The organism is Mycobacterium kiyosense (genome assembly GCA_021654635.1).
GTDB classification, from domain to species: Bacteria; Actinomycetota; Actinomycetes; order Mycobacteriales; family Mycobacteriaceae; genus Mycobacterium; species Mycobacterium kiyosense.
In genome coordinates, this window is sequence record AP025179.1 from 1,151,488 (window position 1) to 1,265,162 (window position 113,675).

The window sequence follows — 113,675 nt, forward strand, 5'->3', positions numbered from 1 at the left end:
ACCAGCTGCTGGGCATCCGTGACGAGCCACTGGCCGCGCGGCGTACTGAGTCGAAACTGGTCGGCCGGCGCTCGGAGATGGCGCAGTTCGCGGCATTGTTGGACCGGGCCATCCACGGGACGGGCGCGGTCGTCGGCATAGTGGGGTCAGCGGGCATCGGCAAGAGCCGCCTGACGCGCGAGGTGAGCGCGGCGGCAGCGACCCGCGGGGTCGAGGTGTTCACCACCTGCTGCGACGCGCACGCGAGCGACATCCCGTTCTGGGTCGTGGCGCGGTTGCTGCGCACCGCCACCGGCATCAACGGCCTCGACGATGCGGCCGCCCGGACCCGAGTCCGGGCACTGGTACCCGACGCGGCCGCCGCGGATGTGCTGCTGTTGGAGGACTTGCTGGGCATCGCCGACCCGGAGGTGGGGCTGGCCAAGGTCGATCCGGATGCTCGGCGACGGCGGTTGACCGCGCTGGTCAATGCCGCGTCGCTGACCCGGCATACCCCCGCCGTCTTCGTCGTCGAAGACGTGCACTGGATCGACGGGGTCAGCGAGTCCCTGCTCGCCGACTTTTTTCGCGGTGATTCCCCAGACGCACTTGCTGGTGCTGGTCACCTACCGCCCCGAATATCGCGGCGTATTGAGCCGGCTCCCCGAGGCGCAGCACATCGCTCTGGCACCGCTGGGCGAGCCGGAGACCGCGGCACTGGTCAGGGATCAGCTGGGGCCGAGCCCGTCGGTCGACGAGATGGCCACCATGATTGCCGAGCGGGCCGCCGGCAACCCGTTTTTCGTCGAGGAGATGGTGCGCGATCTGGCCGAACGTGGTGTGCTGACCGGCACCCGCGGACGGTACGTCTGCCAGGTGGAGCACGCCGATGCGGGTGTGCCCGCGACCCTGCAGGCCACCATCGCCGCCCGCATCGACCGGCTGGGCCCAGCCGCCAAGCAGACGCTGAACGCCGCCGCGGTGATCGGCATGCGGTTCGATGCAGAGCAGTTGGCGTTGCTACCCGGCGAGACCGAGCTGGCGGAGTTGGTCGCAGCCGAGCTCGTCGACCAGGTGCGTTTCGCCCCGACCGTCGAATACGCCTTCCACCACCCGCTGATTCGGGCCGTGGCCTACCAGACGCAGCTGAAGTCCGACCGCGCCGAACTGCACCGCAGGCTGGCAACCGCGATCGCAGAACGCCACCCCGATTCGCTGGACGAGAACGCGGCGCTGATCGCCGGGCACTTCGAGGCCGCCGATGACCTGCCCGCCGCTTTCGGCTGGCTGATGCGCGCCGGAGCGTGGGCGCAATCCCGCGATATCCGGGCGGCTCGCACCAGCTGGTTGCGCGCGCGAGCGGTCGCCGACCGGTTGCCCGACGATGCCCCGGGCCGGGCGTCGATGCGCATCGCCCCGCGGACTCTGCTGTGCCTGAACACCGCTCGCGTCGCCGGCAGCGTCGCCGACACCGGCTTCGACGAACTGCGCGACCTCTGCCGCGCCGCCGGCGACACCACCTCGGAGGCGATCGGGATGGCCGGCTTGATGACGACCCTGATCTTCCACAACTGTTACCGGGAAGCGGCGCGGCTTGCGTCCGATTGCAGCCGGCTACTGGAGTCGATCGTCGATCCGCCGCTGGCGATCCTGACCTTCGCGAGCAATCCGATGTGGCAGGCCGGTCGGCCCGCCGAAGGTCTGCGCATGGCGCAGCGTGTCATCGACCTGGCCGGCGGCGACGCCACCAAGGGCGCTCTGGGCCCCATCGGGTCGCCGTTGGCGATGGCCATCCTGGTGCGTGGCTGCTGCCGATATTGCCTTGGCCTCGCGGGCTGGCGGGATGACCTCGACCAGGCGGTCGCGGTGGCCCGCGACGTCGAACCGGCGTTGCTGATCATCCCGGTGGTGTTCAAGTACCGCTTCGCCGTGCACGCGGGGGTGTTACTCCCCGACGCGGCGGCTGACCGGGACACCGCCGAAGCGATGAAGTGGGCCGAGCATTCCGGCGACGACTTCGTGGTGGATGGCGCCCGGGTGAGCCGGGGGCTTTTCCTGATCAATCAGGGGGGTTCGCAACGTGCGGCGGGGTTCGCGCTGCTTGCCCAGTTTCGGGAAGCCAACGTGCGGCATGGGTACGCGACGAAGGTGGTGCGAACCGTCGACACCGAGATTGCCAAGGAGAAAGCCCGAAACGGCGACGTCGAGGGCGCCATCGAGCTGGCACGCGCAGTCGTGGACTACACGTTCGACGCGGGCGACGCGCTGTCCCTCGGGGAGGCTGTCCGGGTCCTGGTGGAAGCGCTGCTGCAGCGCGGCACCAGCGCCGACGTCCAGGAGGCACAAGCCACGATCGAGCGGCTGGCGGCCGAGCCGACCGATCCGGGATTCGTTTTGTTCGAGGTCCCGCTGTTGCGCCTGCGGGCGCTGCTGGCGGCCGCGCACGGCGACGCCGAGGCGTACCGAGGCTTCCGGGATCGTTATCGTGACACGGCGAAAACGCTTGGCTTCGAAGGGCACATCGCGCTGGCCGAGATGATGCCATGACGATTCTGGCTCTGGACACCTCCACTCCCGCCGTCACTGCCGGGCTGGTGCGGATCGAGCACGCCGGCTTCCACGTCCTGGCCGAGCGGGTGACCGTCGACCCCCGCGCGCACGCCGAGCGGCTGACGCCGAATGTGGTTGCGGCACTTGCCGATACGGGACTGGCCATGAGCGACTTGGACGCCGTTGTAGTGGGTTGCGGTCCCGGCCCGTTCACCGGGCTGCGCGTTGGCATGGCCACCGCCGCCGCCTACGGGCACGCCCTGGGCGTCCCCGTGCACGGGGTGTGCAGCCTGGACGCCATCGGCGTGCTCACCACCGGCGAGACGCTGGTGGTCACCGACGCCCGCCGCCGCGAGGTTTACTGGGCGCGCTACCGCGACGGCGTCCGGACTAACGGGCCCGCGGTGGGTGCCGCGGCCGACGTCGACCCAGGGCCGTCGGTGGCAGTGGCCGGTTCCCCGGAGCACGCCGCACTGTTCGGACTGCCGGTCATCGAGCCGGTCTACCCGACACCGGCCGGGCTGGTGCGCGCGGTGGATGACTGGTCGGCGGAGCCGGCTCGGCTGGTACCGCTGTACCTGCGCCGTCCGGATGCCAAACCCCCGGCGGCGCGAGCATGACGGACGTCGTGCTGGGACCGTTGACCCGTGCGGACGCACGTCGCTGCGCCGAGCTGGAGGCGCTGCTGTTCGAGGGCGACGACCCCTGGCCGGCTGTGGCGTTCGAGCGGGAGCTGGCCAGCAAGACCAACCACTACGTCGCCGCGCGCAGCGGCGAGACGCTGGTCGGCTACGCCGGCATCACCCGGCTGGGCCGCGTGCCGCCCTTCGAGTACGAGGTGCACACCATCGGGGTGGACCCGGCGTTTCAGGGGCAGGGAATCGGCCGCAGGCTGCTTGACGAGCTGCTCGCCTTCGCCGAGGGCGGCGTGGTCTATCTGGAGGTCCGCACTGACAACGAGCCCGCGATCGGGTTGTATCGCAGTGTGGGGTTCGAACAGGTCGGGCTGCGCAAGCGGTACTACCGGGTCAGCGGCGCCGACGCCTACACCATGCGCAGGGAGGCTCTCTAGATGACGACGATCCTGGCCATCGAATCCTCCTGTGACGAAACAGGAGTCGGCATCGCGCGGCTGGGTCCCGACGGCACCGTGGAGTTGCTGGCCGACGAGGTCGCCTCCAGCGTCGACGAGCATGTGCGGTTCGGCGGGGTAGTGCCCGAGATCGCCTCCCGGGCGCATCTGGAGGCTCTCGGACCGGCGATGCGCCGCGCGCTCGAGACAGCCGGCTTGGCCAAGCCCGATATCGTCGCGGCGACGATAGGGCCCGGGCTGGCCGGCGCGCTGTTGGTGGGAGTTGCTGCGGCCAAGGCCTACTCGGCGGCCTGGGGGGTGCCGTTCTACGCCGTCAACCACCTGGGCGGGCACCTGGCCGCCGACGTCTACGAGCAGGGGCCGCTGCCCGAGTGCGTCGCGCTGCTGGTGTCCGGCGGGCACACCCACCTGCTGCACGTGCGGTCCCTGGGCGAGCCGATCGTCGAACTGGGCAGCACGGTCGACGACGCGGCCGGCGAGGCCTACGACAAGGTGGCGCGGCTGCTGGGCCTGGGCTATCCGGGGGGTCGGGTGCTCGACGAACTGGCCCGGACGGGTGACCGGGACGCCGTCGTATTTCCGCGCGGCATGACCGGACCGCGTGATGACCCCTATGCGTTCAGCTTCTCGGGCCTCAAGACGGCGGTCGCGCGATATGTCGAGTCCAATCCCGACTTTGTGGCCGCCGACGTAGCAGCCGGGTTCCAGGAGGCCGTCGCCGACGTGCTGACCCGCAAAGCGGTGCGTGCGGCGGGCGAGCTCGAAGTGTCGACGCTGCTGATCGCCGGGGGAGTGGCCGCCAACTCACGAGTTCGGGAACTGGCCACCGAGCGCTGCGCCGACGCCGGTTTGACGCTGCGGATCCCGCGGCCCCGGCTCTGTACCGACAACGGGGCGATGATCGCGGCGTTCGCGGCGCATCTGGTGGCTGCGGGGGCGCCGCCGTCGCCGCTGGATGCGCCCAGCGACCCGGGAATGCCCGTCTTGCTGGGCCAGATTCTGTGAGCGCTCAGATGCGGGGCGTCCGCGCGACCGTGCCGTAACCGGTTTGCTGGGTGACGATCAGCAGGTTGTCGCCGGTCGACCAGGCTCGGGTGAACGTGGTCATCGGGATCACCTCGTTGCGGCCGTTCGGAGTGCCGCTGTCGTTGAGGTGGACGACGTTTTTGGCGGTGTCCACCCCGGTGACGACGACGGCGTGGTCGGCTGCGGTGCGTTGCCCCTGACCGGCGGGATAGTTCCAAATGGTTTCGGCGTTGAGCGCCGCGATGACCTTGTGTCCGCCGGCCAGGTCGGCCTCGATGCCCTGCATCGTGTTGCCGGTCGTCAGCTGGGACTGGATGCCGTAGTGCTGCAGCAGCAGCACCATGTCCTGCGGTGACGTGCCGTCGAAGGAGTAGACACCGCCGCGGTGGGATTGGCTGGGAGTGAAGATGCCGCGCAATTCGATGCCGAGCTGACTTGGCTCGCGGCCGGTGAGCTGGCCGACCACGTCGGCCACAGCCATCAGGCCACAGTCTTGCTGGTGCTGGTAGCGCCAGTAGGCGGCGGCTGTTTGCGGGTCGCCGTACATCTGGCCGTTCGGATCGGCGTGGGCCGTCCCTGCGGCTCCGATGAATGCCACCAGGAGGGCCGCAGCGACAGCTGTGCCGAACTCGATACGCTTCGCGCGAAGGATTCCAGCGTGCACCTTCTTGATTATCCATCGTCGGCTGTGTGCACGATGTGAAGTTGAGTGCGCATCGAGTCGCCCTTCGCGCGCAGCTGGCGGGTGCTTTCGCCAACGGCGAACGACACCACCCGAAAGAAGCACCGGCCCGCCCTTGAGTGCTAGCACTCTCATGTATAGAGTGCTAGGTGGCAATCGGACAGCCCCTGTGCCGGCACCCGCGACGACGGCGCAAGGACAACGGACGAAGGCCGAATCACCTGGTAATTCGGACGGTTCGGGCACTCCCCGGACCGGCCGCCAACTCCGGTCGGGGCGCACGCCTCGGACCCGATTCAACTAGTGGAGGGCTCCAATCGTGGCGAAGGTGAACATCAAGCCACTCGAGGACAAGATTCTCGTACAGGCCAACGAGGCCGAGACCACGACCGCGTCCGGTCTGGTCATTCCTGACACCGCCAAGGAGAAGCCCCAGGAGGGCACCGTCGTCGCAGTCGGTCCCGGGCGTTGGGACGAGGACGGCGAGAAGCGGATTCCGCTCGACGTCTCCGAGGGTGACACCGTCATCTACAGCAAGTACGGCGGCACCGAAATCAAGTACGGCGGCGAGGAATACCTGATCCTGTCGGCACGCGACGTGCTGGCTGTCGTCAACAAGTAAGACACCGTGTCCGCCCCGGGGATCCCCGTGCTCAGGCACGGGCGGTTTCCGGGGCGGCATGCGTTGGGACGCAAGGCTGAAGACCAATGTGCCCGGAAGGACCCTGAATGAGCAAACTTATCGAGTTCGACGCGACCGCGCGTCGTGCCATGGAGGCGGGCGTGAACAAGCTCGCCGACGCGGTCAAGGTGACGCTGGGACCCGGCGGCCGGCACGTGGTGCTGGCCAAGGCGTTCGGCGGGCCGCAGGTGACCAACGACGGCGTCACCGTCGCCAGGGAGATCGACCTGGAAGACCCGTTCGAAAACCTGGGCGCCCAGCTGGTGAAGTCGGTGGCCACCAAGACCAACGACGTCGCCGGCGACGGCACCACCACCGCGACGGTGCTGGCCCAGGCGCTGGTCAAGGGCGGCCTGCGGCTGGTTGCCGCCGGCGCCAACCCGATCGCCCTGGGCTCGGGCATCAGCAAGGCCGCCGACGCGGTGTCCGAGGCGCTGCTGGCCGCGGCCACCCCGGTGTCGGGCAAGGACGCGATCGCTCAGGTGGCGACCGTGTCCTCGCGCGACGAGCAGATCGGCGAACTGGTCGGTGAGGCGATGACCAAGGTCGGCGCCGACGGTGTGGTCAGTGTCGAGGAATCGTCCACGCTGAACACCGAGCTGGAATTCACCGAGGGCGTCGGCTTCGACAAGGGCTTCCTGTCGGCGTACTTCGTCACCGACTTCGACGCCCAGGAGGCCGTGCTGGAAGACCCGCTGATCCTGTTGCACCAGGACAAGATCAGCTCGTTGCCCGACCTGCTGCCGCTGCTGGAGAAGGTGGCCGAGGCGGGTAAGCCGCTGTTGATCGTCGCCGAGGACGTCGAGGGTGAGGCGCTGGCCACGCTGGTGGTCAACTCCATCCGCAAGACGCTGAAGGCCGTGGCGGTCAAGGCGCCGTTCTTCGGCGACCGCCGCAAGGCGTTCCTGCAGGACCTGGCGATCGTGACCGGCGCCGAGGTGATCAACCCCGACACCGGGCTGGTGCTGCGTGAGGCGGGCCTCGACGTGCTGGGCACCGCCCGGCGGGTGGTGGTCAGCAAGGACGACACCATCATCGTCGACGGCGGCGGGTCCAAGGACGCGGTCGCCAACCGGGTCAAGCAACTGCGGGCCGAGATCGAGGCCAGCGACTCCGAGTGGGACCGGGAGAAGCTCAGCGAGCGGTTGGCCAAGCTGGCCGGCGGTGTGGCGGTCGTGAAGGTGGGGGCCGCCACCGAGACCGCGCTCAAGGAGCGCAAGGAAAGCGTCGAGGACGCGGTGGCGGCGGCCAAGGCCGCGGTCGAGGAAGGCATCGTCTCCGGCGGTGGCTCCGCGCTGATCCAGGCCCGGCACGTGCTGAAGTCGCTGCGCGAGGGGCTCAGCGGCGACGAGCAGTTGGGTGTCGACGTGTTCTCCGACGCGCTGGCCGCGCCGCTGTACTGGATTGCCACCAACGCCGGGCTCGACGGCGCGGTCGCGGTCAACAAGGTCAGCGAGCTGCCCACCGGGCACGGCCTCAACGCGGCCAGCCGCACCTACGGTGACCTGGCCGCCGACGGGATCGTCGACCCGGTCAAGGTGACCCGCTCGGCGGTGCTCAACGCCTCCTCGGTGGCGCGGATGGTGCTGACCACGGAAACGGCGGTCGTCGACAAGCCGGCCGAGGCCGCGGATGACCACGGCCATGGTCACCACCACCACTGAGTAAGCGCTCGCGAAAACACCCCCGGTCTCAGGGCCGGGGGTGTTTCGCGTATCGGGCACCTACAACATGACAAAAGCTTGTCGCTGAAGCTCTCAGCCAAGGCCGACGTCGGACGTGTGGCGGTCACGGTGACGCCGTAGCCACCGGCGCCGCCGGCACCGCGGCAGGGTCGAGGCCTGCAGCCACCTCCAATTCCCGGACGAGCGGCAACACCTTCTCGCCAAATGCCTCAAGTTCTTCCTGGAAGTGCAGGAATCCGGTCAGGATCAGGTCGACGCCCAGTTTGCGGTAGGCGACGATGCGTTCAGCGACTTGCTCGGCGGTGCCGATCAGCTGGGTACGGAAGCCATCGTTGTACTGCACCAGGTCCTCGAAACTCGAATCGGCCCACATGCCGCGGTGGTCGGCGGTGGCTGCGCCGGCTTGGCGCACCGCGTTCGCGAATCCCGCTACGGCGGTCACATCGGCTTTGGCGACGATCTCTCGTAGAACTTCGCGCGCTTCGGCCTCGGTGTCGCGCACGATGACGAACCCGTTGAGGCCGAATCGGGGAGCTTCGGAACGTCCTGCCAACGCCGCGATCTCGCGCAACTCCCCGATCTGCTCGGCCACGCCGTCAAAGTCCTTCCCATTGGAGAAATACCAATCGGCATAGCGCCCGCCGTTGCCACGGGCCGCGGTGGAGTTGCCGCCCTGAAAGATCTCCGGATGCAGTCGGCCGGGCAGCGAGACGGGCTTGGGCTGCATGCTGAAGTCGCGCAGCCGATAGAAATCGCCGGCCAGGTTGGCCCGATCCTGCGTCCACAGTGCCTTCAGAGCCTGTATGAATTCGGCGCTACGACGGTAGCGCTCGTCGTGTTCGAGCCACGGCTCACCCAGCCCGGTGAACTCGTGTTTGAACCAGCCGCTGACGATGTTGACGGCGACCCGACCACCCGAGAGGTGGTCGGCGGTGGCCGCCCACTTGGCCAGCACCCCGGGCTGCCACAGCCCCGGGTGTACCGCGGCGATCACCTTCAGTCGCCGGGTGGCCAGCAGCAGCGCCAAACTGAAACTGGTTGACTCGTGCTGGTATTCGGCACCATAGCTGGCGGTGTAGCGGACCTGGGTGAGGGCGTAGTCGAAGCCGGTGTTCTCAGCCAGCCGGGCCAGCTCGACGTTGTAGTCGTAACTCCAGTCGGTGCGTTGCTCGATGGTCGACGTCACCAGGCCGCCGCTGACGTTGGGCACCCAGTAGGCGAAGCGCAGCGGCGTGGTGGTCGGGTCGGTCGGCATGGGGGACCTCAGCGGTAGAGCGAGAACTCGGGCCGGCGGCGATTGACGACCCAGTCGCCCACCTCGCGCGCCTTATAGGCCACCGGGTCGTGCAGGGTGTGGGTGCGCAGGTTGCGCCAGTGCCGGTCGAACCCGTAACGACTGGACGTGGCGCGCGCACCCTGGATTTCGAACAACCTACTGACCGTTTCCAGCGACACCGTCGTGGTGAAATATTTGGCCTCGTAGACCGCCACCGCCGCCTCGGCCCGCTGGTCCTCGGTCAGCGCGGGGCCCACCGCCAACGCCGTCTGCAGCGCATCACCGGCCCGGTCGGTGAGCAGCGCCGCGGCGTGCACCTGGCTGGTCAGCTCGCCGACCGTACGCAGGATGTAGGGGTCGTCAGTGGCTTTGTCGACACCGGAAGATTCCCAGGGCGAGGCGTATCGGTGGGTCCAGTCCAGCGCCTCGGACAGCGCGCCCTCGGCGGTGCCGATATAGAAGTTGGCGAATGCCAACTGCCAATGCGGCGTGACCAGGGTCTGGTACGGGCTGGGCGTCGCGCCGACAAACGGTTCCTCGCCGAGGACTTCGTCGTGTTCAATGCGCGCATTATCGATGCGCACGCCGCCCGAGTCGGTCAGGCGCTGCCCGATGTTGTCCCAATCGTTGAGGAATGTGAAGCCCTGGCGGCCGCCTCGGACGTCCAGCGACAGGAATACCAGTTCGCCGTCCAATGCCGCGGTCACCGACAGCTGGTCTCCGGTGCTGGCGCCGCTGGCGAACGTCCGGTGCCCGTTGAGCCGGAACCCGTCACCGTCGCGAGTGAGCACGAGATCGGATCCGCCGCGCGGGTTTTGGATACCACCCCAGAACAGCTTCTCGGCCGCATTGCGGCGCGACAACGCGTCGGCCTGGACGGGCGTGCCGAACAGCCCGGCGATCCGAGTCTGCGCGTAGTGGTAGCCGATCAGGTGGGCGATCGAGGTGTCGCCGCGGGCGATGCGGCGGGTGACCTGGGCCGCTTGGGCGTAGGTGAAGCCGGATCCGCCGTACTCGATCGGTTCCTGCACCTGCAGCAGATCGTTGCTGCGCAGCAGTTCGATCTCGGCTCGCGGGGTGCCGTTGGCCCTGTCCCGCTCGGCGGCGGTCTCCCGTAGTTGGTCGGCCACACGATCAGCCACGGTAAGCACACCAGCGACGGTGGCCCCGTCAGCGGTATCGGTTGTTGCGGTGGCGGCGATAACGGACATCTGGCTCACTCCCGAGGTAGTCAAAACTTGTCTGTCATCGAGACGGGAAAACGGTAGCGCGGACCATCCCCGTCAGGCCTAACCGCGATAACCCACCCGTCAACTCCCGCACCCGATCTGACCACGCGATTTACCGCGTGCCGCAATTACTTACAATCTGATCGCAACTTGCCATGCCGGCATCTCGATCAGCTCGCCGGGTGACATAGCGGCGAGTTTCCCGTCGGCCATGGCGACTGAATGTCTCGCCAATCAACAAGGCGCCCAACAAATCTCCTTGCTCGTCGACATCGTCGGCGACCGCGGGCTCGGCGAATACCTCGCGGGCTGCCGCGAGGATCGCCGCATGCCCAACGGCCCGCGTCTTGATCCGGCGTGACCAAAGACCCTGCCCGTTGGTTACCTTGTCCCGCTGACGATCGGTCCACGCCACGCCGAGGATGGTGATCAGGTCACGAGTCGAGGAGCCGACATGATCGATTACCAATTGGACAAAGCCAATTCGATACTGCACGTTTCGCCCGAATCATCGCTCGACAAAAGCGATTTCGCCGAACTCGCTAAGGTCGTGGACCCCGAGATCGAGGCGGGCGGCGCATTGGCCGGCCTCATCATCGAGGCGAAGCACTTTCCGGGCTGGGACAGCTTCGGGGCACTGGTGAACCACATCCGATTCGTGCGCGACCATCACCGGCACGTCAAGAAGATCGCCATCGTCACCGACTCGCACATGGGCGATCTCGCTCAGCATCTGGGCTCGCACTTCGTCGCGGCGCAGATCCGCCACTTCGCCGGTGGTGAGTCCGAGCAGGCCACAAACTGGATCACCGGCGGCGAGTAATCCGCAACCGCGGGGCTAGTCTCGATTGCCGATGAGGAAGCCGGCGGAGGCGAGTTTCAGCCCGGTGCGCAGTTCGTCGAGGCTGATGGGATCGTCGGACTCGATATAGCGCAGGGTCGTCGCCACCGCCATGTTGAAGAACAACCACGCCAATGCGCTCGGACTCAGTTCGCTGCGGTACTGGCTGCGGTAGTGGTTCATGTGCAGGGTGGACATCGCCAGCAACGTGGCGTTGAGGCCCGAGATGTTGTCGAAGGTCCGGACGTGATCGGGCCGCTCGGCCAGGTAGCGAATCAACCGGCGGTTGGCGATCGTGACGTCGATGAGGATGTCGATCGATGCTTCCATCGCCGGTTCCGGCTGGTCGAGGGTGATCGCCCGGAGCCGGGCCTCGATGCCGGGCGCCTGATCGGCGGCGAGTTGCTCGATCGCGGCATCGATCATCTGTTCCTTGTTCGCGAAGTACTGATAGATCGACCCCTTGCTGATGTCTGCCTTCTCGGCGATCAGATTGGTGGTGAGCTGCTCGGGCGGGTACTCGTGCAGCAACGACACCGTGGCCAACACAATTTTTGCGACCATCTCGCGGGAACGGGCCTGCTGTGGTGCCTTGCGGCGGCCTGAACTGGGCTTTGTTGCGCTCACTGGGTACTCCTGACGCGACTTGAATGCGACCTGACGGTCATATTAGCGTCGGGTCATCAGTTCGACGGGAGGGAACCGATGACCGCCACCAACCTCGAAGTCCACCGGCAGGCCGAGGATTCCGGGGGAATCGAACTCGTGCCGCCGGATTCGCTGACCGCCGAACACACCGGACACTGGACATTCCTCATCCTCGAGGGCGCAGCATTCATGATGCAGGCGATGCACCCGGTGATCGCCGAGATCACCGGCCGCTACTCCGCGGCGTTCCACGGTGACCCGGGTGGACGTGCGATACGTTCCGTCGACTCGGTGCTGCGCTGGACCTACGGTGGAACCGAGGCCGCTGCCGAGGGTGACCGGGTCCGTGCGATGCACCAGCCGATCAAAATGAAAAGCGCCGAGACCGGAAAACAGATCAGCGCGCTGAACCCCGAGGCGTACCAATGGGTGATCGCCACCGGCTACATCGTCAACGCGCAGGCCGGCCGGTTGCTGATCGGCCGGGAATTCACCGAGGTCGAGAAGCAGGAGCTGCTGCGTGACAATCGCCGGCTGGCCCGGCTGCTGCACGTGCCGATGCGCGGATACCCCGAGTCGCAGCAGGAGATGGCCGACTACTTCGAAGCGATGCTGGACAAGCTGCAAGGCACGCCGCAGGCGCTGCAGTTGATGCACGACATGCAGACCCGCAAGGTCGAGCTGCCGCCGTCCTTCCCGAAACAGCTGGCCCCGCTGGCCCGGGCCGCGGTGCGGCCCTCGATCCGGCTCAACTACCTGTCCGTCGTCGGGCTCCTGGATCCGCGTCTTCGCGAAAAGCTCGGCGTCACCTGGAGCGCCAAGGAGGAACGCCAGCTGGTGCGGGCCTACACGGTGATCCGCACCGCCTACCGGGTGCTGCCAGACCGGCTGACCTACTTTCCGCTGGCATACCACGCACGCAAGCATCACCAGTGCCTGCAGAAGATGAAGCAGCGCCAGCAGAAATCGTTCGCCTACAACCTTCCGCCGCATTCCGGCTAGGCAGCGATCTGACCTGCGCCGTCCAGCGCGACGGCGTCTCGGCTACCGATTTCGATGAATTTTCCCGGCTGCCGGTGTCATAACGAGGACGTCGTCTTCGTAGATATCATGACGGGCAGCCATCCGGCGCGCCCGCGTAGCGCAGGGAGCAAGAGATGCCGCAGTACTTTCTGGCCGTCAACCACGACACCGCGGAGGCCGCCGCGATGGCCGAGATGACGCCCGAGCAGACGCAGCCGATTTTCGACGCCGTCGACGCGTTCAACGAGAAGCTGCAGACGGCCGGCGCCTGGGTGTTCGCCGGTGGTTTGATGCCTCGCGAGGTGACCACCGTGGTCGATAACACCGGCGACACACCCGTGATCACCGACGGCCCGTACACCGAATCCAAGGAATATCTCGGCGGGTTCTGGATCATTGAAGCCGCCGACCTCGATGCCGCGCTGGACTGGGCGAAACAAGGGTCCAAAGCCTGTCAGGGCCGCGTCGAGGTGCGGCCGTTCGGGGACGCCCCTTAGGGCAGGCAGGTTGGGCAAACACGTGGACGCGATCGAGCGGGTTTATCGCGACCAGTACGGACGGGTGATCGCCTCGTTGGTCCGTCGATTCGGCGACGTCGACGTCGCCGAGGAGGCGGCCAGCGAGGCGCTGCTGGTTGCTCTGCAACGGTGGCCGCGGGACGGGGTACCGCCGAACCCGGCCGGGTGGCTTATCACAGTCGCGGCCAACAAGGCGATCGACCTGATCCGCCGCGAATCACAGCGAACGTCAAAACATCTGGCAGCCAACATGATTCGCGATGAACCGGCGCACGAAGCCACGGGCGGCATAGCCGACGATCGGCTGCGGCTGATCTTCACCTGCTGTCACCCGGCGCTGGCGATCGAGGCACGGGTGGCGCTGACGCTGCGCCTGCTCGGCGGCCTTTCGGTCGCCGAGATTGCCGCGGCATTCCTGGTGTCGGAGACAACGATGGCGCAGCGGATCCACCGTGCCAAGAAAAAGATTGCCGCCGCGCGTATTCCGTACCGGGTACCCGCCGCCGAAGACCTGCCGGATCGGGTCGCCGGGGTGCTGGCGGTGATCTATCTGGTTTTCAACGAGGGATATCTGGCGACCTCCGGCGTGGCGGTGCGCGACGACCTCGCCACCGAGGCCATCCGGCTGGGCCGAATGCTGTGCGGGTTGCTGCCCGACTGTCCGGAGGCGACGGGCTTGCTCGCTCTGATGTTGCTCACGCAGGCTCGGCGGTCGAGCCGGATCGCCGACGGTGAGTTGGTGCCGCTGCCCGAACAGCATCGAGGTGCGTGGGATCGGGCACTTGTGTCCGAAGGGCACGCCCTGGTCCGCAACTGCCTGGCGATCAACCGTCCCGGTCGCTACCAATTGCTCGCCGCGGTCAACGCGGTACACACCGACGCGCCGAGCGCAGCTGACACCGACTGGTCCCAGATCGCCGCGCTGTACCGACAGCTGCTGGTGATCGACCCAGGACCGGTCGCTGAGCTCAACTACGCGGTCGCGATTGCCGAACTTGACGGGCCCGAGGTCGCCTTAGCGCGGGTCGAGAAGTTGCCGCGGGCAAACATGAAGCGCTATCACGCATTTCACGTCACCCGCGCCGAGCTGCTGCGGCGCCTCGGGCGGTCCAGCGAAGCGCGCGCCGCCTACGACGCAGCGTTGATGCTCGTCGACAACCCGGCCGAGAAGGCCTACCTCGTGCGCCGGCGCGCCCAGTTGGTGTGACTGCGGTAGAGCAACTTTGTAGTACATGATCGGCGTGGGCGAAGTGTCGGTGACTGGTGCAGTGGCTCGACGATCGCATTGAAATGCCTTGGATAACATCGGTTTTGGCGGAGATTGAGCTGCCCCGCGCGCTCCGCGTGGTGGCTCCCGACGGCCTTCCGGCGGTTCCCGCCGTGCTCGCCAGGGTGGACCGGTTCGACCTCGACCCCGTGATTCGTTCCACCGCTGCGTCCTACCCCGAGGCAAGCCTGTGCACGCTGGACGCGGTGCATCTGGCTACCGCTCAAGTCGCGTCGAGTGCCGCGCCGTTGGCCGCGCTCGTCACCTCCGACACTCGGCTCGGTCAGGCCGCCGCAGCTTTGGGAATCACGGTCGCCGCGCCCGGGGCGCGGCACCAGCCGCCCGTGCTTTAATCGGGCCGTGGTGCTCGTCGGCTCGTCGAAGCGATTCGCCGTCGTTGCCGCGGCAGGGGCGGCCACGCTGGCGGCCCGGCGATACGCGGCCGCGCGCCACAGCCTGGCCGAAGTGGCGCCCGAGCTCCGAAATCCGTTGCTGCCGTTCGTTCCTGGAATCGGGCATGCCTGGTCGCTGCCGTTGTTTCGCCGCGCTTCGCGAATACCCAGCCCCGCGGGACCGGGCGTGACGGTGACCGAACGCCGCGCCGGTGAGCCCTCCGTTCGGGTGCTGATCGTCACGCCCACCCATATCGCTGCGCCACGGCCCGCCGTGCTGTACATACACGGTGGCGGCTATGTCATGGGCTCGCCGGAGATGGAGGTCGGTTTCGCCGCGCGACTGGCCCGGGAACTCGGCGTGGTCACCGTCTCACCCGACTACCGGCTGGCGCCCGAACACCCATTTCCGGCCGGACTCGACGACTGCATGACCGTGTTGCGGTGGCTGCGTACCAACGCCGCCGAGTTGGGCATCGACCCGCAGCGATTGGCCGTGATGGGCGCCAGCGCGGGCGGTGGCCTGGCCGCCGCCGTCGCGCAGCGCAGCCACGACGAGGGAATCCCGCTGCGGGCGCAGGTGCTGGTGTACCCGATGCTCGACGACCGCAGCACGCTGCGCACCGATCACGCCGGGCGGGGCCGGTTCATGTGGACCCCGGAAGCGAATCGGTTCGGCTGGAGCTGCTATCTGGGCCGCCAACCGCGAATGTCGGACGCGCCGGAGTACGCGGCACCCGCGCGCCGGCAGGATCTGAGCGGGCTGCCGCCGGCTTGGGTCGGGGTGGGAGAACTCGACCTGTTCTACACCGAGGACGTCGACTACGCGCAGCGGCTGCAATCCAGCGGCGTCACCAGCACGCTTGTCACGATTCCCGGGATGTACCACGGGGCCGAACTATTTGCTCCGAAATCGGAGATGCTGAGGGCTTTTCACGCGAGCGCCCAGGCCCACCTGCGCACCCACCTGCTCTGATCGCATCCGACCAGCAAACAAACGCAGGCCCGGAGGCGAAACGCACCCCGGGCCTGCGTCGTCTAACGGCAATCAGGCCGAGCGGCGGATACCGCGGCCGCGACCGATGGCGCCCTTGAGCAGCAACTCGCGCTCGGACTCCGACAGGCCGCCCCACACTCCGTAGGGCTCACCGACATCGAGCGCATGCGTGCGGCACTCGTCGATTACCGGGCAGCGCCGGCACATCTCCTTGGCGCGTTGCTCCCGAAGCATGCGGGCTCGGCCGCGCTCTCCGTCGGGATGGAAGAACATCGATGAGTCGACGCCTCGGCACAACCCCTGCAACTGCCAGTTCCAGATGTCGGCGTTGGGCCCAGGTAGCTGTTCCGGCTGTGGCATTGCTGATTCCCTCTCTGCACGCCCCACCGAAGGGGCCGACCCGAAACAAACGCGAGTTGTGCAACTGAATTGGCAGTGGCGTCACCGATGACTACACCGAACAAGGTAGACGCTAGGGGCGCTAACGAATTTCCGTCAATAGGCGCTTGATGTGATTAAAAACAGACTGGTTCTGGGAGAATTAACTCTGCGTTCATCTATCTCGCTTTCGGTGAAGGGTAGGTGTGCTAATCGAGCTGGAAAGAGACCCTATCGTGGCAGCTCACAGGGATATTGTCGCAGGGTTGTGATTGGCACGTCGGCCATGGCGATTAATATTCTGGTAACACAGAAAGCACAAACTTTTTACGGGTGGGACCGCAGCTATCACGGTGAGTGAAACTCGTTCCAGTTCCGGGCCGGGGCAGGCCCGGGGACCGGGTCATGGTGCCGGACGAGCGGATGGGTTGGCGGCGCCGCCGCGGTGGCAGTTGCGTCAGTGGATCGGGCCGGGGTGAGCTATCGCGGTGACTGAACCCCTCGCGGCCATCGACGCGACGCTGACCCGGGCCGCCTTCGGCGCCGCGCCCGCCACCTGGCCGCTGCCCACCGCCGCGACCGCCGATCAGTTGTGGCTGCGCGCCGTCGCCGCCGGCGGGCAGGGCCGGTACGCCAGCGCCTATGCCGACCTGGCGCTGCTGCGCCGCCAAGCCACATCCGGTCGGCTGGCCTCGCTCGCACACAGCACACACGGATCGTTCCTGCGGCGGCTGGGCTGGCACACCTTGGCGCGCGGCTGGGACGGCCGCGCGCTGGCGCTGGCCGGGAGCGACCCCGAGGCCCGCGCCGACGCGTTGATCGGGCTGGCGGCCGACGCGTTGGGCGTCGGCCGCTTCGCCGCCGCCCAGGTGTTGCTGGGCCGCGCGGACGAGGCACTGCATCAGGCCGAGCTGTCGGCCCTGGCCGCAGACCGCCTGGCCGTGCGCCGCGGCTGGGTCGCAGCGGAGCTGGCGATGGCTTGCGGCGACGGGCGAACCGCCGTGCAGCGCGCCGAGGGCGCGGTCGGGCGGGCGGCAACCATGACCGGCGGATCGGCGCGACACCGGATCAAGAGCGCCGTCGTACTCGCGGCCGCGCTGTGCGCAGCCGGGGATGTCGAGCGGGCGCGTGACGTCGCGCAACAGGCCCTGCAGGCGGCCGAACCGCTGGGATTGACACCTCTGCGCTGGGCGCTGGCTTGCTTGCTGATGGATACCGGAAGCGTCACGGTTGGAGCACAGGGGCTGCCCGAACTGCTCGAAATTAGGGATATTTGCGCAGGTGAGGTGCAACGCGCCGGTGGCGCCTGGCGTACCGCGTGAAGTTCTGTCCTGCCGTTACTACCGACCAGCGAGTTAGCCCGGGATGAGTCCCGTTCGTGACTTTGGAGAAACCACCGTCGATGACAATGCAGGGAGAACGTCTCGACGCTGTGGTCGGCCAGGCCGCCGCAGGGGACCGGAATGCACTTCGGGAGGTGCTGGAGACCATCCGTCCGATCGTCGTCCGGTACTGCCGAGCGCGCGTCGGCACCGTCGAACGGAGTGGATTGTCAGCAGATGACGTGGCACAGGAGGTGTGTTTGGCCACCATAACGGCGCTGCCGCGCTACCGGGACCGAGGACGCCCGTTCCTGGCCTTCCTGTACGGCATCGCAGCCCACAAAGTCGCCGACGCGCACCGCGCCGCCGGCCGGGACCTGGCCTATCCCACCGAGGCCGTTCCCGAGCGCCGGTCCTACGACGCCGGCCCGGAACAGATGGCCATCGAGGCCGACTCGGTCACCCGGATGAACGAACTGCTCGAGACGCTCCCGGCCAAGCAACGCGAGATCCTGATCCTGCGCGTGGTAGTCGGTCTGAGTGCCGAGGAGACCGCCGCAGCCGTCGGAAGTACCACCGGAGCTGTCCGGGTGGCTCAACACCGCGCCCTTCAACGGTTGAAGGACGAAATCGTCGCGGCAGGTGACTATGCGTAACCACAGATCCGATTTCACCCGCGGCGACCAGCCCGCGCTCGACGAGGTCGCCCAGACCGACCTACTGCTGGACGCGCTGGCCGCCCGCACCGAAACCCGACTCGGCGCCGCCGAAGGATTGCCGGCCTTCGAAGACCAGGCGCTGGCCGAGCTGCTCGGCGACTGGCGCGACGACCTGAGATGGCCACCGGCCAGCGCGCTGGTGTCCCAGGACGAGGCCGAAGACGCGCTCCGCCACGGGATGGCGCACCGCCCGCGCGGTGGTCGCGGGCTGGCCGCGGTCGGCTCGGTGGCGGCAACCCTGCTGGCACTCAGCGGCTTCGGTGCCGTGGTGGCCGACGCGAAGCCCGGCGATCTGCTCTACGGCCTGCACGCGATGATGTTCAACGAGCCCAGAGTCAACGACGACCAGATCATGCTGTCCGCCAAGGCGGACCTGGCCAAGGTCGAGCAGATGATCGCCCAGGGTCAGTGGGATCAGGCGCAGAATCAGCTGGCCGAGGTCTCCACCACCTTGCAGGGTGTCAACGACCGCGGCCGCAAGCAGGGACTGCTGGCGGAGGTGAACCAGCTGAACACCAAGCTGGAAAAGCGCGACGCGAATGCCACCGCGCCGGCGAACTCGTGGACACCGCCGCTGGACCCGGGCACCACCGCGTCTTCGCCGCCGGCGACGACCACGCACAGCCCGGCACCGACCACAACGACCACCAAGCCCAAGCCGACGACCACTACGCCTGCTTCGCCTCCGCCCACGTCATCGAAGGGAAAGCCCAAGCCCAGCCCGTCGGCGACGCCCAACACGCCGGCAGCCGGGCCGAGCGCGCCGGCGTCGTCGACACCGCCGGGTGCGCTGTGGGATCGAACAACGGGGCCGGTGGCGCCGAGAACTCCGTTCCCGAACAGGCCCTGACTAACCGGACTTCAGATCAGAGGTGGCGGCGGAAGCCGTCGGCGTCCGAGGTCGCCTCGTTGAGCGACGCGTCGGCGTAGCCGCGGCAGTAATCCCAGGTGACGTAGGCGTCCGGCTCGGGATCGTAGGCCGGCTCGTGCGGACGGACCGTTCCGTCGATCAGTAGTTGAAGCAGGTTGGCGCGCAGCATGTCCCAGTCGTGGTAGTGGTCTTGCTGACATTCGTCGCAACACACCACGAGGCCGCGAATTCCCTTGTGCGCCAACAACGCTTCATACACGGCCAAGTCGGCCAGATCGGCCTCGACGGCCATCCGCTCCTGCTGGTCCAGCGGCTGACCAGGCTCTACGGCCTCCAGCGCCGCCGACGGGTCCAACGGGTCGTCCGCGAAAGGGTCGGGTGGCAAACCCGGTGGAAGGTGGTCACGCACCCCCACAGCCTACGCAGCCGGGTAGTGATAACGCCAGAAATTATCGAGGCACGCCGTGACTGCGCGGGTTCGGACCGCCGCCACGCCGAAGTCGTGACTGCGGCAGCCCCGGGAGCCGATAGGATGGGCTTTCCACCCAGCAGGCATATTGGAGGGCCTCGCCGATGTCCCGTGGCATGTCCGGCCTCGAAGACAGCTCCGACCTGGTCGGCAGCCCCTATGTGCGGGTAGGCGGCCTGGCCGAGAATCCGGTGCCGACCGGCGGTGACGACCCGCACAAGATCGCGATGCTCGGCCTGACCTTCGACGATGTGCTGCTGCTGCCCGCGGCGTCGGATGTGGTGCCCGCCACGGCCGACACCTCAAGTCAGCTAACCCGGAAGATCCGGCTCAAGGTGCCGTTGGTGAGCTCGGCGATGGACACCGTCACCGAGTCGCGGATGGCCATCGCGATGGCCCGCTCCGGCGGCATGGGTGTGCTGCACCGCAACCTGCCGGTCGCCGAGCAGGCCGGCCAGGTCGAGATGGTGAAGCGGTCCGAAGCCGGCATGGTCACCGACCCGGTCACCTGCCGTCCGGACAACACGTTGGCCCAGGTCGACGCGCTGTGCGCGCGGTTCCGGATCTCCGGCCTGCCCGTCGTCGACGACGACGGCGCACTGGTGGGCATCATTACCAACCGCGACATGCGCTTCGAGGTCGACCAGAACAAGCACGTCGCCGAAGTGATGACCAAGTCGCCGCTGATCACCGCTCAGGAGGGGGTCAGCGCCTCGGCGGCGCTGGGCCTGTTGCGCCGCAACAAGATCGAGAAGCTGCCCATCGTGGACGGCCGCGGCAAGCTGACCGGGCTGATCACCGTCAAGGACTTCGTCAAGACCGAACAACACCCGCTGGCCACCAAGGACAGCGACGGGCGGCTGCTGGTCGGGGCCGCCGTGGGCGTTGGCGGCGACGCCTGGGTACGCGCCATGATGCTGGTCGACGCCGGTGTCGACGTGCTGGTGGTCGACACCGCGCACGCGCACAACCGCCTGGTCCTGGACATGGTGAACAAGCTCAAGCTCGAGGTCGGCGACCGGGTCGAGGTGGTCGGCGGCAACGTGGCCACCCCGCGCGGCGGCCGCAGCTCTGGTCGACGCCGGCGCCGACGCGGTGAAGGTGGGTGTCGGTCCGGGCTCGATCTGCACCACCCGGGTGGTGGCCGGTGTCGGCGCCCCTCAGATCACCGCGATCCTGGAAGCCGTCGCGGTGTGTGCTCCGGCGGGTGTGCCGGTGATCGCCGACGGCGGGCTGCAGTATTCCGGCGACATCGCCAAGGCGTTGGCCGCGGGAGCCTCGACCGCCATGCTGGGCTCGCTGTTGGCGGGAACCGCCGAGGCGCCCGGCGAGCTGATCTTCGTCAACGGCAAGCAGTACAAAAAGCTACCGCGGCATGGGATCGCTGGGTGCCATGCAGGGTAGAGGCGGCGGCAAGTCCTATTCCAAGGACCGGTACTTCGCCGACGACGCGCTGTCCGAGGACAAGCTGGTTCCCGAGGGTATCGAGGGGCGGGTGCCGTTCCGTGGCCCGCTGGGCTCGGTGATTCACCAGCTCACCGGCGGCCTGCGCGCGGCGATGGGCTACACCGGCTCGGCCACCATCGAGGTGCTGCAGCAGGCGCAGTTCGTCCGGATCACGGCCGCGGGCCTGAAGGAAAGTCATCCGCACGACGTCGCCATGACCGTCGAAGCGCCCAACTACTACGCCCGGTGAACAGCGAACTGGCCATGGTCGAGATCGGCATGGGCCGCAACGCCCGTCGTACCTACGAACTCAGCGAAATCAACATCGTGCCGTCGCGGCGCACCCGCTCGTCGCAGGACGTGTCGACCGCCTGGCAGCTCGACGCCTACCGCTTCGAGATCCCGGTGCTGGCCCACCCGACCGATGCCCTGGTGTCCCCGGAGTTCGCCATCGAGCTGGGCCGGCTCGGCGGCCTGGCCGTGCTCAACGGCGAAGGCCTGATCGGGCGGCACTCCGACGTACCGGCCAAGATCACGCAACTGCTCGAAGCCGCCAGCAAGGAGCCCGAACCGTCGGCGGCGATCCGGCTGCTGCAGGAACTGCACGCCGCCCCGCTGAACCCCGACCTGCTCGGCGCCGCGGTGGCCCGCATTCGCGAGGCCGGTGTCACCACCGCGGTGCGGGTCAGCCCGCAGAACGCCCAGGCCCTGACGCCGGTGCTGGTGCAGGCCGGTATCGATCTGCTGATGATCCAGGGCACCATCGTCTCGGCCGAACGGGTGGCCCGGGACGGCGAACCGCTGAACCTGAAGAGCTTCATCTCCGAACTCGACGTCCCCGTCGTGGCCGGCGGTGTCCAGGATCACCGCACCGCGCTGCACCTGATGCGCACCGGCGCGGCCGGGGTCATCGTCGGCTACGGCGCCACCCGGGGCGTGACCACCACCGACGAGGTGCTGGGCATCAGCGTGCCGATGGCCACCGCGATCGCCGACGCCGCCGCGGCCCGCCGCGAATACCTCGACGAGACCGGGGGGCGCTACGTGCATGTGCTGGCCGACGGCGACATCCACACCTCCGGCGAGCTGGCCAAGGCGATCGCCTGCGGGGCTGATGCGGTGGTGCTGGGTACGCCGCTGGCCGAGGCCGCCGAAGCCCTGGGCGAGGGCTGGTTCTGGCCGTCGGCCGCCGCGCATCCGTCGCTGCCGCGCGGCGCGCTGCTGCAGATCGCCGTCGGCGAACGCTCCCCGCTGGAGCGGGTCCTCAACGGCCCATCCGACGACCCGTTCGGCACCCTGAACCTGGTCGGGGGCCTGCGCCGGGCGATGGCCAAGGCCGGCTACTGCGACCTCAAGGAGTTCCAGAAGGTCGGCCTGACGGTCGGTAGCTGAGGTTGTCACGCCGCGACGAGCGCGACGTCGTAGGCGGACAGTTGCTCATCGGCGGTCACGACGGTCAGGTTGAGTAGCTGCGCCTGGGCGACGATGAGGCGGTCGAACGGATCCCGGTGATGGTCTGGAAGCGCGGCGGTGCGCAGCGTGTGAGCGTGTTCGACCGGTAGCGCAGATGTTCCGGAACGACGCATTCGATCCGGTACGTACGTGGCTGGGGTTTCGGGCAACAGGAGTTTGCCGAGGCGGTATTTGATCGCGATCTCCCAGGCGCTGGCGGCGGAGAGGAAAACGTCGTTGCGGGCGTCCGCAACGAGGCCACGTGCTTCATCGCGTAGCCGCCCGGGATCAGACTGCATCCACAGCCAGACGTGAGTGTCTACCAGCAAACGCTTCACTGATGGAAGCTTTGCAGCACATCGTCTGGCAACGGAGCGTCGAAATCATCAGGCACGGTGTATATGCCGTGGTCAATGCCCAAGCGCCGGATCTCGCGCGGGCGAAATGGCACCAGCTTTGCCACGGGTTCGCCACTGCGCGCAATCTCGATCTCCTGCCCGCTATCGACCAGTCGCAACAGCTCCGACATGCGTGTCTTCGCCTCGTGGACGCCGACCCGTAGCACAGTGGACTTAGTCATGAACTTAGTCTATCTTCGCCGCGAAGCACCCGCCGGTTACAGGGCGCGTGTAAAGAGGGGCATACTGCGGGAATGCAGCCGGATTACGACGTTCTGATCATCGGTTCGGGTTTCGGGGGCAGCGTCAGCGCGCTGCGCCTCACCGAAAAGGGCTACCGGGTGGGCGTGCTGGAGGCCGGGCGCCGCTACGCCGACGAAGATTTCGCCAAGACCTCGTGGAACCTGTGCAAGTTCCTCTGGGCGCCCAAACTGGGCTGCTACGGAATCCAGCGCATCCACCCGCTGAAGAACGTGATGATCCTGGCCGGCGCCGGGGTGGGTGGCGGATCGCTGAACTACGCCAACACCCTCTACATCCCGCCGGAACCGTTCTTCAACGACCAGCAGTGGAAGCACATCACCGACTGGCGCGACGAGCTGATGCCGCACTACCAGCAGGCGCAACGGATGCTGGGCGTCGTGCAGAACCCCACCTTCACCGACGCCGACCGCATCTTCAAGGAGGTCGCCGACGAGATGGGTTGCGGCGACACCTGGGTGCCCACGCCGGTGGGGGTGTTCTTCGGCCCCGACGGAACCAAGGCCCCCGGGGTGACGGTGCCCGACCCGTACTTCGGTGGTGCCGGGCCGGACCGCACCGGCTGCCTGGAATGCGGTTGCTGCATGACCGGCTGCCGCCACGGCGCCAAGAACACCCTGCTGAAGAACTACCTGGGTTTGGCGGAATCGGCTGGCGCCGAAGTGATTCCGATGACGACGGTCAAAGGTTTCCAGCAGCGCTCCGACGGCTTGTGGGAGGTCAAGACGGTGCGGACCGGCAGCTGGCTGCGTCGCGACAAGCGCACCTACACCGCGGGGCACCTGATCCTGGCCGCCGGCACCTGGGGTACGCAGCATCTGTTGTTCCGGATGCGTGACGCCGGAAAGCTGCCCAAGCTGTCCGACCGGCTGGGCGTGCTGACCCGGACCAACTCCGAATCCATCGTCGGGGCGGCGACCCTGGAGGTCAATCCTGACCTGGACCTGACCCACGGGGTGGCCATCACCTCGTCGATCCACCCGACGCCCGACACCCACGTGGAGCCGGTCCGGTACGGCAAGGGCTCCAATGCGATGGGTCTGCTGCAGACGTTGATGACCGACGGCACGGGCCCCGAGGGGACTGATGTGCCGCGCTGGCGGCAGTTGCTGGACCAGGCCGGCGAGGACCCGCGCAAGATGCTGCGGCTGCTGTACCCCCGGCACTGGAGTGAGCGCACCGTGATCGCGCTGGTGATGCAGCATCTGGACAATTCGATCACCACGTTCACCAAACGCGGCAAGCTCGGCATCCGGTGGTACTCCAGCAAGCAGGGCCACGGTGAGCCGAACCCGACGTGGATCCCGGTCGGCAACGAGGTGACCCGCCGCATCGCGAAGAAGATCGACGGGGTGGCCGGCGGCACCTGGGGTGAGCTGTTCAACATTCCGCTCACCGCGCACTTCCTGGGCGGCGCGGCGATCGGCGACAGCCCCGCCACCGGGGTGATCGATCCCTACCACCGGGTCTATGGGTACCCGACGCTGTTCGTCGTGGACGGGTCGGCGATCTCGGCGAACCTGGGTGTCAACCCGTCGCTTTCCATTGCGGCACAAGCCGAGCGGGCCGCGTCGCTCTGGCCGAACAAGGGTCAGAACGACGAGCGGCCCTTCCAGGGTGACGACTACCGGCGGCTGGACCCGATCGCCCCAGAGCATCCGGTGGTGCCCGCGGATGCTCCGGCCGCGCTGCGGTGGCTGCCGATCGACCCGGTGAACTCGACCGCCGACGCCGGTTAGCTCCTCTAGACGGGCGGCGGACAGCTAAGCCGGAGTCCCTGTGTCACAGGGTGATTCGTGGGTGTCGTGTTGTGACTCTGGTAGGAGCGCCGGTATGTCAGGTACTGGCCCTCGGCGGACATATGGGCCATTAGCCGAGTAGCCAATTAAGATGAACAATTCGAAGATGTTGCCATTCAATGGGTTTAATGTTCTTGACGGTGTGCCGCTGCAAGTGGCTCGCAACTCTAAGTGTGCGGCGGGGCGTACTCGACTTCTAGGGAGTCGCGCCATTGGCGAAGTTCGGCGACGAAGTCGACGAGCTCGGGTTCCAGGGTCCAGCGGAATCCGAGTCCGAGACCGTAGGTGATGATCTTCCGGGTCTCCAGTTCGACGTCAAGATCGGCCCGGATGGACCCGTCTTTCTGGCCCCGCTGGAATGCGGTATTGGTGGCTGCACGGTAGCGGGCCAGCCAGGCGCGTAGCCAAGGGCTGAGCATTCGTACCGGCCCGATGGCCTCGAAGCACAGGGTGAAGAAGGCTGTCAGCAGTTCGGGCTTCTCGGCCGCTTGGGCGGCGAGATGGTCGAATTGGCCGAGTATCGTCGCGAGGCCGTGCGCAGCCGGGGCTGGTGCCACAAGGAACATGGGCTCGTATTCGGTCCGCACCAGCGACTCCAGCAGCGCCTCTTTGGTGCCGTATCGGGCCCGTACCATCGCGCGGCTGTAGCCGGCGCGCTCACCGATCTCGGCGGCGGTGGTTTTTTCGAACCCCTTCTCCGCGATCAGTGCAATGGCCGCTGCAAGCAGCCGCTGTGAGGACTCAACGGACCGTTCGGCCTGGGTGAGCCCGACAGAACCTTTGGCTGGCATGGCGAAATCATTCCAGGAAAAAACTTGTTTGCAAGCAACATACTTGTTAGCGTCCGTGTTGGACATCACATTGAAGGTCAGAGCGGAGCGTTCATGTCCCCCCTGAAAGTCATCCAATGGGCCACCGGATACACCGGGAAGTACTCGTTGGGCTTCATCCTCAACAACCCTCACCTGCAATTGGTGGGTGTGCGCTGCTACTCCGACGACAAGGTGGGCCAAGACGCCGGAGAGCTCATCGGGCGTGCACCAGCCGGGGTCACGTTGACCCACGACAGAGATGCACTGTTGGCGCTCGATGCCGACTGCGTGGTCTTCATGCCCCAAGACATGTTGTCCGATCCCAGCATTCCCGACAACCCCGCGGCGGGATGGGTCGCCGACCTCGAAGCGATCCTGGCCAGCGGCAAGAATGTCATAACGTCGGTGTGCACGGCTACCCACTGGCGCCACTTGGCCGACGGTGAAGCGTTTCGCGCACGGCTGGAAGCCGCCTGTGCTGCAGGCGGGGGAACAACGGTTCATTTCAGCGGGTTCGATCCGGGTTTCACCACCGATGCGCTGGCTTACACCCTGGCCAGCGTGGTCGGCGAGATCACCCAGATCAGGACCTGGGAGATCATCGACGTCTCGACCTACCCGGCGGTGGCCACGTTGCAGCAACTCGGCTTCGGGGCGCGGCCGCAGGACATCCCGCCGGAGGGCCTCGGTGCGATCACGGTCGGCTGGGGTGGGGCGCTGCATGTCTTGGCCGATGCGCTGGGCGTTGTCGTGGACGACACTCGCCTTGAAGCGGACTTCTATTTAGCCCCAAGCAGTTTCACCACGCCGGCCGGTCTGCCGATCGGGGAGGGCACCATCGGCGCGTTGAGCTGGAAGCTGACCGGACTGGTGGAGGGCGACCCCAAGTTCGTCATCAACCACATCACACGCGCGACCGCTGACATGGCGCCGGACTGGGAATCGATCGGCGCCGACGGTGGTTACCGCGTCGAGATCGACGGATTCCCGCCATTCCGCGGCGAGTTTCCGATGGGCCTGCCCGGTGGTACCGGTTCCAGTTTCTCGGACGCGATGGCCATGACTGCGGCGCGCTGCGTCAACTCCATCGAGCCAGTGGTCAACGCACCAGCCGGATACCTGACCTTCCTGGCGTTGCCCCCGCTGGGCGGTCGCTACGCCCTGACCAAATAGACGACCCACCGAATCGTTCTACACACGAAAGAGAAGACATGAGTGCTGGATTCGAACTCTTCGACCTGACCGGCCGCACCGCACTGGTTACCGGCGGCAGCACCGGCTTGGGCTATCACATGGCCCGTGGTCTGCTTAAGAGCGGCGCCACCGTGGTGATCGCAGCCCGCCGCGAGTCGTTGCTGAAGGAAGCTGCCGACAAGCTTGCCGAGGAAGCCCCGCAGGGCAACGTCGACATCGCGACGATCGACTTGCAGGACCGTTCCAGCATCAGCGATCTCGCTGCCGCGACCATCGACAAGTTCGGCGGCGTCGACATCTTCGTCGGCAACGCCGGCGCGGATCTGTTCGAGCCCGTCGACGCCATCACCGACGAGCGGATGGATCAGATCTTCCAGATCAACGTGATGGCCAACGTCGCACTCACCCGCGCGTTCCTCCCTCGTATGCGCCAACAGAAGTGGGGCCGCCTCATCTATAGCTCGTCGACGACCAGCGTGCGCGGCTCCGCGCAGGAAGGAATGAGCCTCTACACGGCCGCCAAGAGCGCGATGAACGCGTTCGCGCGCACCGCGGCCGCCGAGACCGGTCACGACAACATCACCGTCAACACCATCGTGCTCGGCATGTACTGGACCGACATGCTTCGCGAACACCTCAAACTCGTTGAAGGCGCTGCCGGGCGCGAGGCCGTTCAAGGCTTTGAACTGTCTTTTTGCTGGCATGACCGCCGCCGGGCGCCTGGGCGACTGCATCGAAATCGAAGGCGCCGTGCAACTTCTGGCCAGCGACGCCGGCAGCTACATCACCGGCACCAACTTCGCCGTCGACGGTGGCATGTCGAGCATGCTGCGCCCCAACGCACCCAAAGCCGAGCGCCTGCTCTACAGCTGACCACCACCGAAAGGCACGTCGATGTTGTACGACCCCCACCAACTACTGGGCCTCATCGATCAAAACAAATGGTGGATCCTGGGCGGCTTCACGATCGCAATGATTTTTCAGTGGATCTGGCTCATCGAATGCGTTCGCGTCGCCAAGCGCGACAAGGTCTATTCGATGCCACTGTTTTGTACCTTCTTCTGGTTCGCTCACGACACCGGCTGTGTCGCGCGCTTTTACGACTGGTTTGTCGTCTACCACCACTGGTACCTGAAATGCTTCTGGTTCGGGCTGCTCACCGCGGCGATCTTGGAGCTCATCTTTTTCGCCCAGGTCGTAAAATACGGTAAGGACGAACTGATCCCCGGCATCAGTACGCCGGCATTTGTGTTGGGGCTGTTGGCTTTTCAGATCGCGGCGAGCGTCACCTGGGAGTATTTCAAATACGTCATGGACGACCCGATCTACCAGTTCACCACCACACCCACGGTCATCTCGTATTCGCTTTTCGGCGCCGCATTGATGTTCCGCCGACGTTCGACGATCGGGCAAAACGTCACGATGTGGTGGACCTTCACTGCGATGACGGTGTTCTGGTATGCGACTGCCTGGACGTTCTACGGTGACGCCGCCCGATCGTGGCAGTGCATCGCGGCCGGGATCGTCGCAGTCACCGGGGGGTGTCATCATGACGGTGGTCATCGGCGGTAGAACACCGTGGTTCAAGCGCCTCCCGTTGAGAACAGAGGATCCGCTGCCCGCTGTTCCTACCCCCGTTTGAGCGAGTCTCGGTGGCCGGTCTCATTGGACACAGTCGCCGCAGTCCCCACGCCGGTCACCGGATATCGCAGAGGAGCCGTTGGCAACGCCCGCCACGGGACCATCCGGACGCGCTGTCGTCTTCGGATGCGGTATTACACACGGTCCGCGCACCCGGCCAGGTCGGATACGGGGCTCTATCAGGAGGATAAATTGACTGGCTACAAGGTCATACAATGGGCGACCGGCTTCACCGGGATGTTCGCACTGAAGTACATCTTGCTCAATCCGCAGCTGGATCTGGTCGGGTTGCGCTGTTACAGCCCGGCCAAGATCGGTAAGGACGCCGGGGAGATCTGCGGATTGCCGCCGGTAGGTGTCAGCGCCACCGATTCGGTGGACGACCTCCTGGCCCTTGACGCCGATTGTGTGATTTATACGCCGGGTTTTTACGACTTCCAGGATCCCCTGGTGCCGGGCACGAACACTCACGAGATGTTCCGCACGATCATTCAGCTGTTAGAGAACGGCAAGAACGTCGCGACGACCGTCTGCCCGTTCATCGGCACCGAACACTACTCCAGTGGTGATGAAGTCAAGGCTCAGATCGAAATAGCCTGCCACACAGGCGGTGTCACATTCTTTGCCACTGGATTCGAGCCAGGTTTCATGGGCGACGTCCTGCCGCTAACACTGGCTAGTACCTGCGGTGTGGTCACCAAACTCACCGCCACGGAGTGCTTGGACTACTCCGACTACTACGTGGCAGCCTACGAGACGTTGCAAGCGATGGGATTTGGCCGCCGACCCGAGGATCTCAGTGCCGAGGACGCCAACGCGATCCACCTGACATGGGGCAGCGTCCCCTACATGGCAGCGCGGGGCTTAGGAGTCACGCTCGACACCGTCACCGTCGAAACCGAGATCTTCTTGGCGCCCGAACGTTTCACAGTCGGCGATCGCGTCGTCGACGAAGGCACGATCGCGGCCATGATCTTCCGAGTCAACGGAGTAATCAATGGCGAACCCCGAATCGTACTTCAGCACGTGAACCGACTGCGCGAAGACATGGCTCCGGAATGGCCCAACGTGGAGCCCGCTGGCGGCTACCGCATCGAAATCGAGGGGACCAACCCCCTTCGTGGGGATTTCCAACTAGGGCTTCCCGGCAGCGAAGGCAGCAGCTTCGCCGATGCCATGGCCATGACAGCCGCACGCTGCGTCAACGCAGTCGAAGCTGTCGTCCAGGCTAGCCCAGGGTTCAAAACCTTCCTTGACCTCCCCACTCTCACAGGCAAATACACTTTGCACAGTTGACACCGGAGCGCGGACACCAAGGCTTCGATGGTGTGGAGACGTGAAGTTCTCCCGCGTTATGGCCGGGCAATTCGCCCACCGGTTACTCAGTGCGAATCAGCCGGCCAGTGCGAGCGGCGCGCCGTTGACCACCCGGCTGCGCTGCCCGTGGACGCCGACGGGCACGTCGCCCATCAAGGTGACCCGGTGCATCAGCCGGTACTGGTCGTCGTAGTCGGCGACCGCGCGGTGCTGGGTGGCGCGGTTGTCCCAGACAGCGACGTCGCCCGGTGCCCAGTTCCATCGAATAGTGTTCTCGGGCAGAGTAATTCGGCGCTGCAGTAGCTCGAACAGGGCGGCCGACTCGTGGCTGTCCAGGTCGACGAAGTTGCGGACGAAGTCGCCGGCCACCAGGGTGCGTTCGCCGGTCTCGGGGTGCACCCGCACCACGGGGTGCTCGGTCTGGAAGTCGGGCGCCTCGAACACCTGCCGGAACGCCTTCTCCGCATCGGTCTTCGGCGTGGTCTGCACGTAGTCGTACCGGTTGCTGTGCAGCGCCCACAGGTTGTCGGCCAGGCCGCGCAGTGGCTCGGGCAGATCGGTGTACGCGGTGGCGGTGTTGGCCCACAGCGTCGAGCCGCCGTAGCTGGGCAGGGTGACCGCGCGCAGGATCGAGGCCGCCGGGTAGTTGGCCGCGAAGGTGACGTCGGTGTGCCACCGGTTGGCCTTGCCGTACTCGGAGTTGATCGGGGTGATCACGGGCGCGTCCGCTGACAAGGCGGTGGCCGCCGGGTGTCCGATCGGGGTGCCCAGCAGCGCACTGAACGCCAGCTGTCGAGCGTCGTCGAGGTGGTGCTGATCCCGGAAGAAGATCACCTTGTGCGTGAGCAGCGCGGCGCGGATGGCTTCGACGGTTGCTCGGGGGAGCTCGCCGTCCAACCGCACGCCGCTGATCTCGGCGCCGATCCGGCTGCTGAGTTTCTGCACTGCGAGGGCGTTGGTCATGGGGGCGGTCTTTCTGCGTGAACGTCTGTAGTCGACTGACTACATCGCTCAGTGTAGTCAACCGACTACGCCACGGCAAGCAGGGCTCCGCTGAGCACCCGGCTGCGCTGCCCCGCAGGGTTGACCGGCACGTCGCCCGCCAGCGTCACGCGGTGCAACAGCCGCTGCTGGTTGTCGTAGTCGTCGATTGCGCGGTGCTGAGTCGCCCGGTTGTCCCAGATGGCCACGTCGCCGGGTGCCCAGTTCCAGCGGATGGTGTTCTCGGGCTGCGTGATTCGCCGCTGCAGCAATTCGAACAGCACGCTCGATTCGTACGGGTCCAGGCCGACGAAACTGCGGACGAAGCTGCCGGTCAGCAGGGCGCGCTCGCCGGTGTCCGGATGCACCCGCACGACGGGGTGTTCGGTACGAAAATCAGGCTGCTGGAAGCCCTGCACCATGGCCCGCTGGCCATCGGTCAGCGACTCCAAGTCGGCGTCGCTGATGGTGTAGTCGAACTTGTTGGTGTGCACCGCCCACAGGTTCTCGACCAGGTGTCGCAGCGGTGCCGGCAGGTCGGCGTAGGCCGCCGCGGTGTTGGCGAACAGCGTCGAGCCGCCGTAGCTGGGCAGCGAGATGGCGCGCAAGAGCGAGGCCGCCGGGTGATTGGCGGCGAAGGTCATGTCGGTGTGCCACTGGGTGGCCTTGCCCCACTCTGAGTTGATCGGGGTGATGATCGGCCCGTCCGCGCCGAAGGCTTTGGCGGCCGGATGGCCTACCGGCGTGCCCAGCAGGCCGGCGAACGCCAGCTGCGTGGCGTCGTCGAGGTGCTGCTGGTCGCGGAAGAAGATCACCTTATGGGTCACCAACGCCTGGTAGATCGCATCGACGGTGGCCGCGTCCAGCTCGCCGCCCAGTCGCACGCCATAGACCCGGGCACCGATCCGGCTGCCCAGTTTGGTGACCGTCACCGAGTGTGTCATCGCCGTAGTCCTCACGCAGAGCCTTTGTAGTCAATCGACTACTACCAGGCTACGGTAGGCGGGTGGCTACCGAATCGTCACGCGTCTCGCGCGACAGGATTCCGAAGGGGCGGGAGGAAGTGGCGGCCGCGGTGCTGACGGCGGCCGCCGACCTGTTCGCCGAGCGCGGCCCGGCCGCGACGTCCATCCGCGACATCGCCGCGCGGTCAAAGGTCAACCACGGCTTGGTTTTCCGGCACTTCGGCACCAAAGAGCAACTGGTCGGTGCCGTGCTCGACTACATAGCCGGCGACCTGGCCGCGTTGCTGCAGTCCGGAGCGGCGCCGGCAGTGGTCGATCGCGCCATAGACCGACAGATGCGGGTCTGGGCGCGGGCGCGGCTGGACGGCTATCCGACCGAAAAGCTGCAGACCTCGTTCCCCAATGTCGACCAGTGGCTCGAGCAGGTGCTGCCGCGCTACGGTGATGACACCGCAGCTCGACTGGCCATCGCGAATGCTCTTGCACTGCAACTGGGTTGGCGGTTGTTCGAACCGATGCTGCGCTCGGCGACCGGGCTGGAAGATCTCGGCGACGCCGAACTGCGATCGGCCGTCGTCGCCGCGGCCGCACGGCTGACGGAGCCGGACTGAAGCCGCTACGTCATCCGGGTCAGCGAGCGGCGGTGCAGCGGCTCGCGGCCGGGCGGTTGGGGTGGTGGCGGCAGCAGCGCCTCGCGTGGGCGGACCGGGAAGGTGGATTGTTCTTCGGTGCTGAGCGTGACTTTCTCGCCGGCGTGCTGGATGACCAACTCGCCGCCGGGCCCGTCGCGCAGGGTGTAGGTGACGTTTTCGTGGTCGGCATCGACCGTGATTCGAAAACCCTTCCAGCGCAACCGGAATCGCAGGCGGGAGATGCCGTCGGGCAGTTGCGGGTCCAGGGACAGGATGCCTTCGTCGTCGCGCAGGCCGCCGAATCCGTCGACCAGGGCCATCCAGGCCCCGGCCAGTGAGGCCATGTGCAGGCCGTCGCGGGTGTTTTGGTGCAGATCGCGCAGGTCGATCAGCGCCGCCTCGTAGGCGTAGTCGTGGGCCAGTTCGAGGTGTCCGACCTCGGCGCACATCACCGCCTGGGTGCAGGCCGACAGCGAGGAGTCGCGCACGGTGCGGCGTTCGTAATAGTCGACGTTGCGGGCTTTCTGCTCGGGGGTGAACTCGTGGCTCTGCCACTGCATGGCCAGCACCAGGTCGGCCTGCTTGATCACCTGCGCGGGGTACAGGCGCACGTAGGCCTCGTGCAGCAGCAGCGGATAGGTGGCGTTGTCCTCGAAGTCCCACTCGGCGAACTTGGTGAACCCTTCGCACTGCTGGTGGACGCCAATCTCCTCGTCGTAGGGGATGTTGACGGCGTCGGCGGCGTGTCGCCAGGTGGCCATCTCCTCGGTGCTCACCCCCAGCCCGGCCGCCTTGTCGGGATGGCGTTTGGCGGCGTCGGCGGCGATCCGCAGGTTCTGGGCGGCGACCAGGTTGGTGAAGACGTTGTCGCGCACGATCGCGGTGTATTCGTCGGGCCCGGTGACCCCGTCCAGATGCCAGACACCGTTGCGGTCGTGGTGTCCCAGCGAAATCCACAGCCGCGCGGTCTCGATCAGCACCGCCAGCCCGCACTCCTCTTCCAGCGAGTCGTCGCCGGTGACGGTGCGGTAGCGCTCGAAGGCCAACGCGATGTCGGCGTTGATGTGCCAGGCCGCGGTGCCGGCCGGCCAGTAGGCCGAACATTCCTGGCCGCGGATGGTCCGCCAGGGGAACGCCGCGCCGTCCAGGCCGAGTTCGGCGGCCCGCTCTTTGGCCAGGTCCAGCGTCGAGGCCCGCCAGCGCAGTGCGTCGGCGACCGCGTGCGGCACGGTGTAGGTGAGCACCGGCAGCACGAAAGCCTCGGTGTCCCAGAAGGCGTGGCCGTCGTAGCCGGTTCCGGTCAGGCCCTTGCTGGGGATGGCGCGGCGCTCGGCGCGGGCGCTGGCCTGCAACAGGTGGAAGAGCCCGAACCGGACGGCCTGTTGGCTTTCCGGGTCGCCCTCGACCTCCACGTCGGCGGCATCCCAGAACAGGTCGAGATAGGCGCGTTGCCCGTCGACGAGGCCCTGCCAGCCGCTGTAGCGGGCGCTGGTCAACGCCGCGGCGGCCTGATCGCGCAGCGCCGGCCGCGACCGCAGGCTCGACCAGCCGTAGGCGAGGTATTTGACGATGCGCAGTTCCTGGCCCGGCCGCAGCCCGCAGATCACGGTGGTGCGGGCCAGGTCGGCGCGCGCGTCGGTGCTGATCTCGAAGCGCCCCTCGACCTCGACCTCGTGATCCATCGCGGCGGCCATCATCAGCGCGCTGCTGCGGGTGCGGTGCATGAGAAGTGCTCTGCCCTCGGTGATTTCATGGTCGACGGCTTCCAGCGGGTTCTCCAGGATGGCCGAGACCCGCGGGTCGTCGGAGGTTTGCGGCTGGTCCTCGTTGGTGACCAGTTCGGATTGCACGGTGACCCGGGAGAAGTCGTCGATCGCCTCGACGATGTACTCGATGGCCGCCACACTGCGGTGCACCAGCGACACCAGCCGCGTCGAGGTCACCTTAACCTGCTTGCCGGTGGGCGAGCGCCACACCGCGCAGCGTCTGAGCGTACCGGCCCGCAGGTCCAGAATCCGTTCGTGGTCCAACAATTCCCCATAGCGCACGTCGAACGGCTCGTCGTCGACCATCAACCGGATGATCTTGCCGTTGGTGACGTCGACGACGGTCTGGCCGGCTTCGGGGTAGCCGTAACCGGCCTCGGCATAAGGCAGCGGCCGGATCTCGTAGAACGAGTTGAGATAGGTGCCCGGCAGACCGTAGGGCTCACCCTCGTCGAGGTTGCCGCGCAACCCGATGTGCCCGTTGGACAACGAGAAAATCGACTCCGACTGGGCCAACAGGTTCAAATTGAGCTGGGTCTCGCGGATCTGCCACGGCTCGACCGGAAACGATTCCTGGGAGATCATCAGTTCTCCTCACCGTCGAGCAATTCGGCCAGATCGCGGACCACCACGTCGGCGCCGTTGTCGCGCAGCTCCTGGGCCTGCCCCACCCGATCCACCCCCACCACGATCCCGAAATGCCCGGCCCGCCCGGCCTGCACGCCCGAGATCGCGTCCTCGAATACCGCCGCGGCAGCGGGTTCGACACCCAGCAGCTGCGCCCCCCGCAGATACGGGTCCGGCGCCGGCTTGCCGGCGATGTTCTCCTCGCGCAACGTCACCCCGTCCACCCGCTGCTGCACGAACCGGTCCAGACCGGTGATCTCCAGCACGTCGCGGGTGTTGGCGCTCGAGGACACCACCGCGATTGCCAGACCCGCCTGCGCGGCCGCCTCCAGATAGCGGCGCGACCCCTCGAAAACCTCGACGCCGTCCTCATGCAGCACCTTCTGGAACATGTCGTTCTTGCGGGTGCCCAGGCCATAGACCGTGTCGGCATCGGCCGGATCGTCGGGATCGCCGTCGGGCAACTCGATGCCCCGGCTGTCCAGAAAAGACCGCACGCCGTCCTCACGCTTCTTGCCGTCCACGTACTTGCGGTAGTCGCTGACCGGGTCGAACGGGACGAACTTGTCCCCGGTCCGCTCAGCCCGCTCGGACAGAAAGGCGTCGAACATCTGCTTCCAGGCCTTGGTATGCACCCCGGCGGTGTCGGTGAGCACCCCGTCCAGATCGAACAGACAGGCATGCACCTGCTCGGGCAGACCCAGCACGGGAACCTCACTTTCGCAGGAGTTTGCGCTACCAGTTCACATCCTGCGGTGGAATTCCGGTAGGTGTTGGCGGTCTCGGCTACCCCGGGTGCCTACCCAACGGCCCTCCAAATCATGCCTGCGGGTGCGGGCTCTGGCCAGACATTAAACTCGGTGCCCGTGGAATCAGCCTCGCCGCGGCCCGTGTTGGTGGTCGACTTCGGTGCACAATATGCCCAGTTGATCGCGCGCCGGATTCGTGAGGCGCGGGTGTTCTCCGAGGTGGTCCCGCATACCACCGCGATCGAGGAGATCCGGGCCCGCAACCCGCTGGCAGTGGTGCTTTCCGGCGGGCCGGCCAGTGTCTATGTCCAGGGCGCGCCGCAACTGGATCCGGCGCTGTTCGACCTGGGCCTGCCGGTGTTCGGCATCTGCTACGGGTTTCAGGCCATGGCGCAGGCGCTGGGCGGGACCGTCGCGCACACCGGCACCAGCGAGTTCGGTCGTACCGAGCTGAAAGTCCTTGGCGGCACACTACATTCAGACCTGCCACCGGTCCAGCCGGTGTGGATGAGCCACGGCGACGCGGTCACCGCCGCGCCGGCGGGATTCGAGGTGGTAGCCAGCAGTGCCGGCGCGGCGGTGGCCGCCTTCGAGTCCGTCGAGCGCCGGCTAGCCGGGGTGCAGTACCACCCGGAAGTGATGCACACCCCGCACGGCCAGCAGATACTCAGCCGGTTCCTGCACGAAATCGCCGGGATCGGCGCGGAATGGACGCCCGCCAACATCGCCAACGCGCTGGTGGAGCAGGTGCGGGCGCAGATCGGTGACGGCCATGCGATCTGCGGCCTGTCCGGCGGGGTGGACTCCGCGGTGGCCGCCGCGCTGGTGCAGCGCGCCATCGGAGACCGGCTGACGTGCGTATTCGTCGACCACGGCCTGCTGCGGGCAGGGGAGCGCGCGCAGGTGGAGCGCGATTTCGTCGCCGCCACCGGCGCCAACCTGGTCACCGTCGATGCCGCGCAGACGTTCCTGGACGCGCTGGCGGGTGTGGCACAACCCCGAGGGAAAACGCAAGATCATCGGCCGGCAGTTCATCCGGGCGTTCGAGAGTGCGGTGCGAGATGTGTTGGGCGACAAGCCGGTTGATTACCTGGTGCAGGGCACGCTGTATCCGGACGTGGTGGAGTCCGGCGGTGGCAGCGGCACCGCGAACATCAAGAGCCACCACAACGTCGGTGGTCTGCCCGGCGACCTGAAGTTCATCCTCGTCGAGCCGTTGCGGCTGCTGTTCAAAGACGAGGTGCGCGCCGTCGGCCGGGAGCTGGGTCTGCCGGAGGAAATCGTTGCGCGGCAACCGTTTCCGGGCCCGGGGCTGGGCATCCGGATCGTCGGCGAGGTCACCGCGCAGCGGTTGGACACGCTGCGCCGCGCCGACTCGATCGTGCGGGAGGAGCTGACCGCGGCGGGACTGGACCAGCAGATCTGGCAGTGCCCGGTGGTGCTGCTGGGCGACGTCCGCTCGGTGGGCGTACAGGGCGACGGCCGCACCTACGGGCACCCGATCGTGCTGCGCCCGGTGTCCAGCGAGGACGCGATGACCGCCGACTGGACCCGGGTGCCCTACGAGGTGCTCGAGCGCATCTCGACCCGCATCACCAACGAGGTCCGTGAGGTCAATCGGGTGGTGCTCGACGTCACCAGCAAGCCACCCGGAACCATCGAGTGGGAGTAGATTTCCGCTGCTGAAGCGCCCTCGGGGCGGATCACGCTGGGTTAGGATGTCGCGATGATCGGTTCGCTTTCGGCTGCTGAGGTGCAGCGGCCCGAGTTCTGGGGCGAGCTGTGCCCGGGCATGTCGATCGAGGGTGGTGCCAGCCCCCGGCCGGCAGCGGTTGGCGAGGGCGGCGGACTGTTCGTCGACCTCAAGCGGGAAGGCTACGTTCAGGTCCCCGGCGCGCTGCCGGAGACCACTATCGCACCGATCCGCTACGCGGTGTCGACGCTGTTCCAGCGCGGGATTCCGCTGGCGTTCGCGTTCGTCTACGACGAGTTGTGGCTGGCGTTCCAGAGCCTTTCGGGGTTCCTGACGACCGTGCTCGGTGCGGGCTATCGGGCACTGCCCGACTTCTGGGTCTGGCACGTCAACCCCAGCGAGAACTCGGTGGGCTGGGGTCCGCACCGCGACCGGGTGATCCCGACGCTGGATTCCGACAACTCACCCCAGACGCTGACGGTGTGGCTGCCGTTCACCGACGCCACCCCGCTCAACGGGTGCATGTACGTGTTGCCCGCCCATCTCGACGACAGGTTCGAGCAGCGCCGGTGGGACGGCGAGGACAACACCACCGTGTACAACCCGCAGGATGTCCGGGCGCTGCCCGCGACCGCCGGCTCGATGCTGGCCTGGAATCAGGCGGTGCTGCACTGGGGTGGGCGCGGGAGCCAGCTCGGTACGGCGGCGCGGATCAGTGCCGCCTTCGAATTCCAGCGCGCCGACTGCCCGGCGTTCAACAACCCGCTGCTGGATCCCGCTCGGATGCCGACGTTCGACGAGCGGCTGGGGCTGATCGGCAAGCAGGTGCTGCAGTATCGCCACATGTACCCGCTGTCCGATGAGGTTGCGGCCGTTGCTGATTCACTCGTCCAGCGATTCATGCCGACCGCCCCGATCGAGATCGGCGCCGCCGCGGTCTGAGGAGTCCGCGGGTCGAGTCGCGCTAATCAGGACACCACATCGGCGGGAGGTTTGCCCTCCAGATATCTCAGGACGTTCGATGCCGCGGCAATGGCGATGCGTATCAAGGTTTCTCGCGTGACCCCGCCGACGTGGGGTGAGAGAACGACATTCGGTGCACGCAGCAGGCGTAGCGCGCTGGTCGGCGGCTCGGGGTCGAACACGTCGACACCGGCGCCGGCGATTCGGCCGGCCACCAGCGCGTCGGCGAGTGCATCCTGGTCGATGATCGCGCCCCGTGCCGTGTTGACGATGAACGCGGTGGGCTTGACGAGCGCCAATCTCTCGGCGTCGATCAGATGTCGGGTGGCATCGGTGAGCGGGGCGAGCACCACGATGTAGTCGCTGCTGCGCAGCAGGTCGTCGAGCTCCGCGCGGCGCGCGCCCAGTCGGTCGGCAGCTTCGGTCACGGCCGGGGACGGATCGGTGTAGACGATTTCCATATCGAACGCGGCCCCGCGCCGGGCGACTTGCTGCCCGATGTGGCCGAGTCCGATGATGCCCAGGACCTTGCCGTGCAGTTCGGTAATGGAGTGCTGCAACCTGGGTAACGCCCAGTCTGCCTGCGTGAGGGCGATGTGCCCGGGGACGAGTTGCTTGGCGAGGGCAAGCATCAGGGCGAAGGTCTGCTCGGCGACGTCCTGCAGTTCGGCGTCGCTGGACCCGATGTTGCATACCGTGATGTCGCGGGCGCGGGCGGCGGCAAGGTCGATGTAGTCGAAGCCGTGGCTGGCGCACTGGATGAGCTCCAGGTTGGCGGCAGCGGCGATCTGTTCGGCTGTCACACGTCCGAGGCCGGTCAAAATGACACTGGCCCGGTTCAGGGCAGCCATGTCCTCGTCGGTGGTCTCCACCACGGTGACCGGAAACCCGGTACCGACCAGACTCGCCAGTTGGGAACCCACGGCACGTCCGCCGGCTTCGGCCGGAATGACGGCGAGAATCTGCTTGGCGTCGGCGGGGGCGGTCATTCGGTGAATCCTATGCGGGGCGTGGGAACACCCGCCCTCTGCCGTTAGCCGTTCGGGACTCGCCGGGGCGGTAGTTGTCCACCCTCAAACGCACCAGGAACCACATCAGCATCGGGTGTATGAGCAGCCCCTTGGGTTGCTTGACGCTTGTCAGAGGGCGGGTGTTTACTCAACTCAATCGAACAAACTTTCGATTCCTTGACGCTGGGGAGGCTGGTCATGACTGCGGCTTTCGCGTCCGATCAACGCCAGGAAAATCGCTCTGAACAGCTGAAACAGCTGCGTCAGAAGATTGCTGCGTTGTCCGGCAAGGAAGTCGCGTATGCCGCTGAGCCGGCGCCGGCGGAGCGGTCGTTGGTGCCGCGGGGGGCGGTGGCGGTGTTGTCGGGCGCGCGGTCGCTGCTGCTGCGCATGGTGGCCACGGTGACGGCGGAGGGGCAATGCCGTCATCGTCGGTCAGCCCGATATCGGGTTGCTGGCCGCGGTGGAGATGGGGGCGGACCTGAGCCGGCTCGCGGTGATCCCAGATCCTGGCAGCGATCCGGTGGAGGTGGCCGCGGTGCTCATCGACGGCATGGATCTGGTGGTCCTCGGCCTGGGTGGGCGCCGGGTGACGCGGACCCGGGCGCGGGCGGTGGTGGCCCGTGCCCGCAGCAAGGGATGCACCGTGCTGGTCACCGACGGGGAGTGGGAAGGGGCCTCGACGCGGCTGGAGGCGCGGGTCTGCGGCTTCGAGATCACTCCGGCTCGCGGGGGTGCGCCCGCCCCGGGGTTCGGACGCATCAGCGGGGTGCGACTGCAGGTGTGCGCCAATGGGCGGACGGTCGGTCGATCGCGGACCGGGTGAGTCCGGTGGTTGCTTCTCGGGTGCTGGCGATCTGGTGCATGGACTGGCCCGCGGTCGCGGCCGCCGCAGCCGCGGGCCAGTCCGCGACGGCCCCGGTCGCGGTCACCTTGGCCAACCGGGTGATCGCCTGCTCGGCGACGGCCCGGGCCGCCGGGGTGCGGCGGGGGTTACGGCGTCGGGAGGCGGCGGCCCGGTGTCCGCAACTGCACATCGCCGCCGCCGACACCGACCGCGATGCCCGGTTCTTCGAGGGGGTGATCGCCGCGGTGGACGATCTGGTGCCCCGGGCCGAGGTGTTGCGGCCGGGGTTATTGGTGCTGCCGGTGCGCGGGGCGGCCCGGTTCTTCGGGTCCGAGCAGCAGGTGGCCGAGAAGTTGATCGACGCCGTGGCAGCGGCCGGTGCCGAGTGTCAGGTGGGGATCGCCGACGGGTTGTCCACCGCGGTCTTCGCGGCGCGGGCGGGCCGCGTCGTGGACCCGGGCGGCGACGCGCGGTTCTTGTCGGCGCTGTCCATCCGGCAGTTGGCCACCGAGCCGAGCCTATCCGGTCCGGGACGCGACGAGTTGGCAGATCTGTTGTGGCGAATGGGAATTCGCACTATCGGGCAGTTCGCCGCCCTGTCGCGAACCGATGTCGCCTCCCGGTTCGGGGCCGACGCGGTGACTGCGCACCGGTTTGCTCGTGGCGAGCCGGAACGTGGTCCTTCCGGTCGTGAGCCGGCCGCGGAACTCGACGCCGTGTTGGACTGCGACCCACCGATCGACCGGGTCGACGCCGCGGCGTTCGCCAGCCGCTCGCTGGCCGCGACGCTGCATCAGGCGTTGCTGGGCGCCGGAGTGGGTTGCACCCGGCTGGCCATCCACGCCGTCACCGCCACCGGCGAAGAGATGGAACGGGTGTGGCGGTGTGCCGAGCCGTTGACCGAGGAAGCCACCGCCGACCGGGTGCGCTGGCAGTTGGACGGCTGGCTGAGCCATCGGATCGCGCGCGGGCGACCCCTCGATGCGCCGGTCACGTCGTTACGGCTGCAGGCCGTCGAGGTGGTCTCCGCCGAGGCGCTGCAATTGCCGCTGTGGGGCGGGTTGGGCGAGGAGGACCGGCTCCGGGCCCGCCGGGCGCTGGTGCGGGTGCAGGGCCTGCTCGGTCCGGAGGCGGTGCAGGTGCCGGTGCTGTCCGGCGGCCGGGGGCCGGCCGAGCGCATCACCTTGACCCCGCTGGGGGACGAGCCGGTTCCCCAAGCCGATCCCCGTCAACCCTGGCCCGGCCAGCTGCCCGAGCCCTCGCCGTCGGTGCTGCTCGACGATCCGGTGGAACTGCTTGACGCCCAGCGGAATCCGATCCGGGTGACCGGCCGGGGGAATGTTCTCCGGGGACCCGGTTCGGCTGGTCCTGCGCGGCCGGGACGAGCGGGTGCGCTGGTGGGCCGGACCGTGGCCGGTCGACGAGCGATGGTGGGACGACCGGCCCGGCCAAGGGGGCAGCCGCGTCGCCCGTGTCCAGGTGCTGCTGGAGAGCGAGCGCGCGCTGTTGCTGTGTTACCGGCAAAGGAGGTGGTACATGGAGGGAATCTACGAGTGACCTTCGGACGGCAGTGGTCAGGCCGGGTCCGCGAGGATCATCCTGATTCGTTGTGGTGCAGTGGAATTCACCGACGCACACCGACGCGGGGCAGATCGCTGTAACAGAAAAGTAATAATGAACGTCGGGTGAACGTTATCCAGCGGAACGTTTCCGGCGCTTGTCCAGGAAGGTCGACCAGGACACCACGTCGGGGTTCTCCTTGAGCAAGGCGCGACGCTGCCGCTCGGTCATGCCGCCCCAGATGCCGAACTCGACCTTGTTGTCGAGTGCATCGGCGCCGCACTGCCGCAGTACGGGGCAGTGCCGGCAGAAGTTGGCGGCCTTGCGTTGGGCGGCCCCGGTTACGAAGAGTTCGTCGGGATCTGTGTTCCTGCACAAGGCTTTCGAGACCCACGCGCGTTCCCCAGCGTCCTGGGCACTGCTAACTGCGACAAGGTTCAGCGGCCGGGCGGCCGGGCGTGATCCTGACACGAACGTTCCCCTCGATATCCTGGCCGCATTGCGACCGCCTCCCCGCGGTGCGAACCACCTGTGGCCGATGCTGCGCTGCCCTGTCGCGCCACACGTGACCGGAATCTCACCGTGGTTCAAAGGTAAAGGCCACATGCCAATTGCGCAACAGTTCAACACGACTTTCTGGGACGAATGTGCCATCTTTTCGGTATGAAATCGGGCCCGAGAGCTTGACTGTCGGTTTGTTGGAACTGGGGCCGGTCGCGGTGCGAAAACCGCAGGTTGACGCGTTTTTCCTGGCAGCTCAGTATTGGAAAGCATTGCGGCATAACGCCTTTACCGGAGGACCGGTCACCGCCACCAGGGTGGGATCGGGCAGAAATTGAGGCCCAGCGGCCACGGCGGCCACGGCGGCCACGGCGGCCAGGCGGCCATCGGTGCCACACTGCCCGCCACCAGCACCGCGCTTGCCAAACCCATGGTCAGACTTCGCGAGGATGCTTGCGACGAAGCCCGCGCTCAGCCCAGTCGATGCGCAAACGAGGCCACGCGGTCGACGAGCCGATCGAAGAACATCGCCGAATCGGCGGCGACGCCTATCTGCGCGTTGGGTTTTCGGCTACCCGACCAATCGGCCACCGCCACACCCCGAGTCGTTTCGACTTGCACCGTCGCAGCCCGCGTCGACACCAGCGTCGGATCCAGAGCAACGGCGGCGGCCAGCGGATCGTGCATGAATGCCAGGTAACCGTCGCCGCGGTCGCGATGCACCTCGAAATAGAACCGCAGCGCGTCGTCGATGAAGCCGATCAGCGGCCCGGACGTTCCCGAGCCGCGCAACCGGGCCAAGATCTGCGGGGTGATCGCCACCTGGCGGGTCAGGTTCAGGCCACACACCACCGCAGGCCGCTCGGCCCGCGCGAAAGCGCCGAACACCTCAGCCGCCGCCCGGGCATCCACCCGGATGTTCCATTCGGGCACCGGCGGGTCGCCGAACGCCCCGCCCATGATGACCAACCGGCGCAGCAGCGCCGGCAACTCCGGTTCGGCGCGCAGCGCCAGCGCCAGGTTGGTCAGGGGTGCGGTGGCCAGACCGATCAGCTCTCCCGGATAGGCGCGCGCCGCGCGCACCCACGCCGTCGCGGAATCGTAGTCGCTGAGCTGCCGGGTGCTCGGCGGCAGCGTGGCATACCCTAAGCCGTTGGGGCCGTGTGGGTTTCCGCGATCGGGCAGCTTCGCGGTCAACGGCCCGTCGGCGCCGCGCGCCACCGGAACCTCGGCGGCCCCGCACAATTCGAGCAACCCGAGGTTGTTCGCACACACCTGGTCGACCCCGACGTTGCCGGCGGTCGAGCCGATCCCCACCAGTTCGGCGCCCGGGCTGGCCAACAGGTAGATCAGGGCGACCGCGTCGTCGATGCCGGTGTCGACGTCGGCGAAGACGGGCTCCATTACGGCAACCCTACCGACCGTTACGCTGGCCTGATGCCCGATGATCTGAAGCCGCATTTCGAAGATGTCCAGGCGCACTACGACCTGTCCGACGACTTCTTCCGGCTCTTCCTCGACCCCACCCAGACCTACAGCTGCGCCTACTTCGAACGCGAGGACATGACGCTGGAACAGGCGCAGCTCGCCAAGATCGACCTCGCGTTGGGCAAGCTCGGACTCGAACCGGGTATGACGCTGCTCGACGTCGGCTGCGGCTGGGGCGCCACCATGATGCGGGCGGTGGAGCGCTACGACGTCAACGTCGTCGGACTGACGCTGAGCAAGAACCAGGCGCAGCACGTCGAGCAACTCTTCGCGCAATCCGGCAGCTCGCGCTCCAAACGCGTTCTGCTGCAAGGCTGGGAGCAGTTCGACCAACCGGTCGACCGCATCGTCAGCATCGGGGCATTCGAGCATTTCGGCCACGAGCGTTACGACGCGTTCTTCACCCTCGCGCACCGCCTGCTGCCGCGGGACGGAATCATGCTGCTGCACACCATCACCGGGTTGCACCCGATGGAGATGAAGGAACGCGGCATGCCGTTGTCCTTCGAGTTCGCCCGATTCGTCAAATTCATTGTCACCGAGATCTTTCCGGGCGGGCGACTGCCGTCGATACCGATGGTGCAGCAGCGTGCCGCCGCCAACGGTTTCACGGTGAGCCGGGTTCAGTCGCTGCAGCCGCACTACGCCAAGACTCTGGACATCTGGGCCGCCGCGCTACAAGAGCACCGGGATCAGGCCATCGCGCTGCAGTCCGAGGAAGTGTACGAGCGGTACATGAAGTACCTGACCGGCTGCGCGAAGATGTTCCGGATCGGCTACATCGACGTCAACCAATTCACCTGCGAGGCTTGACTCACCAGTGCACCCCGGGGCACCAGCCGCACCGCCCGCCGGAGCGGGCGCGGTGCGGTGACCGTCCGCAGCGCGCGCACCGGCCGCTTCGGGCGGCGTCGCGGTGCCGGCGGGGACGCCGGGGTTGCTGGAACAGGTTGTGCGACAGGGGTTTGCACCTCGGTCGCCCCGCGGGCAGCTGCCGAGTCGGGGTAGCCCAGATAGAGCTGATGCAGGATCCGCCGCGAAATCCGGGGCACGAAGTAGTTACCCGCTTCGGCCAGGGTGCCCATCGGGGTGTCGATCCGTCGGGGCTTGTCCACCAACCCGCGCACCACCATCGCGGCCGCACGTTCGGGGCTGATCGCCGGCACCGGGTTGAGCCGCTTGGACGGCGCGATCATCGGGGTGCGCACCAGCGGCATATGGATGTTGGTGAACGTGATGTGGTCGGACAGCGTCTCGGTGGACACCACGTCGGCGAACGCATCCAGGGCCGCCTTGGTGGGCAGATACGAGCTGTACTTCGGGTTGCGTGCCTGCACGCCGGCGCTGGAGACGTTGACGACGTGGCCGAACCGGCGATCCCGCCAATGCGGGAGCAGCGCCAGCACCATCCGCACCGCGCCGAAGTAGTTGACCGCCATCACCCGTTCGTAATCGTGCAGGCGCTCGGTGGAGTTGACCACCGAACGGCGGATCGACCGGCCGGCGTTGTTCACCAGATAGTCGACGTGGCCGAAGCGGCCCAGGATGTCTTTGACGGTGTGCTCGACCGATGCGGAGTCGGTGACGTCGCAGGTGAAGGCGTATGCCTGGCCTCCGTCGGCGCGGATCTCGGCGACCAGCTGGTCGAGGGCCTCGGCGTTGCGGGCCAGCGCGAACACGGTTGCACCGCGGGCGGCGACCGCGATGGCCGACGCCCGGCCGATCCCACTGGACGCACCGGTGATGATGACGTGCCGCCCCACCAGGGCACCGCGCGGATCGTCGCGGCGGGCCCGGTCGGGATCGAGGTGCTCGGCCCAGTACCGCCACAACTTCGGCGCGTACGAGGCGAACTCGGGCACCGCAATCCCGGTGTCCTGCAATGCTTTTTGTGTCTCGTCGCTGACGAAGGTGGGTGCCAGGTCGACGACGTCGAGCACCTCGGCGGGAATCCCCAGCTGGGTGGCCGCCATGTTGCGCACCACCTTGGCGCGCCCGCTGGCCTTGAGCACCGAGGTGGCCATCGAGCGCGGCAGCGCGCCACGCAGCGCCGGCAGCCCGGCTTCGCGCGCGATCCCGCGGTAGATGCCGCGCAGGCCGATGGTCTTGGGTGCGGTCAGATGGAAGGTGCGCTGATCCAGGCCGTCGGTATGGATGAGCGCGACCATCGCGTCGGCCACGTAGTCGACCGGGACGACGTTGGTTCGCCCGGTGTCGGGCAGCAGCATCGGCGTGAACCGCGGCAACACCGCCAGCTTCGCCAGCAGCCCGAAGAAGTAGTACGGCCCGTCGATCTTGTCCATTTCGCCGGTGCGCGAGTCCCCGACCACCACGGCCGGGCGGTAGATGCGGTACCGCAGCCCCTGGGCGGCCCTGACCAGGGCCTCGGCCTCGAACTTCGTCCGGTGATACGGCGTCGGCAGGTGCTGGTCGACGTCGAAGTCGTCCTCGGTGTACTCGCCGCGGTAGTCGCCGGCCACCGCGATTGACGACACATGGTGCAAGGTGGCGTCGAGTCGCTGTGCCAGCGCGATGACGGCGCGGGTGCCGTCGACGTTCGCGGCCCGCTGCGCCGCCTCGGCGGCGGTGATGTCGTAGATCGCCGCACAGTGCACAACGTGGTCGACGTGACCCAGCTCGGCTACCCTCTGCTCGCTCAGATCCAGCGCGGGCAGCTCGCCGACCAGCGGCTTCACCCGGTCGTCCCAGTCCAGCGAAAGGCGCTCGAAGCGGCCCAGCGACGCGCGCCGCACCAGCACCCACACCTGTGCCTGGGGATCGGACTCCAACAGACGGGCAACCACTCGGCGACCAATAAACCCGGTACCGCCGGTAACGACATACCGCATGCCGCCCATCGTGGCGGCATCACACCGCCCGCGTCAACCCCCGTGTAATCAAGTAATCAAGGTCAGCTGAAGCTGCGCACGCCGTCCCACTCCACCATCGTCCACCCGGTGGTCGGGCTTCCGGTGACCACCACGCGTCCGACGTTGGGCAACGGATGGGTGCTCAGCAGACCGGTTTTGGGATTCTTGACGTTCATCAGCGTCCACACCATGATCGCGTTCCCCTGCGAGAACACCACGGGCTTGTGGTGGCCGCTGTCGTAGATCTTGCGGATCGCGGCGGAGAACTGCGAGTTGAAGTCGGAGCCGTTGATCGAGCCGGGGATGGCATTCTGCACGTCGCCGTCCACCACCCAGTGGGTGGGCGCCAGCATGTAGGTGCTGTTCGACATCGACTCCGGCTTGCCGTTGAACCAGCCGGCGTTGATCGACCGCAGGCCCTGCACCACCTCGGCCTGCCTGCCGATGCTGCCGGCCAGCGGGGCCGCGGTCTGCTGATCGGCGGCCATCGGCGAGGTGTAGACGCTGTCGAAGTCGTTGTGCCCTTGGTGGGCGAGCTGCTGGGCCTGGCCCTGTCCGTCGGGGGTGAGCCCGGGGCCGGGCTCGGCGGTGTCGATGATCCCGTCGGCGTTGGCCTGGGACTGCGCGTTGCGGATGAAGGTCAACGTGATGCTGCGTGCCTGCGGGCTGCCGCCACCGCAGGCGCCGACCAGGACGGCGGCGACCAGCACGGTCAAGACTTTGGGAGCCGTCCGGATCATGCTGCGCATCACCATGGCGATAGCCTGCCCTGCCGATGCCGTCGGTGGGAAGGGTTTGCGAGGCTTAGGTCACACAAATGACGTGATTTAGTGATTTCGGGACCCGTCCAGCAACCAAGGAGACCTGCATGGCGATCGACCCCAAGGCCGTCGGCGCGACCACCGAACCGCAGCTGTTCGAGTGGACCGACCGGGACACCCTGCTGTACGCGATCGGAGTCGGCGCCGGGCTCGACGAATTGGCTTTCACCACCGAGAACAGTCACGACATCCCGCAGCAGGTGTTGCCGACCTACGCGGTGATCTGCTGCCCCGCGTTCGCGGCGGCCGGCAAGGTCGGATCGTTCAACTGGGCCATGCTGCTGCACGGTTCGCAGACCGTCCGGCTACACGCGCCGCTGCCGCCGGCGGGGAAGCTGTCGGTGGCGACCGAGGTCGTCGACATCCAGGACAAAGGCGAAGGCAAGAACGCCGTGCTGATGCTGCGCGGTGTCGGTACCGACCCGGACACCGGGACGGTGGTGGCCGAGACACTGACCAACCTGGTGATCCGGGGCGAGGGCGGGTTCGGCGGCGAGAAGGGCGAACGGGCCGCCGCACCGGAATTCCCCGACCGCGAACCCGACACGCGGGTCGACCTGCCCACCCGCGAGGACCAGGCCCTGATCTACCGGCTGTCCGGGGACCGCAACCCCCTGCACAGCGACCCCTGGTTCGCCACCAACCTGGCCGGCTTCCCCCGGCCGATCCTGCACGGCCTGTGCACCTACGGCGTGGCGGGCCGCGCCCTGGTCGCCGAGTTGGGCAACGGCGTCGCCGCCAACATCACCTCGATCGCCGCCCGGTTCACCAAGCCGGTGTTCCCCGGCGAGACATTGTCCACCTCGATCTGGAAGACCGAGCCGGGCAAGGCCCTGTTTCGCACCGAAGCCTCGGGTGCCGAAGGTCTGGGCGCGCGCGTGGTGCTCGACGACGGTGAGGTGGAGTACAGCGATTAGCTCGACTCGGTCCGGTCCGCGGATCGGTAGTAGTGCACGTAGGCCGCGGCGGGCACCGCCACGAAGGTGAGCGCGAGCAGCACGATCGAGAAATAGTTCGCACCGCCCTGCGGCGTGAGCACCAGCGTGCGGTAGTCGAACGACACCGCCAGCGCGCCCGAGATGAGTACCGCCGCCACCGGTAAAACCTTGTCGGTGAACAGGTTTCGCCGGACATCGGCGTGATCGGCGGACGGGCTGCGCGCCAGTTCCATCAACGCGATCGGCACGATGATGAATTGGATGAACCGGGCGATCACGGCCAGCCCGATCAGGTTGTCGTTGTCGAAACGCAGCGCCAGCGGAAACGCCAGCGCCAGCGCCGCGGTAACGCCGAACGCCGCCATCGGAACCCCGAACCGGTTCTTGCGGGAAAGTCGCACCGGCAGCGTCCCGGTGTCCGACAATGCCGACCACAGCCGTGGCGCGCCGAACGAGGCGGCCACGTTGATGCCGAACATCGACACCAGGGCGCCCAGCACGACGATGGTGCGCAACGCGTCGTTTTCGATCGCAGCGGCCAGTTTCACGGTGTCGCGCGACCCGACGATCTTGTCCGAGCCCAGCAGCATCGCCACCGTCACCGCGAGCACGTAGACGGTCCCGACGGCGGCGATCGCCAGCGGGATGGCCCGGGGCAGGGTGCGTTCGGGCTGGTGCATCTCTTCGGCGGCGTTGGCGATCGACTCGAAACCGGTGAAGGCGTACAGCGCCGCCACCGTGGCCAGGACCAGGCCGCTCACCGTGCTCTGGCCCAGTTCGACGAAACCCAGCAGCGCGTACGGGGCGGGGCGATAGACATCCGGGGCGCTCGCGTCGGCGTAGTTGTTCACGTGCTGGGCCGCCACGATCCACAGGCCGCCCAGGATGAACACCGACAGCGCGAAAACCTTTCCCAGTGTGGATATTCCGTTGGCCCACCGGATGACCCGGTTGCCGAACAGGTTGATGGTCAACAACACCGCGACGAAGCCCAGGAAGGTCAGCGTCTTGACACTGAACAACTCTGTATCTTCAGACCAATGTCGCTGTGGAAAAACGACTTTCAACAGCGTCGAGACGAACAGCGACGCCAGCACACCCCACGCGATCGAGGCGATCACCGCGTGCGTGACGCCGACGTAGATGGCCAGGCGCTGCCCGAACGCGGCATTGGTGTAGGCGTAGGAGGCGCCGTTGGTCCGGACGTATCGGGCGGCCGTGGCGAAGACCATGGCCATGATGCCGGCGAACAACCCGGCCAGGACGTAGGCCAGCGGCGCCAGGGGACCGGCGAGCTTGATCACCGCGCCGGGAGTCAGGAAGATGCCCGCTCCGATGATCGCGTTGATCCCGAGCATGACGACGCTGCGGAAGCCGAGCTTGCGGATCGCGTGCCCTCCTTGACCGTTGCCGGCCCGGGGTCAGGGCTGGTCGACTCCGTTCGTACCACGCGTGTGGAACTGTGCCGCGAGATGCCCGCCGACGGCTGGCCCGCGCAGGCCATTCTTGGCGCGTGCGGCCCAGGCCTTGCGGGGAGTACAGCGCCGATACTCGGGTTGAGCGGCGAATCTGGAGGAGCCATGCACGTTACCGTCGACTACAACCTGTGCGAAGGCCACGGTCAGTGCCTGCTCGCGGCGCCCGACGTCTTCGACCTGCCCGACGGCTCCGACCAGGTGGTGATCCTCGACCCCGATCCACCCGAGAGTGAGTACGACGCTGTGGTGCGTGCCGCGGCCATGTGTCCGGCCCAGGCGTTGCGTATCGATCGGCCTGGCACCGGATAGTTCAGTGGTGCCTATCCGGCCGCTGGGTCGTCGAGGATGCCGCACTGCCCGGCCAGGGCGGCAGCGGCGATCCGGGTTCCGACGCCGAGTTTGTGCAGCAGCGAGGCCACCATCCGCTTGGCGGTGCGCTCCGAGACCACCATCCGGGTGGCGATGTCTGCCATTTCCATCCCACTCGACACCAGCGTCCACAGTTTGACCTCCGCCGGTGTCAGCGAATCCAATAGCGCCGCAGCGGGTTTGCGGGTGTGTGACAGCAACGAGTCCAGCAGCATCGGATCGAGCACCCGCAACCCCGACGCGATCGTCTGCAGGGGGCCGACCAGTGCCTCGGGGCGGAGCGTCTTCGACAGGAATCCGTCGGCACCGGCACGCAGTGCGTCCTCGGCCAACTGCGGGTCACCGGTGCCGGACAGGGCCAGAATCCTGGTCCGGGGATGGCGGGCCTTGATGTGGCGGATGGCCGCCACGCCGCCCAGTGGCGGCATCGACAGGTCGACGATCGCGATATCGGCGTGGCAGGACCCGACGAGATCGGACGCTTCCTCGACGAAGGTGGTGCGCCCGCCGATGACGAATTGCTCGCCCCAGTCCCGGGTCAACAGCAGCTGCAAACCTTCGGCGAACAGTTCGTGGTCGTCGACGATCACCACCACCAGCGGCTTGTGGTTCACCCGCCGGATCGTAGCTCCACCGAGCGGCGAGGTGAGCTATATCGGTGCCTGGCGACGCTGGCTAGGGTCGTGCCGGTGACCACCTTGCGACGAATGGGCGCGCTGCTGGTCCCCGCCGGGGACACCGACGGGTACGGGTTGGCCCGCGTGGTGGTGGCGGTGCGGGTGGCGGTGGTGGTGTCCATCGGCATCCTGGTCGCGGTCGGGCCGGACTGGATGCGCCGGTACGTAGTCGTACTGGCCGTGGCGCTGACCGTGGCACTGTGCTACGCCGCCGTGCTGATGGCCCACCCCCGCGCCGAGGTCCGTCGCACCCGCTTTGGCTGGCTGGTGTCGGCGCTGGACGCGGTACTCACCTTGGCGCTGATCTGGTTGACCGGCGGCGGGGCCAGCCCGGTCGCCCTGGTCCTGGTGCTGGTGGTGATCGCCTCCGCGGCGCGGCTGAGATTTCTTGAATGCCTTTGTCTTTCGGTGGTTTTGGGGATGGCTTACCTGGTCGTGGTGCTGCTGCCGGCGCCGACGGGACCGACGGCACTGTCCGGGCTCGTCCAAGGGATGTGGTGGGCGCTGTACGTGGTGTTCGTCGCGGTGCTCAGCGGCGGGCTGTCGGTATTGGCCGAACGCGAACACCGGTCGCGGGTGCGTGCCCTGGTGGAAGCCGAGGCCGAGCACGCCGCGGCGGAGGAAGAACGGGACCTGCGCGCCCGGCTGCTGCGCTCCTATGCGGCCCAGCGCGAAGGTCTGCAGGTGGTGCTGCACGAGTTCCGCACGCCGGTCGCTTCGCTGGACGCGCTGGCGGGTGCGCTGACCGACTCGACGCCGATGTCGCCGGCGGACCGTGACGCCGCGATTCGACTCGCCGGCCGGCATGCCCGACATCTGTCCGACATGCTCGACGCGTTGTCGGATGTGAACCTCAGCAGGCAGCCGGCGTTCTCGTCGGGCCGGGTGCGGCGGGTGGATCTACGTGATCTGGTCGCCGAAGCCGGTGACGCGGCCGGAGTCCGGCCGCCGCGACTGCAGGTCAGCACGATCGGCGAGATACCGCCCATCCAGGTGGACGCCCAGGGCCTGCGCCGGGTGTTGACGAACCTGCTGGAGAACGCGGCCCGGCACGGCCGCGAACGCCCCATCGACGTGGAGTGCGAATGTCGCGGCGGTCAGTTGCGGGTGTCGGTGCTCGACCGCGGACCCGGCGTGCCGCAAGAGGATCTGAAGGCCATGACCGATAAGTTCGTCAGCCTCTCGGACCGCCGCGGCACCGCCGGTCTGGGGTTGTGGATCGTTACCCAGATCGTGGAAGCCCTCGGCGGCACAGTGCAATTCGCCACCCGCGCCGAAGGCGGCCTGACGGCGTCCATCGCCATTCCGGTGAGCTGAGCCGCATCCAGGCGCCGACAACGTGGCCCGTGCGGGCCGTGGGTTGGCCCGCAGGGCTCCACTTTCGCGCGGCCCGGTGACCAAGACTGGCCACAGCCTGAAAGGACCCGCAATGACGACCGCCACCCCGACCTACCGAAACATCGACCTGAGCGACAAGGACTTCTGGGCGCGCCCGCACGAGGAGCGTGACGAAGCCTTCGCGGTGTTGCGCCGGGAGAACCCCGTGCCGTGGAGCCGGCCCGCCGACTCCGACCTGCTGCCGGCCGAACAGAACACCAAGGGTTTCTGGTCGCTGACAAAGCAGGAGGACATCCGCTTCGCCAGCCGTCATCCGGAGATCTTTTCCTCCGCCCAGGGCATCACCATGGAGGATTTCCCGCCGGAGATGATCCACATCGCGCAGTCCTTCATCGCGATGGATGCACCGCGGCACACCCAGCTGCGTGGCATCACCATGGATGCATTCAAACCGCGCAACCTGCGTCGGCTGCAGGGCTGGATCCAGGGTCACGCCCGCGACTTGATCTCCGAGATGTCCCACCTGGGCGAAGGCGATTTCGTGGAACTGGTGTCGGTCAAGCTGCCCGCCCGCATCTTCGCCAGCTTCTTCGGGCTGCCGCCCGGCGAGGTCCACGAGAAGACGATCAGCGCCGCGCAACGGCTGCTCGGCTGGACCGACCCCGAGGTGCGCGGCGACCGCACCGCTCTGGAATTGTTCGCCGGCGCGGTGCTGGACCTGCACGAGACCGCATCGGTGCTGATTCCCGAACGGCGGGCACACCCGGCCGACGACCTGGTCAGCTGGATGGTGCAGGCCGAATTCGACGGCGAGAAAATGAGCGACGACGAGCTCAAGGCTTTCTTCACCCTGCTCGCCGTGGCCGCCAACGACACCACCCGGCACGCCTCCGCCCAGGCGATCCACGCCTTCTCCAAGTTCCCCGAACAGCGCGACCTGCTGGTCGCCGACGTCGAGGGCCGGGTGGACCTGGCCGTCGAGGAAGTCCTGCGGTGGGCTTCGCCCCTGCTGCACATGCGGCGCACCGCCACCCGGGACATCACCCTGCGCGGCTCGGACATCAAAGCCGGCGACAAGGTGGTGCTCTGGTACATCTCGGGTAACCGTGACGAGGACGTCTTCCACAACCCGTTCGAATTCGACATCTTCCGCAACCCCAACCCGCACATCGCGTTCGGTGGCGGCGGCCCGCACTTCTGCCTGGGCGCGGCACTGGCGCGCACCATGCTGCGCTCACTGCTGACCGAGGTCTACACCCGCATCCCCGACATTTCCGCGCCCGAGCCGCATTTCCAGGTGGCCAACTTCATCAACGGCATCAACAGCCTGCCCGCCACCTGGACACCCGAGCAGCGCTGAGCTGGAAGGAAGATCGCATGAGAACCAAAGCCGCTGTCCTGTGGGGACTGCACCAGAAGTGGGAAGTCGAAGAGCTCGAACTCGACGGGCCCAAGGAACGCGAAGTGCTGGTCAAACTCGTGGCCAGCGGACTGTGCCACTCCGACGATCACCTGGTCACCGGGGACATGCCGATGAACCTGCCGGTGGTCGGCGGGCACGAGGGCGCCGGCGTCGTCGTCGAGGTGGGGCCGGGAGTCAGCGAGGTCGAGGCGGGTGACCACGTGGTGCTCAGCTTCATCCCGGCCTGCGGGCGCTGCCGCGCCTGCGCCAAGGGCATGGCCAACTTGTGTGAGTACGGGGCCGCCATCATGGCCGGCCCGCAACTCGACGGCACCTTCCGATTCCACGGCCGCGGGCATGACATCGGCCAAATGTGCGTGCTGGGAACGTTTTCCGAGTACACCGTGGTGCCGATCGCCTCGGTGGTCAAGGTGGACAAGGACATTCCGCTGGACAAGGCGGCCCTGGTCGGTTGTGGTGTCACGACCGGCTACGGAGCCGCGGTGCGCACCGGCGAGGTGCGCGACGGTGAGACGGTGGTGGTGATGGGAGTCGGTGGCCTGGGCATCAACGCGGTGCAGGGCGCGTCGATCGCCGGCGCGCGTTACGTGGTCGCGCTGGACCCGGTGGCGTTCAAGCGGGAGCAGTCGCTGCGGTTCGGTGCGACACATGTCACGGCCGACGTCGCCGAGGCGCAGGCGCTCGTCGCCGAGATGACCCGCGGTGAGATGGCCGATGTTTGTGTGGTCACCACCGACAGCGCCGAGGGCGCCTACGTCGCGCAGGCACTGAGCCTGGTCGGCAAACGGGGGCGGGTGGTGATGACCGCCATCCCGCACCCGACGGATACCGTCGTTGACATGTCGCTGTTCGACCTCACCCTGTACGAAAAGCAGGTTCGCGGTTGCCTATTCGGCTCCTCGAGTCCCCGCGTCGACATCTACCGGATGCTGGAGCTGTATCGAGCCGGCCGGCTCAAACTCGACGAGCTGATCACCCGTGAGTACCAGCTCGACGAGCTCAACCAGGGTTACGAGGATCTGCACAGCGGCCGCAACCTGCGGGGGTTGATCAGGTTCTAGAAACGCTGCCCGGTGTCGAGCTGGTTTCGAGTTGACCTGCCAGTCTGAGGATGAACTCGGCGACAGCGGCCGGGTTTTCCAAGGCGTATTCGGCGGCGGTGGCACGGTCGCCGTCATCGTTGTGGCGCACCATGATCGGCACGCCGTCAGCGCGGACCGCATCGAAGGCGTCCTCGTCGGTGATGTCGTCACCGAGGTAGATCGGCACCAACGGACCCTTTCCCGATCCCAGGTGCTCCATTACCCAGCGCAGGGTTTTTCCCTTGTCCCAATCCAGATCTGGGCGTAGCTCGATGACTTCGCGCCCCGTCGTCACCCGCAGCGCGTCGCGCCGGCCGGCGGTACGCACCGCCGCGGACACCTCACCGACCCGATCCCGCGCGGCGTTGCGGTAGTGCACCGCCACACCGAACCGTTTGTGCTCCACCACAACCCCCGGTATGGGGCCGAGTTGTTCGCGGAGTTCGGCGGCGGCCTGCTCCAGTACCGGTACGGCGGCCGCAGCTTCGTCGTTCTGGTGGTGGGTGCCGTCCGGCGCAGTGAGCTCGAAGCCGTGACTGCCGGCGTACCAGATGCCCGGCAGGCCAACGCGTTTGGACACGTCGGCAAGGTCGCGACCGCTGAGGATCGCCACCGGGCAGCGCGCCGCCAGCCGTTGCAGCGCGTCGGAAACCCCGGGGGCGGGCCTGGCCGCGTCGGGGTCGTTCACGATCTCCGACAGGGTGCCGTCGAAGTCGAAGAACACCGCCGGTGAACCGCTGACCCGGCCCAGTGTGCGCAGCGCATCGGGCAGCTCGGAGATGCGCTTGTCCCCGGTGCGGACGCCGATGTCGCCGGGATCGGTGACCGCCGCGTCCGCGCCGCCGGAGTCGCCGCCGACCCGGATCACCAACGCGAATCCGGCTGCGCGGGCGGCGTCGGCACCGGAGGCGTCTGCCGCGACGACGGCGCAGCGCCCCGCGCGCACACCCAACTGTTCGGCTATCTCGAGGGCGGGGTCATCGGAGGTGAACTGGGCGGTTTGGACGCGGATCTCGCGCAGCCGCTCCTCGATCGTCTCGGTGGGCTTTAGCGCCGCGTCGAACAGGACTGCGTCGATTCGTCGCGGATCGATGGTGACCGACATGGACCCACCCTCTCACGGTGGGCCAGCTTCGGGCTCAGGGGCGGCGCGCTCGCACCGGCTGCGCCGACGGCCGCCACCGGGCCGCGCCGTTGGACAGGGGCCGGGCGGGCCGCCTGCGCCGTCGTTCGAACAGTACGACCGAGTCCTGGGTGAGTGCCGCCAGATGGGCGATACCCGCTTCGATGCCCGTGGCGAGTTGCTCCAGCACGGCTGCGCCGTCGTAGTCGGCGGTCAGGCCGAACACCAACTCGTCGCCGTAGCCGAGCACCGCGACCCCGGTGCTGAGCTCGGGGGCGGTCGGCGGGATCGGCAGCAACTCTGCGACCTGCCTGCCCATCAGCGTCAGCGGTTGCCGCGGCCCCCGCCCATGGGTGGCCAGTGTCACCACATCGTTGCGTGACGTGCCGGTGAATGCCTGAATCACTTTATTGCACAAGGCAAGTGGAGAGTATTCGGCTGGCGCCGGGAGGCCTTGCGTGGTGGCATGGTGAACCGCCCGCAGTTGCATGACGGGGTCGTGAAGATGCACCGGCAGCTGCGACAGTGCGGATCCCACAGTGCGCAGTGAATCGGCTCGCGGCTGCTCGCCGCGGTCTGCGAGTACGGTTCGGAAGCCCTCGGTGACCGCTGCCAGCGCGACGTCGTCGAGACCGACCCCGAGCTTGCGGGCCACGCTTTCGGCGGTGGTGCGGGAGACCCGGACCGTGCGGTAATGCCGCAGCGTGTTCTGCGAGCCGACCGGCGAGGTCAACGTCGCCAGGGTGCCGACCGCGGCGGCGAGTCCGCTCGTCGCGTCGCTGACGGCCCGGGCCGCGGCCTTGGCGACGTTCAACGGAGCGCGCAGCAGGGTACTGGGCCAGCTTTCCCGGGCCAACGGTGAAACCTGTTTCAGGGCAACGGCATTGGTAAAAGCATCGTCGCCACTACCGTCGCAGAGCTGGGCGAGTAGACGGGCGGCCGGCGTCATGCCGTGGTGGGCTTTGATCAAGATCGCCCAGCGATTGCCCCGCAGTCCCTCGATGATCCAGCACTCCCACAACGGGCGGGCCGGGTCGAGGGGGCGCTCAAGGCGTGGGCGATGGCGCGGAACAAGTCGGCGTCGTCGCCGGGTTGCGGCAGCGCCACCCGCTGCACATGCCGGGCCGGTTCGAATCCCGGCTCAAAGCGTTCGGCCAGCAAAGTCGCGATTCGGTCGTTGCCGGGAGCCGGCCCCGCGACGACGGCGGCGGCTCCCATCGCCATGCTCGCGTGCCGGTCTGGTCCGGGATTCCCCAGGGTCCCGCGTCCGTCGTCGTCAGTTGCGCCATGCCCTGCCCCGGCCCTCGCCCCCGGCCCCGCCTGCTTTTTCAAGTTGTACCAGTATCGGTCTGGGGCGGCCGCATCGGTAGGCCTGGCAGGTTAACAGTGTGTTTTCTGGATAAAGATGCGTTTAACTGCGCAGATGGCTTACCGAGAGCTGTTGTTCGCAAATTGTTTCGGCAACGTTCAAAAGATGTTCCGGCCGCGGGTCCCCGGCAGCAGGCGGGAGCGGGCGGCCATTCGACAGTCGAACAAATGTTCGATAACATCGGGTCATGGGTTGGTATCACGGTCCGCCGAGTTGGGCGGAAATGGAGCGGGTTCTCGACAGCAAGCCGCGCCATGCCGGCGGGCCGGCACCTACCGGACCGCCCGATCCGTCCCTGGATGGGCCGCTGTCACACACACGCGGCTCATATAAAGCAAAACCGGACGGGCAACGGGTCCGCTCCGCCGTCGCATACGCCGAATTGCATGCGCATTCGGCGTACAGCTTCCTCGACGGGGCCAGTACGCCGGAGGAACTGGTCGAGGAGGCCGCCCGGCTGGATCTGCGTGCGCTGGCGCTGACCGATCACGACGGCCTGTACGGGGCGGTGCGGTTCGCCGAAGCCGCCATTGAACTGGATGTACGCACGGTGTTCGGTGCCGAACTCTCGTTGAGCTGCCAGGCCCGCACCGAACAGCCGGACCCGCCGGGCCCGCATCTGTTGGTGCTGGCTCGCGGCCCGGAAGGGTACCGACGGTTGTCCCGGCAGCTGGCTGCGGCGCATCTTGCCGGGGGTCAGAAGGGCACGCTGCGCTACGACCTCGACGCGCTGACCGAAGCTGCCGGCGGCCACTGGCACATTCTCACCGGATGCCGGAAAGGTGCTGTGCGCCAAGCGCTTTACGATGGCGGGCCCGACGCGGCGCGCCGTGCCCTGGCCAACCTGGTGGACCGGTTCGGCGCGCAACGGGTGAGTGTCGAACTGACCCACCACGGCCAGCCGCTCGACGACGAGCGCAACGCGATGCTGGCCGGGTTGGCCCCGCAGTTCGGGGTCGGTGTCGTGGCCACCACCGGTGCGCACTTCGCCCATCCGTCGCGCCGCCGGCTGGCCATGGCGATGGGTGCGATCAGGGCCCGCCAATCCCTGGATGCCGCCGCCGGATGGCTGGCCCCGCTGGGCGGGTCGCATCTGCGCTCCGGGCAGGAGATGGCCCGGCTGTTCGCGCAGCACCCCGAAGCGGTGACCGCGGCCGCCGAACTCGGTGAGCAGTGCGCGTTCGGCCTGGCGCTCATCGCGCCGCAGCTGCCGCCGTTCGACGTACCCGACGGGTATACCGAGGACAGCTGGCTGCGGGCGCTGACCATGAGAGGTGCCGCCGACCGCTACGGGCCTGTTGAGCGGGCACGCAAGGCGTACATCCAGATCGAGCACGAGTTGAAAGTCATTGCCCAACTGCAATTTCCGGGCTACTTCTTGGTGGTGCACGACATCACCCGGTTCTGTCGCGACAACGACATCCTGTGCCAGGGCAGGGGATCGGCCGCCAACTCCGCGGTCTGCTACGCCCTGGGTGTCACCGCCGTCGACCCGATCGCCAACGACTTGCTGTTCGAGCGATTTCTGTCGCCCGCCCGCGACGGGCCACCCGACATCGACATCGACATCGAGTCCGATCAGCGCGAGAAGGTGATCCAATACGTCTACGACAAGTACGGTCGCGACTACGCCGCCCAGGTCGCCAACGTCATCACCTACCGCGCCCGCAGCGCGGTGCGCGACATGGCCCGAGCCCTGGGTTTTTCGCAAGGGCAGCAGGATGCGTGGAGTAAGCAGATCAACCATTGGTCGGGGCAGCCTTCCGATATCGAAGGCATCCCCGAGCAGGTGGTGGATTTGGCGAATCAGATCCGGAATCTGCCGCGGCACATGGGCATTCATTCCGGGGGCATGGTTATCTGCGACCGTCCGATCGCCGACGTGTGCCCGGTGGAATGGGCCCGCATGGAGAACCGCAGTGTCCTGCAATGGGACAAAGACGACTGCGCCGCAATCGGTTTGGTGAAGTTCGACCTGCTGGGCCTGGGCATGCTGTCGGCGCTGCACTATGCGCGGGACCTGGTCGCCGAGCACAAGGGTATCGAGGTGGACTTCGCCCGGCTCGACCTGTCCGAACCCGCGGTGTACGAGATGCTGCAGCGGGCCGATTCGGTCGGGGTGTTCCAGGTGGAGTCGCGCGCGCAGATGGCCACCCTGCCGCGGCTGCGGCCCCGGGTCTTCTACGACCTGGTGGTGGAGGTGGCGCTGATCCGGCCCGGGCCCATCCAGGGCGGGTCGGTGCACCCCTACATCCGGCGGCGCAACGGACTGGATCCCGTCGCATACGACCATCCGTCGATGGAGTCGGCGCTGCAGAAGACGTTGGGGGTGCCGCTTTTCCAGGAACAACTGATGCAACTCGCGGTCGACTGCGCCGGCTTCTCCGCGGCCGAGGCCGACCAGCTGCGCCGTGCCATGGGGTCCAAGCGCTCGACCGAACGTATGCAACGACTGCGCGGCCGATTCTACGAAGGCATGCGCACTCTGCACGGCGCCCCTGACGAGGTGATCGACCGGATCTACGAGAAGCTGCATGCGTTCGCCAACTTCGGTTTCCCCGAGAGCCACGCGCTGTCGTTCGCATCGCTGGTGTTCTACTCGTCGTGGTTCAAGCTGCACCACCCCGCGGCGTTCTGCGCTGCCTTGTTGCGTGCCCAGCCGATGGGCTTCTATTCGCCGCAATCGCTGGTCGCCGACGCGCGCCGGCACGGCGTGCTGGTGCACGGCCCATGCGTGAACGCCAGCCTGGCTTCCGCGACGCTGGAGAACGCCGGGACCGAGGTGCGCCTCGGCCTGGGCGCGGTGCGCCATATCGGCGACGACCTGGCCGAGGAACTGGTCGAGGAGCGAAAAGTCAACGGCCCGTTCGTTTCTCTGCTGGACCTGACGACCCGCCTGCAGCTCTCCGTGCCGCAGACCGAGGCGTTGGCGACGGCCGGGGCGCTGGGCTGTTTTCAGATGTCGCGGCGGCAGGCGCTGTGGGCGGCCGGGGCGGCGGCCACCCAACGGCCGGACCGGCTACCGGGGTGGGGTCGTCGTCGCACATCCCGGTGCTGCCGGGGATGAGCGAGCTGGAACTGGCCGCCGCCGACGTGTGGGCCACCGGGGTCTCCCCGGACAGCTATCCGACGCAGTTCCTGCGGGCAGACCTGGACGCGCTGGGGGTGATACCGGCGGCGGAGCTGGGGTCGGTGCCCGATGGGGACCGGGTGTTGGTCGCGGGGGCCGTGACGCACCGGCAACGGCCCGCCACCGCCCAGGGAGTGACGTTCGTCAACCTCGAAGACGAGACCGGCATGGTCAACGTGCTCTGCACGCCGGGAGTGTGGATGCGGCACCGCAAACTGGCGCAGACTTCGCCGGCGCTGCTGATTCGCGGTCAGGTCCAAAACGCCAGTGGTGCAATCACGGTCGTGGCCGAACGGTTGGGTCGCATCAGTCTTTCCGTCGGCTCGAAGTCCCGGGACTTCCGCTAGCGTGCGGTGTTGTACAGGGGGCGTTCGGCCCTACCCGGCATTCGGTGACGGTGCGAACGTGTAGTCAACGAGTTCCGCTCAAGCGTCAGCGTCGCCGGACGGGCGGTCAGGATTTGCCCAGGTAGGAGTCGCGGTGCCGGAACCCCCCGACAGATTCATCGACCTGCCGCTGGCGCAGGCGCTGGCCGAACTGAACAGCTCCCCATCAGGTCTGACAACCGCCGAAGCGCAGCAACGGCTGCAGCGGTTCGGTCCCAACGAGATCGCCGAGCGCCATCGCAACAAGGTGCTGGAGTTTCTCGGATATTTCTGGGCGCCGATCCCGTGGATGATCGAGGTGGCGTTGGTGTTGTCGCTGGCCGCCCAGCACTGGGTCGACGCGGCGATCATCGGCGTGTTGCTGGCGATGAACGGGCTGGTGGCCTACTTCGAGGAACACCAGGCGGCCAATGCCATCGCGGCGCTCAAGCAGCGGCTGGCTTCCTCGGCGCGGGTGTTGCGTGATGGTGCTTGGGTGACGGTGGCGGTACGCGAGTTGGTGCCCGGTGACGTGGTGCGGGTGCGGCTCGGTGACGTGGTGCCTGCCGACCTGCGAGTGCTCGACGACGTCAGGCTCGAGGTGGACCAGTCCGCGCTCACCGGCGAGTCACTGGCCGTGAGCCGCGGACAGGGCGACAGCCTGTATTCCGGATCGGTGCTGGCACGCGGCGAAGCCGACGCGCTGGTGTGTACCACGGGTGCCTCGTCGTTCATGGGCAAGACCACCGCGCTGGTGCAGAGCGCGGGGACCGTCAGCCACTTCCAGCGCGCGGTGTTGCGAATCGCCAACTATCTGATCGCGATCGCGGTGGTGTTGGTGACGCTGGTGGTGGTGGTCTCGCTGATTCGCGGGAACCCGGTGCTGGAGACCCTCGAGTTCGCGCTGGTGGTCACGATCGCTTCCATTCCGGTAGCGCTACCCGCGGTGTTGTCGGTGACGATGGCCATCGGCGCTCGGCAGCTGGCACGGCAGCAGGCCGTGGTGAGCCATCTGCCCGCAGTCGAGGAACTCGGCGGCATCGACATCCTGTGTTCGGACAAAACCGGCACGCTGACCCAGAACCGGTTGGCCGTCGCCGCCAGCTGGACCGCCCATGGTGTATCCGAGGTCGAGCTGCTCGAGGGCGCCGCACTGGCCTCGCGCGCCGAAGACAATGACCTGATCGACCTGGCCGTGATCGCGGCGGCGGGCCGGCGACGGCCGGTAACGGTGGATCAGTTCATTCCATTCGACCCGGTCAGCAAGCGGACCGAGGCGTCGGTGCAGCAGGACGGCGGTCCGGCATTTCGCGTCAGCAAGGGCGCACCGCAAGTCATCACAGCGCTGTGCGACGGCGATGGCGCCACCGACCGCGTCGGTGAAGTGGTCGAAGGCTTCGCGCGCCACGGGCACCGCTCCCTGGCCGTGGCGAAAACCGGCGAAGACGGTTCCTGGCGGCTGCTGGGGGTGCTGGCGCTGGCCGACCCGCCCCGCACGGACTCCGCGGACACCATCGCCGCTGCCAGAGAACTCGGCATCGACGTCAAGATGGTCACCGGCGACCAGGTCGCCATCGGACGCGAGATCGCCCGCCAGGTCGGTCTCGGCGACCAGATCATGGATGCCGAGGCCTTCGACACGACCGCCGACGACGAATTGGGCGCCCGAATGGAAGCGACCGACGGGTTCGCGCAGGTTTTCCCGGAGCACAAGTACCGCATCGTGAAGCTGCTGCAGTCTCGTGGGCACATCGTCGGGATGACCGGCGACGGGGTGAACGACGCGCCCGCGCTCAAGCAGGCCGACGCCGGTATCGCGGTGGACGGGGCCACCGACGCCGCCCGCGCGGCCGCCGACGTGGTCCTGCTGGCACCCGGGCTGTCGGTGATCGTGTCGGCGGTCGGGCTGGCCCGCGAGATCTTCGCGCGGCTGACCAGCTACGCCACCTACCGCATCACCGAGACCATCCGGGTGCTGCTGCTGATCACCCTGGCGGTGGTGTTGATGAATTTCTTCCCGGTCACCGCGGCAATGATCGTATTTCTGGCGGTGCTCAACGACGGTGCGATCCTGTCCATCGCCTACGACAACGTGCGCGGCTCATCCACGCCGGTCAAGTGGGACATGCGCGTGGTGCTGACCATCGCGACGGTGCTGGGCGCGATAGGCGTGGTGGCGACATTCGTGCTTTTCTTCCTGGCCACCACGGTCTTCGGGTGCAGCCACGACCTGATCCGGACCATGATCTATCTCAAGTTGTCGGTGGCCGGCCAACTCACCATCTTCCTCACCCGCACCCGCGGTCCGTTCTGGTCCCGACCCGCACCCTCGCGGTTGTTGCTGGGCGCCGTCGTCGCAGCGCAAACCATCGCCACCTTGATCGCCGTGTACGGGGTCGCGATGACTCCACTCGGGTGGCGCTGGGCCGGACTCGTGTGGGCCTATGCGGTGTCGTGGTTCTTCGTCAACGACCGGATCAAGCTCGCCGCCTACAGGTGGCTGGACCACCATCCCCGCCGCGCACAAGTGCGTTAGCGGTCAGGTCGTGGGGGTGGTCCAGAACTTGGTCGGGGTGATGCGCAGCCGGGTGCTGAAGTTGCCCATCATGTCGGTCAGGCCTTCGGCGTCGGAGTCCTCGCGGTACTTCGCCCAGTAGGGTCCGTCGTCACGGCAGTCGACGCCCTCGGCGTCGATGGCTGCCGTGCCGCCGATGACGACGACTCCGCCGCCGTTGCCGTCGGAGTCCAGGTTCAGGCTGACGTGCGGGCGCGCCTTGATGTGAGCCACCTTGGCGGCGCTGGGCATGCTGTACACGGTCAGGTCGGTGCCGTCGAAGTAGAACCAGACCAGTCGCGGCACCGGCTGACCGGATTTGGCGACGGTGGTCAGCCAGCCGCAGTGGTCGGAGCTGAGTCTGCTGGAAATCTCTTCGGGGAGTTCGACGCTCATGACCGCAACGGTAGCCTCCACAGCATGACTCTGAACCTGACCGTCGACGAAGTTCTCAGCACCACCCGCTCGGTGCGCAAGCGCTTGGATTTCGACAAGCCGGTGCCGCGCGAGGTGTTGATGGAATGTCTCGAACTTGCCCTGCAGGCGCCGACCGGATCCAATTCGCAAGGCTGGCAATGGGTTTTCGTCGAGGACGGGGAGAAGAAGAAAGCCATCGGCGACGTCTACCTGGCCAATGCGCGCGCCTATCTCAGCTCACCCGCGGCTAATTACCCCGAAGGTGACACCCGGGGTGAGCGAATGGGCAAGGTCCGCGACTCGGCCACCTACCTCGCCGAGCACATGCACGAGGCGCCGGTGCTGCTGATCCCGTGCATCGAAGGCCGGGAGGACAGGTCGCCGCTGGGCGGTGTCTCGTTCTGGGCGTCGCTGTTCCCGGCGGTGTGGAGCTTCTGTCTGGCGCTGCGCTCGCGGGGGCTGGGCTCGTGCTGGACGACGCTGCACCTGCTCGACGACGGCGAGCGCAAGGTGGCCGACATCGTGGGCATCCCCTACGACCAGTACAGCCAGGGCGGGCTGTTCCCGATCGCCTACACCAAAGGCACCGACTTCCGGCCGGCCAAGCGGTTACCGGCGGAGAGTCTGACGCATTGGAACAGTTGGTAACCGGACGCCGGTTTCAGAGCGCCCCCGAGTAGCCCTGTTGCCGCCAGGCTTCATACACGGCGACGGCCGCGGCGTTGGAGAGATTCAGGGAACGTCGCCCGGCCAGCATCGGGATCCGCACCTGTTGGGTGATGTGTGGGTCGGCCAGGGTCTGCGCATCCAGCCCGGTGGGCTCGGGCCCGAACATCAACACGTCGCCGGGCCGGTAGTCGACATCGGCGAAGGCTGATGTGGCCTGGGCGGTGAAGGCGAACACCCGCGCCGGCGACAGCGCCGCCCAGGCGCGCTCGAGCGACGCGTGCACCGTCACCGAAGCCAGGTCGTGGTAGTCCAGCCCGGCCCGGCGCAGTTTCGGCTCGGCGAGATCGAAGCCGAGTGGTTCGACGAGGTGCAGTTCGCAGCCGGTGGCGGCCGCAGTCCGGATGGCGTTGCCGGTGTTCGGCGCGATCCGGGGGGAGAAGAACAGCAGCCGGAACATCCGTCGATCATGGCAAAGTTCGGCGGCGCCGGTGGCACAGAAGTGGGTACACAACGCGATAGCTGGGCGTCAGGAACCAGGTTTCTAGTCGAAAGGCGGCATGGCATGGCTCCGCACGAAGGTGGCCGGTGGGACGTCGGAACCAAGGACGACGAGGTTTACCTCGGGCGTGTCTCGGAGGACGACGAGAAGTTGTTCGAGGATTTGCTGTCACCTGATGCGGCCCGTGATCTGGCCGGGTTGCTGACGAAGTACGCAGACAAGGCCGACGAGTACGAGCTGTCCGAGGCCGATCACGACGAAGAAGGCAAAGACGAAGACAAGAAAGACAAGAAAGACAAGAGCGAGAAGAAGGACAAGCACGACAAGCACGACAAGCACGACAAGCACGACAAGCACGACAAGAAAAACAAGAAGCACAAGAAAGACGACCAGGACGACGACGAGGACGACGAGGAAGACAAGGACGACGACAAGTCCGATTAGTCGACGGTGCCGGGCGACGGTAGCGCCGCCCGTCGCCTTTTAGAACTCTCCAAGGGCGTTGCCGGAATCTCTGTTCCAAGCAAGTGCGAATGCGAACAGGGGAGCAGAGATGAGCGTCGAGTCAGTCCAGGTGACCAACACCTACCCGCACGCCGACAGCCGCTACGAGAACGTCGAGGCCACCGTCCGCTTCGCCGTCGACCCCGAGTACCTGGCCAACGAATCCATCGCCGACCTGAAGCTCGCGCCGCGCGACGCCGACGGGCTGGTCCGCTTCGACGCCGACCTGCGCCTGACCCGCCCGGTCGGCGGCGGCAACGGCAAGCTGCTGTTCGTGGTGCCCAACCGCGGCGTTCCCACCAACGCCCCCTGGCTCAAAGGCGGCTTCCTGCTCGACCGCGGCTGGACAATCGCCTCGTGCGGCTGGCAGTGGGACGTGCAGCGCGGGCCGGCGATCCTGGGACTCACCGCCCCCCGAGCTGACGTCGAGCCCGGCTTCCTGCGCTTGGAGTGGCGGTCGGACGCCGCCCACGCCGAGCACCGGCTCAGCTTCTCCGCCCCCGAGATCGAGTCCATCCCCGGCGCCGACGTGCTGTTCAACTTCACCGACTACCCGACCGTCGACGTCGACGACCCGCAGGCAGTGCTGACCGTGCGCACCGCACCCGACGCCGAGCCCACCACCATCCCCCGCGACACCTGGCGCTTCACCGACCAGACCCACGTCGCCCTGGACGGTGGATTCCAGCCGTTCCACTGGTACGAGCTGGTCTACCGCACCGCCCTGGCACCGGTCGCCGGCTGCGGCCTGCTGGCTGTCCGCGACATTGTCAGCCACCTGCGGGCCGGGGGCATCGAGCACACCTTCGCCTACGGCGTCTCGCAGGCCGGCCGGTTGCTGCGCCAGTTCCTTTCCGACGGCCTCAATGTCGACGAGGCCGGGATGCAGGTTTTCGACGGCGTGTTCAGCGACTTCGCCGGCGCCGCCCGCGGCGAGTTCAACCACCGCTACGCGCAGCCGTCGGTCGCCGGCGTCAACGGCTTCGCGACCCGCGGCAAGTACGGCAACGCCGACCTGCTGGCCCGGCAGCGCGAGCTCGGCGGCGTGCCCAAGACGATCTTCACCAACAGCTCCACCGAGTACTGGCAGGGTGACGGCGCGCTGGTGCACGTCGACCCGCACACCGGCCAGGACCTGCCCGAGGACCCCGACGTGCGCACCTATCTGCTGGCCGGCACCGACCACTTCGGCAGCAGCAAGATCAAGGACGCGCTGCCCGCCGCCAACCCGGTGCACCACCTGGACGTCACCCCGGTCACCCGCGCCCTGCTGATCGCCCTGGAGAACTGGGTCGTCGACGGCGTCGAGCCCCCCGCCAGCCGGGTGCCGCGGACCGCCGACGGCACCGCCATCGCCCGCAAGGACGTGCTGTCCACCTTCGCCTACGCGAACACGCCGTCTCCCGCCTGGCTTCCGGTGTCGCGCCGGGTCGACCTCGGCCCCGAGGCGGACCGCGGCATCGGCACCTGGCCCGCCAAGCTGGGGGAGTCGCACGTCGACCTGGTCTCGGCGGTCGACGCGGACGGCAACGAGGTGGCGGGGATCCGCCTGCCTGCTGTCGCCGCACCGCTGGCCGCCTACACCGGCTGGAACGCCCGCCGCTACGTAGCCGAGTTGCCCGACGTGATGTACGAGCGCATCGGCAGCAAGCTGGACTTCGCGCCGGGCCGGCCCTCGGTCGCCGAGCGATACGCGACCCGTGAGCACTACACCGCCGCGGTCCGCGCCGCCGCCGAAGGGCTGGTCGCCGAGCGGTTCCTGCTGGCCGGTGAGGTCGAGTCGGTGGTCAAGAAGGCCGTCGCCGACTATCCGGCCGCCTAGACCCTGCGGCCATCGCACCGGGCCCGCAATTCCGGGCCCGGAAACCGCCGTGGATTCAGTTTCAGGGCCGGGGCACAAGCCCGCGCTGCGGGCGTGCCAGGCCCAGGTAAGGCCCAGGTACCGGCGACTTTATCTACTGCGTAACAATTGAGGAGAGCTCGGCTTTTCCCGCGAGGGGGCTGGCATACTCGTCGGATTGCCAGGCATTACGTTCGCGGCTATCTGCCGGCGAATAGAGCAGCAGGAAGTTCCATGAGCCTCTCGTTCCATGCGACGCCACCGGAAGAAGCGGCCCCGGCCGCGACGCCGTGACCATGTTCGCCCGCCCGGCCAACCCGGCCGCGGCGGTTCCGCCCGAGTTTGCACCCTCGCCCACTGCCGCCCCCGCGAAGGCGAAACGGCCGCCGTCCTGGTCGCTGGGCAACTGGCCGGTCCGATGGAAAGTCTTCGCCATCGCACTGGTTCCGCTGGTGTTGGCGACGGTGTTCGGGGCGCTTCGGATTCACGCAGAGCTGGCCAATTCCAGCGCGCTGCGCCTGGCCGCCGCGCGGGCCGGCGTGATCCCCGCGATCACCAAATACATGTCGGCACTGGATGTGGCGTTGCTGGCCAGCTCCACCGGCCACGACGTGGAGGGCGCGAAAGCGAACTTCGGCGCCCGTAAGTACGAGCTGCAGGCCCGGCTGGCGGACACCGACGTGATCGCCGACGTCCGGTCGGGGGGTAACACGCTGCTCAACGGCGGGCAGGCGCTGCTGGACAAGGCCCTGGACAACAGGCTCGGCTTGCGCGACCGGATCACCAGCTACGCCCCCCTGCTGCTGACCGCCGAAGACGCGATCGACGCCTCGGTGCGGGTGGACAGCGAACAGATCCGCTCCCAGGTGCAGGGCCTGAGCCGGGCCGTCGGCGCCCGCGGCCAGATGACGCTGCAGCAGATCCTGGTGAGCCGCGGCGCTGAGCTGCCCGAGCCGCAACTTCGCACGTCGATGATCACGCTGGCCGGCACCGAACCGTCGACGTTGTTCGGCATGAGCGAGGTGCTCGGGGTCGGCTCCCCCGACGCCAAGAACCTGCAGCAGCAGATGGTCACCCGGATGGCGATCATGTCCGATCCCGACAGTGTGCTCGTCGATAACGCCGACCTGCTGCGTTCCATCCGGACCACCAAGGACATCGCCGAGCAGATCATCGACAACACCACAACCCAGGTGACCAAGGCGGTGCAGGCCCAGGCCGACGACCGCCGTTCGGCCGCCGTCCGCGACACCGTGCTGGTGCTGGCGGCGATCGCGGTCGCGCTGCTGATCGTGTTGCTGATGGCGCGCGCGCTGGTCAAGCCGCTGCGGATGCTGCGCGACGGCGCGCTGAAAGTGGCCCACACCGACCTGGAAGGGGAGATCGACCGGGTGCGCGCCGGGGCCGAGCCGGTCCCCGAGCCGTTGGCCGTCTACACCACCGAGGAGATCGGGCAGGTCGCCCACGCCGTCGACGAACTGCACACGCAGGCGTTGCTGCTGGCCGGTGACGAAGCAAGGCTGCGCCTGCTGGTCAACGACATGTTCGAGACCATGTCGCGGCGCAGCCGTTCCCTGGTCGACCAGCAACTGGCCCTCATCGACCGGCTGGAACGCGACGAAGAGGACCCCGAGCGGCTGGACAACCTGTTCCGGCTCGACCACCTGGCCGCGCGGCTGCGCCGCACCAGCGCCAACCTGCTGGTGCTCGCCGACGCGCAGATCGGTCGCGACCAGCGCGATCCGGTGCCGCTGGCCACGGTGATCAACGCCGCGGTCTCCGAGGTCGAGGACTACCGCCGGGTGGAAACCGGTGCGATACCCGACTGCACGGTGCTCGGCAGCGCCGCCGGCGGCGTCATCCACCTGCTCGCCGAACTGATCGACAACGCGCTGCGCTACTCGCCGCCGAACACCAAGGTCAAGGTGTCGGCCGTGCGGGGCAGCGAGGGCGGAGTGCTGTTGCGCATCGCCGACTCGGGCCTGGGCATGACCGACTCCGACCGGCGGATGGCCAACATGCGGTTGCAGCCCGGCGGCACCCCCGACCCGACACCGGAGAATGCGCGGCACATGGGCCTGTTCGTGGTGGGCCGGCTGGCGTCCAGGTACGGCCTGCGGGTGGGGCTGCGCGGGCCGTCGACCGGCGAATCGGGCACCGGCACCACCGCCGAGGTGTACCTGCCGCTGGCGACCCTGGTCGAAGGGCAGCAGCAGCGCGCACCGGCACCGCCTCCGCAGCGGCAGTTCTTCAAGGTCACTCCGCCCGCCGCCCCGGAGGGCTCCGCCGGACTGGCGGCCGCGCCAGGACAGACCGGCGGGCTGTCCGTCACGTCGCTGCCGCGCCGCAGTCCCGGTTCCAGCGGCATCACCGCCGAGCCGGGCGGGCCTGCCCCGGCCGCGCAGCAGCGGGAGCCGGAGCAGTCCAAGCAGAAGCGCCCGCTACCGACACCGTGGTGGGAGAAGGGATCCCAGTCGCAGCCGCCGCCGGCGCCGCCGCAGCAGCCGGCCAAGACCGCGTCGGACACGTCGGCCTTCTTCGCGCGGCGCCCGTCACCGAAGGCACCCAAGCCGGCCGCGAAGCCGGTGCCGGCCGCCAAGCCCGCCGAACCGCCGGACCTCAAGCCGTCGGGTCCCGACGACGACGACGTCATCTACCAGCGGATGCTGTCGGAAATCATGGGCGACCCGCACGACTTGGTGCAAAGCCCGGACCTGGACTGGAAAACGGTGTGGGACCGCGGCTGGACGGCCGCCGCCGAAGCCGAGGAACGGCCCGTCGAGGCACACACCGAACACGGCCTGCCGATGCGCACCCCCGGAGCGCGGCTGGTGCCGGGCGCGGCGGAGGCAGCCGAGAAACCGGCCAACGGCGGATTCCATCCCGATCCCGACGCCGTCCGTGCCTCCATCGGGAGCCATTTCAGCGGTGTGCGCTCCGGGCGGTCGCAGGCCCGGCACAGCAGCGAGCAGGGGGCCGAGCAGCAGTGACCGTCCAATCCTCCTACAGCCCGCTGGACTGGCTGGTGTCGAAATTCGTGCGCGAGGTCCCCGGTGTGGCGCACGCGCTGCTGGTGTCGGTCGACGGGTTGCCGGTCGCGGCCAGCGAGCACCTGCCGCGCGAGCGGGCCGACCAGCTGGCCGCGGTGGCCTCCGGGCTGGCCAGCCTGGCCACCGGCGCCGCGCAACTGTTCGAGGGCGGGCAGGTGCTGCAGTCGGTGGTCGAGATGCAGAACGGCTTCCTGCTGCTGATGCGCGTGGGTGACGGCTCGCACCTGGCCACGCTGGCGATGCCGTCGTGCGACATCGGCCAGATCGGCTACGAGATGGCCATCCTGGTAGAACAGGTGGGCAATGTGGTGCAGTCGTCCCGCCGCGCCGAACCCGAGCCGCGATGGACCGACGCGACGCACCGCTGACGCCGCCGAACCTGGTGCGCCCGTACACTTTGACGGCCGGGCGCACCGGCACCGACGTCGACCTGCCGTTGGAGGCGCCGGTGCAGGCGCTGCGGGCCGGGCCGTGGCCGGCCAGCGACATGCGGGGCAGGATCACCGAGCTGTGTACGAGCAGCCCGTCGGTTGCCGAGATTGCGGCCCGGCTGGATTTACCGGTCGGTGTTGCGCGCGTCCTGATCGGTGATCTGGTCACGGCCGGTTACCTTCGGGTGCACAGGACCTTGACCGACCGTTCGACCCGCGACGAGCGGTACGAACTCATAGGAAGGACCCTGCGTGGTCTCAGGGCACTCTGAGGTGCGCCCCGACGGGCACGACACCGCGTCGACGAAAATCGTCATCGCGGGCGGCTTCGGTGCGGGCAAGACGACCTTTGTGGGTGCGGTGTCGGAGATCATGCCGCTGCGCACCGAGGCGATGGTCACCGACGCCTCGGCCGGTCTCGACATGATCGAGGCGACCCCCGACAAGCGGACCACCACCGTCGCGATGGATTTCGGCCGCCTCACCCTGGCCGACGACCTGGTGCTCTACCTGTTCGGCACGCCGGGCCAGCGCCGGTTCTGGTTCATGTGGGACGACCTGGTGCGCGGCGCGATCGGGGCGATCGTGCTGGTCGATCTGCGGCGCCTGCAGGACAGCTTCGCCGCCGTGGACTTCTTCGAACACCGCCGGTTGCCGTTCCTGGTTGCCGTGAACCAATTCGACGGCGCGCCAAGGTATCCGGTCGAAGAGGTGCGCAAGGCGCTGACCCTGCCCGACTACATTCCGGTGATCAGCGTCGATGCCCGCGACCGGCGCTCGGCCACCGACGCGCTGATCGCGGTGAGCGAGTACGCGCTGGCCAGCCTGAGCAACTGAGTTGCCGGAATGGACTGACCGGGAATTCACCGGCGAGGATTTCCGCGACTGCGATCTGAATCGGCTGCAGACCGAACGCGTGGTGTTCACCGAGTGCGATTTCAGCGGCGTCGACCTGGCCGAATCGCAACACCGCGGGTCGGCCTTCCGCAACTGCACTTTCACCCGAACCACGTTGTGGCACAGCACATTTGCCGGTTGCAGCATGTTGGGCTCGGTGTTCTCGCAGTGCCGGCTGCGGCCCGTGACGTTCGACGAGGTCGATTTCACGCTGGCCGTGCTCGGCGGCAACGACCTGCGCGGGGTGGATCTGAGCGGGTGCCGGTTGCGCGAGACCAGCCTGGTGCAGACCGACCTGCGCAAGGCCGTGCTGCGGGGCGCGGATCTGCGCGGCGCGCGGACGATCGGCACCCGGCTGGACGAGGCCGACCTGCGCGGCGCTGCCGTCGACCCGTCGCTGTGGACGACGGCGTCGCTGACCGGCGCGCGCGTGGACGTGCCGCAGGCGATGGCATTCGCGCTGGCCCACGGGTTGCGATTGGACGGGAGTTCAGACGAGGTCCGCCCTGGATCGCGGTAGGGGCCGCGCGAGTGACATTCGCGGTTCGATTGGGTACGTGATTGAGTAATCACCGTCACGCGGCAGATCGCGACTACACAGGAATGTTGGCCGCACAACAATTCAAGGCTAGCGCAGGTAATTCATCGGGGAGCAATAAATGAGTTCGGTCCGAATACTACTGGTAATCAGCATAACCGCATTAATCACATCACTTATTCTGGGGTTCTCGTCAATTTCGCTCGCGCCGTCGAGGGGGGTTAGTTGCGGGTCCGCATTCGGCGGGGGCACTGGCACGCTGAACACTGATGTGGAGGTGAGTTGTGCTCCAATTCTGGCCGAGCGGGACAGTTGGGCTACCACCCTGTTTTTTCTCGGTATCGGAATGGCGATTAGTGCTGTTCTCGTTGCCGCGGGCCCCCGACTGATGGCAATCCGCACGCCATCCCTACCGGCGCCTAAGCCGACTCAACCGCCCGGCTATCCGCAAGCCTGGCCGCCCGGACCGCCGACATCGCAGCCGCCACCTTTTCCTCCCGGCGGCGGATATCGCACCTCCTAGGTAAATCACATCTAATTACATCGCTTTTATCGCGAATTCGCTTTGGGCCAGCGCGTGCCATGTATGAACGCCCATTATTGGTGTGCATATCACCGCTTCAGCCCGATCCGCCACCCACGAGTCCCCGGAATAGACCGGCACTCCGAACTAGCGCCGTTTGAGCCGGATCCTCCACCACACGATGAAGCTGTAGATGATGCACAGCACTGCCAGCATGCCCATGTCGAACAGCCACGCGCTCGCGGTGTGGTTCCAGTGCTGATCCTTGGGATCGGTCGGCCCCGGCGTGAGCCGGTGCGTGTCGATCGTCGACGACGCCGCCGCGTAACCCCACCGCGCCGGGGTGGCCCAGGACAACTGGTCCAGGCCGGTGCGGTTGGTCACCCAGATCATGCCGCCGGAGAACACCAGCTGCGACATGATCGCGGTCACCAGCAGGGGCATGATCTGATCCTGCGACTTGGCGATCGCCGAGAGCGCCATGCCGAGAATCGCCGAGGTCACACAGGTCGCCGCGACCGTGACGAACAGCTCGAAGCGCACGTCGCCCAGCAGCACAGCATCCGAGAGCGGCTTGCCCCAGCCGACCACCGCGATGGTGGTGGCGATGGCGGCCTGCATGGTCGCGAACGCGCAGAACACCACGATCTTGGCGGCCAGATACGCCCCGGTGGACAGGCCGACGGCCTGCTCGCGTTTGAAGATGGGACGCTCGCCGACCAAGTCGCGGATGGTCAGCGCGGTCCCCATGAACACCGCGCCGACGTTGAGCATCACCAAAATCTGTCCGGGCTGGTTCGGTGCGCTGCTGAGCGGATCGGCCATCCCGAACCCGGTCTTGCCGCGCACCGTCAGGGTCAGCACACCGATGAGGAAGGGCAACAGCGCCAGGAACACCGTGTAGCCGCGGTCGGAGATGACCAGCCGGACCTGGCGCCTGGCGATGGTGGAGAACTGTCGGAACCCGCTGTTGTGCACCGGTTCGCCCAGGTCGGCCGCCGGACTGGCTTCCGACGGGCGTTCGGGCTGCCGGTGGCCTTCCCGGAAGCGACGGTTGGCCTCGTCGGGATCGGCGCCCACCTTGGTGAAGATGTCGGCCCAGTTGGTGGTGCCCATCGCCGCGCCGATCTGGTCGGGCGGCCCCAGGAACGCGGTCTTGCCGCCGGGGGCGAGCAGCAGGATCTGGTCACAGACGTCGAGGTAGGACACCGAGTGGGTGACCACCAGCACCACGCGGCCGGCGTCGGCGAGCTGGCGCAGCATCATCATCACCTGCCGGTCCAGGGCCGGGTCCAGACCGGAGGTCGGCTCGTCGAGGATCAGCAGCGACGGGCCGGTGAGCAGCTCCAGGGCCACCGACGCACGCTTGCGCTGACCGCCGGAGAGCTTGTCCACCCGGGTGTCGGCGTGCTTGGTCAGCTCGAGTTCCTCGAGGACTTGGGCCACCACCTGCGCGCGGTCCGCCTTGCTGGTGTCGGGCGGCAGCCGCAGTTCGGCGGCGTAGCCCAGCGCCTGGTTCACGGTCAGCTGGCGGTGCACGACGTCGTCCTGGGGCACCATGCCGACCCGGCTGCGCAACGAGGCGTACTCGGCGTGGATGTCGTGGCCCTCGAAGGTCACGTTGCCGGTGCTGGGGCTGGTGTATCCGGCGATCAGCCGCGACAGCGTGGACTTGCCGGCACCGGATCCGCCGATGATCGCGGTCAGGGTGCCCGGGCGCGCGGTCAGCGAGATGTGGTCGAGCAGCTGCTTTCCACCCTCGACGGTGAACGTGACCGAGTTGACCTCCAGCCCGCCGGTGCGGGTGGCCGCCGCGGTGCGCCGCACCAGCGTGCCGCCGGTGAACACCAGGTCGACGTTGCCGATGGTGACCAGGTCACCTTCGGAAAGGATCGCCGAGCCCACCCGGACACCGTTGACGAAGGTGCCGTTGACGCTGTTGTTGTCGCGGATCTCCGCACCCAGCGGCGTCAGCTGCAGCGAGGCGTGGTGTCGCGAGGCCAGCACGTCCTGGATGACGATGTCGTTGTCGGTGGACCGCCCGAGCGTGACCGAGCCGACCGGGATCTCCTGCGACCCGGTCCGGGTCAGCAGCGCCTGGAACATCTTGGTGGCGATGTTGCCGCCTTCGGGTGGCTTGGCGCCGACCGGCGGCCCGGGCCGCGGCGGTGCCGGCCGCGCGGGCGGGGGTGGCGGCTGCGGATAGTTCGGCGGCGGCGGTCCACTCACCGGGTAGCCGGGTGGCGCCCAGCCCGGCGTGGCGCTGCTCGGGTACATGGGTTGCCCCGGTGGCGCGGCAGGTGGGCCGGAAATCGGTCGAGACGGGGGTGGGCCGGCGTAGTTGGCCTGCCGCCCGCTCGGCGGTGGTCCCTGCGGTCCGGACGGTCCCAGCGGTCCGGACGGGCCGGGCGGTCCGGGGGGTGCCGGCGCCGGCCAAGCGCCCGACGGCCCCGCCCCGACCGACAGCCGCATCGCCTCGGTCTGCGGCGGGCGCCCCGCTCTGCCCTGATGGCGGCCCACCTCGAAGGTCAGTAGCGGCCCGTCGGGATTGCCGATGTTGACGCTCTGGCCGTCGCGGATGTCGACGACCGGCACCCGGCGACCGTTGGCGTAGGTGCCGTTGAGGGAATTGTTGTCGATGGCCAGCCAGCGGCCCTGCTCGAAGCGCAGCAGTAGATGAGCGCGCGAAATCAGCGGATGAGTGATGCGCATGTCGGCGCGCAGGTCGCGCCCCACCACCACATCATGGCCCGGAGCGAACGTGCGCTCCGACCCGTCGTAGCGAACGGTCAGCGCAGGCGGCGCGGGCGGAGACATCGCAGACAACTGTAGCCGTTGGCCCTGGGTTCACCGCTTGTCAGGCGCGCCGGTCACCACGCAGTGCGTGCGACTGTAAATGGTGGGCATGCACTGGTTACAGTGCGTGCACGCCGACCGCACCTGCGCACCGTCGGCTTTGATCCGGTTGATCAGGTCCGGCTCGGCCAGCAGCGCGCGGGCCATCGCGACGAACTCGAATCCCTCGGCCATCGCCAGATCCATCGTCTCGCGATTGGTGATGCCGCCCAGCAGGATCAGCGGCAGCTTGAGTTCGGCGCGGAACAGCTTGGCTTCGCGCAGCAGATAGGCCTCGCGATAAGGGTATTCGCGCAGGAACTTCTTGCCGGTCATGCGCATGCCCCAGCGCAGCGGCGGCTTAAAGGCGCCGGCGAACTGCTTGATCGGCGCGTCGCCGCGGAACAGGTACATCGGATTGACCAGCGAGCTGCCGGCGGTGAGTTCGATGGCGTCCAGGCCGCCGTCCTCCTCCAGCCATTTGGCGGTGATCAGCGATTCCTCGGTGGTGATGCCGGCGCGCACCCCGTCGGCCATGTTCAGCTTGGCCGTGACCGCGATCTGGCGCGGGCCCTGGTCGACGGCGCGGCGCACCGCCATCACCAGCCCGCGGGCCACCTTGGCCCGGTTGGCCAGCGACCCGCCGAACTCGTCGTCGCGCCGGTTGATCAGCGGCGAGAGGAACGAACTGGCCAGATAGTTGTGGCCCAGGTGGATCTCGACCGCGTCGAAGCCGGCCTCCACCGCGAATCGGGCGGCCTGCGCATGGTCGGCCAGCACGTCGTCGATGTCGTCGCGGTCGGCCTTGCGGGCGAACCGCATGCCGATCGGGTTGAACAACCGCACCGGTGCCAGCGCGGTGGCTTTGTTGGAGCGGGCGTCGGCCACCGGTCCCGCGTGACCGATCTGGGCGCTCACCGCCACGCCCTCGGCGTGGATGGCGTCGGTGAGCCGGCGCAGTCCGGGCACCGCCTCCGGGCGCATCCACAACCCGTCGCCGCCGGTGCGGCCGCCGGGGGAGACCGCGCAGTAGGCGACGGTGGTCATGCCGACTCCGCCGGCCGCCGGCTGGCGGTGGTACTCGATCAGGTCGTCGGACACCAGTGCGTTGGGCGTGCGGTGCTCGAATGTCGCGGCCTTGATGACGCGGTTGCGCAGGGTCAGCGGGCCGAGTTTGGCCGGGCTGAAAACATCTGGCGGGCCTGGGCTGAGACTTGCCATATCGGGAGCCTACTTCGCCGTCATGCCAGACTGTCTGGCGTGGGAGCAATCACGCTGGACGGCAAGGCCACCCGGGACGAGATCTTCGTCGACCTGACCAAACGTGTGGCGGCGCTGACCGAATCGGGCCGTACCCCCGGGTTGGGCACCATCCTGGTCGGCGACGACCCCGGCTCGCAGGCGTACGTCCGCGGCAAGCACGCCGACTGCGCCAAGGTGGGCATCACTTCGATCCGCCGCGACCTGCCCGCCGACATCGACACCGCCACCCTCAACGCCGCCATCGACGAGCTCAACGCCAACCCCGAGTGCACCGGCTACATCGTGCAGTTGCCGCTGCCCAAGCAGCTCGACGAGAACGCGGCGCTGCAGCGCGTCGACCCGGACAAGGACGCCGACGGGCTGCACCCCACCAACCTGGGCCGGCTGGTGCTCAACGATCCGGCTCCGCTGCCGTGCACGCCGCGCGGCATCGTGCACCTGCTGCGCCGCTACGACGTGCCGATCGCCGGCGCGCACGTGGTGGTCATCGGCCGCGGCGTCACCGTAGGCCGGCCGCTGGGTCTGCTGCTCACCCGGCGCTCGGAGAATGCCACAGTTACGTTGTGCCACACCGGGACTCGTGATCTGCCCGCGCTGACCAGACAGGCCGACATCATCGTGGCCGCGGTTGGGGTGCCGCACCTGCTGACCGCGGACATGGTGCGCCCCGGCGCGGCCGTCGTCGACGTCGGCGTCAGCCGGGTGGACGGCAAGCTCACCGGCGACGTGCACCCCGACGTCTGGCAGGTCGCCGGTCACGTGTCACCCAACCCCGGCGGCGTGGGTCCGCTGACCCGCGCCTTCCTGCTCACCAACGTCGTCGAGCGAGCCGAGCAGCGATGACCACCGGGGCCATCCTGGGGCGCGCGGTCCGTGCCCAATGGCCGATCCTGCTCGTCGGGCTGATCTTCCTGGTGGCGTTCGTGCTGGCCGGGGCCAACTTCTGGCGTCGCGGCGCGCTGCTGATCGGCATCGGGGTAGGGGTAGCCGCGGTGCTGCGGCTCGCCCTGCCCGACGAGCGGGCCGGTCTGTTGGTGGTGCGCAGCCGGGGAACCGACTTTTTGACCACGTTGTCGGTCGGGGCGGCGATGGTCTACGTCGCGTGGACCATCGACCCCCTCGGCACCGGGTAACTCGGCGCTAGTGCGGAAGTCCCGGGATGGACTGCATACCCGGGATGGACTGCATTCCCGGGATCTGTTGCAGGGCCCCCGGCATCTGGCCGCTGGCGACGTCGGCCATCACCGACGGGCAGTACATCTGGATCGCGATGGTGGCGAACATACTGGCCATCTGCGGCGACATGCCGTTGCTGCCGCGAATCTGCGAAGCGGCGGCGGCGAGGTTGCCGCCCGGCTTGGCGAGCATGGGGCACACCGACTGGCCCAGTGCCACCGCGCTGCCCGGGTCGCCGTAATTGATGCCGGCGTTGGACAGCGCACTGGTGAACGCGTCGTCGATCGGGCTCGCCTCGGCGGGGGCACTGGTGAAAGCCGCAACCGCCGCGAGCACCCCCGCGCCTCCCGCGAGCAGCCGGATGGTCAACGGTTGATGGCGCCATCGGTTCATGTGAGCTCCCTCTTCAGGTTTTTGGAGAGCACCAAGGTCCGGTGGCACTCAAACGACGCTACGAACCTTTCTCCGCCGCGGTCTCATTCAGGACACGATGGCGTAAAGGTTTGGCCCGCCTTGCGTTTTGTCGGGTGTCGGTCGTGCCGCCATCGAGTACCGGGGTCGCGGCCCAACGACACGATCGCATCACGCTGCCTGGCGACACGTTGCACGACAACTTGTTTGGCGGCCGGGGCGGTTAACAATGCGACCCATGATCTCTCGTCAGGCCTTCCTGCGCGGTGCCGCCGGAGCGCTGGCCACCTCGGCGCTGTTCGGGACGACGAAGGTACGGGCTGAGCCGGCCGGCGGCTGGAGCACGCTGGCGTCCTCGATCAGCGGCAAGGTGCTGCTGCCGTCCGACGCGAACTTCGCCACCGGTAAGCAGGTGTTCAACTCGCTGTATAACGGGTCCAGTCCGGCCGCGGTGGTAGTGGTGACCTCGCCGGCAGACGTCCAGAAGGCGGTCGCGTTCGCCGTGGCCAACAAGCTCAAGATCGCGCCGCGCGGCGGCGGGCATTCCTACGTCGGCGCGTCGAGCGCCAACGGCACCCTGGTGCTCGATCTGCGCGGCCTGACCGGTGGGGTGAACGTCGATCCCGTCGCGGGCACCGTCACGGTTCCGGCCGGCACGAATCTGTATGCGGTACAACAGGCTTTGGCCGGCGCGGGCCGCGCCATCCCCACCGGCAGTTGCCCGACGGTGGGCGCGGTCGGGCTGACGCTGGGCGGCGGGATGGGGGCCGACTCCCGCCACGCCGGTCTGGCTTGTGACGCGCTGCGGTCGGCGACGGTGGTGCTGCCCAGCGGAGAACTCGTCACCGCTTCCGAACAGGACCATCCCGATCTGTTCTGGGCGTTGCGCGGCGGCGGGGGCGGCAACTTCGGGGTCACGACGTCGTTGACGTTCAACACCTTTCCCACCGCCGACTCCGACGTGGTGCGCGTCGATTTCGCACCCACGGCAGGCGCGCAGGTGCTCACCGGTTGGCAGTCCTGGCTCGCCGGAGCCGACCGCAACACTTGGGGCCTGGTCGACCTGTCCGTCAACGGATCCCAGGGCGCCTGCCATGTGCTGGCCACCTGCCCGGCCGGCTCTGGCGCCGCGGTGGCCGACGCGATCAAGTCCGCGGTCGGTGTGGCGCCGACGGCGACCGAGCACAAGACCCTGAGCCGCATGGAGCTGGTGACCTATCTGGCGGGCGGCAGCTCCACGAGTTCCCCGCGCGCGTTCGTAGCCGGGTCCGATGTCATCGGCACCATGAATTCGGCTGCGGCACAAGCGATTGTCGGGGCCATCGGCAAGTGGCCGCCGGAGGGCGGGCGCGCCTCGGTGATCGTCGACACGCTCAGCGGCGCGGTCGGTGACGTCGATTCGGCCGGCACTGCGTTCCCGTGGCGCCAGTCCGCGGCCGTCGCGCAGTGGTACGTGGAGACCGGCAGCGGGTCCACCTCCACGGCGAGCACCTGGGTGGCCACCGCGCATCAAACGGTCAAGCAGTACTCGGTGGGCGGCTACGTCAACTACCTGGAGGCCAACACTTCGGCGTCGCGGTACTTCGGGTCGAACCTGGCGCGGCTGACCTCGGTGCGCCAGCAGTTGGACCCTGGTCGGGTGATGTTCTCCGGGCTCGATTTCTGAATTTCCGCGCAGAATGCACTGTCGACACGGTTGGGCGCCAACGAGAGGGAACCCGTGACGATGACCGACATCAGCCCATTGCACCGCGCGCTTGTCGCCCGAATCCGGGACAACGATGCGACGGCGCCGCGCCGTCTGCGCCGCGCCGCATTCGACAACGCGGACCTCGACGAACCCGTGCGCACCCTGGTCGAGAAGGTGGCGCTCCGCTCCCACCAGGTGACCGACGAGGACGTCGCGGCGGTGCGCGCCAGCGGACTAACTGAGGACCAGATTTTCGAGATCGTGGTCTGCGCCGCCGTCGGGCAGGCAAGCCGCCAGTACGACAACGCGCTCGCCGCCCTTGCCGAGGCGGCGGGGCTATGAGGCTCGGGATCCTGGACCGCGGCCACCGGTTGCCGACGAAGGCGCTGTTCACCGTGATCGGGCTGGTCTCCGGTCACCCGGTGGTCGACGCGGTCAAGTTGGCCTTCTACCGCCGCGAGTTCTTCGGGGCCGGAGCGCTGACCCACGAGGCTATGCGCGGCCCTTCGGAGTGGTCGGTCGGTGAGCGCGAACTGATGGCGGCCTACGTCTCCCAGGTCAACACGTGCCCGTTCTGCGTCGCCGCGCACTCGGCCACCTCGGGCCAGTGGTATGCCGACCCGGCGAAGGTTGCCGCAACCCTTACCGATGTGGCGGCCGCGCCCATCGGGGAACAGCTGCGAGCGACGCTGCTGCTGCTCGGCAAACTCGCCGGCGAGCATCGTATCGACCCTGACGATATCCGGGCCGTACTGGCCAAAGGTGTTTCCGCGCAACAGATCCGCGATGCCCTGGCGGTCGCGTTGGCCTTCGACATCACCAACCGGCTGGCCAACGCGTTCGACTTCGCCGTCGCCGGTTCCGACGCGATGAGTGCCGGCGCAAAGCACCTGCTGAAACGCGGCTATCGGTGACGCTCAGGCCGGCGGACGGGAAGAGGCTGCGGAGTTGAGATCCGATAGCGGTGCACGTCGGTCCGGCACGGACAGATGCTGAGCTCCTCAGGTCATAAGCAGCAGGGCAGAAGTCAGCAGCATGACGGCGGCGGTGAGGCCGTGGATTCCCAGTGCGATCGACTTACGGCCACCGTTGCCTAGCACAATGATCGCGTCGGCGATCGGAATGATCGTGGCGGCCAGCACTACGCAGCCGAGCAGTTGGGTTGCGCCGGCGGCCATCAGGATCAATACGACTACCCCGGATGCGATGTCGCGGACACCCTTGACGCTCAGGTAGGCCCTGGCCGATCGCCGGCCGAGATCTGGTTGCACACCGTAGCCGGCGGCGGCGGCCCCCGGCGCGACGATGAATCGTGCACCGATGAAGATGATGCCGCCGGCAATCAGTCCGGCGAGGGCATAGGCCACGGTAACGGTCATGTGCTCAGCACCACGCACAGTGCAGCGACGGCCAGACCCTGCAGCACTGCGCGGGCGCCGATGATTCGATCCCACTTCGCTTGCAACACACGCCCGTTCGGCAGTGCTTGCCCGGCGTCGGCCGCCTCGGTCAATTGACGGTTGATGGGTGCGCTCACCCGGGCGTAGAGCAGGAGCCAGATCGACAGTATGAGCACGGCGGCGCCCGCCGCGATCGCCTGCGTCCAATGTCTGGTTGCCGCCGCCAGCGCCGCACTCGCCATGGCGGCGACAAAGCCCAGCACCCCGGGCACCGGCATGCGCCGGTCGCCGTAACGGTGCACGCTTCCCATCACCGCGACCAAGGCTTTGTCGTCGACCGAGGACAAAGCCGGTCGCATCACGACCGCACAGAAGACGTCGGTGCCGTAGACCACCGCAGTGCCCAGTAGCGCGACCAGCGCGGCGATTCGGCCGAGTTCGATGGCCATCCGTGACTCCTTTCGGTCCCTTTCGCTAGCAACGCTAACCCTGGCGGTGGATTGACGCAATAGCGGCGCTAGTAATGCTAGCGATGCTAAAGTCAACTATGGTCAATTCAGATCGGCGCGAACGCGAGCGGGCCGCCCGCCGACAGCTGATCATCGGCACCGCCCGCAAGTTGGCCGAAACCGAGGGCTGGGATGCCGTCACCACACGGCGGTTGTCCACCGAGATCGAGTACAGCCAACCCGTGCTGTACAAGCACTTTGCCGGCATGGAGCGAATCGCTGAGGCGGTTGCGCTCGACGGCTTCGCCGAACTCGCCGCGGTGTGTGCCGCCGCAGGCTCAGGCGGTGGTAGCGGCAGCGAAGCTTTGACGCGAATTGCCCGCGCCTATCTGGATTTCGCCCGCGACAACCCGGCCGTGTACGACGCCATGTTCACCCGCGCCACCACTCTGCGTTTCGCCGCGGACGACACGCCACCTCAGCTGGAGGCGGCTTTCGCCGGGCTCCGTCAAGCGGTGAGCGCGGCGGCCAACCATAGCGACGCCGACACTGCGGCCGAAGTATTCTGGGCGGCGCTGCACGGACTCGTCACCCTCAACCGGACCGGACGGCTACGCGCGGGATTCGACTCGGAACGTCTTGCACTGCTCGTCGAACAGTTCACCGGTGGCTGACGGGATCAGGACAACGTCGCCCGTACGCAGACCGTCACGTACGGCAGCGCCAATCCGGCGGAGTTCGCCAGCGCCGGGTGGGTGGCCAGCAGTTCGCGGACCCGGTCCAGCGTCTTGGCGCGCACCTCGGTCGGTGAGGTGATGCAGTAGGTGCGTGACGCTACCAGATCGATAAGCGCTTGCGGCGTAAGGTAATTCGTCCACTCCACCTGATGGCGCTCCAGGTCGGTGAACGGCTCGGGCAGGGTCACCAGGTTGTTCACCGGGTCGGCGTCCCGCCCGATGATGTCGCCCAGCTCGCGTACCCAGCCCAGCCGCTCGTCGCGGGTGTTCCACACCAGGCCCAGCCGCCCGCCGGGCCGTAACACCCGCGCCACCTCCGGCACCGCACGGGTCGGGTCGACCCAGTGCCACGCTTGGGCGACCAGCACCGCATCGACGCTGTTGTCCTGCAACGGAATCTCTTCCGCGGTACCCAGCAGGGCCACCGTCTTGGGCAGCGAAGACCTGAGCACCTCGAGCATCTCCGGCACCGGGTCCACGGCCACCACGTCCAGGCCGCGTTCGACCAGGCGGGTGGTCAGCTTGCCCGTCCCCGCACCCAGGTCGAGCACCTTGCGCGCCCCGGCCGGCAGCAACCAGTCGATCGCCTCGGGCGGGTAGGTCGGGCGGCCCCGCTCGTAGGCGGCGGCCGCCGAACCGAACGACAGCGAGCGATCATGCCGGGAGCGGGTCACCGCGGACACTCGCCGTCAGCCAAAGCCAGTGTCTCGCGGATCAATTCACCAACGGCTTCGGTCTCGACCAGGAACCCGTCGTGCCCGCAGACCGAACTGACCACCCGCACGTCGTCGCAACCGGGCAGCAGTTCGGCTAGCTCGTCCTGCAGCCGCAGCGGATAGAGCCGGTCGGAGGTGATGCCGCCGACCACCACCGGAACCGGGCAGCTGGTCAATGCCGCGTGTACCCCGCCGCGTCCGCGCCCGACGTCGTGGCTGTTGAGCGATTCGGTCAGGATCACATAGCTGCCGGCGTCGAACCGGGACACCAGCTTCTCGCCCTGATGCTCCAGATAACTCTGCACGGCGTACCGACCGCCGGCGGCCGGGTCTTCATCGGCCTGAGCTTTGTTGGCGAAGCGGGTGTCCAGTTCGAGTTCGCCCCGGTAGGTCAGATGGGCGATCCGGCGGGCGAGCTTCAGGCCGTCGTCGGGCCCGCGGCCGGATTCGTGGTAGTCGCCGCCCTGCCAGTTCGGGTCGGCCTTGATGGCCGCGATCTGGGTGGTCTGCGTGCCGAGCTGGTCGCCGGTCGCGCGGGCACCGACCGCCAGCAGCAGCCCGGCCCGCACCCGGTCGGGGTGACCGACGATCCATTCCAACGCCCGGGCTCCGCCCATGGACCCGCCAACGACGGCGGCCACTTCGGTTATTCCCAGAGCCTCCAGCGCGGCGATGTCAGCTTCCACCTGGTCGCGAATGGTGATCAGCGGAAACCTTGAGCCGTAAGGCTTTCCGTCGCGGGCCAGCGAACTCGGGCCGGTCGAACCGCGGCAGCCGCCCAGCACATTGGTGGACACCGCGCACCAGCGGTCGGTGTCGATGGGCGCGCCCGGTCCGACCACGCCGTCCCACCACCCGGGGGTGGGATGCCCGGCCCCGGCCGGGCCGGTGACGTGCGAATCACCGGTCAGTGCATGCAGCACCATCACCACGTTGTCGCGCGTGGGGGACAACTCGCCCCAGCGCTGCACGGCGATGTGGACGTCGTCGATGACCGCGCCGCTCTCCAGCTGCAGCGAGCCGATGTCGACGACACCGATCTCGCCTTCGGCGGGCAACGTCTGGGTGGGTACGTCGGAGATCGTCATGTCATTTCTCTCGCGCGTCCCTCAGAATGCCGCCACGGTCTGCGGGTCGCTGCCGTTGGCCGCGTATACCCCGGCTGCGGCGAAACCAAGCTCCAGGTCGGCCAGGATGTCGTCGATGCCTTCGATGCCCACGGCTAACCGCACCAGGCCGGGGGTGACGCCGGTGGCCAACTGCTCGGCGGGGCTGAGCTGGGCGTGGGTGGTGGACGCCGGGTGGATCACCAGCGAGCGCACGTCACCGATGTTGGCGACGTGACTGTGCAACCGCAGCGCGTCGACGAACGCTTTGCCGGCCTCGACACCGCCGGCCAGCTCGAAGGCCAGTACCGCACCAGTTCCCTTGGTTCCCTTGGGCGCCAACTTCTTTGCCCGCTCGTGCCAGGGCGAACCGGGCAGTCCGGCATAGTTGACCGACAGCACGTCGTCGCGGGCAGCCAGGAACTCCGCGACCCGCTGCGCATTGGCGACGTGCCGCTCCATCCGCAGGCTCAGCGTCTCCAGGCCCTGAGCCACCAGGAACGCGTTGAACGGTGAGGCCGCCGAACCGAGGTCACGCAGCAACTGCACCCGGGCCTTGAGCGCGAACGCCGGCGGCCCCAGTTCGGCGTAGACCACGCCGTGGTAGCTGGGGTCGGGCGCGGTGAAGCCGGGGAAGCGGCCCTGGGTCCAGTCGAAGGCGCCGCCGTCGACGATCACACCGGCGATCGCGGAGCCGTGCCCGCCCAGATACTTGGTCGCCGAGTGGACCACCACGTCGGCGCCGTGGGCCAGCGGCTGGATCAGGTAGGGAGTGGCGATGGTGTTGTCGACGATCAACGGCACCCCGTTGCGGTGCGCCACCTCGGCTACCCCGGGGATGTCCAGGATGTCGATCTGCGGGTTGGAGATGGTCTCGCCGAAGAACGCCTTGGTGTTGGGTCGCACGGCCTGCTGCCAGGAGTCCAGATTGTCCGGGTCGTCGACGAAGCTGACCTCGATGCCGAGCTTGGCCAGCGAGTAGTGGAACAGGTTGTAGGTGCCGCCGTAGAGCCGGGGACTGGACACGATGTGATCACCGGCGCCGGCCAGGTTCAGGATGGCAAACGTCTCGGCGGCCTGCCCGGAGGACAGGAACAGCGCGGCCACCCCGCCCTCGAGGGCGGCGATGCGCTGCTCGACGACGTCGGTGGTCGGGTTGCCGATGCGGGTGTAGATGTTGCCCGGCTCGGCCAGCCCGAACAGGGCGGCGGCGTGCGCGACACTGTTGAAGGTGTAGGACGTGGTCTGGTAGATCGGCAGCGCGCGGGCGTTGGTGGTCGGGTCCGGGTGCTGGCCGGCGTGGATCTGCTTGGTTTCGAACGACCAGTTCGCCGTCGGGTCGGCGGCTGCGGTGCTGTCGTTGGTCACGAGAATCTTCCCCTGTCTGGCTCAGGGGCCCGTTCATGGCGGACCCGCGCTTGCCGGATAGCCGGTTGGGCTACTCAACCTGGTCATCACCCGGGGCACCCCACCGCGGTTGGAGGGTTGCCGGCCAGCAAGCCGGGGCTTGACGCTGGCGCTCATGACCGAAAAGAAGCGTATCGCATGGCGGCGCCGCGCTGCCAATTGCGCAGCAACCGCGGGGTGTGTGTCCAGCTGCCCTGGTCAGGCAGTGGCTGGCGGCTCGACCTGTCGCGCCGACGACACGCACTCGTCGATGAATTGGGTGATCACCTCGGTGACCCGGCCCGGCGCCTCGAACATCGGCACATGCCCGACGTTTTCCAGCACGGTGAAGAGGTGGTCGTCGGGCAGGTGTTCGCGGAAGTGCTTGCTGAACCTGGGGGAGGGGACGATGCGGTCCTTGGTGCAGATCACCAGGTGCGCCGGGACGGCGTTCTCGGCGAGTTCCTCCAGGCCCGGCATCAGCAGCGCCTTGAGCAGCAGCTGGAAGTAGGCGGGGCAGTGCGCGACGTCGTCGATGATGGTGCTCAGTTCGCGTTCGCTGACCCCGTCAGGGGAGGCGCTGATCGCGTAGGTGGCCAGCGGCCGGCTGAACGGGACGCGCAGCACCCGCGGGCCGAGCAGCCAGGCGAACACCAGTAGCGGGATGCCCAGGATGAACTTGGCAATCACCTCGAACTTGGCCGGGCTCCATCGTGTCCACCCGCCGGCCGGGGCGATTCCGGTGACGCTGCGGGCGCGGCCGCGTCGTTCCAGCTCGAACGCGACCCAGCCGCCCAGCGAGTTGCCGACGATGTGCGCGGTGTCCCAGCCCAGTTCGTCCATCTGACGTTCGACGTGATCGGCCAGCACCTGCGAGGACAGGAACCAGGTGCCGGCGCGGGGGCCGCCGTTGTGGCTGGCCATGGTGGGCGCGAACACCTCGTAACGGCCGGTGTCGGCCAGTTGCTGGGCGACCACTTCCCATACCGTCTGAGACATCAGGAACGGGTGCAGCAGCAGGACGGGTTCGGCCGAACCATCGGTGGGGCCCAGGTGAATCGGGGTACGAATAGCTGAAGCTTGGCGTCCCATAAATCGACAGTAAATGCGGTACCGCCGGTACCGCAACCTGGGTTGGGCCCGCCGAGCGTCGCGCCGTGTGGCGCCGGGCGCTGGGCTGGCGTGACGCTCGAGGTCGGCTGATGCGCTGGCGTGACGCTCGCCGAGAAGGGCTGGGCTGGGCGCGTGTGGCGCCGGGCGCTGCGCTGGCGTGACGCTCGAGGTCGGCTGATGCGCTGGCGTGACGCTCGCCGACAAGGGCTGGGTGACGCTCGCCGAGAAGGGCTGGGCAGGGCTGGGCAGGGCTGGGCAGGGCTGGGCTGGGCTCGTGAAAGATCGACGGCATCATGAGCACCTCGACCGGATCCCGCCGGATTTTCTCGGGCGTCCAGCCCACCTCCGACTCCCTGCACCTGGGCAACGCGCTGGGCGCCGTCGCCCAGTGGGTGGCGCTGCAAGACGACCACGACGCCTTCTTCTGCGTGGTCGACCTGCACGCGATCACCATCCCGCAGGACCCTGAGGCGCTGCGGCGCCGGACGCTGATCACCGCGGCGCAGTACCTCGCGCTGGGCATCGACCCGGCCCGCGCGACGATCTTCGTGCAGAGCCACGTGCCCGCCCACAGTCAGCTGGCCTGGGTGCTGGGCTGCTTCACCGGCTTCGGTCAGGCGTCGCGGATGACGCAGTTCAAGGACAAGTCGACCAAGCAGGGCGCCGATTCGACCACCGTCGGCCTGTTCACCTACCCGGTGCTGCAGGCCGCCGACGTGCTCGCCTACGACTCCGATCTGGTGCCGGTGGGTGAGGACCAGCGCCAGCACCTGGAGCTGGCCCGCGACGTCGCGCAACGGTTCAACAGCCGCTTCCCGAACACCTTCGTGGTTCCCGACGTCCTGGTCCCCAAGGTCACTGCCAAGATCTACGACCTGCAGGACCCCACGTCGAAGATGAGCAAGTCCGCCTCCACCGACGCCGGACTGATCAGCCTGCTCGACGATCCGGCCAAGTCCGCCAAGAAGATTCGCTCCGCCGTCACCGACAGCGAACGCGAGATCCGCCACGACCCCGCGGCCAAAGCGGGGGTGTCGAACCTGCTCAGCATCCAGTCGGCGGTCACCGGCGTGGACATCGACACCCTCGTCGACGGCTACGCCGGGCGCGGTTACGGCGATTTGAAAAAGGACACCGCCGACGCCGTCGTGGCATACGTCAGCCCGATCAAGGCGCGCGTCGAGGAACTCACGGCCGATCTGGCCGAGCTGGAGGTGACCCTGGCCGCCGGCGCACAGCGGGCGAACGAGGTCGCCAGCAAAACCGTGCAGCGGGTCTACGATCGGTTAGGGTTCCTTCCGCAACGGGAATAGGTGATCCATGAACGAGGAGGCCGCGGAGGCCGAGCCGGGGATCCTCGATCGGCTGCGGAGCCGGCACGCGTGGCTCGACCACGTCATGCGCGCCTATCAACGCTTCAGTGAGCAAAATGGCGGGTTCTTCGCCGGCGGCCTGACCTACTACACGATCTTCGCGTTGTTCCCGTTGCTGATGGTCGGCTTCGCCTCGGTCGGGTACCTGCTGTCGCGCCGGCCGGGATGGCTCAAGACGATCGACGACAAGATCACCGCGTCGGTGTCCGGCCCGATGGCCAAAGAGTTGGTGGAACTGATGAATTCGGCGATCGACGCGCGGACTTCGGTGGGCATCATCGGTTTGGCCACCGCGACCTGGGCCGGCCTGGGCTGGATTTCGCATCTGCGGGCCGCGATCAGCGCGATGTGGGCGCAAACCCCGAACGGCGACGGCTACGTGCGCACCAAGCTATCCGACCTGCTGGCGATGCTCGGCACGTTCGCGGTGACCGTGCTGAGTCTGGCGCTCAGTGCGCTCGGCCACACCGGGCCGATGCGCGCGGTGCTGAGATGGCTTCACATACCTGAGTTTTCGATCTTCGACCCGATGTTCCGGGTCGCTTCCATACTGGTTTCGCTGCTGGTGACCTGGCTGCTGTTCACCTGGATGATCGCCCGGCTGCCGCGGGAGAAGGTCCGGTTGGTGACCTCGATGCGGGCCGGCCTGCTGGCGGCGGTGGCCTTCGAGTTGTTCAAGCAGGTGGCGTCGATCTACCTGCGTGTCGTGCTGCGCAGCCCCGCCGGTGCGACGTTCGGGCCGGTTTTGGGGCTGATGGTGTTCGCCAACGTGACCGCCTATCTGGTGCTGTTCGCGACGGCGTGGGCGGCCACCACGCATCCCGAAGACCCGCGCGACACGCAGATCGACCCCCGCCGCCCGCGGTCATCAGCCCGCGCGTGCTGGTCGACGAGGGTCTCAGCGCCCGTCAGACCGCCGCCGCGCTGGCTGCGGGCGCCGTTGGCGCGCTGACTCTTTCGAGGTTCCTGCGAAAAAAAGCGCTAGTGCGGCCCCGCCAATTCGGCGCGCATCCGCGAGGCGAAGGCGGTGACGGCTTTGAGCGGTCGCATCATGACGGTGATCTCATCGATGAGCCCCGCCTCGCCGGTGTGGACGAAATCGCAGCCCCAGAGTTCCAGCCCATCTACCGTGGCGGTGAACCGGAAAGCGTGATCGGTTGTCCCGCACACAGATTCGGTTCCGGGTAGCTCCTTGACGAAATGAAAGTCGTCGAGGATCTTCGCTACCGTCCCGACGATGAGCGCGATGGCGTCGCGGCCCCGGTACGGCCGGTGCGTGATCGGGCTGTGCACCACGGCGTCTTCGGCGAAAATCTCGCCGATGGTGTCGAATCGGCCGGCTTCGACGGCTGCGCGGAAGGGGTGGGTGCTCACAGCGCCAGCCCCCGTCCCACTGCGACGAACACCGCGGCCGCGAAGATCAGCGCGGTCAGCGCGACGTTGCGCGGCTCGCGCAGATACGCGTGCGAGCCGACGGCACCGATCATCACCACGGCGAAGCCGGCAGCGGCCAGCGGGGTGAGGTATCTGTCGACACCGACCAGCCACGGCAGCAGAATTCCGACGGCGCCCAACAATTCGCAGAACGCGGTGACGCGAACCACCGGCAGCGGAAAGGGGGCCACTCCCGTTTGGCCCATGGCGATCAGTCGCTCTTTGGGCTGACTGATCTTCGCCACCCCCGATACCGCGAAGATTGCGGCAAGAGTCGCCTGCAATGTCCACAGCAGTGCATTCATTTCGACCTCCGATGTAGATAGGCGTGCACAGATCAGACGGCGCAGCCGCACCGGATGTGACAGTCGGAGTTCAGCCGACGAGTTTGAGGCCGACGATGGAGCCGATCACCCCTGCGATGAGCAGCATCTTCACCGGCGAGGCCGGTTCGGCGCCGGTCAGCATCGCGTAGCCGACCGTGAGCACGGCGCCGATGCCGACCCACACCGCGTAGCTGGTCCCGGTGGGCAGGCTGCGCATCGCGATCGCCAGCCCGGACATCGACGCCACCAGCGCGACGAAGAAAACGGCGGTGGGGGCGAGTCGCGAGAAGCCGTCGGACTTCGCCAGCGCGGTGGCCCAGACGGCCTCCAGGGTCCCCGACACGATCAATACCAGCCAGGCCATCACGCACCTCCACAGCGCCGTCTTTTCGCTGGCCGGGTACGGTGCGCCTCGTCCGGTGTCAGATGTTGACCCGCTCGATGCTAGCAAACGGCCGACGTACCGGGTAGCCACCGGCCGTCGGTCATCACCGCGCGTATCGAAAAATCATGTTCCAGCACAACAAGATTGGCGATATTCCCGGTCCGGATGGCGCCGACCTCGTCGAGTCGCAGGGCGCGGGCCGGCGTCGACGAGGTGGTCTGCACCGCCGCGGCCAACCCCGAGCTGTCCGCCACCGCCCGGAACAGCCGGTCCATGGTCGCGGTGCTGCCGGCGATCGTCTCGGTGCCCCGCACCCGGGCCACCCCGCCCGCGACGACGACGGGCAGCGACCCCAGCCGGAACTCGCCGTCGCCGCATCCGGCCGCGACCGTCGCGTCGGTGATCACCGCGACGCGCTCGGGTCCCACCGTGTCGATCACCGCCGCGACCATATCGGGATGCAGGTGCACGCCGTCGGCGATGAGCTCGACGGACACCCTCGGGTCGGCCAATAAGGCCAGCACGGGGCCGGGGTCTCGATGGTCCAGCGGCAGCATCGCGTTGAACAGGTGGGTCGCGACGGTGGCGCCACCCGCGACGGCGTGCTGGGTCTGTTTGTACGTCGCATCCGTATGTCCCACGGCGACAACGATGTTCGCGTCGACAAATCGTCGGATCGCTTGCTCGCTGCCGGGCAGTTCGGGGGCCAGCGTGACCATCCGGATGGTGCCGTCGGCGGCGGCGAGCAGGGCATCGATCTCAGCCGGGTCCGGCAACCGGAGCTGAGTGCGGTCGTGGGCGCCGCAGCGCGCCACGTTGAGCCACGGCCCCTCCAGGTGGATGCCGGCGATGATGCCTCGGCGCGTCGCCTCGGCGAGGACGCGCACGGCCGAAAGCAGGTCCGCGGGTGCGAAGGTGACCAAGCTGGCCACACTGGTCGTGGTCCCGTGCCGGCGGTGAAACTCCACGGCCTGCTCGGCCGTGTCAGGAAACGAGAAACCGCCGCCGCCATGCACATGCATGTCGACAAAGCCGGGTACCACAACGGAATTCGGCAGGTCCACATCGGCTGGTCCCGGCGGCAGCCCGGCGCCGCAGCCGACGATTCGCGCCCCGCCGATCTGTACCCAACCCGGTCGGCAGAGCTCGCCGTCGACGACGACGGTGCCGGCCCGGATGACCGTCATGGCCAGTGCCCGCCGTTCTCCCAGAAGTACCTGATCTCCTCGAGTTGACGGCCTTTGGTCTCGGGCGCGAAGCGGCGCACCACCACGAAGGCGACGATTGCGAATACCCCGAAAGCCGCGAAAACCGTTGCCCCGCCGAGCAATTCCAGCGCCGTCAAAAAGAAAGCGGCGATCAGCGCGTTGGCGATCAGATTCGACGTCAACATCACGCTGGACCCCATCGAGCGCAGGCTGGGACGGGAAGCTCCGCCGGCGAAAACCCAGACCAGCGAACCGAATCCGAAGTTGAACCCGATGGTGAACAGCAGCACGCCGCCGAACCCGAGTGCCAGTGCGACGCCACCCTGGCTGCCACCCTTGGGGTAGAAGGCGATCAGCACGGCGTCGGCGGCGATCATCATCGCGATACCCGACAGCAGGATGGGAATTCGGCCCAGCCGGTCGACCAGGGACAGCGACACCCCGACCGCCGCCAACGCGGCGACCTGCACCATCGCCGGCAGCCCCAGCTTGCCGAAGTTGCCCTCGAATCCCATGTCGGCGAACAGTTGTGGGCTGTAGTAGACGATCGCGTTGATGCCGGTGATCTGCACCAGGAAGCCGAGCGTGACAACGAACAAGGTGGCGCGCAGGTAGGGTCGCCGCAGCATCTCGCCGATGCTGCCGCGACCCTCGTGGACGGCGGCGGTGATCTCGGCCAGATCCGTCTCGACGGCGTCGGGAGATTCGACTCGCGCCAGCACGTGGCGGGCCTGCTCGACGCGGCCCTTGAGCACGTACCACCGCGCGGTGTCCGGCATCCGCAGCAGCAGCGGGATCAGCAGTCCGGCGGGCACCGCGGCCAAACCCAGCATCCAGCGCCAACTCTGGATCGTCTCGGCCAGCGCGTAGCCCACCACGTAGCCCAGGATGATGCCGGTCAGCGTGGCGAACTGGTAGGCGGTCAACAACCGGCCGCGCACCGCCGACGGCGCAGATTCGGCCACGTACACCGGCACCACCACCAGCGACACCCCGATGGTCACCCCCAGCAGGAGCCGCGCCACCAACAGCATCGGCAGCGACACGGCCGTGGCACCCAGCAGCGCGAACGCCGCATAGCCGACCAGGATCGCGACCATCGACTTCTGGCGCCCGATCGCGTCGGCGAGCAGCCCACCGGCCAGGGCGCCGACGATCTGACCGATCACCACCATGGTGGTCACCAGGCCCTTTTGCGGGATGGTGAGGCCGAAGTCGTTGGGCAGGAACAGCAGTGCCCCGGCGATGCTGGACAGGTCGTAGCCGTAGATGACCCCGACGCTGGCCGCGGTCAGTCCGACCAGGATCGCCCGCCGCTGAGCGCTCAGATTTTCACCTTTGCTCTGAGGATCCTGATCACCTCGTCGGGGTTGTCGGGGGTGATGCAGGCCCGCACCCAGCGGCCCGTTTGCAGGATCAACACGGTGGACTTGCGGCCCCGGTGGACGTCGAGGGGAAACCAGTAGCGCGGGTCGGCGGCGCCCCAGATGCGGCCCTTGCCCGAAGCCCAGCCCATCTTCTTGGACTTGATGCTGGTGATGTCGCCGTAATCTATTCGCTTGGCGTTGGCGAACGGAAAGTAGTAGCGGCGGATGGTGATTCCGTCCTCGTCGAGCGTGAGGCCAGAGTCCTCGTAGAGGGCGGTCATTGCGCAGAGTCTAGTGCTGGGTCCGGCGGTTCATGGAGCGTGCCGCCAGGATCAATCCGAACACGACGACCGCACCGACGACGGCGACACCGACCCGGATCGGCAGCGCGTCGGCCGGCGACATCAGACCCGCGGCAGAGGTGTTGTCGGGGGCGCGGCTGGCCGGGTTGTTGCCGGCGGTGGCCAGTGACGGGTCGGGTTCCACCAGCGACCCCACCTGGGTGCCCTGGGGGGTGCTGAACCCGTAGTCCAGCAGATGCGCGGCCTGCTCCCACGGCGCGATGGGCTGCCGGGTGCCGTGCAGCAGCACTGCCATCAGGCGCCGGCCGTTGTGGTTGGCCGCGCCGACGAACGTCTGGCCGGCGTCGTCGGTGTAGCCGGTCTTGCCGCCCATCGCACCCGGATAGTGGTAGAGCAGCTGGTTGTCGTTCTCCAACTCGTAGCCGGGGTGGTCGCCGTGGCCGGGGAAGTTGAAGGTGCGGGTGGCGACGATGTCGGCGAAGACGGGGTTGTGCCAGGCGTAGCGGTAGAACAGGCCGATGTCGTAGGCAGAGGTGCTCATGCCCGGGCCGTCCAGCCCGGACGGGGTCGCGACCCGGGTGTCGTGGCCGCCCAGCTTGGCGGCCAGCACATTGAGCTTGTCCAGCGCGGCCTGCATGCCGCCGAGCTGCATGGCCAGGGCGTGCGCGGCGTCGTTGCCCGAGTGCATCAGCAGCCCGTGCAGCAGCTGGTTGATGGTGTAGGTGCCGCCGTTGTCGACGCCGACCTTGGTGCCTTCGGCGGCGGCGTCGTCGTCGGTGCCCGGGACGGCCTTGTTCTGGTTGAACGCGTTGATGGACGCCATCGCCACCAGCACTTTGATGATGCTGGCGGGGCGGTGCCGGGCGTGCGGGTCCTTGGCGGCGATGACGGCGCCGCTGTCGATGTCGGCGACCAGCCACGCCTCGGCGGAGACGTCGCCGGGGACCGGGGGAGTGCCCGGGGCCGCGATGATGCCGCAGCCGCCCAGGGCGGTGCCGCCGACCGGTGTGGAGGGCACTGCCAGCGGCAGCGGCGGGTCACCCGCGGTGGGCACTTCGGAGGAGTCGACCGCGGGCGGAGTGTTGATCTTGTACGGGCAGTTGGGCGCCCCGGGGTTCGCCTCGGCGCTGGGTTCGGCGTAGGCCAGCGCGCCCGATCCCGCGACGAGGAACATCGCCGCGGCCAGGCTCGAAACGGCACGAAGTGAGGTCCGTAGGAGGCGCATCGCTGAGCAGACTAGGCGATTTGCAAGACGAATGCAGGTTGCCGCGCTGTGACTGATGGGGCGGAAGTTATCCATAGGGGCGCTAGGATTGGCGGCTCCGGCCAACGGGCCTGCAGAGTCACTGCGTCACGGTGGCGGTCGGAGAGCGTTGACCCGCGTCGGCGGCGACATGTAACTGTGGCGCATCGGCGGGCCGGGCGCACCAGCAGATCGCGCGCGTCCGTCCTGGATGACCACTAGCAAGGGACTTATGCCCCTACTGCTTGACCCGCCGTATCTGCTGCCTTTGACGGGAACAAAGGGCACGTCGGCACGGACTGAGCCCGAGCGTTTCCGGTGTCGTCGCCGCTAGGGGAGTGAAGGCGTTGTCTCGTATCTTTCTGAGCCATGCCAGCGCCGATTCACGCGAAGCCGCGGCGCTGAAGCGATGGCTGGTGGAACAGGATCCGTCACTGGCGAACGAGATCTTCCTTGACACCGACCCGACTACCGGGATCCGCAGCGGAGCGCGCTGGAAGGAGGAACTGCGCCGGGCTAACGCACGCTGTGAAGCGGTGATTTGCCTGCTGTCGAGACATTGGGAGGAGTCCTACGAGTGCAAGGTTGAATACCGCACCGCGGAGACTCTCAACAAACTGATCTATTGCGCTCGCCTGGAGCCCACCGGCGGCGAAATAACCTCCGAATGGCAGCGCTGCGATCTATTCGGCGACGGCCCGACGACGAGCATCGTCATGGGTGCGGGGCCGCCGGTGACCTTTGCCAGCGCTGGACTGTACCGATTGCGTGACGCGATTCGCGGAGCGGGGATCGGCGCTGAGTCGTATGTCTGGCCACCACCTTCGGACCCCGATCGTGCGCCATACCGAGGTTGGGAGCCGTTTGAATCCATCGATGCCGGTGTCTTTTTCGGGCGTGACGCCCAGATCGTGCGAGGCATGGATGCGATGCGCGGAATGCGGCTTTCCGGCCTGGCATCGATTTTCGTGGTGCTGGGTCCGTCGGGCAGCGGAAAGTCGTCGTTCTTGCGTGCCGGATTGTTGCCGCGGCTGGCTCGTGAAGATCGCCGATTTGCCGTGCTCGGCGTGGTGCGCCCCGAGCGCAGCGCGTTGACCGGCAAGTCGGGCCTGGCCGCCGCGATCCACAGTGCTCGCGCCGAATTCGGCCTCGCCCAGCCGGCGCTGGGGGACATCAAGGATGTGTGCGTTCACGGCGGCCGGCAACTGGTGGACCTGGTGGCCGAAGTGCAGCAGGCGGCCATGGCTCGGCTTTCCGGCCATTCCGGCGCCGAGGACGCGCCGGCGCCCCCGACGCTGGTGTTGCCGCTCGATCAGGCGGAGGAATTGTTTTCGGCCGACGCGGGAAGCGAAGGCGCGCAGTTTATTACGCTGCTGCGCTGGTTGATCGAGGACCTGAACCGCACTGAGATCCGGCTCGTGGTGGTAGCCACGATCCGGACCGACAGCTACGAGGTCATGCAAACCCACCCGGGGTTGGCCGGGATTGAGACCGTCGTCTTCGATGAGCTGCGGCCCATGCCGGCCACCCAGTTCAAGGAAGTGATCGTGGGCCCCGCCGCCCGGGCCACCCAGGCCGGCTATCCGCTGACCATTTCGCCGGCGCTCGTCGATCGCCTGCTTGCCGACGCCGGCGAGGGTGCCGAGCCCCTGCCTTTGTTGGCGCTTACGTTGTGCCGGCTGTACGCCGACTACGGCAGTACCGGAGAGCTGACGCTGACTCAGTATGAAGCGATGGGCGGGATGGGGCGGGTCGTCCAAACCGAGATCGACGACATCCTGGCCGCCGAACCGCAGTCGCGTCAGCGTCGGCAGGGCCTTGCGCGCGGCATTCATTCCTTGGTTGGCGACCATCGATCCGGACACTGACCAGCCAATACGTCGGGTCGCTCGCTACGCCGACCTACCCCAGGAGAGCCGCCCGCTGATCGAGCAGTTCGTCGCCAAACGGCTGATGATCGAGGACATCCGTGGTGGAGAGACCGTTGTCGAGGTCGCGTTGGAAAGCTTGCTGCGGCAATGGAATGAGCTTGCGGGCTGGCTGGACTCTCAGCGCTCGGACCTCAAAGCCGCCGACGCGCTCGAGCGCGCGGCAGCCGCTTGGGAGCAACACGATTGCAGCCATGACTGGCTGCTCACCGGTACGCGCCTCGCCGACGCGCAAGCACTGGCCGAACACCCCGGCTTCCGGGAGCGGCTAGCGACCACCGATCGTTTTCTGGCGGCGTCCCATTTCGCAGAGGACCAACGCCTCCAAGCCGAAGAACGGCACCGCCAGGCCGAACTGTCTGCCGCCCAGCAACTGGCCGCTGCGGCCCAGGAACGCGCCCATCATGCGCAGCAAGAGCAAGCCACGGCCGAGGCCCACGCCGACCAACTGCGCAGACGTTCTCGTGTGCTGCGTGCCGTGCTCGCGGTCACCGCGGTGATTGCCGTAATTGCGGCGGTTTTGGGGATTACGGCTGCGATCAACGGACATGCGGCAACGAAACGGTTCTACGAGGCCACCAGCGTAAGGCTCAACGCGGAGGCCCGGGGCATGCTGGCCGGCACGCTTGCCGGCGGCGACGTACGCGCCTTCAACGAATTGCTCGCTGCCAGAACGTTCTACAATCCCGACGACGGCGCGCTCTACGATGCCGTCGTCCAGCGGCAAACGACGGTCAAGATCATCGAGACACCCACCCGGATCGCGAGTTTGGCGTTCAGCCCGGATGGCGCGAGCATCGCCTCGGCCGGCGGCGACAGCGGTGACGTAAGCATCTGGCAGGTGGATACCGGCACGCGCCGCACCCTTGGCACCGGTGACAAACGCCTTTCGGCCGTGGCATTCAGCCCGACCGGGGATCGCATCGCTGCCGGCACCGCCGAGATGGGGAACGTCGTGTTCTGGAACGCGCACACCGGTGCGCTGACGGAGAAACTAAGGGGCAATGAAGGCGGTGTCTCCAGCATCGCCTACAGCCGGGACGGCCGCGGCCTCGTCTCCGGTGGATACGACTACACGCTCCGATTCTGGGACGCCGAGAACGAACAACCTAGCGGCCCACCCGTACAAGTTCGGCCGCTGCGCACGGACGCGACCATCGGTATCCAGGCCGTGGCGTTCAGTCCAGACGGGCGGCGGATCGCCGCGGGTTGCGGTGACGACTCCGTTCGGATCATCGATGTCGCCACAGGCCGAGAGGTCGTTCCCCCGCTGATCCTCGTGCCGGAGGCCGGCCACGCGGGGGGAGTGACAAGCGTCGCATTCAGTCCCGACGGGCATCAACTGGTGGCGGGCAGCGGTGCCGGGGGTGATTTCCAGATCTGGAACGCCGACACGGGCGAATCCATCGGCGGGCCGATACAAGGTGACCATCTGGGGTTGGGCAGCGTGGCATTCAGTCGCGGCGGGCACCGCGTCGTGACCGCCGGCGCCGATGGGACGGTGCGGCTCTGGGATACCGCCAGCATGCAGAGAATAGGCGGAGAGCTGGTCGGCCATCAGGAAGCGGTCAACGTTGTGGCGTTCAGCCCCGACGGCCGTCATATCGTCAGCGGCGGCGACGATCGCACGATCAGGTTGTGGGACGCCGACCTGCAGCGGCCGCTGATCGCGCAGAAGGCGGGATTCAACAGCGTCGTGTCCAGCGCCGACCGGCGCCGTTTCGCCACCACCGACTTCGACGGCATCGCACGCGTGTGGGATGCGACGTCGGGACAACCGGTCAGCCCACCGATTCCGACCGAGCAAAAGGGTGACATCGGGCTCGCCTTCAGCCCCAACGGGCATCGCATCATCACGGGCGCAGGCGATGACCAAACCATTCGCCTGTGGGACGCCGACACCGGGCGCCCGATCGGGGCACCGCTGCACTGCGGTCTGGTCAACGGCATCGAATTCAGCCCCGACGGTTCGATCGTCGCCACAAGCGGAGACGAAGGGACGATACGGTTGTGGGCCGCCGACGACAGCGGCCTGCGTTTGGTCAAGGATCCGCTTGTGCAACAAGATGTCCGGCTATTCGCAGTGGCCTTCAGCCCAGACGGTAGTCGCATCGCCGTATCCAAGTGGCCCGGCGACGTGCTGTTGTTCGATTCGCGCACCGGTGATCCGGTCGGTCAGGCGCTTACCGGCCATCCGACGCCCGCTGTTCAGCTGCTATTCAGTCCCGATGGCAGGCGTCTCGCCGCGGCCGGGGTGAACAACACAATCACGCTGTGGGACATCGGCCGTGGCACGCCGGCCGCACGAACACTCAACGGCCATCGAGACATGGTGACCAGCGTGGCCTTCAGCGCCGACGGTCACCGGTTGGTCTCCGGCGACGGCGACGGAAGCCTCAGGCTGTGGGACGCCGACAGTGGCACGGCGATCGGTGAGGGAATCCGGGCCGCCCACGCCGACACTGTCATCGGGGTGGCGTTCAGCGCCGACGGGCGGCGCTTCTTCTCCGGCAGCCACGACGGCACCGTGTTGTCGTGGCCGGCGGTGGCGGCCCCAGCCGATCTGTGCAACAAGCTCACTACCAATCTCAACCCGCAACAGTGGCGCGAATGGGTCGCACCCGGCATACCGTACAGAGCCTCCTGCCCCGGACTTCGCCCGGCGAATTAGATCGAGCTCGATCGAACATTGCCCGAGCTCCGACATCAGCCGCCGGAGCGGGCATGGCGCAAACGGTGTCCATCGGTGGAGCCGCGCTCGGGCGTGCGGACGATCTGCATGCCGACCGAGGCCAGGAGACGGGGAATCTCGCGTACGAACACGCGGTCGTATTCGGCGATATCCGGCGGTAGGTCGGCGAACGGTACCAGGTACGGCGTCTTCTTGTGCGCTGCGTCCTTGTCTCCCGGCGTCCAGCCCGAGTCGATGCGCTCCTGAACCCACCGGTCATGCTCCATCACTGCCAGCGTTTCCTCTTCTTCGGCGCTGAACACGAAATCGGATGCGAACCAATCCCGCAGTGGCGCAATGTCGTAGCCGATAGCGCGCAGCTTGACGGCGATGTGGCGCGCGTATGCGCGACTGGATTCTTTACGAGATTCGTCGAGTTCGGACCACGATGGTGCTGCCATCCCCGCCGCTGTCTGCTGGGCACACCAGCGACGGTGGATTGCTTGCGCGATGGTCTCGAAGGAACCGCCCTGGATCAGGTCGACCGTGCATGCTCTGACGAGAGTCGGAAACACGTGAATGCCCGGCCCGCCGGTGCTTTGCACGTTGTCGAGGAGCCGCGACATTCCGTGCGCGCGCGCCAGGGCGACCACGATGGGCACGCCGGGATCAAGCTCCTGGCGCAACTTGAGCGCCATTTCGAGGGCTTCCTCGTCGCGATAGGCGGTCACGTACGCCCGCGTCAGCGGAGGCGCCGCGGCATCGGCGTGTAGTGCACGCAGCCCGCGGATATCACGCACCGTCGTGGACAGGCAGATGAACCGGCACACCGGCTCGAGGGCCGGGTGCTGGCTCACAAGCGAAGCGATCCGCCGCTCGGCCTGCGAATCGACGATGGTGACGACGAGCGGCACGGAGTCGTCCGGACGGTGCTCGTGCCAATGGCGCGCCGCGTGATACACCACCCATGCACCCAAGACGTCGAAATCGGCGACGAGCATGTGCGGCTGCACGCATCCGGCATCCACGGGGAACTCACTGAGCATCAGCCGCGCGCTGATCTCGTCGGTATTGAAGAAATCCAGTGCTGAGCCCGATTCGGCGTCCATCGCCTCGAGGCGCAGGAGCGCACAGAGCTCCGGGTCTCCCACTCGAGCCAGGCACGTCAACCGTCCTTTCGAACGGCCAGCGGTCAATTGACCGGCGACTGCGACGATTTCGGCGTTGACGGCATCACTGGACGTGACGGCGACAACTCTGCTGGCTCGTTGGACGCCCGCTGACCGCAGTGTTCTTGGCAGTCGAGCATCGCTGACGATGACTGGCACACCCCAGTTGCGGCACAGGTCGACATTCGGGTTGGCCGCATCGGCTTCGATCACCACCGCCGAGGCGCCGATGTCGTGCAGATGACGGAGAAAGACGGCGCCGACGTAACCGAGGCCGCACACCACGATATGACGGCGCATCAGCGGGATTCGCATCTGCTGCGCCCGGTCACGAAACAACACCGCCAACGCGGCTAGGCCGACGTATCCGCCGACAAGCGGGGCGAGAAAACGCGCAAGATCCAGTGTGACGGGCAGTTCGGTCTCGTTCGGCGAATTCAAAAAGAAATTCCGCAGGCTCCAGTAGGCAGCGTCGCTGAGGCTGGCCGGTATGTGCTTCTGGTCATGCCAGAACTGGCCGTAGCCTATGCAGCCGAGTACGAATACGACCACGACGGCCAGCGCAGTCAGATGCCAGCGGTAGTTGGTCGACATCTGCGCGACCGGCCGCCCTAGCTTTCGAATCGGGCCGGTCCGCCGATTGTCGCCCAAGTGTCCGCTCCGTGCTGCCGATCAGGGTGGCCTCCGCCATTCGATCAACCCGGCTGCCCATGGTAGTAGAGGCGAAAGACCCAACGCGTGACGACGTTTGCCTACCACGGGACCGACGACAAAGCTGTCATAGACAGGCGCAACGAAGAGGAACACGAAGCCGGATCCGATTCCCGAGAGGACTCGAGCTCTTGAACGGAGCCGTCGATAGAGATGCGCCAGGCGCCGCGCCGCTCTTGATGGGCATTGCCGGGATCAGCCTGGGGTGCACCGTCTTCGGTGCGATCGTGCTCGGCACGGCAGCGGTGATCGCCGGATTGGCCGGGTGGCGCCGGGCCAAGCGGGGTGAAGCGCCCACCGGAGCCAAAGTTATCGGCGGCATTGTGGCGGGCTTGCTGGCCATAGCCTGCGGGATTCTGTCCATCGTCCTAGCGATGGTGTATGGGGTTGCGGGGCTGGTGTTTTTGTGGGCGGCGCTGGCATGGTCGGGTGGGGCTCTCGTAGGCGTCGGACTCGTCACGGGATTCGCCATGGGCCGACGAGCCAGAAATGACCAAGCCCGGCACCGGCGCGCCGCGATGGGCGGTTCGGTGCTGGGCTTTCTGGTCGCGTCGTGCGGTCTCGTGCTTGTCGCTGTGTGGATCAGCACGTTGCCGTGGTGGGGTGCGCACCGGTATTTCAACTGCCTGGCCGACGCCGGCACCGACCGCACGAAGATCGACCGGTGCCGGAGCGACTTCAGCTTGGAGATCAACGGTAAGAACCCGGAGTACTACCGCTGATGCGTGCCGACGGTCAGCCGCTGACCTGATAGTTGGGCCCGGGCGACACCGTGATGCGGAGTATCGGGGCGGATGGCAGATTCTCCGCGTAGCCCGTCGCGAACTCGAGGACGAGGTCGAACCAGTGATCGGTCGTCCTCGTGGCAAACGCGATGGGGATGATGCGGTCCGGCGGGAAACCCGCGACCATATTGGGTGCTCCGTAGACGAAGTGCAAGTCTCGGGCCCTGGTATTCCAGGTCAGGCGTGCAGGCAATGCTCCCCGATAGGCCCGGAAGGTGTTATTGCCCGGCCTGCGCCATCCCACGGCAACCTCGTCGTTATAGAGCGTCACGCTCACCACGTTGCCGCCGCCGTCGCAGGACATCGAAAAGCCCTTACTCTCCACATAGACGTCCGTGGAGCGGTTTATACCCAGCAATCGGCTGTATTGCTGCAGCGCGGGGTCGGTGAAGACGTTTCTGCCGATCGCCCATTGCCAGATCTCGGTGCGTGGCGCTTCGGCCGTCGCCGTGCCCGCCGGGAGAATCACGACGGCCGCCGCCAGCGCCATGATGAGCGCGATCACTACCTGGGCCAGTCGCGCTACGGTGCCCTTAACAGCTGTTGTGGACCGGATCGTCGTTGGCCGGCCTGCCTGTTGGGACCTCATTTTCGACCTCACTGCTTTAGGGCCTCGCGGCCCGGATTTCGTTGCACTACGTCTTAATTCAATGAGCCGGGCGCCTGACGGGGTAGGGGACATGGCCCGCGCGCGGAAAGGACTTTCGTCCCTGCTCATTACTTTTGGTCAGCGGTAACCTCTGCATCGAGGCCAGCCGACCATCGAGAGGGGACGCGATGGACTGCCCGAATTGTTCCTCGCCTCATCCGGACGCAGCTCGCTTTTGCGCTCGTTGTGGTACGCCTTTGCCCGCCGGTTTGGACCGGGCGAGGCATTTCGCCGCGATGCCTGACGAGCCGGTGCGTGCGTTGGCGCTCATGAGCACACTCATGCCGCACTTGTCGGCCGGACGCCAGCACTCCTATCGCAACGCCGTCATGTTGGGGTTGCTCGCGGCATTGATCGCGGCAGCGTTCGGGGTGCTGTCCATCGCGCTGGTGTTGGCGGCGGTGGCGTTGCCGGCGGTCGTGTTGACCTACATCCATGACCACAATGTGTGGCGCGACCAGCCGTTCACGTTGGTCGGATTGGGCTTTTTGCTGTCGCTGGCATTGGGGGTGGGTGCGGGCCTGGTGCAGCAGTACTTCGCCGAGAGGGCGCTGCTGACCGCCCCCAGCCGCCAGTTGCCGTCGGTGGCCCTCATTGTCGAGCTGGGCGTGCTGGTGCCGCTGGTGGCCTTCCTGGCGGTGCTGGTTGCGCCGATGTTGGTGACGGCTGGTCGCGCGTTCTGTCACCCTATCGATGCGCTTGTCACGAGTTCGCTCAGCGGCGCGGCGCTCTCACTGGGTATGAGTATTGCGATCCAGCACGACGCGTTCACCCGTATCGAGGCGACCGCGACCGATCCAGCGCACACGGCGTTCATCGCGTTGACACTGGGGTTCTTGCAGCCCATCATTTTCGCCACTGCTGCGGCCGTGACGGTGGTCCGCGTCCGCTCTGCGGGCGGCGCCCCTTTGATCGGTGCGGTGCAGGGCCTCAGTTTGGTGCTGGTCTACGAGCTCGCTACGACTCTGCTCGCACCGTATGGCGCTCGGGGCATTGTGTGCACGACCGTGGTGGCATTGGTCCTGGCCGCGGCCGGGGTGGTCGCGTCGCGCGACGCGCTACACCGCGGTCTGCTGCTTGAAGCCCAGGCTGCGCTCGACGGGCCTGGATCGCTTGTGCATCCGGCCGACTCGGGGCAGGTGTGTGCGCACTGTGGGGCTGCGATGGTTTCCGGCGCCGCGTTCTGTCAGGCGTGTGGCAGTGCCAGCGCAGCCTTGGCCCGCTACGGCGCGCTGATATCGACGTCTGCCACCTCCGACCGACCGCCCAATCCGACGCACACGAGCGAGTAGCACTGATGTCATCGACTTTGCCCCCGGCTGACTCGACGCCGTTGCCGCTGAACTACCCGGGCACTACCGAGCGCATCGGGCACCGCTGGTCTGCGGGCCTGGTTGCGCTGATCCTCGTGGTGGTGGTGATCGTTGCGGCCGCGGTCACCGCCGCGATCGTGTGGACCGGCAAGCCCGGCGATACCGAGCCACTGTCACCGCAAGACCAAGGCCAGGCGGCTGCCGTTTCCTCCGGTCAGCCAAGGGCAGCACAGTCGCGGTTTGACGCATCCCGACGCGGCCCTGGGGAGCTGATCCTATTGTCAGGTGCTCCGGCCGTCGATTTGGGTGACGGAATTTCGCTCACGCCCGCACCGAATTGGACCGTGGTGCGTCATGAGAACAACTCGGTGGTCTTGGTAAACGGTGCGCATAACGCGGGTGTGGGGGCGACCGTCGGAAAAGTGAATTCGACGGACATAGCGCAGGTGCTCGCCGACGACATTCGACAGTATGTGCAGGGTACCGGCCTGACCAACCTCAAGCTGAGCAATTCGAGCCTCTCTCAGCAGCTAAACGGCGGTGGGCACTTTCAACAGTGGCTCAGCTATGGCTGGATCGCCGATTTCGCCACACAGCAAGGCACCAAGCGGGTGTGGGGAGTATTCATCGAGTTGTTGAACCCAAGCGACGGGGGAGGCGGCGTTCAGCGATCTATTCGCGTTCAGCAAGGCCGCGGCGAGCGCTGCCTACCCCGACCAGGTCGCCATGGTCTTCTCGATGAACTGACCGACGGCTCGTCCCGCGACGCGAGGCGCCGTCGACCCCCCATTTGACAGTGTCGAATTGAGATGCGACACTGTCAAACAATGAAGCTGCTCACTCTGCCCGAATTCGCCGCTGCCGCCGCCAACGCGGTGCAGGCGTCCGGTGCGGTGCCGGAGAACCGCCAGGCCAAGGCGGTCCCGGCCGAGAGGATGGTGCGTTATTACACCGCGCGGGGCCTGCTGCCCCGGCCGGGAAACCGGGGTCGCGCGCTGACCTACGGGCGGACCCACTTGGTGAGATTGGTCGCGATCAAGCGGTTGCAGGGTCAGGGCCTCTCCTTGGACGAAATCGCGGCGCGACTGGCGGGCATGTCGGCGCAGGAGGTGGAGGCGTTGGCCGCCATACCGGCCAGCGCGATGCCGGCCGGCCTGGGTGACCCCGAGATCGCACCGGAGCCCGCCCGCGCCGCCGCCGCGTTCTGGCGCACGGTCCCGGAAGCCGTCGCGCCCACAAAGCCCGCCGAACCGTCCGTCACCAAGCTTCAGGCCGTCCGCCTTTCCGACACTGTCACCTTGCTGGTCGAGGGCCCGCTGCCATCGGCGGACGATCTGCGCCGCGCCGCCGCGCCGCTGCTGAACCTGCTCGCCAACCCAGGAAAGGACTCTCAATGAGTGCTCAGTTGTTGCCCCTGTTGTCCATCGACCCGCAACCGGTTCGGACGGGCAGGCCGTCGTGCGGTGAGCTGAGCGCGGCGGACGGGCGTCCCCTGCCGCTCAAAGGGCTGCGCGTCCAGACCGCGATCGTGGGCATGACCGCCACCTCCACTGTCCGGCAGCGGTTCGTCAATGACGGCGACACCACCATCGAGGCCACCTACGTCTTCCCGCTGCCGGCCCGCGCCGGGGTGACCGATTTCGTCGCCGATCTGGCCGGACGGCGGGTGGTCGGCCTGCTCAAAGAACGCGGCCAGGCCCGCGCCGACTACGAGCAGGCCATCGTCGCGGGGCAGCGCGCCGCGATCGTGGAGGAAGACCGCTCCGACGTCTTCTCGGTGCGGGTCGGCAACATCGGGCCGGGCGAGGAGGCCGCCGTCGAAATGCGGCTGACGGGTCCGCTGTCGTTCGAGGACGGCGAGGCCACCTTCCGCTTCCCGCTGGTGGTCGCGCCGCGCTACACGACCGGCCGTGCGCTGCCCGGCGACCAGACCGGAGCCGGTGACGCGGCCGACACCGATGCCGTGCCCGACGCCTCCCGGGTGACCCCGCCGCGGCTGCTGGACTCCGAAGACCGCCCGGACCTGGACATCGCGCTGAGCGTCGACGGAGCCGGGCTGACGGTGTCAGATCTGCGTGCCAGCCTGCCCACCGTCGTGACCGAGGGGGGCGGGTCGACCGTGTTGCGGGTCGAGCCGGGGGCGCGGGCCGACCGGGACTTCGTGTTGCGGTTCCGGGTCGACCGCAGCGCGCTGTTGTCGTCGGCGCTGCTGGTTCCCGACCCCGACGGTGCGGAGGGCACCTGGTCGGTGACCGTGCTGCCGCCCGCCCAAACATCCAGTGCGCCAAGGGATGTAGTGGTGGTGCTGGACCGTTCCGGCTCGATGCACGGCTGGAAGATGATCGCCGCGCGACGGGCCGCGGGCCGGATCGTGGACATGCTCGACGCGGGAGACCGGTTCTGCGTGATGGCCTTCGACGACCGGATCGACACCCCGGCGCAGCTGAGCCTGGTCGAGGCCGACGACCGGAACCGGTTCGCGGCCGCCTCGTGGCTGGGTTCGCTGGAAAGCCGCGGCGGGACCGAGATGGCCGAGCCGCTGCAGCGGGCGGTGCAGTTGCTGGGTGGCTCCGGCGGCGACCGGCAGGCCAGCGTGGTGCTGGTAACCGACGGCCAGATCACCGGCGAGGACCAGCTGCTGCGCACCCTCGCGCCGGCGGTCGGGCGCACCCGCATCTACTGCGTGGGCATCGACCGCGCCGTCAACGCCGGCTTCCTGGACCGGCTCGCGCAACTGGGCACCGGGCGATCGGAGCTGGTCGAATCGGAGGAACGCCTGGACGAGGCGATGGCGCGGCTGGCCCGCACCATCGGGCGGCCGGCGCTGACCGGGCTGCGGGTCAGCGCCGAAGGCATCCAGCTCGTCGACGACACCGTCACGCCGAGCCGCGCGCCCGACGCGTTCGCCGGGGTGCCGTGCGTGATCTCCGGACGCTACCGGGCGCCCGCCGGGCACGGCGCCGCGACGTTCCGGGTCGACGCCGACGGTGTCCCGGTCGCCACGCTGGAAGCGCGCGTCGCGCCGGAAGCCGTTGCGGTGCAGACTATCTGGGCTCGCTCGGTGGTGCGCGACCTGGAGGACGACTACGCCGCCTACCGCGCCGATGACGAATTGGCCGCGCGGATCGTCGCGCACTCCATCCGGTTCGGGGTGCTGTCCCGCTTCACTGCGTTCGTGGCCATCGATCCCGAACACACCGACGCCGGGCCGTTGACCGAGGTGATCCAGCCCGTCGAAGAGCCGTCGGGCTGGGCGGCGAACGTGGGGTTCGCGCCGGCCGGGCGCGCCTTCGCAATGGACGCCGCCCTGATGGCCGCGCCCCCGATGGACGCTGCCCCGATGCCCGCACCCGCGATGTGCTCCGCGCCCCCGCCTTCGCCGCTGCGGCCGCTGGACAAGCTGCTCAAGCGGGTGGAGAAGGCAACCCAGGTGCGGCGCTCGGGGCTCGACGTGGTGCTGGCCGAACTCGAGCAGCATCGCGACGCGACGATCGATCCCGACTTGCGCGCGGCGCTGGTGCAGCTGTGCAACGCGCTGGCGCGATTCCTGAAGGGTCAGACGCAGGCGCAGTCGCGAGAGGTGCTGGTGGCCCTCGACGCCGTCAGGCGGCTGCTCGGCACCGGGGACCGCGGGCGACGCGGCTCGAAATTACGGTTCTGGGAATAGATCTGCCAGATCCACCTGCGCGAGGGCGGGGAAACTGATCGTGCCCATCCACAGCCGCCCGCCCGCCTCCACCAGGCCGGTGACGCTGCCGAAGTCGGGGTGCTCGGTGCGCAGACCGGCGACGGGGGCCCCGCTGTCGGGATCGAAGGCGACCGCCCAGATCTCCGGCTTGATCCGCGGCTGCAGCCGTTCGGGCAGCCGCCACACCAGCTTGCGGATGATCGGGGCCCGCGGGAACAGCGATTCCAGCGCGGGGTTGGCCTCGGCGACCAACGCGGCCCAGATCCGGCCGTCGGCACCGGTGGACAGATTGTCCGGCATGCCGGGCAGGTGCACCGCCAACGGTGTCACCGATCCGGCGTGCGGCCCGGTCAGCCAGTACTTCGACAACCGGCGCGCCTGAGTCTCGGCGAACACCAACGCCGACCCGTCGGCCGTCGGCGTCACCCCGTTGGCGAAGTACAGCCCGTCGAGCAGTGTGGTGACGGCACCGTCCGCACCGAGCCGGTACAGCCCGCCGGTGCCGCGTGCCTCCACGATCGGCGCGGTGTATTCCTCGAAATGATAGTCGGCGGTTGATTCGGTGAAATAGATTGTGCCATCCGATGTTTCGGTGACATTGGAGCAGAATTTGAGCCGCCTGCCGTCCACCGATTCGACGAGAACGTCCAGCTCGCCGCTCGCCGGGTCGAGGGCGAGCAAGCCACGATGACTGTCGCAGATCAGGATTCGGCCATCCCGGGCGACCTGCAGGCCGAGGGGCCGTCCGCCGGTGTCCGCCACGATTTCTGGCTTGCCCTCGGACAGGCGCACGATGCGCCCGTCCTCCAGGCCGGTCCACATTCGGCCGGTGGCGTCGGCGACGACGTCCTCGGGTCCATTGCCGGGAAGCGGGACCACCGTGATGGGCGGTGCCGGCATGTCCGGCAACGGGTCGACCGGCGGTGGCTGCCACCGGACCGGGTTGATGCGCGGCTTGGCCACGGGCTAAATCCGCTCTGGTGTCTTGGGGTCGCGGCCTCTGCGCCGTGGCGTTGCCACGGCTAGAACCGCTCCTGTACCAGCACGCTGCGCAGGATCGATTCGATGGTGTCGAACTCGGCCTGACCGCTGATCAGCGGCGGGGCCAACTGGATCACCGAGTCGCCGCGCTCGTCGGTGCGGCAGTACAGACCAGCCTCGAACAGCGCCGCGGACACCCGCCCGAGCAGCGCCGACCGTTCGTCGTCGGTGAACTTCTGCTTGGTGGCCTGGTCCTTGACCAGTTCGATGCCGAAGAAGAAGCCCTCGCCGCGGACGTCGCCCACGATGGGCAGGTCGTAGAGCTTCTCCAGGGTGGCGCGCAACGCCGGGGACTGCTGCCTGACGTGATCGTTGAGACCCTCGCGCTCGAAGATGTCCAGGTTGGCCAGCGCGACGGCGGTCGACACCGGATGTCCGCCGAAGGTGTAGCCGTGCGCGAACATGGTGGAGCTGTCGCGGAACGGCTCGAACAGCCGCTCGCTGGCGATCATCGCGCCCAGTGGTGAGTAGCCCGACGTCAGGCCCTTGGCGCAGGTGATCATGTCCGGCACGTAGCCGAAGTCGTCGCAGGCGAACATCGACCCGATCCGGCCGAACGCGCAGATCACCTCGTCGGAGACCAGCAGCACGTCGTAGGCGTCGCAGATCTCGCGCACCCGCTCGAAGTAGCCCGGCGGTGGCGGGATGGAACCGCCGGCGTTCTGCACCGGCTCCAGGAACACCGCCGCGACGGTGTCGGGGCCCTCGAACTCGATGGCTTCGGCGATGCGGTCGGCAGCCCAGCGCCCGAACGCCTTCTCGTCGCGGTCAAACGGTTCGGGGGCGCGGTAGAAGTTGGTGTTGGGCACCCGGAACCCGCCGGGGGTGACCGGCTCGAACGGTGCCTTGTATTTGGGCAGGCCGGTGATCGCCAAGGCGCCCTGGGTGGTGCCGTGGTAGGCGACGGATCGCGAGATCACCTTGTGCTTACCGGGTTTGCCGGTGAGCTTGAAGAACTGCTTGGCGACCTTCCACGCGGTCTCGACGGCCTCGGTGCCGCCGGTGGTGAAGAACACCCGGTTCAGGTCACCGGGGGTGTAGCCGGCAATGCGTTCGGCGAGCTCGATCGCCGTGGGGGTGGCGTATCCCCAGAGCGGGAAGAACGCCAGCGTCTCGGCCTGCCGCGCCGCGACCTGCGCAAGTTCGGTCCGGCCGTGGCCGACCTGGACGGTGAACAGGCCCGACAGGCCGTCCAGGTAGGGCTTGCCGCGGTCGTCGTAGATGGTGACGCCTTCGCCGCGGGCGATGACCGGCGGTGCGAACCCCGGGCCTTGTTGGCTGAAGTGCAGCCAGAGGTTGTCGGTCATCGTTCGCGAGCGTAGCCCCGGGTCCGCTGAGGTCGGCACCCGGCAGTGCGGGCCGGTGCGCCCAAGCGTTCCTGCCTCCCGGGCCCGTCCCCCGTGAGCGTCCTCATATGTGCGGTCGCGGGCGTGTTTTTGCGACATTTCGGGGACGCTCGCGCCGGCAGAGCGAGCCCGGAGCGCCCGCAGCGAGCCGAGGGCGCCCAGGCACCTTTCCTGGGAATGACCTGTGGGTCCCCCCGCTCCAGTTGCTAATGACAATCATTGTCAATAACCTCATAGCGAATTCATACGATCGCAATTGTGGGGGGGTTGGCGCGATGACGGCCCCGATTTGGATGGCGTCACCACCGGAGCTGCACTCAGCGTTGCTGAGCAGCGGGCCGGGGCCGGCGTCGTTGCTGGCGGCGGCCGACGCGTGGAGCCTGATCAGCGCCGAATACACCGCGGTGGCCAACGAACTGATCGCGGTGTTGGCCGACGTGCAGGGCGCGGCCTGGGAGGGCCCGAGCGTCGCGGCATACGTGGCCGCGCATGCGCCCTTCCTGGCGTGGTTGGAGCAGGCGGGCGCGAACAGCGCCGCCGCCGCGGCCGGACTGACCACCGCCGCTGCCGGCTACACCGCCGCGTTGGCGGCCATGCCGACGCTGCCCGAACTGGCCGCCAACCACGTGATCCACGGGGCGCTGGTGGCCACCAACTTCTTCGGCATCAATACCATTCCCATCGCGCTCAACGAGGCCGACTACGCGCGGATGTGGGTCCAAGCCGCCACCACCATGAGCGTCTACCAAGGCGTGTCCGACGCGGCGGTGGCATCGGCGCCGCAGACCCCGGCCGCCCCGCAGATCGTCAAGACCGATTCCGCCGAGTCCTCGAACCCACTGCAGGGCATCGAGCAGTTCTGGCAGAACCTGCTGCAGGAATACCAGACGTTCATGAGCAACCCGCAGCTCAACCCGTTCACCCAATTCGAGAACCTGGTGAACAATCCGCAGCTGGACGCATTCTTGGAGCAGTTCGGCATCGGCAACGACACCGTTGCGCACGACCCGACCGTGGTCAACGGGCTGGACAACGTGATCGCCAACATCCTGCAGCGCTTCGGCTACACCTGGAACCCCGCGGAAGGCACGCTCAACGGGCTGGAATACGACGACTACACCGACCCCACCGTGGCTGCCTTCTGGGTGGCTCGGTCGCTGGAGGTCAGTGAGGACTTCCAGCAGTTCTTCGTCTATCTGCAGACCAACCCGGTGCTGGCCGTGCAATACCTGGTGAGCCTGGAACTGTTCGACTGGCCCACCCACCTCGCCGAAGTCTTCACGTTGACCAGCCAGCCCGCCGCGCTGGCCGCGGCAGTGCCCGTCGCGGCCGCCCCGCTGGCATCTGTGGGCGGACTGGCCGGCCTGGCCGGGCTCGCGGCGCTGCCCGCACCCGCAGTGGCGCCGGTGCCGGCACCGGCGGTGGTTCCCGACCTGACCCCGGTCGTCGGGGTGAGCTCGACGTTCACCGCGCCGGCCGCCGGGGTGGGGGCCCCACCACCGTCGCCCACGCCGCCAGGACCGCCGGCACCCGCCGCGCCGGCACCACCGCCTGCGCCCGCAGCGCCCGGCCCGATCGGCTTCACGCCGCCCTACGTGGTCGGTGGTCCCCGGATCGGCTCCGGCTCGGCGATGAGCTCGAGCGCCAGCGCCCGAGCGCAACGCAAAGCGCCGGAACCGGATTCGGCTGCCGCCGGTGCCACGGCGGCCGCCCGCGAGGCGGCGCGGGCCCGGCGGCGGCAAAGGTCGAAGCTGCGCGGCGAGGCCAACGAATACATGGACATGAACGTCGACGTGACGCCGGACTGGACGCCGCCGCCCGAACCGACCGCGGCTTCCGGTCGCGGGGCCGGGCCGCTCGGGTTCAGCGGGACCGTCGGCGCCCCGACCGCCGACCCGGCGGGCCTGGCCACACTGTCCGACGACTTCGGGGACGGGCCGACGATTCCGATGCTGCCCGGCACCTGGGAACCGGAGGACCCCTAGGTCGCGCGTTAGGGTCGAAATATGGCGGCGACCCAACAGATCTCGGAATTCGAGGCGTTGCGGCCACACCTGATGGCGGTCGCCTACCGGCTGACGGGGACGGTGGCCGACGCCGAAGACATCGTCCAGGACGCTTGGCTGAGGTGGAACACGCAGGACGGCCCGATCCACGACCTGCGCGCGTGGCTGACGACGGTGGTGAGCCGGCTGGGCCTGGACCGGTTGCGCTCGGCGGCACACCGGCGCGAGGCGTACACCGGTAACTGGCTGCCCGAACCGGTGGTCACCGGATTCTCGGACTCTGCTGGCGACCCGTTGTCGGCGGTGGTGGCCAACGAGGACGCCCGATTCGCGGCGATGGTGGTGCTGGAACGGCTCAGTCCCGACCAGCGGGTGGCGTTCGTGCTGCACGACGGGTTTGCGGTGCCGTTCGCCGACGTGGCCGACATCCTGGGCGTCAGCGTGGCGTCCGCCCGGCAGCTGGCGTCGCGGGCCCGCAAGGCCGTCGCCGCATCGCCGCCGCCGGAGCCCGACCCCGGCCACGCCGAGGTGGTCGGCCGGCTGATGGCCGCGATGGCCGCCGGCGACATCGACACCGTGGTCTCGCTGCTGCACCCCGACGTCACCTTCACCGGCGACTCGAATGGCAAGGCGCCCACGGCAATTCAGGTCATCCGCGGTGCCGACAAGGTGGTCCGCTTCATGCTTGGCCTGGCCCAGCGCTACGGACCGGCCTTCTACACGGCCAGCCAGTTGGCGTTGGTCAACGGCGAATTAGGTTCCTACACAACCGGATTCACCGGTGCCGACGGCGGCCGGGACATGGCCCCGCGGATCACCGCGATGACGGTGCGCGACGGAAAGGTGGTCGCCCTGTGGGATATCGCCAACCCGGACAAGTTCACCGGCTCGCCGCTGCGGTTCACGTCGGCAGGATGATTGCGGTGGTCGGCCCGAGGTAGATGGTTTGGCCGCCCGGAGCGACATAGCCTCCGGTGGGGGGACCGTAGACGCCGTAAACCGGGTTGGTCGGGCTGTAACCGTGCCAGATGTCGTTGATCCAGCCCGTCGACAGGGTGTACACCGCCGAAGTGGCCCCGGGTGGGGAGAAGCCGGTGACCAACTGCAGCACCAGGTCGATGACCGGGCCGTTGCCGAGCATGGAGTCGACGTGCGAGCCGCCCACGATCTCGGCTCCGACAAACTGCCCCGAGTACAGACTGGTCAGCTGATTGGTGGTGGCACCGGAGGCATTCCAGGCCTGCGGCGGCGCGGCCACCACGTAGACGGGCACGTGAGCGGCCTGCAGGTTGGCGATCGCCGCCCCGAATGCCGCGGAGTTGCTGGCCACCCCGTCGAAGGTCACCACGCCCTCAAGGTGGCTGGGCGCTGCGCCCAGATCGGCGAGGTAGTTGCCGGCGGCGATGGTGGCCAGACCGCCACCGGCGGAGTGCCCGGACAGGATGAAGTCCTGCGGCAGCGTGCCCAGCAGCCCGGCCTGGTGTGCGCTGACGTTCAACGCCGTCTGCGGTCCCAGGAACAACGACGCCACGCCCTGCTGCATTTCCGGGCTGTTGAGCCAGATGCCGAACGGCAACTGAATAAACGGGATGGTCGGCGTCACCACGACGCTGTTGGTCTGCTGAGCCAGCTCCAAGGCCAGCGGTTGGTACAGCCAGCCGACGGCACCGAAACCGTGTTGCAAATAGACGGTGCCGTTGGCGGTCACCGCACCGTTGGCCTGCGTCGGGAAGTACCAGAAGGCGGGCGCCGGGTAGCTGATCGGGCCGAGCGGGAGGCCCAGCAGCGATGCCT

98 protein-coding genes, 11 pseudogenes and 2 riboswitches (2 of these 111 only partly in view) are annotated in these 113,675 nt (G+C 67.6%); of the genes and pseudogenes, 62 read left to right on the forward strand and 47 right to left on the reverse strand.

Annotated elements, in window-relative coordinates; all coding sequences use genetic code 11:
• From L6444_RS30440 to tsaD, 5 genes and pseudogenes are all read left to right on the forward strand, one after another.
• Positions 1 to 518 (forward strand): annotated as a pseudogene (locus tag L6444_RS30440) (adenylate/guanylate cyclase domain-containing protein) (its annotated part extends 490 nt beyond the left edge of the window); the annotation flags it as partial.
• A 52-nt stretch (positions 519 to 570) separates the two neighbouring features.
• The gene (locus tag L6444_RS30445) at positions 571 to 2,526 is read left to right on the forward strand and encodes a hypothetical protein (RefSeq protein WP_459551944.1); all 1,956 of its coding nucleotides are present in this window, start codon (positions 571 to 573) and stop codon (positions 2,524 to 2,526) included.
• Positions 2,523 to 3,149, forward strand: coding sequence for a tRNA (adenosine(37)-N6)-threonylcarbamoyltransferase complex dimerization subunit type 1 TsaB (gene tsaB, locus L6444_RS05475; protein WP_236981233.1), 627 nt, complete (start codon positions 2,523 to 2,525; stop codon positions 3,147 to 3,149). Before L6444_RS30445 ends, tsaB begins: the two co-directional genes overlap by 4 nt.
• Complete coding sequence (rimI, locus tag L6444_RS05480; RefSeq protein WP_236981234.1) at positions 3,146 to 3,601, forward strand: ribosomal protein S18-alanine N-acetyltransferase; 456 nt, start codon at positions 3,146 to 3,148, stop codon at positions 3,599 to 3,601. The genes tsaB and rimI overlap by 4 nt, the downstream gene beginning before the upstream one ends.
• Positions 3,602 to 4,627 carry a tRNA (adenosine(37)-N6)-threonylcarbamoyltransferase complex transferase subunit TsaD gene (gene tsaD, locus L6444_RS05485; RefSeq protein ID WP_236981235.1) on the forward strand — a complete coding sequence of 342 codons (1,026 nt, stop codon included), beginning with the start codon at positions 3,602 to 3,604 and terminating at the stop codon, positions 4,625 to 4,627.
• Between the two features lie 4 nt (positions 4,628 to 4,631).
• Here tsaD and L6444_RS05490 read toward each other — a convergent pair whose 3' ends face one another.
• On the reverse strand, positions 4,632 to 5,246 hold the full coding sequence (locus tag L6444_RS05490; protein ID WP_236981236.1) for a C39 family peptidase: 615 nt from the start codon (positions 5,244 to 5,246) through the stop codon (positions 4,632 to 4,634).
• Between the two features lie 403 nt (positions 5,247 to 5,649).
• Between L6444_RS05490 and groES the strand changes: the two genes are divergently transcribed.
• Positions 5,650 to 5,952 carry a co-chaperone GroES gene (gene groES / locus L6444_RS05495; RefSeq protein WP_036352908.1) on the forward strand — a complete coding sequence of 101 codons (303 nt, stop codon included), beginning with the start codon at positions 5,650 to 5,652 and terminating at the stop codon, positions 5,950 to 5,952.
• A 107-nt stretch (positions 5,953 to 6,059) separates the two neighbouring features.
• The gene (groL, locus tag L6444_RS05500) at positions 6,060 to 7,676 is read left to right on the forward strand and encodes a chaperonin GroEL (RefSeq protein ID WP_236981237.1); all 1,617 of its coding nucleotides are present in this window, start codon (positions 6,060 to 6,062) and stop codon (positions 7,674 to 7,676) included.
• A 124-nt stretch (positions 7,677 to 7,800) separates the two neighbouring features.
• On the opposite strand, the gene sfnG is transcribed toward groL, so the two are convergent.
• The 3 genes from sfnG to L6444_RS05515 form a co-directional block, all read right to left on the reverse strand.
• Positions 7,801 to 8,952 (reverse strand): dimethylsulfone monooxygenase SfnG, encoded by a 1,152-nt coding sequence (gene sfnG / locus L6444_RS05505; protein ID WP_236981238.1) that lies wholly within the window; start codon positions 8,950 to 8,952, stop codon positions 7,801 to 7,803.
• Between the two features lie 8 nt (positions 8,953 to 8,960).
• Positions 8,961 to 10,115 carry an acyl-CoA dehydrogenase family protein gene (locus L6444_RS05510; RefSeq protein WP_236981239.1) on the reverse strand — a complete coding sequence of 385 codons (1,155 nt, stop codon included), beginning with the start codon at positions 10,113 to 10,115 and terminating at the stop codon, positions 8,961 to 8,963.
• A 199-nt stretch (positions 10,116 to 10,314) separates the two neighbouring features.
• Positions 10,315 to 10,617 (reverse strand): hypothetical protein, encoded by a 303-nt coding sequence (locus tag L6444_RS05515; protein WP_236981240.1) that lies wholly within the window; start codon positions 10,615 to 10,617, stop codon positions 10,315 to 10,317.
• Between the two features lie 39 nt (positions 10,618 to 10,656).
• Between L6444_RS05515 and L6444_RS05520 the strand changes: the two genes are divergently transcribed.
• On the forward strand, positions 10,657 to 11,025 hold the full coding sequence (locus L6444_RS05520) for a SpoIIAA family protein (protein WP_236981241.1): 369 nt from the start codon (positions 10,657 to 10,659) through the stop codon (positions 11,023 to 11,025).
• A 15-nt stretch (positions 11,026 to 11,040) separates the two neighbouring features.
• Here the strand turns inward: L6444_RS05520 and L6444_RS05525 are convergent, their stop codons facing one another.
• Positions 11,041 to 11,607: a TetR/AcrR family transcriptional regulator gene (locus tag L6444_RS05525; protein ID WP_236983845.1), complete on the reverse strand. Its 567-nt coding sequence runs from the start codon at positions 11,605 to 11,607 to the stop codon at positions 11,041 to 11,043.
• A gap of 141 nt (positions 11,608 to 11,748) precedes the next feature.
• Between L6444_RS05525 and L6444_RS05530 the strand changes: the two genes are divergently transcribed.
• The 5 genes and pseudogenes from L6444_RS05530 to L6444_RS05550 all read left to right on the forward strand — a co-directional run bounded on the left by L6444_RS05530 (position 11,749) and on the right by L6444_RS05550 (position 15,867).
• Positions 11,749 to 12,693, forward strand: a complete 945-nt coding sequence (locus tag L6444_RS05530) for an oxygenase MpaB family protein (protein WP_236981242.1) — start codon at positions 11,749 to 11,751, stop codon at positions 12,691 to 12,693.
• 155 nt (positions 12,694 to 12,848) lie between these two features.
• Positions 12,849 to 13,211 (forward strand): YciI family protein, encoded by a 363-nt coding sequence (locus L6444_RS05535; RefSeq protein WP_236981243.1) that lies wholly within the window; start codon positions 12,849 to 12,851, stop codon positions 13,209 to 13,211.
• A 10-nt stretch (positions 13,212 to 13,221) separates the two neighbouring features.
• Positions 13,222 to 14,439, forward strand: coding sequence for an RNA polymerase sigma factor (locus tag L6444_RS05540; RefSeq protein WP_236981244.1), 1,218 nt, complete (start codon positions 13,222 to 13,224; stop codon positions 14,437 to 14,439).
• A 53-nt stretch (positions 14,440 to 14,492) separates the two neighbouring features.
• Positions 14,493 to 14,852 (forward strand): annotated as a pseudogene (locus L6444_RS05545) (PIN domain-containing protein); the annotation flags it as partial.
• A gap of 7 nt (positions 14,853 to 14,859) precedes the next feature.
• Positions 14,860 to 15,867, forward strand: coding sequence for an alpha/beta hydrolase (locus L6444_RS05550; RefSeq protein WP_236981246.1), 1,008 nt, complete (start codon positions 14,860 to 14,862; stop codon positions 15,865 to 15,867).
• 72 nt (positions 15,868 to 15,939) lie between these two features.
• Here L6444_RS05550 and L6444_RS05555 read toward each other — a convergent pair whose 3' ends face one another.
• Positions 15,940 to 16,248: a WhiB family transcriptional regulator gene (locus L6444_RS05555; protein ID WP_180917012.1), complete on the reverse strand. Its 309-nt coding sequence runs from the start codon at positions 16,246 to 16,248 to the stop codon at positions 15,940 to 15,942.
• A 506-nt stretch (positions 16,249 to 16,754) separates the two neighbouring features.
• Between L6444_RS05555 and L6444_RS05560 the strand changes: the two genes are divergently transcribed.
• From L6444_RS05560 to L6444_RS05570, 3 genes are all read left to right on the forward strand, one after another.
• Positions 16,755 to 17,588 carry a hypothetical protein gene (locus tag L6444_RS05560; protein ID WP_236981247.1) on the forward strand — a complete coding sequence of 278 codons (834 nt, stop codon included), beginning with the start codon at positions 16,755 to 16,757 and terminating at the stop codon, positions 17,586 to 17,588.
• A gap of 80 nt (positions 17,589 to 17,668) precedes the next feature.
• Positions 17,669 to 18,244, forward strand: a complete 576-nt coding sequence (sigD, locus tag L6444_RS05565) for an ECF RNA polymerase sigma factor SigD (RefSeq protein WP_236981248.1) — start codon at positions 17,669 to 17,671, stop codon at positions 18,242 to 18,244.
• Complete coding sequence (locus L6444_RS05570) at positions 18,237 to 19,157, forward strand: anti-sigma-D factor RsdA (RefSeq protein WP_236981249.1); 921 nt, start codon at positions 18,237 to 18,239, stop codon at positions 19,155 to 19,157. The genes sigD and L6444_RS05570 overlap by 8 nt, the downstream gene beginning before the upstream one ends.
• 16 nt (positions 19,158 to 19,173) lie before the next feature.
• On the opposite strand, the gene L6444_RS05575 is transcribed toward L6444_RS05570, so the two are convergent.
• Positions 19,174 to 19,587 carry a DUF5319 domain-containing protein gene (locus L6444_RS05575; protein WP_236981250.1) on the reverse strand — a complete coding sequence of 138 codons (414 nt, stop codon included), beginning with the start codon at positions 19,585 to 19,587 and terminating at the stop codon, positions 19,174 to 19,176.
• Between the two features lie 164 nt (positions 19,588 to 19,751).
• Here L6444_RS05575 and guaB point away from each other — a divergent pair.
• Both guaB and L6444_RS05585 read left to right on the forward strand, forming a co-directional pair.
• Positions 19,752 to 21,343: pseudogene (gene guaB / locus L6444_RS05580) on the forward strand (IMP dehydrogenase).
• Between the two features lie 14 nt (positions 21,344 to 21,357).
• A complete protein-coding gene (locus L6444_RS05585) occupies positions 21,358 to 22,485 on the forward strand; it encodes a GuaB3 family IMP dehydrogenase-related protein (protein WP_236983847.1) in 1,128 nt (375 codons plus the stop codon).
• 5 nt (positions 22,486 to 22,490) lie between these two features.
• Here the strand turns inward: L6444_RS05585 and L6444_RS05590 are convergent, their stop codons facing one another.
• Together L6444_RS05590 and L6444_RS05595 are read right to left on the reverse strand one after the other, a co-directional pair.
• Positions 22,491 to 22,883 carry a type II toxin-antitoxin system VapC family toxin gene (locus L6444_RS05590; protein WP_236981251.1) on the reverse strand — a complete coding sequence of 131 codons (393 nt, stop codon included), beginning with the start codon at positions 22,881 to 22,883 and terminating at the stop codon, positions 22,491 to 22,493.
• A complete protein-coding gene (locus L6444_RS05595; RefSeq protein WP_236981252.1) occupies positions 22,880 to 23,125 on the reverse strand; it encodes a type II toxin-antitoxin system Phd/YefM family antitoxin in 246 nt (81 codons plus the stop codon). Before L6444_RS05595 ends, L6444_RS05590 begins: the two co-directional genes overlap by 4 nt.
• Positions 23,126 to 23,197: 72 nt before the next feature.
• Here L6444_RS05595 and L6444_RS05600 point away from each other — a divergent pair, with 72 nt between their 5' ends.
• A complete protein-coding gene (locus L6444_RS05600) occupies positions 23,198 to 24,943 on the forward strand; it encodes a GMC oxidoreductase (RefSeq protein ID WP_236981253.1) in 1,746 nt (581 codons plus the stop codon).
• 227 nt (positions 24,944 to 25,170) lie between these two features.
• On the opposite strand, the gene L6444_RS05605 is transcribed toward L6444_RS05600, so the two are convergent.
• Positions 25,171 to 25,860 (reverse strand): TetR/AcrR family transcriptional regulator, encoded by a 690-nt coding sequence (locus tag L6444_RS05605; protein ID WP_236981254.1) that lies wholly within the window; start codon positions 25,858 to 25,860, stop codon positions 25,171 to 25,173.
• A gap of 27 nt (positions 25,861 to 25,887) precedes the next feature.
• Here L6444_RS05605 and L6444_RS05610 point away from each other — a divergent pair, with 27 nt between their 5' ends.
• The 5 genes and pseudogenes from L6444_RS05610 (at position 25,888) to L6444_RS05625 (ending at position 29,946) form a co-directional block, all read left to right on the forward strand.
• Positions 25,888 to 26,988, forward strand: a complete 1,101-nt coding sequence (locus tag L6444_RS05610) for an NAD(P)H-dependent amine dehydrogenase family protein (protein ID WP_236981255.1) — start codon at positions 25,888 to 25,890, stop codon at positions 26,986 to 26,988.
• A gap of 119 nt (positions 26,989 to 27,107) precedes the next feature.
• Positions 27,108 to 27,581: pseudogene (locus L6444_RS30450) on the forward strand (SDR family NAD(P)-dependent oxidoreductase); the annotation flags it as partial.
• Positions 27,582 to 27,711: 130 nt separating this feature from the next.
• Positions 27,712 to 27,882, forward strand: a complete 171-nt coding sequence (locus L6444_RS30035) for an SDR family oxidoreductase (protein ID WP_255731141.1) — start codon at positions 27,712 to 27,714, stop codon at positions 27,880 to 27,882.
• Positions 27,883 to 27,906: 24 nt separating this feature from the next.
• Complete coding sequence (locus tag L6444_RS05620; RefSeq protein ID WP_236981256.1) at positions 27,907 to 28,581, forward strand: hypothetical protein; 675 nt, start codon at positions 27,907 to 27,909, stop codon at positions 28,579 to 28,581.
• 261 nt (positions 28,582 to 28,842) lie between these two features.
• A complete protein-coding gene (locus L6444_RS05625; protein ID WP_236981257.1) occupies positions 28,843 to 29,946 on the forward strand; it encodes an NAD(P)H-dependent amine dehydrogenase family protein in 1,104 nt (367 codons plus the stop codon).
• 96 nt (positions 29,947 to 30,042) lie between these two features.
• Here the strand turns inward: L6444_RS05625 and L6444_RS05630 are convergent, their stop codons facing one another.
• Together L6444_RS05630 and L6444_RS05635 are read right to left on the reverse strand one after the other, a co-directional pair.
• On the reverse strand, positions 30,043 to 30,930 hold the full coding sequence (locus L6444_RS05630) for a TauD/TfdA dioxygenase family protein (RefSeq protein WP_236981258.1): 888 nt from the start codon (positions 30,928 to 30,930) through the stop codon (positions 30,043 to 30,045).
• A gap of 65 nt (positions 30,931 to 30,995) precedes the next feature.
• Positions 30,996 to 31,892, reverse strand: coding sequence for a TauD/TfdA dioxygenase family protein (locus L6444_RS05635; protein WP_236981259.1), 897 nt, complete (start codon positions 31,890 to 31,892; stop codon positions 30,996 to 30,998).
• A 62-nt stretch (positions 31,893 to 31,954) separates the two neighbouring features.
• On the opposite strand from L6444_RS05635, the gene L6444_RS05640 reads away from it, so the two are divergent.
• Complete coding sequence (locus tag L6444_RS05640; protein WP_236981260.1) at positions 31,955 to 32,524, forward strand: TetR/AcrR family transcriptional regulator; 570 nt, start codon at positions 31,955 to 31,957, stop codon at positions 32,522 to 32,524.
• Between the two features lie 5 nt (positions 32,525 to 32,529).
• Here L6444_RS05640 and L6444_RS05645 read toward each other — a convergent pair whose 3' ends face one another.
• Complete coding sequence (locus L6444_RS05645; protein ID WP_236981261.1) at positions 32,530 to 34,896, reverse strand: glycoside hydrolase family 65 protein; 2,367 nt, start codon at positions 34,894 to 34,896, stop codon at positions 32,530 to 32,532.
• Entirely contained in the window at positions 34,896 to 35,645 is a 750-nt protein-coding gene (locus L6444_RS05650) for a beta-phosphoglucomutase family hydrolase (protein WP_236981262.1), read from the reverse strand. Before L6444_RS05650 ends, L6444_RS05645 begins: the two co-directional genes overlap by 1 nt.
• 114 nt (positions 35,646 to 35,759) lie before the next feature.
• On the opposite strand from L6444_RS05650, the pseudogene guaA reads away from it, so the two are divergent.
• Positions 35,760 to 37,359, forward strand: a pseudogene (gene guaA, locus L6444_RS05655) (glutamine-hydrolyzing GMP synthase).
• A gap of 54 nt (positions 37,360 to 37,413) precedes the next feature.
• Positions 37,414 to 38,322, forward strand: a complete 909-nt coding sequence (locus L6444_RS05660; protein WP_236981263.1) for a phytanoyl-CoA dioxygenase family protein — start codon at positions 37,414 to 37,416, stop codon at positions 38,320 to 38,322.
• 26 nt (positions 38,323 to 38,348) lie between these two features.
• Here the strand turns inward: L6444_RS05660 and L6444_RS05665 are convergent, their stop codons facing one another.
• Complete coding sequence (locus L6444_RS05665) at positions 38,349 to 39,332, reverse strand: 2-hydroxyacid dehydrogenase (protein WP_236981264.1); 984 nt, start codon at positions 39,330 to 39,332, stop codon at positions 38,349 to 38,351.
• A 219-nt stretch (positions 39,333 to 39,551) separates the two neighbouring features.
• On the opposite strand from L6444_RS05665, the pseudogene L6444_RS05670 reads away from it, so the two are divergent.
• Together L6444_RS05670 and L6444_RS05675 are read left to right on the forward strand one after the other, a co-directional pair.
• Positions 39,552 to 40,179 (forward strand): annotated as a pseudogene (locus tag L6444_RS05670) (hypothetical protein).
• A gap of 38 nt (positions 40,180 to 40,217) precedes the next feature.
• A pseudogene (locus L6444_RS05675) lies at positions 40,218 to 41,757 on the forward strand (DNA polymerase Y family protein).
• A 135-nt stretch (positions 41,758 to 41,892) separates the two neighbouring features.
• On the opposite strand, the gene L6444_RS05680 reads toward L6444_RS05675, so the two are convergent.
• From L6444_RS05680 to L6444_RS05685, 3 genes are all read right to left on the reverse strand, one after another.
• Positions 41,893 to 42,231 (reverse strand): WhiB family transcriptional regulator, encoded by a 339-nt coding sequence (locus L6444_RS05680; protein WP_236981265.1) that lies wholly within the window; start codon positions 42,229 to 42,231, stop codon positions 41,893 to 41,895.
• Positions 42,232 to 42,564: 333 nt separating this feature from the next.
• Positions 42,565 to 42,693, reverse strand: a complete 129-nt coding sequence (locus L6444_RS30040) for a hypothetical protein (protein WP_255731142.1) — start codon at positions 42,691 to 42,693, stop codon at positions 42,565 to 42,567.
• A 39-nt stretch (positions 42,694 to 42,732) separates the two neighbouring features.
• Positions 42,733 to 43,665: a nucleoside hydrolase gene (locus L6444_RS05685; protein ID WP_236981266.1), complete on the reverse strand. Its 933-nt coding sequence runs from the start codon at positions 43,663 to 43,665 to the stop codon at positions 42,733 to 42,735.
• A 33-nt stretch (positions 43,666 to 43,698) separates the two neighbouring features.
• Here L6444_RS05685 and cmaA1 point away from each other — a divergent pair, with 33 nt between their 5' ends.
• A complete protein-coding gene (cmaA1, locus tag L6444_RS05690; RefSeq protein ID WP_236981267.1) occupies positions 43,699 to 44,562 on the forward strand; it encodes a cyclopropane mycolic acid synthase CmaA1 in 864 nt (287 codons plus the stop codon).
• A 1-nt stretch (position 44,563) separates the two neighbouring features.
• Here cmaA1 and L6444_RS05695 read toward each other — a convergent pair.
• Positions 44,564 to 46,598: pseudogene (locus L6444_RS05695) on the reverse strand (SDR family oxidoreductase).
• Between the two features lie 62 nt (positions 46,599 to 46,660).
• The gene (locus L6444_RS05700; RefSeq protein ID WP_236981268.1) at positions 46,661 to 47,374 is read right to left on the reverse strand and encodes a histidine phosphatase family protein; all 714 of its coding nucleotides are present in this window, start codon (positions 47,372 to 47,374) and stop codon (positions 46,661 to 46,663) included.
• Positions 47,375 to 47,487: 113 nt separating this feature from the next.
• Here L6444_RS05700 and L6444_RS05705 point away from each other — a divergent pair, with 113 nt between their 5' ends.
• Positions 47,488 to 48,357 carry a MaoC family dehydratase gene (locus L6444_RS05705; RefSeq protein WP_236981269.1) on the forward strand — a complete coding sequence of 290 codons (870 nt, stop codon included), beginning with the start codon at positions 47,488 to 47,490 and terminating at the stop codon, positions 48,355 to 48,357.
• On the opposite strand, the gene L6444_RS05710 is transcribed toward L6444_RS05705, so the two are convergent.
• The gene (locus L6444_RS05710) at positions 48,354 to 49,766 is read right to left on the reverse strand and encodes an APC family permease (RefSeq protein ID WP_255731252.1); all 1,413 of its coding nucleotides are present in this window, start codon (positions 49,764 to 49,766) and stop codon (positions 48,354 to 48,356) included. The two genes, L6444_RS05705 and L6444_RS05710, sit on opposite strands and share 4 nt — an antisense overlap.
• Positions 49,767 to 49,958: 192 nt before the next feature.
• Between L6444_RS05710 and L6444_RS05715 the strand changes: the two genes are divergently transcribed.
• Positions 49,959 to 50,165 carry a ferredoxin gene (locus tag L6444_RS05715; RefSeq protein WP_236981271.1) on the forward strand — a complete coding sequence of 69 codons (207 nt, stop codon included), beginning with the start codon at positions 49,959 to 49,961 and terminating at the stop codon, positions 50,163 to 50,165.
• Between the two features lie 11 nt (positions 50,166 to 50,176).
• Here L6444_RS05715 and L6444_RS05720 read toward each other — a convergent pair whose 3' ends face one another.
• Positions 50,177 to 50,839, reverse strand: coding sequence for a response regulator transcription factor (locus L6444_RS05720; RefSeq protein WP_236981272.1), 663 nt, complete (start codon positions 50,837 to 50,839; stop codon positions 50,177 to 50,179).
• 75 nt (positions 50,840 to 50,914) lie between these two features.
• Between L6444_RS05720 and L6444_RS05725 the strand changes: the two genes are divergently transcribed.
• The 3 genes from L6444_RS05725 to L6444_RS05735 all read left to right on the forward strand — a co-directional run bounded on the left by L6444_RS05725 (position 50,915) and on the right by L6444_RS05735 (position 54,724).
• Positions 50,915 to 52,219: a sensor histidine kinase gene (locus L6444_RS05725; RefSeq protein ID WP_236981273.1), complete on the forward strand. Its 1,305-nt coding sequence runs from the start codon at positions 50,915 to 50,917 to the stop codon at positions 52,217 to 52,219.
• A 112-nt stretch (positions 52,220 to 52,331) separates the two neighbouring features.
• Positions 52,332 to 53,600: a cytochrome P450 gene (locus L6444_RS05730; RefSeq protein ID WP_236981274.1), complete on the forward strand. Its 1,269-nt coding sequence runs from the start codon at positions 52,332 to 52,334 to the stop codon at positions 53,598 to 53,600.
• A gap of 17 nt (positions 53,601 to 53,617) precedes the next feature.
• On the forward strand, positions 53,618 to 54,724 hold the full coding sequence (locus L6444_RS05735) for an NDMA-dependent alcohol dehydrogenase (protein ID WP_236981275.1): 1,107 nt from the start codon (positions 53,618 to 53,620) through the stop codon (positions 54,722 to 54,724).
• On the opposite strand, the gene otsB is transcribed toward L6444_RS05735, so the two are convergent.
• Both otsB and L6444_RS05745 read right to left on the reverse strand, forming a co-directional pair.
• Positions 54,714 to 55,850 (reverse strand): trehalose-phosphatase, encoded by a 1,137-nt coding sequence (otsB, locus tag L6444_RS05740; protein WP_236981276.1) that lies wholly within the window; start codon positions 55,848 to 55,850, stop codon positions 54,714 to 54,716. The genes L6444_RS05735 and otsB overlap by 11 nt on opposite strands.
• Positions 55,851 to 55,884: 34 nt before the next feature.
• Positions 55,885 to 57,157, reverse strand: a pseudogene (locus tag L6444_RS05745) (wax ester/triacylglycerol synthase domain-containing protein).
• A gap of 267 nt (positions 57,158 to 57,424) precedes the next feature.
• Between L6444_RS05745 and L6444_RS05750 the strand changes: the two are divergent.
• Together L6444_RS05750 and L6444_RS05755 are read left to right on the forward strand one after the other, a co-directional pair.
• Positions 57,425 to 60,714, forward strand: a pseudogene (locus L6444_RS05750) (error-prone DNA polymerase).
• A 133-nt stretch (positions 60,715 to 60,847) separates the two neighbouring features.
• Positions 60,848 to 63,268 (forward strand): plasma-membrane proton-efflux P-type ATPase, encoded by a 2,421-nt coding sequence (locus L6444_RS05755; protein WP_236981277.1) that lies wholly within the window; start codon positions 60,848 to 60,850, stop codon positions 63,266 to 63,268.
• Between the two features lie 3 nt (positions 63,269 to 63,271).
• Here the strand turns inward: L6444_RS05755 and L6444_RS05760 are convergent, their stop codons facing one another.
• Entirely contained in the window at positions 63,272 to 63,682 is a 411-nt protein-coding gene (locus L6444_RS05760) for a TIGR03667 family PPOX class F420-dependent oxidoreductase (RefSeq protein WP_236981278.1), read from the reverse strand.
• Between the two features lie 24 nt (positions 63,683 to 63,706).
• Here L6444_RS05760 and L6444_RS05765 point away from each other — a divergent pair, with 24 nt between their 5' ends.
• Complete coding sequence (locus L6444_RS05765) at positions 63,707 to 64,351, forward strand: nitroreductase family protein (protein WP_236981279.1); 645 nt, start codon at positions 63,707 to 63,709, stop codon at positions 64,349 to 64,351.
• Between the two features lie 13 nt (positions 64,352 to 64,364).
• Here L6444_RS05765 and L6444_RS05770 read toward each other — a convergent pair whose 3' ends face one another.
• A complete protein-coding gene (locus L6444_RS05770) occupies positions 64,365 to 64,829 on the reverse strand; it encodes a tRNA (cytidine(34)-2'-O)-methyltransferase (protein ID WP_236981280.1) in 465 nt (154 codons plus the stop codon).
• A gap of 105 nt (positions 64,830 to 64,934) precedes the next feature.
• Here L6444_RS05770 and L6444_RS05775 point away from each other — a divergent pair, with 105 nt between their 5' ends.
• The 7 genes from L6444_RS05775 to L6444_RS05805 all read left to right on the forward strand — a co-directional run bounded on the left by L6444_RS05775 (position 64,935) and on the right by L6444_RS05805 (position 72,113).
• Complete coding sequence (locus L6444_RS05775) at positions 64,935 to 65,315, forward strand: hypothetical protein (protein WP_236981281.1); 381 nt, start codon at positions 64,935 to 64,937, stop codon at positions 65,313 to 65,315.
• A gap of 109 nt (positions 65,316 to 65,424) precedes the next feature.
• Complete coding sequence (locus tag L6444_RS05780; RefSeq protein ID WP_236981282.1) at positions 65,425 to 67,197, forward strand: alpha/beta hydrolase domain-containing protein; 1,773 nt, start codon at positions 65,425 to 65,427, stop codon at positions 67,195 to 67,197.
• A 308-nt stretch (positions 67,198 to 67,505) separates the two neighbouring features.
• On the forward strand, positions 67,506 to 70,205 hold the full coding sequence (locus L6444_RS05785; RefSeq protein ID WP_370653087.1) for a sensor histidine kinase: 2,700 nt from the start codon (positions 67,506 to 67,508) through the stop codon (positions 70,203 to 70,205).
• The gene (locus L6444_RS05790; RefSeq protein ID WP_236981284.1) at positions 70,202 to 70,633 is read left to right on the forward strand and encodes a roadblock/LC7 domain-containing protein; all 432 of its coding nucleotides are present in this window, start codon (positions 70,202 to 70,204) and stop codon (positions 70,631 to 70,633) included. Before L6444_RS05785 ends, L6444_RS05790 begins: the two co-directional genes overlap by 4 nt.
• Entirely contained in the window at positions 70,609 to 70,968 is a 360-nt protein-coding gene (locus L6444_RS05795; RefSeq protein ID WP_236981285.1) for a DUF742 domain-containing protein, read from the forward strand. Before L6444_RS05790 ends, L6444_RS05795 begins: the two co-directional genes overlap by 25 nt.
• A 1-nt stretch (position 70,969) precedes the next feature.
• On the forward strand, positions 70,970 to 71,533 hold the full coding sequence (locus L6444_RS05800) for a GTP-binding protein (RefSeq protein ID WP_370653148.1): 564 nt from the start codon (positions 70,970 to 70,972) through the stop codon (positions 71,531 to 71,533).
• Between the two features lies 1 nt (position 71,534).
• Complete coding sequence (locus L6444_RS05805) at positions 71,535 to 72,113, forward strand: pentapeptide repeat-containing protein (RefSeq protein ID WP_236981287.1); 579 nt, start codon at positions 71,535 to 71,537, stop codon at positions 72,111 to 72,113.
• A gap of 688 nt (positions 72,114 to 72,801) precedes the next feature.
• On the opposite strand, the gene L6444_RS05810 is transcribed toward L6444_RS05805, so the two are convergent.
• The gene (locus L6444_RS05810) at positions 72,802 to 75,471 is read right to left on the reverse strand and encodes an FHA domain-containing protein (RefSeq protein ID WP_236981288.1); all 2,670 of its coding nucleotides are present in this window, start codon (positions 75,469 to 75,471) and stop codon (positions 72,802 to 72,804) included.
• 30 nt (positions 75,472 to 75,501) lie between these two features.
• On the reverse strand, positions 75,502 to 76,710 hold the full coding sequence (locus L6444_RS05815; RefSeq protein ID WP_236981289.1) for an NADH:flavin oxidoreductase: 1,209 nt from the start codon (positions 76,708 to 76,710) through the stop codon (positions 75,502 to 75,504).
• Positions 76,711 to 76,749: 39 nt separating this feature from the next.
• Here L6444_RS05815 and L6444_RS05820 point away from each other — a divergent pair, with 39 nt between their 5' ends.
• Both L6444_RS05820 and L6444_RS05825 read left to right on the forward strand, forming a co-directional pair.
• Positions 76,750 to 77,595: a bifunctional methylenetetrahydrofolate dehydrogenase/methenyltetrahydrofolate cyclohydrolase gene (locus L6444_RS05820; protein WP_236981290.1), complete on the forward strand. Its 846-nt coding sequence runs from the start codon at positions 76,750 to 76,752 to the stop codon at positions 77,593 to 77,595.
• Positions 77,592 to 77,885: a DUF3017 domain-containing protein gene (locus L6444_RS05825; RefSeq protein ID WP_236981291.1), complete on the forward strand. Its 294-nt coding sequence runs from the start codon at positions 77,592 to 77,594 to the stop codon at positions 77,883 to 77,885. Before L6444_RS05820 ends, L6444_RS05825 begins: the two co-directional genes overlap by 4 nt.
• A 7-nt stretch (positions 77,886 to 77,892) precedes the next feature.
• Here the strand turns inward: L6444_RS05825 and L6444_RS05830 are convergent, their stop codons facing one another.
• Entirely contained in the window at positions 77,893 to 78,321 is a 429-nt protein-coding gene (locus L6444_RS05830; RefSeq protein ID WP_236981292.1) for a DUF732 domain-containing protein, read from the reverse strand.
• A 247-nt stretch (positions 78,322 to 78,568) separates the two neighbouring features.
• Here L6444_RS05830 and L6444_RS05835 point away from each other — a divergent pair, with 247 nt between their 5' ends.
• The 3 genes from L6444_RS05835 to L6444_RS05845 are packed head-to-tail and all read left to right on the forward strand — an operon-like array spanning position 78,569 to position 80,943.
• The gene (locus L6444_RS05835; protein ID WP_236981293.1) at positions 78,569 to 80,005 is read left to right on the forward strand and encodes an FAD-binding oxidoreductase; all 1,437 of its coding nucleotides are present in this window, start codon (positions 78,569 to 78,571) and stop codon (positions 80,003 to 80,005) included.
• A 60-nt stretch (positions 80,006 to 80,065) separates the two neighbouring features.
• Positions 80,066 to 80,371, forward strand: coding sequence for a hypothetical protein (locus L6444_RS05840; protein WP_236981294.1), 306 nt, complete (start codon positions 80,066 to 80,068; stop codon positions 80,369 to 80,371).
• Positions 80,368 to 80,943 (forward strand): carboxymuconolactone decarboxylase family protein, encoded by a 576-nt coding sequence (locus L6444_RS05845; protein ID WP_236981295.1) that lies wholly within the window; start codon positions 80,368 to 80,370, stop codon positions 80,941 to 80,943. The genes L6444_RS05840 and L6444_RS05845 overlap by 4 nt, the downstream gene beginning before the upstream one ends.
• A gap of 87 nt (positions 80,944 to 81,030) precedes the next feature.
• Here the strand turns inward: L6444_RS05845 and L6444_RS05850 are convergent, their stop codons facing one another.
• Together L6444_RS05850 and L6444_RS05855 are read right to left on the reverse strand one after the other, a co-directional pair.
• Entirely contained in the window at positions 81,031 to 81,408 is a 378-nt protein-coding gene (locus L6444_RS05850) for a DUF4267 domain-containing protein (protein ID WP_236981296.1), read from the reverse strand.
• Positions 81,405 to 81,878: a DUF1772 domain-containing protein gene (locus L6444_RS05855; RefSeq protein WP_236981298.1), complete on the reverse strand. Its 474-nt coding sequence runs from the start codon at positions 81,876 to 81,878 to the stop codon at positions 81,405 to 81,407. Before L6444_RS05855 ends, L6444_RS05850 begins: the two co-directional genes overlap by 4 nt.
• 98 nt (positions 81,879 to 81,976) lie before the next feature.
• Between L6444_RS05855 and L6444_RS05860 the strand changes: the two genes are divergently transcribed.
• On the forward strand, positions 81,977 to 82,552 hold the full coding sequence (locus tag L6444_RS05860; RefSeq protein WP_236983849.1) for a TetR/AcrR family transcriptional regulator: 576 nt from the start codon (positions 81,977 to 81,979) through the stop codon (positions 82,550 to 82,552).
• Positions 82,553 to 82,557: 5 nt separating this feature from the next.
• Here L6444_RS05860 and L6444_RS05865 read toward each other — a convergent pair whose 3' ends face one another.
• The 4 genes from L6444_RS05865 to L6444_RS05880 form a co-directional block, all read right to left on the reverse strand.
• Complete coding sequence (locus tag L6444_RS05865) at positions 82,558 to 83,289, reverse strand: class I SAM-dependent methyltransferase (protein WP_236983851.1); 732 nt, start codon at positions 83,287 to 83,289, stop codon at positions 82,558 to 82,560.
• Complete coding sequence (gene metX / locus L6444_RS05870) at positions 83,286 to 84,419, reverse strand: homoserine O-acetyltransferase MetX (protein WP_236981299.1); 1,134 nt, start codon at positions 84,417 to 84,419, stop codon at positions 83,286 to 83,288. Before metX ends, L6444_RS05865 begins: the two co-directional genes overlap by 4 nt.
• Before the next feature lie 21 nt (positions 84,420 to 84,440).
• Positions 84,441 to 85,805, reverse strand: a complete 1,365-nt coding sequence (locus L6444_RS05875) for a bifunctional o-acetylhomoserine/o-acetylserine sulfhydrylase (protein WP_236981300.1) — start codon at positions 85,803 to 85,805, stop codon at positions 84,441 to 84,443.
• A 41-nt stretch (positions 85,806 to 85,846) separates the two neighbouring features.
• Positions 85,847 to 85,965, reverse strand: a riboswitch (SAM riboswitch).
• A gap of 77 nt (positions 85,966 to 86,042) precedes the next feature.
• On the reverse strand, positions 86,043 to 86,843 hold the full coding sequence (locus tag L6444_RS05880; RefSeq protein ID WP_236983852.1) for an alpha/beta fold hydrolase: 801 nt from the start codon (positions 86,841 to 86,843) through the stop codon (positions 86,043 to 86,045).
• A gap of 386 nt (positions 86,844 to 87,229) precedes the next feature.
• Here L6444_RS05880 and trpS point away from each other — a divergent pair, with 386 nt between their 5' ends.
• Together trpS and yhjD are read left to right on the forward strand one after the other, a co-directional pair.
• Complete coding sequence (gene trpS, locus L6444_RS05885) at positions 87,230 to 88,249, forward strand: tryptophan--tRNA ligase (protein ID WP_236981301.1); 1,020 nt, start codon at positions 87,230 to 87,232, stop codon at positions 88,247 to 88,249.
• A 7-nt stretch (positions 88,250 to 88,256) separates the two neighbouring features.
• A pseudogene (gene yhjD / locus L6444_RS05890) lies at positions 88,257 to 89,287 on the forward strand (inner membrane protein YhjD); the annotation flags it as partial.
• 3 nt (positions 89,288 to 89,290) lie between these two features.
• On the opposite strand, the gene L6444_RS05895 reads toward yhjD, so the two are convergent.
• From L6444_RS05895 to dacB1, 7 genes are all read right to left on the reverse strand, one after another.
• The gene (locus L6444_RS05895; protein WP_236981303.1) at positions 89,291 to 89,683 is read right to left on the reverse strand and encodes a nuclear transport factor 2 family protein; all 393 of its coding nucleotides are present in this window, start codon (positions 89,681 to 89,683) and stop codon (positions 89,291 to 89,293) included.
• Entirely contained in the window at positions 89,680 to 90,048 is a 369-nt protein-coding gene (locus L6444_RS05900; protein ID WP_236981304.1) for a DoxX family protein, read from the reverse strand. The genes L6444_RS05895 and L6444_RS05900 overlap by 4 nt, the downstream gene beginning before the upstream one ends.
• 70 nt (positions 90,049 to 90,118) lie before the next feature.
• Positions 90,119 to 90,433 (reverse strand): DMT family transporter, encoded by a 315-nt coding sequence (locus L6444_RS05905; protein ID WP_236981305.1) that lies wholly within the window; start codon positions 90,431 to 90,433, stop codon positions 90,119 to 90,121.
• Between the two features lie 11 nt (positions 90,434 to 90,444).
• A riboswitch (guanidine-III (ykkC-III) riboswitch) is annotated at positions 90,445 to 90,508 on the reverse strand.
• Positions 90,509 to 90,513: 5 nt separating this feature from the next.
• Positions 90,514 to 91,641 (reverse strand): N-acetylglucosamine-6-phosphate deacetylase, encoded by a 1,128-nt coding sequence (nagA, locus tag L6444_RS05910; RefSeq protein ID WP_236981306.1) that lies wholly within the window; start codon positions 91,639 to 91,641, stop codon positions 90,514 to 90,516.
• Entirely contained in the window at positions 91,638 to 92,990 is a 1,353-nt protein-coding gene (locus L6444_RS05915) for a sugar porter family MFS transporter (protein ID WP_236983853.1), read from the reverse strand. Before L6444_RS05915 ends, nagA begins: the two co-directional genes overlap by 4 nt.
• Positions 92,987 to 93,310, reverse strand: coding sequence for a hypothetical protein (locus tag L6444_RS05920; RefSeq protein ID WP_236981307.1), 324 nt, complete (start codon positions 93,308 to 93,310; stop codon positions 92,987 to 92,989). The genes L6444_RS05915 and L6444_RS05920 overlap by 4 nt, the downstream gene beginning before the upstream one ends.
• 10 nt (positions 93,311 to 93,320) lie before the next feature.
• A complete protein-coding gene (gene dacB1, locus L6444_RS05925) occupies positions 93,321 to 94,556 on the reverse strand; it encodes a D-alanyl-D-alanine carboxypeptidase DacB1 (protein WP_236981308.1) in 1,236 nt (411 codons plus the stop codon).
• A gap of 356 nt (positions 94,557 to 94,912) precedes the next feature.
• Here dacB1 and L6444_RS05930 point away from each other — a divergent pair, with 356 nt between their 5' ends.
• On the forward strand, positions 94,913 to 96,442 hold the full coding sequence (locus L6444_RS05930) for a toll/interleukin-1 receptor domain-containing protein (protein WP_236981309.1): 1,530 nt from the start codon (positions 94,913 to 94,915) through the stop codon (positions 96,440 to 96,442).
• Positions 96,417 to 99,173, forward strand: a complete 2,757-nt coding sequence (locus L6444_RS05935) for a hypothetical protein (protein ID WP_459551909.1) — start codon at positions 96,417 to 96,419, stop codon at positions 99,171 to 99,173. Before L6444_RS05930 ends, L6444_RS05935 begins: the two co-directional genes overlap by 26 nt.
• Before the next feature lie 35 nt (positions 99,174 to 99,208).
• Here L6444_RS05935 and L6444_RS05940 read toward each other — a convergent pair whose 3' ends face one another.
• A complete protein-coding gene (locus L6444_RS05940; protein ID WP_236981311.1) occupies positions 99,209 to 100,936 on the reverse strand; it encodes an NAD-binding protein in 1,728 nt (575 codons plus the stop codon).
• A gap of 296 nt (positions 100,937 to 101,232) precedes the next feature.
• Here L6444_RS05940 and L6444_RS05945 point away from each other — a divergent pair, with 296 nt between their 5' ends.
• Positions 101,233 to 101,775, forward strand: coding sequence for a hypothetical protein (locus tag L6444_RS05945; RefSeq protein ID WP_236981312.1), 543 nt, complete (start codon positions 101,233 to 101,235; stop codon positions 101,773 to 101,775).
• 13 nt (positions 101,776 to 101,788) lie between these two features.
• Here L6444_RS05945 and L6444_RS05950 read toward each other — a convergent pair whose 3' ends face one another.
• The gene (locus tag L6444_RS05950) at positions 101,789 to 102,343 is read right to left on the reverse strand and encodes a hypothetical protein (protein ID WP_236981313.1); all 555 of its coding nucleotides are present in this window, start codon (positions 102,341 to 102,343) and stop codon (positions 101,789 to 101,791) included.
• 272 nt (positions 102,344 to 102,615) lie between these two features.
• Here L6444_RS05950 and L6444_RS05955 point away from each other — a divergent pair, with 272 nt between their 5' ends.
• The 4 genes from L6444_RS05955 to L6444_RS05970 are packed head-to-tail and all read left to right on the forward strand — an operon-like array spanning position 102,616 to position 107,467.
• Complete coding sequence (locus L6444_RS05955; RefSeq protein ID WP_236981314.1) at positions 102,616 to 103,779, forward strand: zinc ribbon domain-containing protein; 1,164 nt, start codon at positions 102,616 to 102,618, stop codon at positions 103,777 to 103,779.
• 5 nt (positions 103,780 to 103,784) lie between these two features.
• Positions 103,785 to 104,594, forward strand: a complete 810-nt coding sequence (locus tag L6444_RS05960) for a hypothetical protein (protein ID WP_236981315.1) — start codon at positions 103,785 to 103,787, stop codon at positions 104,592 to 104,594.
• A 33-nt stretch (positions 104,595 to 104,627) separates the two neighbouring features.
• Positions 104,628 to 105,197: a MerR family transcriptional regulator gene (locus L6444_RS05965; RefSeq protein WP_236981316.1), complete on the forward strand. Its 570-nt coding sequence runs from the start codon at positions 104,628 to 104,630 to the stop codon at positions 105,195 to 105,197.
• Positions 105,194 to 107,467 carry a VIT domain-containing protein gene (locus tag L6444_RS05970; RefSeq protein WP_236981317.1) on the forward strand — a complete coding sequence of 758 codons (2,274 nt, stop codon included), beginning with the start codon at positions 105,194 to 105,196 and terminating at the stop codon, positions 107,465 to 107,467. The genes L6444_RS05965 and L6444_RS05970 overlap by 4 nt, the downstream gene beginning before the upstream one ends.
• On the opposite strand, the gene L6444_RS05975 is transcribed toward L6444_RS05970, so the two are convergent.
• Positions 107,450 to 108,388: an SMP-30/gluconolactonase/LRE family protein gene (locus tag L6444_RS05975; protein ID WP_236983854.1), complete on the reverse strand. Its 939-nt coding sequence runs from the start codon at positions 108,386 to 108,388 to the stop codon at positions 107,450 to 107,452. The genes L6444_RS05970 and L6444_RS05975 overlap by 18 nt on opposite strands.
• A gap of 122 nt (positions 108,389 to 108,510) precedes the next feature.
• Complete coding sequence (locus tag L6444_RS05980; protein WP_236981318.1) at positions 108,511 to 109,836, reverse strand: aspartate aminotransferase family protein; 1,326 nt, start codon at positions 109,834 to 109,836, stop codon at positions 108,511 to 108,513.
• Positions 109,837 to 110,150: 314 nt separating this feature from the next.
• On the opposite strand from L6444_RS05980, the gene L6444_RS05985 reads away from it, so the two are divergent.
• Both L6444_RS05985 and L6444_RS05990 read left to right on the forward strand, forming a co-directional pair.
• On the forward strand, positions 110,151 to 111,860 hold the full coding sequence (locus L6444_RS05985) for a PPE family protein (protein ID WP_236981319.1): 1,710 nt from the start codon (positions 110,151 to 110,153) through the stop codon (positions 111,858 to 111,860).
• A gap of 21 nt (positions 111,861 to 111,881) precedes the next feature.
• On the forward strand, positions 111,882 to 112,799 hold the full coding sequence (locus L6444_RS05990; protein ID WP_236981320.1) for a sigma-70 family RNA polymerase sigma factor: 918 nt from the start codon (positions 111,882 to 111,884) through the stop codon (positions 112,797 to 112,799).
• Here the strand turns inward: L6444_RS05990 and L6444_RS05995 are convergent.
• Positions 112,783 to 113,675 carry the 3' portion of a PE domain-containing protein gene (locus tag L6444_RS05995; protein ID WP_236981321.1) on the reverse strand. It continues 436 nt past the right edge of the window, so only the last 893 of its 1,329 coding nucleotides appear in the window; its start codon lies off the right edge, out of view; the stop codon is at positions 112,783 to 112,785. The two genes, L6444_RS05990 and L6444_RS05995, sit on opposite strands and share 17 nt — an antisense overlap.

Excerpts from the sequence above, each read along its gene's own strand:
- tsaB (WP_236981233.1), top strand. The coding sequence starts at position 2,523 with ATGACGATTCTGGCTCTGGACACCTCCACTCCCGCCGTCACTGCCGGG.
- rimI (WP_236981234.1), top strand. The coding sequence starts at position 3,146 with ATGACGGACGTCGTGCTGGGACCGTTGACCCGTGCGGACGCACGTCGC.
- tsaD (WP_236981235.1), top strand. The coding sequence starts at position 3,602 with ATGACGACGATCCTGGCCATCGAATCCTCCTGTGACGAAACAGGAGTC.
- groL (WP_236981237.1), top strand. The coding sequence starts at position 6,060 with ATGAGCAAACTTATCGAGTTCGACGCGACCGCGCGTCGTGCCATGGAG.
- sfnG (WP_236981238.1), bottom strand. The coding sequence starts at position 8,952 with ATGCCGACCGACCCGACCACCACGCCGCTGCGCTTCGCCTACTGGGTG.
- L6444_RS05520 (WP_236981241.1), top strand. The coding sequence starts at position 10,657 with ATGATCGATTACCAATTGGACAAAGCCAATTCGATACTGCACGTTTCG.
- L6444_RS05525 (WP_236983845.1), bottom strand. The coding sequence starts at position 11,607 with ATGGTCGCAAAAATTGTGTTGGCCACGGTGTCGTTGCTGCACGAGTAC.
- L6444_RS05530 (WP_236981242.1), top strand. The coding sequence starts at position 11,749 with ATGACCGCCACCAACCTCGAAGTCCACCGGCAGGCCGAGGATTCCGGG.
- L6444_RS05535 (WP_236981243.1), top strand. The coding sequence starts at position 12,849 with ATGCCGCAGTACTTTCTGGCCGTCAACCACGACACCGCGGAGGCCGCC.
- L6444_RS05555 (WP_180917012.1), bottom strand. The coding sequence starts at position 16,248 with ATGCCACAGCCGGAACAGCTACCTGGGCCCAACGCCGACATCTGGAAC.
- sigD (WP_236981248.1), top strand. The coding sequence starts at position 17,669 with ATGACAATGCAGGGAGAACGTCTCGACGCTGTGGTCGGCCAGGCCGCC.
- L6444_RS05570 (WP_236981249.1), top strand. The coding sequence starts at position 18,237 with ATGCGTAACCACAGATCCGATTTCACCCGCGGCGACCAGCCCGCGCTC.
- L6444_RS05585 (WP_236983847.1), top strand. The coding sequence starts at position 21,358 with ATGGTCGAGATCGGCATGGGCCGCAACGCCCGTCGTACCTACGAACTC.
- L6444_RS05595 (WP_236981252.1), bottom strand. The coding sequence starts at position 23,125 with ATGACTAAGTCCACTGTGCTACGGGTCGGCGTCCACGAGGCGAAGACA.
- L6444_RS05600 (WP_236981253.1), top strand. The coding sequence starts at position 23,198 with ATGCAGCCGGATTACGACGTTCTGATCATCGGTTCGGGTTTCGGGGGC.
- L6444_RS05605 (WP_236981254.1), bottom strand. The coding sequence starts at position 25,860 with ATGTCCAACACGGACGCTAACAAGTATGTTGCTTGCAAACAAGTTTTT.
- L6444_RS05610 (WP_236981255.1), top strand. The coding sequence starts at position 25,888 with ATGTCCCCCCTGAAAGTCATCCAATGGGCCACCGGATACACCGGGAAG.
- L6444_RS30035 (WP_255731141.1), top strand. The coding sequence starts at position 27,712 with ATGACCGCCGCCGGGCGCCTGGGCGACTGCATCGAAATCGAAGGCGCC.
- L6444_RS05630 (WP_236981258.1), bottom strand. The coding sequence starts at position 30,930 with ATGACCAACGCCCTCGCAGTGCAGAAACTCAGCAGCCGGATCGGCGCC.
- L6444_RS05635 (WP_236981259.1), bottom strand. The coding sequence starts at position 31,892 with ATGACACACTCGGTGACGGTCACCAAACTGGGCAGCCGGATCGGTGCC.
- L6444_RS05645 (WP_236981261.1), bottom strand. The coding sequence starts at position 34,896 with ATGATCTCCCAGGAATCGTTTCCGGTCGAGCCGTGGCAGATCCGCGAG.
- L6444_RS05660 (WP_236981263.1), top strand. The coding sequence starts at position 37,414 with ATGATCGGTTCGCTTTCGGCTGCTGAGGTGCAGCGGCCCGAGTTCTGG.
- L6444_RS05665 (WP_236981264.1), bottom strand. The coding sequence starts at position 39,332 with ATGACCGCCCCCGCCGACGCCAAGCAGATTCTCGCCGTCATTCCGGCC.
- L6444_RS30040 (WP_255731142.1), bottom strand. The coding sequence starts at position 42,693 with ATGGGTTTGGCAAGCGCGGTGCTGGTGGCGGGCAGTGTGGCACCGATG.
- L6444_RS05685 (WP_236981266.1), bottom strand. The coding sequence starts at position 43,665 with ATGGAGCCCGTCTTCGCCGACGTCGACACCGGCATCGACGACGCGGTC.
- cmaA1 (WP_236981267.1), top strand. The coding sequence starts at position 43,699 with ATGCCCGATGATCTGAAGCCGCATTTCGAAGATGTCCAGGCGCACTAC.
- L6444_RS05700 (WP_236981268.1), bottom strand. The coding sequence starts at position 47,374 with ATGGTGATGCGCAGCATGATCCGGACGGCTCCCAAAGTCTTGACCGTG.
- L6444_RS05705 (WP_236981269.1), top strand. The coding sequence starts at position 47,488 with ATGGCGATCGACCCCAAGGCCGTCGGCGCGACCACCGAACCGCAGCTG.
- L6444_RS05715 (WP_236981271.1), top strand. The coding sequence starts at position 49,959 with ATGCACGTTACCGTCGACTACAACCTGTGCGAAGGCCACGGTCAGTGC.
- L6444_RS05730 (WP_236981274.1), top strand. The coding sequence starts at position 52,332 with ATGACGACCGCCACCCCGACCTACCGAAACATCGACCTGAGCGACAAG.
- L6444_RS05735 (WP_236981275.1), top strand. The coding sequence starts at position 53,618 with ATGAGAACCAAAGCCGCTGTCCTGTGGGGACTGCACCAGAAGTGGGAA.
- otsB (WP_236981276.1), bottom strand. The coding sequence starts at position 55,850 with ATGTCGGTCACCATCGATCCGCGACGAATCGACGCAGTCCTGTTCGAC.
- L6444_RS05760 (WP_236981278.1), bottom strand. The coding sequence starts at position 63,682 with ATGAGCGTCGAACTCCCCGAAGAGATTTCCAGCAGACTCAGCTCCGAC.
- L6444_RS05765 (WP_236981279.1), top strand. The coding sequence starts at position 63,707 with ATGACTCTGAACCTGACCGTCGACGAAGTTCTCAGCACCACCCGCTCG.
- L6444_RS05770 (WP_236981280.1), bottom strand. The coding sequence starts at position 64,829 with ATGTTCCGGCTGCTGTTCTTCTCCCCCCGGATCGCGCCGAACACCGGC.
- L6444_RS05775 (WP_236981281.1), top strand. The coding sequence starts at position 64,935 with ATGGCTCCGCACGAAGGTGGCCGGTGGGACGTCGGAACCAAGGACGAC.
- L6444_RS05780 (WP_236981282.1), top strand. The coding sequence starts at position 65,425 with ATGAGCGTCGAGTCAGTCCAGGTGACCAACACCTACCCGCACGCCGAC.
- L6444_RS05795 (WP_236981285.1), top strand. The coding sequence starts at position 70,609 with ATGGACCGACGCGACGCACCGCTGACGCCGCCGAACCTGGTGCGCCCG.
- L6444_RS05810 (WP_236981288.1), bottom strand. The coding sequence starts at position 75,471 with ATGTCTCCGCCCGCGCCGCCTGCGCTGACCGTTCGCTACGACGGGTCG.
- L6444_RS05815 (WP_236981289.1), bottom strand. The coding sequence starts at position 76,710 with ATGGCAAGTCTCAGCCCAGGCCCGCCAGATGTTTTCAGCCCGGCCAAA.
- L6444_RS05825 (WP_236981291.1), top strand. The coding sequence starts at position 77,592 with ATGACCACCGGGGCCATCCTGGGGCGCGCGGTCCGTGCCCAATGGCCG.
- L6444_RS05830 (WP_236981292.1), bottom strand. The coding sequence starts at position 78,321 with ATGAACCGATGGCGCCATCAACCGTTGACCATCCGGCTGCTCGCGGGA.
- L6444_RS05835 (WP_236981293.1), top strand. The coding sequence starts at position 78,569 with ATGCGACCCATGATCTCTCGTCAGGCCTTCCTGCGCGGTGCCGCCGGA.
- L6444_RS05840 (WP_236981294.1), top strand. The coding sequence starts at position 80,066 with ATGACCGACATCAGCCCATTGCACCGCGCGCTTGTCGCCCGAATCCGG.
- L6444_RS05845 (WP_236981295.1), top strand. The coding sequence starts at position 80,368 with ATGAGGCTCGGGATCCTGGACCGCGGCCACCGGTTGCCGACGAAGGCG.
- L6444_RS05850 (WP_236981296.1), bottom strand. The coding sequence starts at position 81,408 with ATGACCGTTACCGTGGCCTATGCCCTCGCCGGACTGATTGCCGGCGGC.
- L6444_RS05855 (WP_236981298.1), bottom strand. The coding sequence starts at position 81,878 with ATGGCCATCGAACTCGGCCGAATCGCCGCGCTGGTCGCGCTACTGGGC.
- L6444_RS05860 (WP_236983849.1), top strand. The coding sequence starts at position 81,977 with ATGGTCAATTCAGATCGGCGCGAACGCGAGCGGGCCGCCCGCCGACAG.
- metX (WP_236981299.1), bottom strand. The coding sequence starts at position 84,419 with ATGACGATCTCCGACGTACCCACCCAGACGTTGCCCGCCGAAGGCGAG.
- trpS (WP_236981301.1), top strand. The coding sequence starts at position 87,230 with ATGAGCACCTCGACCGGATCCCGCCGGATTTTCTCGGGCGTCCAGCCC.
- L6444_RS05900 (WP_236981304.1), bottom strand. The coding sequence starts at position 90,048 with ATGAATGCACTGCTGTGGACATTGCAGGCGACTCTTGCCGCAATCTTC.
- L6444_RS05905 (WP_236981305.1), bottom strand. The coding sequence starts at position 90,433 with ATGGCCTGGCTGGTATTGATCGTGTCGGGGACCCTGGAGGCCGTCTGG.
- nagA (WP_236981306.1), bottom strand. The coding sequence starts at position 91,641 with ATGACGGTCATCCGGGCCGGCACCGTCGTCGTCGACGGCGAGCTCTGC.
- L6444_RS05920 (WP_236981307.1), bottom strand. The coding sequence starts at position 93,310 with ATGACCGCCCTCTACGAGGACTCTGGCCTCACGCTCGACGAGGACGGA.
- dacB1 (WP_236981308.1), bottom strand. The coding sequence starts at position 94,556 with ATGCGCCTCCTACGGACCTCACTTCGTGCCGTTTCGAGCCTGGCCGCG.
- L6444_RS05940 (WP_236981311.1), bottom strand. The coding sequence starts at position 100,936 with ATGTCGACCAACTACCGCTGGCATCTGACTGCGCTGGCCGTCGTGGTC.
- L6444_RS05945 (WP_236981312.1), top strand. The coding sequence starts at position 101,233 with ATGGGCATTGCCGGGATCAGCCTGGGGTGCACCGTCTTCGGTGCGATC.
- L6444_RS05955 (WP_236981314.1), top strand. The coding sequence starts at position 102,616 with ATGGACTGCCCGAATTGTTCCTCGCCTCATCCGGACGCAGCTCGCTTT.
- L6444_RS05960 (WP_236981315.1), top strand. The coding sequence starts at position 103,785 with ATGTCATCGACTTTGCCCCCGGCTGACTCGACGCCGTTGCCGCTGAAC.
- L6444_RS05965 (WP_236981316.1), top strand. The coding sequence starts at position 104,628 with ATGAAGCTGCTCACTCTGCCCGAATTCGCCGCTGCCGCCGCCAACGCG.
- L6444_RS05970 (WP_236981317.1), top strand. The coding sequence starts at position 105,194 with ATGAGTGCTCAGTTGTTGCCCCTGTTGTCCATCGACCCGCAACCGGTT.
- L6444_RS05975 (WP_236983854.1), bottom strand. The coding sequence starts at position 108,388 with ATGCCGGCACCGCCCATCACGGTGGTCCCGCTTCCCGGCAATGGACCC.
- L6444_RS05980 (WP_236981318.1), bottom strand. The coding sequence starts at position 109,836 with ATGACCGACAACCTCTGGCTGCACTTCAGCCAACAAGGCCCGGGGTTC.
- L6444_RS05985 (WP_236981319.1), top strand. The coding sequence starts at position 110,151 with ATGACGGCCCCGATTTGGATGGCGTCACCACCGGAGCTGCACTCAGCG.
- L6444_RS05990 (WP_236981320.1), top strand. The coding sequence starts at position 111,882 with ATGGCGGCGACCCAACAGATCTCGGAATTCGAGGCGTTGCGGCCACAC.